This window comes from Antribacter sp. NEAU-D49, assembly GCF_057158775.1.
This window is the reverse complement of sequence record NZ_JBXTSN010000002.1, coordinates 113,976-224,612: the sequence shown is the minus strand read 5'-3', so window position 1 is coordinate 224,612 and position 110,637 is coordinate 113,976. Positions and strand designations below refer to the sequence as shown.

The 110,637-nt window shown below is 73.9% G+C and carries 108 protein-coding genes and 1 tRNA gene (2 of these 109 running past the window's edge); 51 read left to right on the top strand and 58 right to left on the bottom strand.

What is annotated here, in order from left to right; genetic code table 11:
• Positions 1-606, top strand: partial view of a HupE/UreJ family protein gene (locus tag AC060K_RS02790; RefSeq protein WP_483763926.1) — the 3' portion only. Its footprint begins 600 nt before the window's first position; only the last 606 of its 1,206 coding nucleotides appear in the window; its start codon lies beyond the left edge, outside the window; the stop codon is at positions 604-606.
• Positions 607-675: 69 nt separating this feature from the next.
• On the opposite strand, the gene AC060K_RS02785 is transcribed toward AC060K_RS02790, so the two are convergent.
• Genes AC060K_RS02785 through AC060K_RS02775 form a run of 3 tightly spaced genes read right to left on the bottom strand, consistent with a single transcriptional unit; the run spans position 676 to position 2,941 of the window.
• Positions 676-1,473 (bottom strand): DUF4097 family beta strand repeat-containing protein, encoded by a 798-nt coding sequence (locus AC060K_RS02785; protein ID WP_483763925.1) that lies wholly within the window; start codon positions 1,471-1,473, stop codon positions 676-678.
• Positions 1,473-2,138 (bottom strand): PadR family transcriptional regulator, encoded by a 666-nt coding sequence (locus AC060K_RS02780; protein ID WP_483763924.1) that lies wholly within the window; start codon positions 2,136-2,138, stop codon positions 1,473-1,475. The genes AC060K_RS02785 and AC060K_RS02780 overlap by 1 nt, the downstream gene beginning before the upstream one ends.
• Positions 2,138-2,941, bottom strand: coding sequence for a DUF4097 family beta strand repeat-containing protein (locus AC060K_RS02775; protein ID WP_483763923.1), 804 nt, complete (start codon positions 2,939-2,941; stop codon positions 2,138-2,140). Before AC060K_RS02775 ends, AC060K_RS02780 begins: the two co-directional genes overlap by 1 nt.
• 168 nt (positions 2,942-3,109) lie before the next feature.
• Here AC060K_RS02775 and AC060K_RS02770 point away from each other — a divergent pair, with 168 nt between their 5' ends.
• On the top strand, positions 3,110-3,184 hold the full coding sequence (locus AC060K_RS02770; protein ID WP_098459088.1) for a 50S ribosomal protein bL37: 75 nt from the start codon (positions 3,110-3,112) through the stop codon (positions 3,182-3,184).
• Between the two features lie 78 nt (positions 3,185-3,262).
• Here AC060K_RS02770 and rsrA read toward each other — a convergent pair whose 3' ends face one another.
• Both rsrA and AC060K_RS02760 read right to left on the bottom strand, forming a co-directional pair.
• Positions 3,263-3,562: a mycothiol system anti-sigma-R factor gene (gene rsrA / locus AC060K_RS02765; RefSeq protein WP_483763922.1), complete on the bottom strand. Its 300-nt coding sequence runs from the start codon at positions 3,560-3,562 to the stop codon at positions 3,263-3,265.
• On the bottom strand, positions 3,559-4,374 hold the full coding sequence (locus AC060K_RS02760; protein ID WP_483763921.1) for a sigma-70 family RNA polymerase sigma factor: 816 nt from the start codon (positions 4,372-4,374) through the stop codon (positions 3,559-3,561). The genes rsrA and AC060K_RS02760 overlap by 4 nt, the downstream gene beginning before the upstream one ends.
• A 93-nt stretch (positions 4,375-4,467) precedes the next feature.
• Here AC060K_RS02760 and AC060K_RS02755 point away from each other — a divergent pair, with 93 nt between their 5' ends.
• From AC060K_RS02755 to rsgA, 3 genes are read left to right on the top strand one after another with little or no spacing between them, the layout of a single operon-like run.
• Positions 4,468-4,971, top strand: a complete 504-nt coding sequence (locus tag AC060K_RS02755) for a DoxX family membrane protein (RefSeq protein ID WP_483763920.1) — start codon at positions 4,468-4,470, stop codon at positions 4,969-4,971.
• Between the two features lie 26 nt (positions 4,972-4,997).
• Complete coding sequence (gene aroA / locus AC060K_RS02750; protein ID WP_483763919.1) at positions 4,998-6,320, top strand: 3-phosphoshikimate 1-carboxyvinyltransferase; 1,323 nt, start codon at positions 4,998-5,000, stop codon at positions 6,318-6,320.
• 10 nt (positions 6,321-6,330) lie between these two features.
• A complete protein-coding gene (gene rsgA / locus AC060K_RS02745) occupies positions 6,331-7,398 on the top strand; it encodes a ribosome small subunit-dependent GTPase A (RefSeq protein ID WP_483763918.1) in 1,068 nt (355 codons plus the stop codon).
• Between the two features lie 5 nt (positions 7,399-7,403).
• On the opposite strand, the gene AC060K_RS02740 is transcribed toward rsgA, so the two are convergent.
• Together AC060K_RS02740 and AC060K_RS02735 are read right to left on the bottom strand one after the other, a co-directional pair.
• On the bottom strand, positions 7,404-8,039 hold the full coding sequence (locus AC060K_RS02740; RefSeq protein WP_483763917.1) for a DUF6928 family protein: 636 nt from the start codon (positions 8,037-8,039) through the stop codon (positions 7,404-7,406).
• 40 nt (positions 8,040-8,079) lie between these two features.
• Positions 8,080-8,496 (bottom strand): VOC family protein, encoded by a 417-nt coding sequence (locus AC060K_RS02735; RefSeq protein ID WP_483763916.1) that lies wholly within the window; start codon positions 8,494-8,496, stop codon positions 8,080-8,082.
• Between the two features lie 171 nt (positions 8,497-8,667).
• Here AC060K_RS02735 and hisN point away from each other — a divergent pair, with 171 nt between their 5' ends.
• On the top strand, positions 8,668-9,462 hold the full coding sequence (hisN, locus tag AC060K_RS02730) for a histidinol-phosphatase (RefSeq protein WP_483763915.1): 795 nt from the start codon (positions 8,668-8,670) through the stop codon (positions 9,460-9,462).
• Positions 9,463-9,474: 12 nt separating this feature from the next.
• Here hisN and AC060K_RS02725 read toward each other — a convergent pair whose 3' ends face one another.
• The 3 genes from AC060K_RS02725 to AC060K_RS02715 are packed head-to-tail and all read right to left on the bottom strand — an operon-like array spanning position 9,475 to position 12,115.
• Positions 9,475-10,029, bottom strand: coding sequence for a DUF6912 family protein (locus tag AC060K_RS02725; protein WP_483763914.1), 555 nt, complete (start codon positions 10,027-10,029; stop codon positions 9,475-9,477).
• 17 nt (positions 10,030-10,046) lie between these two features.
• On the bottom strand, positions 10,047-11,375 hold the full coding sequence (locus tag AC060K_RS02720; RefSeq protein ID WP_483763913.1) for a CpaE/TadZ family protein: 1,329 nt from the start codon (positions 11,373-11,375) through the stop codon (positions 10,047-10,049).
• Complete coding sequence (locus AC060K_RS02715; RefSeq protein ID WP_483763912.1) at positions 11,372-12,115, bottom strand: CpaB family protein; 744 nt, start codon at positions 12,113-12,115, stop codon at positions 11,372-11,374. The genes AC060K_RS02720 and AC060K_RS02715 overlap by 4 nt, the downstream gene beginning before the upstream one ends.
• A 123-nt stretch (positions 12,116-12,238) precedes the next feature.
• Here AC060K_RS02715 and AC060K_RS02710 point away from each other — a divergent pair, with 123 nt between their 5' ends.
• Positions 12,239-12,457 (top strand): helix-turn-helix transcriptional regulator, encoded by a 219-nt coding sequence (locus tag AC060K_RS02710; RefSeq protein WP_483763911.1) that lies wholly within the window; start codon positions 12,239-12,241, stop codon positions 12,455-12,457.
• 85 nt (positions 12,458-12,542) lie between these two features.
• Here the strand turns inward: AC060K_RS02710 and AC060K_RS02705 are convergent, their stop codons facing one another.
• Positions 12,543-13,118 (bottom strand): hypothetical protein, encoded by a 576-nt coding sequence (locus tag AC060K_RS02705; RefSeq protein WP_483763910.1) that lies wholly within the window; start codon positions 13,116-13,118, stop codon positions 12,543-12,545.
• 146 nt (positions 13,119-13,264) lie between these two features.
• Between AC060K_RS02705 and AC060K_RS02700 the strand changes: the two genes are divergently transcribed.
• Complete coding sequence (locus tag AC060K_RS02700) at positions 13,265-14,023, top strand: LysM peptidoglycan-binding domain-containing protein (RefSeq protein ID WP_483763909.1); 759 nt, start codon at positions 13,265-13,267, stop codon at positions 14,021-14,023.
• Positions 14,024-14,084: 61 nt separating this feature from the next.
• A complete protein-coding gene (locus AC060K_RS02695) occupies positions 14,085-14,801 on the top strand; it encodes an Rv3235 family protein (protein ID WP_483763908.1) in 717 nt (238 codons plus the stop codon).
• 2 nt (positions 14,802-14,803) lie between these two features.
• Here AC060K_RS02695 and AC060K_RS02690 read toward each other — a convergent pair whose 3' ends face one another.
• Together AC060K_RS02690 and AC060K_RS02685 are read right to left on the bottom strand one after the other, a co-directional pair.
• Positions 14,804-15,448 (bottom strand): nucleoside/nucleotide kinase family protein, encoded by a 645-nt coding sequence (locus AC060K_RS02690; protein WP_483763907.1) that lies wholly within the window; start codon positions 15,446-15,448, stop codon positions 14,804-14,806.
• On the bottom strand, positions 15,445-16,464 hold the full coding sequence (locus AC060K_RS02685) for a PfkB family carbohydrate kinase (protein ID WP_483763906.1): 1,020 nt from the start codon (positions 16,462-16,464) through the stop codon (positions 15,445-15,447). The genes AC060K_RS02690 and AC060K_RS02685 overlap by 4 nt, the downstream gene beginning before the upstream one ends.
• An 86-nt stretch (positions 16,465-16,550) precedes the next feature.
• Here AC060K_RS02685 and AC060K_RS02680 point away from each other — a divergent pair, with 86 nt between their 5' ends.
• Together AC060K_RS02680 and AC060K_RS02675 are read left to right on the top strand one after the other, a co-directional pair.
• On the top strand, positions 16,551-17,465 hold the full coding sequence (locus AC060K_RS02680) for an ankyrin repeat domain-containing protein (RefSeq protein WP_483763905.1): 915 nt from the start codon (positions 16,551-16,553) through the stop codon (positions 17,463-17,465).
• 35 nt (positions 17,466-17,500) lie between these two features.
• The gene (locus AC060K_RS02675; protein ID WP_483763904.1) at positions 17,501-17,923 is read left to right on the top strand and encodes a hypothetical protein; all 423 of its coding nucleotides are present in this window, start codon (positions 17,501-17,503) and stop codon (positions 17,921-17,923) included.
• A 22-nt stretch (positions 17,924-17,945) separates the two neighbouring features.
• On the opposite strand, the gene AC060K_RS02670 is transcribed toward AC060K_RS02675, so the two are convergent.
• Together AC060K_RS02670 and AC060K_RS02665 are read right to left on the bottom strand one after the other, a co-directional pair.
• On the bottom strand, positions 17,946-18,704 hold the full coding sequence (locus AC060K_RS02670) for a MerR family transcriptional regulator (protein WP_483763903.1): 759 nt from the start codon (positions 18,702-18,704) through the stop codon (positions 17,946-17,948).
• Between the two features lie 56 nt (positions 18,705-18,760).
• Positions 18,761-19,354 (bottom strand): GNAT family N-acetyltransferase, encoded by a 594-nt coding sequence (locus AC060K_RS02665; RefSeq protein WP_483763902.1) that lies wholly within the window; start codon positions 19,352-19,354, stop codon positions 18,761-18,763.
• A gap of 50 nt (positions 19,355-19,404) precedes the next feature.
• On the opposite strand from AC060K_RS02665, the gene AC060K_RS02660 reads away from it, so the two are divergent.
• The 4 genes from AC060K_RS02660 (at position 19,405) to AC060K_RS02645 (ending at position 21,905) form a co-directional block, all read left to right on the top strand.
• On the top strand, positions 19,405-20,166 hold the full coding sequence (locus tag AC060K_RS02660; protein ID WP_483763901.1) for an SDR family NAD(P)-dependent oxidoreductase: 762 nt from the start codon (positions 19,405-19,407) through the stop codon (positions 20,164-20,166).
• A 35-nt stretch (positions 20,167-20,201) separates the two neighbouring features.
• The gene (locus AC060K_RS02655) at positions 20,202-21,029 is read left to right on the top strand and encodes an alpha/beta fold hydrolase (RefSeq protein ID WP_483763900.1); all 828 of its coding nucleotides are present in this window, start codon (positions 20,202-20,204) and stop codon (positions 21,027-21,029) included.
• A gap of 9 nt (positions 21,030-21,038) precedes the next feature.
• Positions 21,039-21,509 carry a hotdog fold domain-containing protein gene (locus AC060K_RS02650; RefSeq protein ID WP_483763899.1) on the top strand — a complete coding sequence of 157 codons (471 nt, stop codon included), beginning with the start codon at positions 21,039-21,041 and terminating at the stop codon, positions 21,507-21,509.
• Between the two features lie 114 nt (positions 21,510-21,623).
• Positions 21,624-21,905: a DUF3892 domain-containing protein gene (locus AC060K_RS02645; RefSeq protein ID WP_483763898.1), complete on the top strand. Its 282-nt coding sequence runs from the start codon at positions 21,624-21,626 to the stop codon at positions 21,903-21,905.
• 78 nt (positions 21,906-21,983) lie between these two features.
• Here AC060K_RS02645 and AC060K_RS02640 read toward each other — a convergent pair whose 3' ends face one another.
• Positions 21,984-22,397 carry a DUF779 domain-containing protein gene (locus AC060K_RS02640; RefSeq protein WP_483763897.1) on the bottom strand — a complete coding sequence of 138 codons (414 nt, stop codon included), beginning with the start codon at positions 22,395-22,397 and terminating at the stop codon, positions 21,984-21,986.
• On the bottom strand, positions 22,397-23,920 hold the full coding sequence (gene exaC / locus AC060K_RS02635) for an acetaldehyde dehydrogenase ExaC (protein WP_483763896.1): 1,524 nt from the start codon (positions 23,918-23,920) through the stop codon (positions 22,397-22,399). Before exaC ends, AC060K_RS02640 begins: the two co-directional genes overlap by 1 nt.
• A gap of 263 nt (positions 23,921-24,183) precedes the next feature.
• Between exaC and AC060K_RS02630 the strand changes: the two genes are divergently transcribed.
• Positions 24,184-25,779, top strand: coding sequence for a vWA domain-containing protein (locus tag AC060K_RS02630; protein WP_483763895.1), 1,596 nt, complete (start codon positions 24,184-24,186; stop codon positions 25,777-25,779).
• A 10-nt stretch (positions 25,780-25,789) separates the two neighbouring features.
• On the opposite strand, the gene AC060K_RS02625 is transcribed toward AC060K_RS02630, so the two are convergent.
• Positions 25,790-27,064, bottom strand: a complete 1,275-nt coding sequence (locus AC060K_RS02625; RefSeq protein ID WP_483763894.1) for a GAF domain-containing protein — start codon at positions 27,062-27,064, stop codon at positions 25,790-25,792.
• A 339-nt stretch (positions 27,065-27,403) separates the two neighbouring features.
• Between AC060K_RS02625 and AC060K_RS02620 the strand changes: the two genes are divergently transcribed.
• The 3 genes from AC060K_RS02620 to AC060K_RS02610 all read left to right on the top strand — a co-directional run bounded on the left by AC060K_RS02620 (position 27,404) and on the right by AC060K_RS02610 (position 29,412).
• The gene (locus tag AC060K_RS02620) at positions 27,404-27,988 is read left to right on the top strand and encodes a hypothetical protein (RefSeq protein WP_483763893.1); all 585 of its coding nucleotides are present in this window, start codon (positions 27,404-27,406) and stop codon (positions 27,986-27,988) included.
• 72 nt (positions 27,989-28,060) lie between these two features.
• Positions 28,061-28,960 (top strand): sulfurtransferase, encoded by a 900-nt coding sequence (locus tag AC060K_RS02615; RefSeq protein ID WP_483763892.1) that lies wholly within the window; start codon positions 28,061-28,063, stop codon positions 28,958-28,960.
• Positions 28,957-29,412: a SufE family protein gene (locus AC060K_RS02610; protein WP_483763891.1), complete on the top strand. Its 456-nt coding sequence runs from the start codon at positions 28,957-28,959 to the stop codon at positions 29,410-29,412. Before AC060K_RS02615 ends, AC060K_RS02610 begins: the two co-directional genes overlap by 4 nt.
• A 194-nt stretch (positions 29,413-29,606) precedes the next feature.
• Here AC060K_RS02610 and AC060K_RS02605 read toward each other — a convergent pair whose 3' ends face one another.
• Positions 29,607-30,026 (bottom strand): TFIIB-type zinc ribbon-containing protein, encoded by a 420-nt coding sequence (locus AC060K_RS02605; RefSeq protein WP_483763890.1) that lies wholly within the window; start codon positions 30,024-30,026, stop codon positions 29,607-29,609.
• A gap of 212 nt (positions 30,027-30,238) precedes the next feature.
• Between AC060K_RS02605 and AC060K_RS02600 the strand changes: the two genes are divergently transcribed.
• Positions 30,239-31,360, top strand: a complete 1,122-nt coding sequence (locus AC060K_RS02600) for an SPFH domain-containing protein (RefSeq protein WP_483763889.1) — start codon at positions 30,239-30,241, stop codon at positions 31,358-31,360.
• Positions 31,361-31,363: 3 nt separating this feature from the next.
• A complete protein-coding gene (locus tag AC060K_RS02595; RefSeq protein WP_483763888.1) occupies positions 31,364-32,467 on the top strand; it encodes a TFIIB-type zinc ribbon-containing protein in 1,104 nt (367 codons plus the stop codon).
• A gap of 105 nt (positions 32,468-32,572) precedes the next feature.
• Here the strand turns inward: AC060K_RS02595 and AC060K_RS02590 are convergent, their stop codons facing one another.
• Positions 32,573-33,673, bottom strand: coding sequence for a sugar kinase (locus tag AC060K_RS02590; RefSeq protein ID WP_483763887.1), 1,101 nt, complete (start codon positions 33,671-33,673; stop codon positions 32,573-32,575).
• Positions 33,670-34,344: a bifunctional 4-hydroxy-2-oxoglutarate aldolase/2-dehydro-3-deoxy-phosphogluconate aldolase gene (gene eda, locus AC060K_RS02585; RefSeq protein ID WP_483763886.1), complete on the bottom strand. Its 675-nt coding sequence runs from the start codon at positions 34,342-34,344 to the stop codon at positions 33,670-33,672. Before eda ends, AC060K_RS02590 begins: the two co-directional genes overlap by 4 nt.
• A 93-nt stretch (positions 34,345-34,437) precedes the next feature.
• On the opposite strand from eda, the gene AC060K_RS02580 reads away from it, so the two are divergent.
• Together AC060K_RS02580 and AC060K_RS02575 are read left to right on the top strand one after the other, a co-directional pair.
• The gene (locus tag AC060K_RS02580) at positions 34,438-35,259 is read left to right on the top strand and encodes an IclR family transcriptional regulator (protein WP_483763885.1); all 822 of its coding nucleotides are present in this window, start codon (positions 34,438-34,440) and stop codon (positions 35,257-35,259) included.
• Between the two features lie 64 nt (positions 35,260-35,323).
• Positions 35,324-35,710 carry a universal stress protein gene (locus tag AC060K_RS02575; protein ID WP_483763884.1) on the top strand — a complete coding sequence of 129 codons (387 nt, stop codon included), beginning with the start codon at positions 35,324-35,326 and terminating at the stop codon, positions 35,708-35,710.
• Positions 35,711-35,714: 4 nt separating this feature from the next.
• Here the strand turns inward: AC060K_RS02575 and AC060K_RS02570 are convergent, their stop codons facing one another.
• On the bottom strand, positions 35,715-36,272 hold the full coding sequence (locus AC060K_RS02570; protein ID WP_483763883.1) for a helix-turn-helix domain-containing protein: 558 nt from the start codon (positions 36,270-36,272) through the stop codon (positions 35,715-35,717).
• Positions 36,273-36,331: 59 nt separating this feature from the next.
• Here AC060K_RS02570 and AC060K_RS02565 point away from each other — a divergent pair, with 59 nt between their 5' ends.
• From AC060K_RS02565 to AC060K_RS02550, 4 genes are all read left to right on the top strand, one after another.
• Positions 36,332-37,615 carry an MFS transporter gene (locus AC060K_RS02565; protein ID WP_483763882.1) on the top strand — a complete coding sequence of 428 codons (1,284 nt, stop codon included), beginning with the start codon at positions 36,332-36,334 and terminating at the stop codon, positions 37,613-37,615.
• A 50-nt stretch (positions 37,616-37,665) separates the two neighbouring features.
• The gene (locus AC060K_RS02560) at positions 37,666-38,823 is read left to right on the top strand and encodes a GTP 3',8-cyclase MoaA (protein WP_483763881.1); all 1,158 of its coding nucleotides are present in this window, start codon (positions 37,666-37,668) and stop codon (positions 38,821-38,823) included.
• Positions 38,824-38,917: 94 nt separating this feature from the next.
• Positions 38,918-40,267, top strand: coding sequence for a glycosyltransferase family 4 protein (locus AC060K_RS02555; protein WP_483763880.1), 1,350 nt, complete (start codon positions 38,918-38,920; stop codon positions 40,265-40,267).
• Between the two features lie 65 nt (positions 40,268-40,332).
• Positions 40,333-41,667 (top strand): MFS transporter, encoded by a 1,335-nt coding sequence (locus AC060K_RS02550; protein WP_483763879.1) that lies wholly within the window; start codon positions 40,333-40,335, stop codon positions 41,665-41,667.
• 7 nt (positions 41,668-41,674) lie between these two features.
• Here AC060K_RS02550 and AC060K_RS02545 read toward each other — a convergent pair whose 3' ends face one another.
• Together AC060K_RS02545 and AC060K_RS02540 are read right to left on the bottom strand one after the other, a co-directional pair.
• Positions 41,675-42,127, bottom strand: coding sequence for a molybdenum cofactor biosynthesis protein MoaE (locus tag AC060K_RS02545; RefSeq protein WP_483763878.1), 453 nt, complete (start codon positions 42,125-42,127; stop codon positions 41,675-41,677).
• A complete protein-coding gene (locus AC060K_RS02540; protein WP_483763877.1) occupies positions 42,127-43,452 on the bottom strand; it encodes a molybdopterin molybdotransferase MoeA in 1,326 nt (441 codons plus the stop codon). Before AC060K_RS02540 ends, AC060K_RS02545 begins: the two co-directional genes overlap by 1 nt.
• A gap of 94 nt (positions 43,453-43,546) precedes the next feature.
• Between AC060K_RS02540 and nhaA the strand changes: the two genes are divergently transcribed.
• Positions 43,547-45,010 carry a Na+/H+ antiporter NhaA gene (gene nhaA / locus AC060K_RS02535; protein WP_483763876.1) on the top strand — a complete coding sequence of 488 codons (1,464 nt, stop codon included), beginning with the start codon at positions 43,547-43,549 and terminating at the stop codon, positions 45,008-45,010.
• Here the strand turns inward: nhaA and AC060K_RS02530 are convergent.
• Positions 44,958-45,509: a DsbA family protein gene (locus AC060K_RS02530; protein ID WP_483763875.1), complete on the bottom strand. Its 552-nt coding sequence runs from the start codon at positions 45,507-45,509 to the stop codon at positions 44,958-44,960. The genes nhaA and AC060K_RS02530 overlap by 53 nt on opposite strands.
• Positions 45,510-45,607: 98 nt before the next feature.
• Here AC060K_RS02530 and AC060K_RS02525 point away from each other — a divergent pair, with 98 nt between their 5' ends.
• Positions 45,608-46,231: a vitamin K epoxide reductase family protein gene (locus AC060K_RS02525; RefSeq protein WP_483763874.1), complete on the top strand. Its 624-nt coding sequence runs from the start codon at positions 45,608-45,610 to the stop codon at positions 46,229-46,231.
• Between the two features lie 20 nt (positions 46,232-46,251).
• Here AC060K_RS02525 and AC060K_RS02520 read toward each other — a convergent pair whose 3' ends face one another.
• On the bottom strand, positions 46,252-46,785 hold the full coding sequence (locus tag AC060K_RS02520; RefSeq protein WP_483763873.1) for a dsRBD fold-containing protein: 534 nt from the start codon (positions 46,783-46,785) through the stop codon (positions 46,252-46,254).
• Positions 46,786-46,843: 58 nt separating this feature from the next.
• On the bottom strand, positions 46,844-48,604 hold the full coding sequence (locus AC060K_RS02515; RefSeq protein WP_483763872.1) for an ABC transporter ATP-binding protein: 1,761 nt from the start codon (positions 48,602-48,604) through the stop codon (positions 46,844-46,846).
• 105 nt (positions 48,605-48,709) lie between these two features.
• Here AC060K_RS02515 and AC060K_RS02510 point away from each other — a divergent pair, with 105 nt between their 5' ends.
• On the top strand, positions 48,710-49,861 hold the full coding sequence (locus tag AC060K_RS02510) for an XdhC family protein (protein ID WP_483763871.1): 1,152 nt from the start codon (positions 48,710-48,712) through the stop codon (positions 49,859-49,861).
• A 126-nt stretch (positions 49,862-49,987) separates the two neighbouring features.
• On the top strand, positions 49,988-50,371 hold the full coding sequence (locus tag AC060K_RS02505) for a hypothetical protein (RefSeq protein ID WP_483763870.1): 384 nt from the start codon (positions 49,988-49,990) through the stop codon (positions 50,369-50,371).
• An 82-nt stretch (positions 50,372-50,453) separates the two neighbouring features.
• Here the strand turns inward: AC060K_RS02505 and AC060K_RS02500 are convergent, their stop codons facing one another.
• Positions 50,454-53,825: a glycoside hydrolase gene (locus AC060K_RS02500; protein WP_483763869.1), complete on the bottom strand. Its 3,372-nt coding sequence runs from the start codon at positions 53,823-53,825 to the stop codon at positions 50,454-50,456.
• Positions 53,826-54,010: 185 nt separating this feature from the next.
• The gene (locus AC060K_RS02495) at positions 54,011-54,727 is read right to left on the bottom strand and encodes a TetR/AcrR family transcriptional regulator (protein ID WP_483763868.1); all 717 of its coding nucleotides are present in this window, start codon (positions 54,725-54,727) and stop codon (positions 54,011-54,013) included.
• A gap of 81 nt (positions 54,728-54,808) precedes the next feature.
• On the opposite strand from AC060K_RS02495, the gene AC060K_RS02490 reads away from it, so the two are divergent.
• Positions 54,809-55,549 (top strand): DUF4386 domain-containing protein, encoded by a 741-nt coding sequence (locus AC060K_RS02490; RefSeq protein WP_483763867.1) that lies wholly within the window; start codon positions 54,809-54,811, stop codon positions 55,547-55,549.
• Here AC060K_RS02490 and AC060K_RS02485 read toward each other — a convergent pair.
• The 5 genes from AC060K_RS02485 to AC060K_RS02465 form a co-directional block, all read right to left on the bottom strand.
• A complete protein-coding gene (locus AC060K_RS02485; protein ID WP_483763866.1) occupies positions 55,531-55,989 on the bottom strand; it encodes a DUF421 domain-containing protein in 459 nt (152 codons plus the stop codon). The two genes, AC060K_RS02490 and AC060K_RS02485, sit on opposite strands and share 19 nt — an antisense overlap.
• Positions 55,990-56,027: 38 nt before the next feature.
• On the bottom strand, positions 56,028-56,513 hold the full coding sequence (locus AC060K_RS02480; RefSeq protein WP_483763865.1) for a hypothetical protein: 486 nt from the start codon (positions 56,511-56,513) through the stop codon (positions 56,028-56,030).
• Between the two features lie 64 nt (positions 56,514-56,577).
• Positions 56,578-56,868: a hypothetical protein gene (locus AC060K_RS02475; protein ID WP_483763864.1), complete on the bottom strand. Its 291-nt coding sequence runs from the start codon at positions 56,866-56,868 to the stop codon at positions 56,578-56,580.
• 172 nt (positions 56,869-57,040) lie between these two features.
• A complete protein-coding gene (locus AC060K_RS02470; RefSeq protein WP_483763863.1) occupies positions 57,041-57,529 on the bottom strand; it encodes a hypothetical protein in 489 nt (162 codons plus the stop codon).
• Entirely contained in the window at positions 57,526-58,686 is a 1,161-nt protein-coding gene (locus AC060K_RS02465) for an 8-amino-7-oxononanoate synthase (RefSeq protein ID WP_483763862.1), read from the bottom strand. The genes AC060K_RS02470 and AC060K_RS02465 overlap by 4 nt, the downstream gene beginning before the upstream one ends.
• Before the next feature lie 135 nt (positions 58,687-58,821).
• Here AC060K_RS02465 and bioB point away from each other — a divergent pair, with 135 nt between their 5' ends.
• From bioB to AC060K_RS02445, 4 genes are read left to right on the top strand one after another with little or no spacing between them, the layout of a single operon-like run.
• The gene (gene bioB, locus AC060K_RS02460) at positions 58,822-59,904 is read left to right on the top strand and encodes a biotin synthase BioB (protein WP_483763861.1); all 1,083 of its coding nucleotides are present in this window, start codon (positions 58,822-58,824) and stop codon (positions 59,902-59,904) included.
• On the top strand, positions 59,897-61,234 hold the full coding sequence (locus tag AC060K_RS02455) for an adenosylmethionine--8-amino-7-oxononanoate transaminase (protein WP_483763860.1): 1,338 nt from the start codon (positions 59,897-59,899) through the stop codon (positions 61,232-61,234). Before bioB ends, AC060K_RS02455 begins: the two co-directional genes overlap by 8 nt.
• Positions 61,231-61,932, top strand: a complete 702-nt coding sequence (gene bioD, locus AC060K_RS02450) for a dethiobiotin synthase (protein WP_483763859.1) — start codon at positions 61,231-61,233, stop codon at positions 61,930-61,932. Before AC060K_RS02455 ends, bioD begins: the two co-directional genes overlap by 4 nt.
• A gap of 5 nt (positions 61,933-61,937) precedes the next feature.
• Positions 61,938-63,065, top strand: coding sequence for a cytochrome P450 (locus AC060K_RS02445; protein ID WP_483763858.1), 1,128 nt, complete (start codon positions 61,938-61,940; stop codon positions 63,063-63,065).
• Positions 63,066-63,112: 47 nt separating this feature from the next.
• On the opposite strand, the gene AC060K_RS02440 is transcribed toward AC060K_RS02445, so the two are convergent.
• A tRNA-Met gene (locus tag AC060K_RS02440) sits at positions 63,113-63,186 on the bottom strand.
• A 142-nt stretch (positions 63,187-63,328) separates the two neighbouring features.
• Between AC060K_RS02440 and AC060K_RS02435 the strand changes: the two genes are divergently transcribed.
• Entirely contained in the window at positions 63,329-64,192 is an 864-nt protein-coding gene (locus tag AC060K_RS02435) for a nicotianamine synthase family protein (protein ID WP_483763857.1), read from the top strand.
• Positions 64,193-64,225: 33 nt separating this feature from the next.
• Here the strand turns inward: AC060K_RS02435 and AC060K_RS02430 are convergent, their stop codons facing one another.
• Both AC060K_RS02430 and AC060K_RS02425 read right to left on the bottom strand, forming a co-directional pair.
• Positions 64,226-67,246, bottom strand: a complete 3,021-nt coding sequence (locus AC060K_RS02430; protein ID WP_483763856.1) for a UPF0182 family membrane protein — start codon at positions 67,244-67,246, stop codon at positions 64,226-64,228.
• Between the two features lie 138 nt (positions 67,247-67,384).
• Positions 67,385-68,497, bottom strand: coding sequence for a YlbL family protein (locus AC060K_RS02425; protein ID WP_483764045.1), 1,113 nt, complete (start codon positions 68,495-68,497; stop codon positions 67,385-67,387).
• A 242-nt stretch (positions 68,498-68,739) separates the two neighbouring features.
• On the opposite strand from AC060K_RS02425, the gene AC060K_RS02420 reads away from it, so the two are divergent.
• On the top strand, positions 68,740-70,128 hold the full coding sequence (locus AC060K_RS02420; RefSeq protein WP_483763855.1) for a zinc-dependent metalloprotease: 1,389 nt from the start codon (positions 68,740-68,742) through the stop codon (positions 70,126-70,128).
• 19 nt (positions 70,129-70,147) lie between these two features.
• On the opposite strand, the gene AC060K_RS02415 is transcribed toward AC060K_RS02420, so the two are convergent.
• The gene (locus AC060K_RS02415; RefSeq protein ID WP_483763854.1) at positions 70,148-70,687 is read right to left on the bottom strand and encodes a SprT-like domain-containing protein; all 540 of its coding nucleotides are present in this window, start codon (positions 70,685-70,687) and stop codon (positions 70,148-70,150) included.
• Between the two features lie 162 nt (positions 70,688-70,849).
• On the opposite strand from AC060K_RS02415, the gene AC060K_RS02410 reads away from it, so the two are divergent.
• A complete protein-coding gene (locus AC060K_RS02410; RefSeq protein WP_483763853.1) occupies positions 70,850-71,929 on the top strand; it encodes a ThiF family adenylyltransferase in 1,080 nt (359 codons plus the stop codon).
• Positions 71,930-71,979: 50 nt separating this feature from the next.
• On the opposite strand, the gene AC060K_RS02405 is transcribed toward AC060K_RS02410, so the two are convergent.
• Together AC060K_RS02405 and AC060K_RS02400 are read right to left on the bottom strand one after the other, a co-directional pair.
• Positions 71,980-72,345 carry a WhiB family transcriptional regulator gene (locus AC060K_RS02405; protein WP_483763852.1) on the bottom strand — a complete coding sequence of 122 codons (366 nt, stop codon included), beginning with the start codon at positions 72,343-72,345 and terminating at the stop codon, positions 71,980-71,982.
• 513 nt (positions 72,346-72,858) lie between these two features.
• Positions 72,859-74,919 (bottom strand): ATP-dependent helicase, encoded by a 2,061-nt coding sequence (locus AC060K_RS02400; protein ID WP_483763851.1) that lies wholly within the window; start codon positions 74,917-74,919, stop codon positions 72,859-72,861.
• 71 nt (positions 74,920-74,990) lie between these two features.
• Between AC060K_RS02400 and AC060K_RS02395 the strand changes: the two genes are divergently transcribed.
• Positions 74,991-75,257: a mycoredoxin gene (locus AC060K_RS02395; protein WP_483763850.1), complete on the top strand. Its 267-nt coding sequence runs from the start codon at positions 74,991-74,993 to the stop codon at positions 75,255-75,257.
• 54 nt (positions 75,258-75,311) lie between these two features.
• On the opposite strand, the gene AC060K_RS02390 is transcribed toward AC060K_RS02395, so the two are convergent.
• Positions 75,312-76,229, bottom strand: a complete 918-nt coding sequence (locus AC060K_RS02390) for a phosphotransferase (RefSeq protein ID WP_483763849.1) — start codon at positions 76,227-76,229, stop codon at positions 75,312-75,314.
• Between the two features lie 69 nt (positions 76,230-76,298).
• Between AC060K_RS02390 and nudC the strand changes: the two genes are divergently transcribed.
• On the top strand, positions 76,299-77,198 hold the full coding sequence (nudC, locus tag AC060K_RS02385; RefSeq protein ID WP_483763848.1) for an NAD(+) diphosphatase: 900 nt from the start codon (positions 76,299-76,301) through the stop codon (positions 77,196-77,198).
• Here the strand turns inward: nudC and AC060K_RS02380 are convergent, their stop codons facing one another.
• From AC060K_RS02380 to AC060K_RS02370, 3 genes are all read right to left on the bottom strand, one after another.
• Complete coding sequence (locus tag AC060K_RS02380; protein WP_483763847.1) at positions 77,199-80,786, bottom strand: ATP-dependent helicase; 3,588 nt, start codon at positions 80,784-80,786, stop codon at positions 77,199-77,201.
• On the bottom strand, positions 80,786-84,232 hold the full coding sequence (locus tag AC060K_RS02375; protein WP_483763846.1) for a PD-(D/E)XK nuclease family protein: 3,447 nt from the start codon (positions 84,230-84,232) through the stop codon (positions 80,786-80,788). The genes AC060K_RS02380 and AC060K_RS02375 overlap by 1 nt, the downstream gene beginning before the upstream one ends.
• Before the next feature lie 120 nt (positions 84,233-84,352).
• A complete protein-coding gene (locus AC060K_RS02370) occupies positions 84,353-85,411 on the bottom strand; it encodes a DUF3152 domain-containing protein (RefSeq protein WP_483763845.1) in 1,059 nt (352 codons plus the stop codon).
• A 225-nt stretch (positions 85,412-85,636) separates the two neighbouring features.
• Here AC060K_RS02370 and AC060K_RS02365 point away from each other — a divergent pair, with 225 nt between their 5' ends.
• The gene (locus tag AC060K_RS02365; protein WP_125776899.1) at positions 85,637-85,858 is read left to right on the top strand and encodes a DUF3107 domain-containing protein; all 222 of its coding nucleotides are present in this window, start codon (positions 85,637-85,639) and stop codon (positions 85,856-85,858) included.
• A gap of 34 nt (positions 85,859-85,892) precedes the next feature.
• Here the strand turns inward: AC060K_RS02365 and AC060K_RS02360 are convergent, their stop codons facing one another.
• The gene (locus tag AC060K_RS02360; protein WP_483763844.1) at positions 85,893-86,561 is read right to left on the bottom strand and encodes a ferritin-like fold-containing protein; all 669 of its coding nucleotides are present in this window, start codon (positions 86,559-86,561) and stop codon (positions 85,893-85,895) included.
• A 366-nt stretch (positions 86,562-86,927) separates the two neighbouring features.
• On the opposite strand from AC060K_RS02360, the gene AC060K_RS02355 reads away from it, so the two are divergent.
• Both AC060K_RS02355 and AC060K_RS02350 read left to right on the top strand, forming a co-directional pair.
• Positions 86,928-88,592, top strand: coding sequence for a DEAD/DEAH box helicase (locus AC060K_RS02355; protein WP_483763843.1), 1,665 nt, complete (start codon positions 86,928-86,930; stop codon positions 88,590-88,592).
• Positions 88,593-88,651: 59 nt separating this feature from the next.
• Positions 88,652-88,951 carry a DUF1905 domain-containing protein gene (locus AC060K_RS02350; RefSeq protein ID WP_483763842.1) on the top strand — a complete coding sequence of 100 codons (300 nt, stop codon included), beginning with the start codon at positions 88,652-88,654 and terminating at the stop codon, positions 88,949-88,951.
• Between the two features lie 25 nt (positions 88,952-88,976).
• Here the strand turns inward: AC060K_RS02350 and AC060K_RS02345 are convergent, their stop codons facing one another.
• From AC060K_RS02345 to AC060K_RS02325, 5 genes are all read right to left on the bottom strand, one after another.
• Positions 88,977-89,612, bottom strand: a complete 636-nt coding sequence (locus AC060K_RS02345) for a MarC family protein (RefSeq protein WP_483763841.1) — start codon at positions 89,610-89,612, stop codon at positions 88,977-88,979.
• On the bottom strand, positions 89,609-90,466 hold the full coding sequence (locus AC060K_RS02340) for a PHP domain-containing protein (RefSeq protein ID WP_483763840.1): 858 nt from the start codon (positions 90,464-90,466) through the stop codon (positions 89,609-89,611). The genes AC060K_RS02345 and AC060K_RS02340 overlap by 4 nt, the downstream gene beginning before the upstream one ends.
• Positions 90,467-90,558: 92 nt before the next feature.
• The gene (locus AC060K_RS02335) at positions 90,559-92,232 is read right to left on the bottom strand and encodes an aminopeptidase P family protein (RefSeq protein ID WP_483763839.1); all 1,674 of its coding nucleotides are present in this window, start codon (positions 92,230-92,232) and stop codon (positions 90,559-90,561) included.
• Between the two features lie 69 nt (positions 92,233-92,301).
• Positions 92,302-93,162 (bottom strand): alpha/beta fold hydrolase, encoded by an 861-nt coding sequence (locus AC060K_RS02330; protein ID WP_483763838.1) that lies wholly within the window; start codon positions 93,160-93,162, stop codon positions 92,302-92,304.
• 171 nt (positions 93,163-93,333) lie between these two features.
• Positions 93,334-94,137 (bottom strand): YflT domain-containing protein, encoded by an 804-nt coding sequence (locus tag AC060K_RS02325; protein ID WP_483763837.1) that lies wholly within the window; start codon positions 94,135-94,137, stop codon positions 93,334-93,336.
• 142 nt (positions 94,138-94,279) lie between these two features.
• Here AC060K_RS02325 and AC060K_RS02320 point away from each other — a divergent pair, with 142 nt between their 5' ends.
• Together AC060K_RS02320 and AC060K_RS02315 are read left to right on the top strand one after the other, a co-directional pair.
• Positions 94,280-95,557, top strand: a complete 1,278-nt coding sequence (locus tag AC060K_RS02320; RefSeq protein WP_483763836.1) for a magnesium transporter MgtE N-terminal domain-containing protein — start codon at positions 94,280-94,282, stop codon at positions 95,555-95,557.
• A complete protein-coding gene (locus AC060K_RS02315; protein ID WP_483763835.1) occupies positions 95,550-96,038 on the top strand; it encodes a DUF1003 domain-containing protein in 489 nt (162 codons plus the stop codon). Before AC060K_RS02320 ends, AC060K_RS02315 begins: the two co-directional genes overlap by 8 nt.
• A 3-nt stretch (positions 96,039-96,041) precedes the next feature.
• Here AC060K_RS02315 and AC060K_RS02310 read toward each other — a convergent pair whose 3' ends face one another.
• Positions 96,042-97,478 carry a DUF2079 domain-containing protein gene (locus tag AC060K_RS02310; protein ID WP_483763834.1) on the bottom strand — a complete coding sequence of 479 codons (1,437 nt, stop codon included), beginning with the start codon at positions 97,476-97,478 and terminating at the stop codon, positions 96,042-96,044.
• An 81-nt stretch (positions 97,479-97,559) separates the two neighbouring features.
• Positions 97,560-99,455: a hypothetical protein gene (locus AC060K_RS02305; RefSeq protein ID WP_483763833.1), complete on the bottom strand. Its 1,896-nt coding sequence runs from the start codon at positions 99,453-99,455 to the stop codon at positions 97,560-97,562.
• An 87-nt stretch (positions 99,456-99,542) separates the two neighbouring features.
• Between AC060K_RS02305 and AC060K_RS02300 the strand changes: the two genes are divergently transcribed.
• Positions 99,543-100,700 carry an Mrp/NBP35 family ATP-binding protein gene (locus tag AC060K_RS02300; protein ID WP_483763832.1) on the top strand — a complete coding sequence of 386 codons (1,158 nt, stop codon included), beginning with the start codon at positions 99,543-99,545 and terminating at the stop codon, positions 100,698-100,700.
• A gap of 13 nt (positions 100,701-100,713) precedes the next feature.
• Here AC060K_RS02300 and AC060K_RS02295 read toward each other — a convergent pair whose 3' ends face one another.
• Both AC060K_RS02295 and AC060K_RS02290 read right to left on the bottom strand, forming a co-directional pair.
• Positions 100,714-101,529, bottom strand: coding sequence for an ABC transporter permease (locus AC060K_RS02295; protein WP_483763831.1), 816 nt, complete (start codon positions 101,527-101,529; stop codon positions 100,714-100,716).
• Entirely contained in the window at positions 101,526-102,425 is a 900-nt protein-coding gene (locus tag AC060K_RS02290) for an ABC transporter ATP-binding protein (RefSeq protein WP_483763830.1), read from the bottom strand. The genes AC060K_RS02295 and AC060K_RS02290 overlap by 4 nt, the downstream gene beginning before the upstream one ends.
• Positions 102,426-102,555: 130 nt before the next feature.
• On the opposite strand from AC060K_RS02290, the gene AC060K_RS02285 reads away from it, so the two are divergent.
• The 3 genes from AC060K_RS02285 (at position 102,556) to AC060K_RS02275 (ending at position 105,583) form a co-directional block, all read left to right on the top strand.
• Positions 102,556-103,767, top strand: a complete 1,212-nt coding sequence (locus tag AC060K_RS02285) for a sensor histidine kinase (RefSeq protein ID WP_483763829.1) — start codon at positions 102,556-102,558, stop codon at positions 103,765-103,767.
• On the top strand, positions 103,764-104,474 hold the full coding sequence (locus AC060K_RS02280) for a response regulator (RefSeq protein ID WP_483763828.1): 711 nt from the start codon (positions 103,764-103,766) through the stop codon (positions 104,472-104,474). Before AC060K_RS02285 ends, AC060K_RS02280 begins: the two co-directional genes overlap by 4 nt.
• A gap of 71 nt (positions 104,475-104,545) precedes the next feature.
• Positions 104,546-105,583 carry an NAD-dependent epimerase/dehydratase family protein gene (locus AC060K_RS02275; protein ID WP_483763827.1) on the top strand — a complete coding sequence of 346 codons (1,038 nt, stop codon included), beginning with the start codon at positions 104,546-104,548 and terminating at the stop codon, positions 105,581-105,583.
• Here AC060K_RS02275 and AC060K_RS02270 read toward each other — a convergent pair.
• From AC060K_RS02270 to AC060K_RS02255, 4 genes are all read right to left on the bottom strand, one after another.
• Entirely contained in the window at positions 105,543-106,565 is a 1,023-nt protein-coding gene (locus AC060K_RS02270; protein ID WP_483763826.1) for a LacI family DNA-binding transcriptional regulator, read from the bottom strand. The genes AC060K_RS02275 and AC060K_RS02270 overlap by 41 nt on opposite strands.
• A 31-nt stretch (positions 106,566-106,596) precedes the next feature.
• Entirely contained in the window at positions 106,597-107,442 is an 846-nt protein-coding gene (locus AC060K_RS02265) for a carbohydrate ABC transporter permease (protein ID WP_483763825.1), read from the bottom strand.
• Positions 107,439-108,416, bottom strand: coding sequence for a carbohydrate ABC transporter permease (locus AC060K_RS02260; protein WP_483763824.1), 978 nt, complete (start codon positions 108,414-108,416; stop codon positions 107,439-107,441). Before AC060K_RS02260 ends, AC060K_RS02265 begins: the two co-directional genes overlap by 4 nt.
• An 86-nt stretch (positions 108,417-108,502) precedes the next feature.
• Positions 108,503-109,816: an ABC transporter substrate-binding protein gene (locus tag AC060K_RS02255; protein ID WP_483763823.1), complete on the bottom strand. Its 1,314-nt coding sequence runs from the start codon at positions 109,814-109,816 to the stop codon at positions 108,503-108,505.
• A gap of 210 nt (positions 109,817-110,026) precedes the next feature.
• On the opposite strand from AC060K_RS02255, the gene AC060K_RS02250 reads away from it, so the two are divergent.
• Positions 110,027-110,637, top strand: the 5' portion of a protein-coding gene (locus tag AC060K_RS02250) for a beta-galactosidase (RefSeq protein ID WP_483763822.1). The gene runs 1,462 nt beyond the window's last position; 611 of the gene's 2,073 nt are visible here — the first part of the coding sequence; the start codon lies at positions 110,027-110,029; the stop codon falls past the right edge of the window.

Sequence of the window (110,637 nt, the reverse complement as noted above, 5' to 3'; positions counted from 1 at the left end):
AAGCAGCTGTGGGAGTTCTTCCTGCTGGGAGCCGAGCACCTCTACCTCGGGCTCGACCACGTCCTGTTCCTGCTGGCGCTCCTCATCGGCGCCCGGACGCTGCGGGAGGTGGTGTGGACCGCCACGGCCTTCACCGCAGCGCACAGCGTCACGTTCCTGCTGGCCGCGCTGGGGGTGGTCCAGGTCCCGGGGGCGGTGGTGGAGCCGCTCATCGCGCTGTCGATCGCCGTCGTGGCGGGCGCGAACCTGTGGCCGGGAGTCCGGCGGTGGCGCGGGCGCCGCTACGCGGAAACCGTGCCCGACGGCGGCCCCGCCGCCCCGCGCGTCCGGCTCGCCGTGGTGTTCGCGTTCGGGCTGCTGCACGGGCTGGGCTTCGCGGGGGCGCTGGGCATCGACGAGCGCTGGTCGTGGGACCTGCTCTGGTCGCTGCTGTCGTTCAACGTGGGGATCGAGGCCGTGCAGCTGGGGATCATCGCGGTGGTGTTCCCGTTGCTGGCGCTGCTGCGGCGGCGGTCGCCGGCGGCAGCGGGGTGGACGACGGGCCTGGTGACGGCGGCCATCGCGGCGACGGGCCTCTTCTGGACGGTGGAACGCCTCGCCCAGTAGCGCTGTGGGTATGGCTGTGGTGTGAATTCCGGCGGGGATTCACACCACAGCCATACCCACAACGATGGATCAGCCGCGGGTGACCGACGCCGCGCCCGACACCGTGCTGGTCGACACGTAGGCGGCGGCACCCGGCTCCGCGTGGTCCACGACCACGGTGCGCTGGGCGCTGGAGGCGGCCGGGACGCCGTCGATCATCACCTTGCCGGTGACGCTCCGCGCGCGGACGTTGACGTTCGAGCCGGCGTCGAGGTGCACGCCGATGGCGCCCGACACCGTCTTGGCGGTCACGAGCGGCGTGGTGCCCTGAGCGGTCACGTCGACCGCGCCGGACGCGCCGTTCACCGTGACCCGGCCGAGGGCACCCGAGACGGACACCGCGCCCGAGATGGTGGCGACGGTGACGTCGCCGGAGTGCTCGCTCACCGTGATCGCACCCGACGCGGACTTCACCGCGAGCGTGCCGGTGGTCCCCAGGACGCTGAGGGCACCGCTGACGGTGCGCGCCTGCGTGCGGCCCTGTGCGCCGGTCACGACGACCTCGGCGCCCACGCCGGCCACGTCCACCGTCGACGTGACCGGCACGGTCACGCGGACGCTCGCCGTGTCCTGGTCCTTGAGCCCGCGGAAGCGGTCCACGAAGCCCTCGACCCCGGGGAAGTCGTAGGCGATGCGCAGGCTGCCGTGCTCGGCGAGCACCTGGAGCGGGCGGGACGACACGTCGAGGACCTCGACGAGGGCGCCGGAGGTCCGGTTGGGGTCGGCCACCACCTCCGCGCGGCCGTTCGTGAGGCGGACGGTGAGGGTGCGTACGTCCGTGACCTCGATGGTCTGCGGGGCGGCGACGCTCCAGGACTCGGTGCTCATCAGGATGCTCCGTTCGTGGGGTTCTGGTCTGGGGACATTCTGGTGCCACCACGCGTCGCGGGCAGCGTGGCGCGGACTGCGGCACGTGCGGATCCCAGCACGGTCCGCAGGGTCTCGAGGGTGAGGGCCGACACGGCGCCGGCGACGTCGGCCTCCCGAAGGTCGGTCAGGAGGTCGTCGCGGAACCGGCGGACGAGCAGCTCGGCCTCCTGGCGCAGGGCGTAGGAGCCGGCACGGGCGGGGTCGGGCGGCACGTCGGGGCCCGGCCGGGGCCGGGCGCGCGCTTCCTGGGCCGCCGCGGCGAGCTCGGCGCGCAACCCGTTCATGGTGGACCGGATGTCCGCCCGGAGGGCGTCGGCGCGGGCACGGACCGTCTCGGCCACGCTGTTCTCCAGGCGGCGCACCTCGTCCCAGCGGGCGGCGACCTCGGCCCGGCCCGCGGGCGTGAGCTCATAGGTGGTCCTCCGTCCGGTGTCGGAGCGGAGGACGAGCCCCTCCTCCTCGAGCCGCGCGAGCCGGGGGTAGATGGTGCCGGCGCTGGGCCGGTAGGTGCCGCCGAAGCGCTCGGCGAGCTCGGTCATCAGCTCGTACCCGTGGCGCGGACCCGCGACGAGGAGCGCCAGGAGGTACAGGCGCAGCTCGCCGTGGGCGAAGACGGGGGGCATCAGACTGCGACGTCCTCGACGCGGTCGCCGTCGAGGACCGTGACGTCGCCGCTGACGGACGAGACCTTCAGCTGCGTCTGCGTAGGGCTGGTGGAGCGGGCAGGCCCGCCGCCGCTCACCTGGTACCCGCCGACCGTGACACGGCCGCCGATGCCGGAGACGCTGACGTCGACCGCCCCCGCGTCGGGCACCCGCACCACGAGGTCGCCCGACACGGTGCTCGCCTTGATCCGCCGCGGCTGGGTGGTGAGGTCGAGCGTGACCCCGCCCGACACCGAGGAGGACGAGACCTCGTCCGCCGAGCCGCTGAACGCGACCTCACCGGAGACCGTGCCGATGGTCAGGTTCCCGGTGTGGTCGCGCACCGTGATGTCACCCGACACCGTCGAGACCTTGAGCGGCCCGCTGGTGCGCGTGACGATCAGGGAGCCCGAGACGGTGGAGGCCTTGCCGCCGCCCGCGGTGCCTGCCAGCAGACCCTCGCCGGAGATGGTCCCGATCCGCACCATGGTGTCCCGTGGGACGGCGACGTGGACGTCCGCCGAGGCACGCCCGGCGAAGTCGCGGAACTTCGCGAGGAACGACTGCCAGCCCGTCAGGGTCTCGTGACCGAAGGTGAGCCGGCCGCCCTCGCGACGGAAGTTGAGCGGGCGCCCGTCGAGGTGGTGCACCTCGATGCGGACGACGGGCTCGTCGTGTGCCACGACGTCCAGCCTGCCCGCGACCACGTGCGCGGCGAGCTCGGTGACGCCCTCGAGCTCGAGGGTCTGCGGTCCGTCGACGGTCCAGGTCTCGCTCGGCATGGCTGCTCCTCCTCCGCGGCGCGACCCGCCGCTCCGATCGCGATATATCGCGTTCCGAGTGACACGTTATATCGCGTCCTGCCGGCTGACAACCCCCAGGTTCGGTCCCAGGGGTGACCCTGTGGGACCATAGGACGAATACATCCGGTCACCTGTCAGGAGACACCTATGAGCAAGCGCGGTCGCAAGCGCCGTAGCCGCAAGGGCAACGCCGCCAACCACGGTCGTCGTCCCAACGCCTGAGCCGGTCGGCCACCAGGCCGCACCGCTCGCGTACGCGAAAGGGCCGGAACCCAGAGGTTCCGGCCCTTCGTCATGCCATCAGGTGGCGGTCATCCCCGTGAGCTGCTCGCGGATCCGCAGCCGCAGCGTCTCGGGCGCCCGTTCGTGGCAGGAGCGCTTGACGAGCTGCTTCACCAGCTCCTCGACGCTCAGCTCCGCGAGGCACGGCGAGCAGTGCGCCACGTGGGCCCGCATCCGCAGCTCGTCGTCGGGCGTCATCTCCGAGTCCAGGTACTCGTACAGGTGGCCCAGCGCGTGCTCGCACTCCGAGCTGCCTGCCGTGTCGTGCGGTATCGGTGCGACGGCCTGGGTCTCGCCGTCGCGCTCCTGCTCGTTCACTGCCCACCTCCGGGCGCCTTGGTCGCCACAAGTCCTCGTTCGGTCGCGTAGTCGGCGAGCAGCTCGCGCAGCTGCCGACGCCCGCGGTGAAGGCGGGACATCACCGTCCCGATCGGTGTGCCCATGATCTCCGCGATCTCCTTGTAAGGGAAGCCCTCGACGTCCGCGTAATAGACCACCATGCGGCGGTCCTCCGGGAGCTCGGCGAGGGCGCGCTTCACGTCGGAGTCCGGCAGGCGGTCGAGCGCCTCGGCCTCGGCCGAGCGCAGGCCCTGCGACGTGTGCGACGCCGCCCGCGCGATCTGCCAGTCCTCGATCTCCTCGGCCTGGGACTGCTGCGGCTCGCGCTGCTTCTTGCGGTAGCTGTTGATGAACGTGTTCGTGAGGATCCGGTACAGCCACGCCTTGAGGTTGGTCCCCGGGCGGTACTGGTGGAACGCGGCGAACGCCTTCGCGAACGTCTCCTGCACGAGGTCCTCGGCGTCGGCCGGGTTGCGCGTCATGCGCAGCGCCGCCGAGTAGAGCTGGTCCAGGTACTGCAGCGCGTCACGCTCGAAGCGCGCGCCGCGGGCCGCGGCGTCCTCCCCCGTGGGGGAACGGTCCGTGTCCTCGTCGTCCGTGGGCTCAGGGTCCACCGGGTTCTCGGTCATCGCCGTCGAGCCTAGCCGGGTGGGCCAGGCCGCGTCCCGCGCGTCCGGTGTGACGTGGCTCTTGCGGGACTCCGGGAAGGGGTCCGGCACGGAGAACAGGGGCACCGCGGGTGTCGCGACACCGGTGGTGACCGGTGCGCCGGCGGTCTGGAGAGCTGGCATCACGCCCCGTAGAACGGCGACGCGCCGCGCGACATTCCCGAGGCTGGCACGGAAGGGCTGCGATCGGCGCCGACCTCTGCCAGGGTGGGGGACATGCTGCTGCGACACATGGCGAGGCCGATGCTGGCCTCCTGGTACGTCTACGACGGGGTCCAGGCCGCGCGGAACCCCCACGAGCACGTGCGCGCCGCGCGGGAGGGGTCCGACCTCGTGACGCAGGCGCTCGGCGGTCCGCCGCTCAGCGAGAAGCAGGTCGTCGCCGCCGTGCGCGTGCACGGCGCCGCGACCGCCTTCTTCGGCCTCCTGCTGGGGCTCGGCAAGGCGCCACGGGTGTCTGCCGTGGCTCTCGCCCTGCTCACCGTGCCGCTGGCCGTCGTGAACCAGCCGTTCACCGCCCCCAAGCACGAGCGGTCGGCCCGCACGGAGCGATTCGTCCGGAACCTCGGGGCCATCGGGGCCGCCCTCATCACGGGTGCCGACCTCGAAGGCCGGCCGGGGGTGTCGTGGCGGGTGGCGAACGCCCGCGCCACCCGCGCGGCGGCCCGTACCGCCAAGGACGCCCAGAAGGCGGTCAAGGGCGCCCTGAAGGGGGACTGACCAGCCGGTCGCGATAACCTCGGCACATGACGGACGCGCCGACGACCACCGCCCCTGCCTGGGAAGCCCCTCTCGCGGGTGGCCCGCTGGACGCCGTCGTCGAGGTACCCGGCAGCAAGTCCCTCACCAACCGCCTCCTCGTGCTGGCCGCCCTGGCCGACGGTCCGGGCGTGCTGCACGGCGCGCTGCGCAGCCGCGACACCGATCTCATGACGGACGCCCTGCGCGCGCTCGGCGCCGGCATCGAGGCGGGCGACCTGCCGAGCACCCTGCACATCACCCCCGGCCCGCTCCGCGGCGACACCGCGGTGGACTGCGGCCTGGCCGGCACCGTCATGCGCTTCCTGCCGCCCGTCGCGGCCCTCGCCGACGGACCCGTGCGGTTCGACGGCGACCCCGCCGCCCGGGTGCGCCCCATGCGCCCGGTGCTGGCGGCCCTGAACGCGCTCGACGTACCGGTCCACGACGAGAGCGGCGACGCCGTCCCCGGCCACCTGCCCTTCACGGTCGTGGGGCGCGGCCACGTGCGCGGCGGCTCCGTGGACGTCGACGCGTCGCAGTCCTCGCAGTTCGTCTCCGGGCTGCTGCTCGCCGCCGCGCGGTTCGACCAGGGCCTCACCCTCCGGCACGTCGGCACCACGCTGCCGAGCCTGCCGCACATCGAGATGACCGTGGACACCCTGCGCGCGGCGGGCGTCGCCGTCGACGACAGCCGGGACGGCATCTGGCAGGTCGCGCCCGGACCGGTACGGGCGAGCACCGCCCGGGTCGAGCCCGACCTGTCGAACGCCGCCCCGTTCCTCGCCGCCGCCCTGGTGGCCGGCGGCACGGTGCGCGTCCCGGGCTGGCCCGCGTCCACCACCCAGCCGGGGGCCATGGTGCCCGACCTGCTCACCCGGATGGGCGGCACGGCCTCGCTCGACGGCGACGTGCTCTCCGTGACCGGAACCGGCGAGATCCACGGGATCGACGTCGACCTCCGCGCGGGCGGCGAGCTCGCCCCCACCTTCGCGGCCCTCGCGGCCCTGGCCGACTCCCCCACCCGGCTGCGCGGGATCGCGCACCTCCGGGGCCACGAGACCGACCGGCTGTCGGCCCTGGCCCGTGAGATCACGCGCCTCGGCGGGCAGTGCGAGGAGACGCGGGACGGGCTGGTCATCACGCCCCGGCCGCTGCACGGCGACCTCTTCCGCACCTATGCGGACCACCGCATGGCCACCTCCGCGGCCCTGCTCGGCCTCCGCGTGGCAGGCCTGCGGGTCGAGGACGTCGACACGACCGCCAAGACGCTGCCCGGCTTCACCGGGATGTGGCTCGGCATGCTGGCCGCGACCGGTCCCGCCGCGTGACGGTCCGCTGATGGCACGAGCACGCGACGAGTCCGACTTCCGGTCCCGTCCCTCGAAGCACGGCTCCCGCCCGCGCACCAAGCAGCGGCCGGAGCACGCCGACGCCGTCACCGGCATGGTCACCGGCGTGGACCGGGGGCGGTACACGCTCCTCGTCGGCGACCACGCGGCGCTCGCCATGAAGGCGCGCGAGCTGGGCCGCACGCGGGTCGTCGTCGGGGACCGCGTGGACGTCGTGGGCGACGTCTCGGGCGAGGAGGGCTCCCTCGGGCGCATCGTCCGGATCCAGGAGCGCACGTCGACGCTGCGGCGCACCGCCGACGACACCGACCCCTACGAGCGGATCGTCGTCGCCAACGCGCACCAGCTGGTGATCGTCACGGCCCTCGCCCAGCCCGAGCCGCGTACCGGCATGATCGACCGCTGCGTCGTCGCCGCGTACGACGCCGGGATGGACGTGCTGCTCTGCCTCACCAAGGCGGACCTCGCCTCCCCCGACGCGCTGCGCGACCTGTACGAGCCCCTCGGTGTCCAGGTCGTGGTGACCGAGCGGCTGCCCGACGACGGGGCGGCGCTCGGCGATCGGGTCAACCTGTCACCGGCCTCCGTCGAGGAGGTCCGCGGCCTGCTCCGCGGGCGCACCTCCGTGCTCGTGGGCCACTCCGGCGTGGGCAAGTCCACGCTCATCAACGCCCTGGTGCCCGAGGCGCGCCGCGCGATCGGCGTGGTCAACGACGTGACCGGCCGGGGCCGCCACACCTCGACGTCGGCCGTGGCGCTGCCGCTGCCCGTCGCCCCCGGGGCGGAGGCGCACGACGGCTGGGTCATCGACACCCCGGGCGTCCGGTCGTTCGGGCTCGCCCACGTGGAGGTGGCGCACCTCCTGCGGGCGTTCGAGGACCTCGACGAGGTCGCAGAGCAGTGCCCCCGCGGCTGCACGCACCTCGACGACGCCCCGGACTGCGCCCTCGACACGTGGGTCGAGGGGTCCCCCGACGACGACTCCCGGCGCGTGCGGCAGGCCCGGCTCGGGTCGTTCCGGCGCCTGCTCGCGTCGCGCACCGGTTCGGACGCCTGAGCCGGTCAGGCCACCTCGAAGCCGAACAGCTGGACCTCCCACGGGTCCACGGCATGCTCCTCGTCCGGTCCCTCGAGCGAGAAGCCGAAGAACTCGAGGAGCGCGCGCTCGCCGAGCGCGAGGGGGTGGAACGGAAGGGGGTACGGCTCGTCGTCCTCGGACCAGGGCGTCACCGGGTGCTCCCCCGCCCAGAACGGCTCCTCGAACGGCAGCCGCTCCCCCAGGTCCTCCAGGACCCCGCCGTCGGGCGCCAGGCTGAGCGAGCGCACCAGGGTCCCGTCCTCCCAGACGGCGAAGGCGAGCCAGTCGACGACGCTGTGCATGGCGTGCAGGACCAGGCGCCGGCCCGCGCTCGCCGCGACCAGGTGCTCGGGGAGCTGCGAGGGCCGGTCGATCATGAGGGCCTGGTCACAGAGCACGTCGACCGTCGGCGCCGAGAGGGCGCAGGCGCGGCCCTCCGGCGGGAACACCGCGTCGCCGAGCTCCCACGGCTCCTCGCCGTCGGGCCGGATAAGGTGAGCGGGGTGGAGCAGGGTCAGCAGCTCGGCCGCGCTCTCCTCGTCCGCATAGCCGGCAGCCGAGCCGAGCGCGTCGGCGACACCACCGTCCGCGTACACCAGCATCGCCGTCTTCGCGCCCATGACCTACCCTCGCTTCGCCCGGAGTGCCCAGTATGCGCGGTCAGGCCGCAGCCTGCACGAACATCCAGCGGTGACCCTCCACGTCCTCGGCGCGGTAGAGCCGGCCGTGCGGCGAGTCCTCGATCCCTGACAGGAGGCCCGCTCCCGCCGCCCGGGCGCGCTCCCGGTGGGCGTCGACGTCCGGGACCTCGACGAGCACGCCGTCGATCACCCAGGGCGTGGACAGCCACACGTCGGACGCCGGGCAGTGCCCCCGGTGCGCCGTGGGACCTTCGTAGGACGCGAGCTCGGCCAGCATGAGCCGGCCGTCACCGGCGCGGAGCTCGCCGTGGGAGAGGCGGCCGTCGGCGTCCAGCAGACGGACGGCCTCGACGAAGCCGAACGCCTCGATGAGCCAGTCCATCGCGGTGGCGCCGTGGGCGTAGGTGAGCATCGGGATGACAGCGGCGTGCGACATGGAGCCTCCTCGGTACTCGAACTAGTGTACTAACACCGGACGACTCTGCGCGAGGGGTTCGTCGGGCCCTGTGCACCGCGCGTGGATGAACCTTTGGGATGAACCAGATAAACCGCCCGCACGGCCCTGTCCTGCGCCCGGGGAGCGTCCTGTCCCGCTACCGTGTGGCCCGTGCCCGCCGTGACGAAGATCAGCTATGACGACGACCTGCGCCTCGCGCACGTGATCGCCGACCAGGTCGACTCCCTGACCATGGCGCGCTTCAAGGCGCTCGACCTCCACGTGGAGACCAAGCCGGACGACTCCCCCGTGAGCGACGCGGACCGCGCCGCCGAGCAGTTCATCCGCGGGCAGCTGGCCCGGGCACGGACGCGCGACGCGATCGTCGGCGAGGAGTACGGGTCGGCCGGCTCGGGGGCGCGCCGCTGGATCGTGGACCCGATCGACGGGACCAAGAACTTCGTCCGGGGGGTCCCCGTCTGGGCCACCCTCATCGCCCTGGCCGACGGCGACGAGGTCGTGATGGGGCTCGTCAGCGCGCCCGCTCTCGGCAAGCGCTGGTGGGCCGCCAAGGGCTCCGGCGCCTGGACCGGCAAGTCGCTCCACGCGGCGTCGCGCATGTCGGTCTCCGGCGTGAGCAAGCTCGGCGAGGCCTCGTTCAGCTACGCGTCGCTCACGGGCTGGGAGGAGCGGGGAAAGCTGGACGGCTTCCTCGACCTGACGCGAGCGTGCTGGCGCACGCGCGGCTACGGCGACTTCTGGTCGTACATGCTCGTGGCCGAGGGATCGGTGGACGTCGCCGCCGAGCCCGAGCTCGAGGTCTACGACATGGCGGCCCTCGTACCGATCGTCACCGAGGCCGGCGGCACGTTCACCTCGCTCGACGGCACGCCCGGCCCGTGGGACGGCAACGCCGTCGCGACCAACGGCCTGCTGCACGACGAGGTGCTGACCTACCTCGGCTGACGGCGCCCGAGGTCAGTTGCGCGGGACCTGGTGCACCTCGCTCCAGTCGTACCAGAGCAGGTCGCGGTCCGTGACGCGCTGCAGCGCCTCGTCGAGCGCGGTCTCCGAATCGGCCGCGACCTGGCCGGCCTCCTCCGCGTCGTTCTCCTCGTCGGCCGCCGCCAGGACGTCCGCCACGTCACCCGCCGCCGCCGGCTCGTCCACGTGCAGCGCCAGGATCGCGGCGTCGGCGACCTCCCGCGTGACCTCCACCGCCGAGGGCGCGACGGCGTCGTCGTCCACCTCGCCCGCCTCGGGGACCCGCAGCACGTCGTCGGGCACCTCGAGGGTGACCACCACGCGCTGCAGGGGCACGTCCGGGCGGGCGGCGATCAGGGCGAGGGAGTCGGACGCGGCCTCCAGGGCGGCGACGTACTCGAGCCCCTCCTCGTCCTCCTCGGGGAACGCCTCGGCGAGCGCCGGCGTCACGGCGTGCGCCACACGCGGGGTGAGGGTCCAGCGGGCGGCCGAGTCGGTGACGGTGGCCGAGTCCAGCTCGTCGAGCGTGGCGGGCACGTAGATGCGCATGGGCCCAGTCTGCCGGGTCAGGCGCCCGGACGCGCCACCTCGGCCCCCGCGAGCGCCCGGACCCGGTCGGCCAGGGCGAGGAGCGCGACGCGGGCGGGCGAGGCGGGGGCCGCCTCGGCCAGCACCTGGCCGTTCAGGAGCGACGCGTCGAGCGACGCGGGGTCGTCGGGTATGACCTGGAGGTCGGCGACCCCGGCGTAGCGCGCCAGGGCGTCGCGCACCGCGGCCTCCGGGCGCGGCCCGGCCGCCGACGCCCGCACCCGGTTGGCGACGACCACCTGCGTGCCGGCCACCGGCACCACCGCCTCCCGCAGCCCTTCCAGCCCGCGGACGAGGCGCTGGAGGCCCACCGGGTCGGCGGCGCCGACCACCACCACGATGTCGGCGGCGGCCAGCGCGCTCAGGGTGGCTCCGTTCCGCTGGGGTGCGTGCGTGTCGTACATGAGGAGCTCGTCGGCCTCCAGGATCGGGCCGCAGTCCACGACGGTCCAGGCCGCGAGCCCGCGGGCCCGCTCCCAGACGACCTCGAGGGAGCTCGACGGAAGCTCCGGCCAGCGCGAGGCGCGCGTGATGCCCGTCAGGACCCGTAGGCCGGGCAGCACCACAGGGCTGTGCCGGGCAAGGACGGCGAGGTCGAGGACGCCCTGCCCGGCTGCCCGGGCGGCGGCCGCCAGCCCCGGCACGTCGTCGAGCAGGCCGAGCCGGGTCGCGACCGAGGCGGCGTACGTGTCGGCGTCCACGAGCAGCACCGGCTCGCCGGGAGGGCGCGGCCCGCGCGCTCCTGGCGCGGTCCCGCGGAGGAACGCGCCGGGGCGCCGCTGACCCGGGAGCTCCGGCCCCACCCGGGCGAGGGCCGCGGCGAGCTCGATCGCGACGGTGGTGCGCCCGGGCGACCCGGCGGGTCCCCAGACCGCGACCAGGCTCCCGGGCGGGGACCCGGCGCCGGGCAGGACGGGCCCCTCCGCCGGGGCGTCGCGCGCCCACGGGGATTCGGCGCGCACGGCCGCCAGCAGGCTCTCGGGGTCGGCAGGGCCGGCGGCCACCACGGCGTCCACGCCGAGCGACCCGAGCCACCCCGCGGGGGCCGCGGGCTGGTCGAGGGCGACTACCCGGGCACCCGAGCGGTGCAGGCGCCCCACTGCCTCACGGTCCAGGCCGGGCACGTCCGCGGAGACCACCGCCACCCGCCCGGCGCCCGCCTCCGCGGCGGCGAGCAGCTCGGCGAGGTCGGCGCAGCGGCGCGTCACCGTGACTCCGCCGCCGGGCGCGCCGAGCGCGGTGACGACGGCCGCCTCCTCGGGTCCGCGGACGGCGCAGAGCACCGTCACGACGCGAGCGTCGGTCATGCGCCGGTCCCCGCCGCAGGGACTACCGCGAGGGTCCCGCCGCCCGAGCCGGCCGTCCCCGCGTCGGCGAGGGCCGTGAGCACGGCGGGCAGGACGTCGGCCGGGACGAGAGCGTGCAGCGTGGACGCGCCGGCGACGACGAGGGCGCCCTCCGGCGTGTCAACCTGCTCCACGACGACCTGACCTGCCAGAAGCCGGGGTTCTGGACGTACGGCGCCCTCGGTCACGGGTGCTGCGGGAACGAACCACAGGTCCACCACGGCGCCCGGGCGGATGCGTTCCGAGAGTCCCGACGTGACGGGGACCGTGACGGACCTCAGGTCGACCTCGGCCGCGTCACCGAGCGCCGACCGGGGTACGAGCTCGCCCTCCAGGACCGTACGGACGACGACGAGGCCCTCGGGCAGCGGACGGTCCGCGCGCAGGTAGCGGTCCAGGTCGGACGCGAGGCGGACGTCGACGGTGCGGAGGGAGCCCGGCTCGACCGGCTCCCCCGCGGTGAGCGCGCCCGCTGCGACGTACACGGGTACGGTGTGTCCTGCAGAGGAGACGGCCCACGAACCCAGGGCTACGGAGAGCGCGACGATCACCACCCCCACCGTGAGCCGCGGGTCCCGCCAGGACGGGCGCCGCAGGCGCGGCGCCATCGGCTCGGGCAGCGCCCCGGGCGTGGCCGGGGAGCGGCCGCCGGAGCCCACCGGCTGGCCGGGAGCCGCTGACGCGGTGGGCGCAAAAGTCATGGGTGGCTCCTGAGGATCGGCGGATGTCGCACCCATCATGCGCGAACGCCACCGATCCGGCACCAGATGAACTCTTCCTGTGGATAACCGCCCTATGTCACCCCCTCGTGCCACACTGAAGCCATGGAAAGGCGATTCCTCTCTCTGGCCGACGTGGTGGAGACACTGAACATCTCGATGGCCCAGGGTTATGCCCTGGTCCGCACCGGCGACCTGCCCGCGATCCAGGTGGGCCCCAAGAAGGTGTGGCGCATCGAGGCCAAGGAGCTCGAGGCGTACATCGAGCGGATGTACGCGAAGAGCCGCGAGCGCATCAAGGACCCGGCGCCGCTCGACAGCTGAGACCGGACGACCGAGGGCCGTGCACCGTCGCAGGACGGCGCACGGCCCTCGTCGCGCACCGGGCAGCGCCCGGTGGAGGGGGCTCTCAGGGTGCCTCGCTCACGCACAGGAGGGCGCTGAACGGGATCAGCCGGCCGGCGCCCGGCCGGGTCAGGTCGTCGACGTCGAGATGGTCGCGGCCCACCCGCCCGATGCGGCCGGCGACCCGGCCGCCCGTCGTCCGGACCAGCACCGGCGCCCGCCCCCGCTGCAGCGCACGCAGCACGGGCCCCAGCCCCGCGCCGTCCCGGCGCGACCCGGGCACCGCGTGCCTGCCGAGCCCGCTCACGCCGGCGACGGCGCGCAGCGGGACGAGGTGCTCCGTGGGCCCGCCCGGGGCGTCACCCTGGAGGAGTACCCACTCGTCGGCCGCCTCTCGCACGGTGCCGCGGACCGGCTCCCCGTCGAGCAGCTCGACGACGACCGCGGACCCGATGCCGGCGCGGAACCTGTCCGCGACCGTGATCGTGGCGTGCTCGGCCCTGGTCAGCTCGGAGACGAGCGCGTCCGCCTCGGCGGCCTCCTGGGCCGCCGCCTGCGCCTCCAGATCACCGAAGAGGGCCTCCCACCGGGTCGTCGAGCCGGCGTGGGGATCACGCGGGAGGGGGCCGGAAAGCGTCATGACCCCACCTTTCACTATCCACAGGCATCCCGCCCTCCTGTCGACACCGCCGTGCCGTCGGGTTTGAATATCTCGCATCAGCAATCATCAAACCGCATCATACGTTTGATTGCCGCACGCACCGATACTCAGCCAGGGGGAACCACATGACCGTGCTCGAGGGCGCCCGTCCAGCAGCAACCCGCCAGATCACGCTCCTGACCGGACTCGTCGTCGGGCTAGCGCCTGCGGCCGGGCTGCTCGGCGTACGGGCGGGCCGGTCGGCGCCGGAGCTCCTCGCGGCGCTGCAGGGGGCCTCCGAGTCGTCCGTGACGATCGTGACGGGACTCGTCGAGCTGGTGGTCGTCCTCCTCGGGGCGGGCCTCGCCGGATGGGTCGCGGCACACGCCGCGGTCGCGCTGGGGTGCCTCCTGGCGGCAGGCACCGGGCGGCGCTGGGCCGCGGGCGAGCGGTGGGTGGCTCGGCACGCGCCGACGGTCGTGCGCCGCCTGGCCCAGGCCGCGACGGGGACGGGGGTGGGGCTCGTGCTCGCCGCCCCCGGGGCGCTCGCACTCCCCGCACCGGTGCCCGACGGCGGCGCGCCGGCCGCCGGCGACGCAGTGGTCGCCGTGGAGCCGGCGACCGTGGTGGACCTGGGCTGGCGCGCGGCGCCCGAGCCCCCGGACGACCTCCGCGCGGAGCTGACCGACCGCAGCCTCCCCGCGGGTGGCGGCCGTCCGGAAGCCGTCGTGGTGGCACCGGGCGACACCCTCTGGGACCTCGCGGCGGGCAGCCTCGGCGGCGAACCGACCCCGGCCGAGGTGGTCCGCGCCGTCGCCGCCTGGCACGCGCAGAACGCGCCGGTGATCGGGCCCGACCCGGACCTCATCCGGCCCGGCGCCGTCCTGCGCGTCCCGCAGGGCTGACCGCCCGGCCGCCGCTCCGCTGCCCGCATCCCCGCCTGCACCCCCACTCCCCGGAGCCGTCATGACCACGACCGCCGACGCCGCCATGCCTCTCACCTCCACCCCACCTCCCGCCACGGCACCTCCCAGCACGACACCGGCCGGGCTGCTCCGGACCCGGCCGGTCCCCGGCTCGACGACCGTCCGGCACCCCTCCGGTTCCCGTCCGGCGCAGGCGTCCGACGGCTCCGCCGCGCGCGCGGCGGTCCCGCCGCGCGCCGCCCCGGGCCCGGCCCCGCGCGCCACCCCGCGCAGGGGCGAGGCGGTGCAGCCGGGGCGAGCGACCGGCGTCGGGCAGCGGGTGCGGAAGGTGCAGCTCGGCGGGGCACAACGAGCCGACCTCCGCGAGGCGGCGGCGGTGCTGAGGTCCCTCGAGGGACGTCCCACGCCCGAGGAGCCCCCTACCCTCCCCGACCCGACCCAGCTTGTGTGCCGGGTGGTCCGGGCGGCAGTCGAGGTGCTCCGCGGCGACCGGCCGGCCGCCCAGCTCGCGCGCTGGGTGACGCCCCAGGTCTTCGACCAGCTCCTGGAGCGCGGCCGGCTCATGCGCAAGGTCCTGCCGCCGGGGCCGGCCGCGCACCCCGCGACCGTCCGGAGGGTGCGGCTCGACCTGGTGGAGGGCGGCACCGCGGCCGAGGCGACGGTCATCCTCCAGGACGCGGGGCGGGTGCGTGCGGCCGCTGTCCGGCTGGAGGCGCACCGGGGGGTGTGGCGGGTGGCCTGCCTCGAGATCGGGTGAGGTCAGCCGGTCCAGGCGACGACGAGGTCGGCGGCGTCGCGGGTGGCCATGACGAGGTCGGCGTTGCGCTGGTCGGAGCCGTGGGCCCACTCGCGCGCCTGCGGCAAGGGCTTGCCGAAGGCGTGGTGCCGTGCGACCAGCCGCTCCAGGCGGAGCCCCTCGGGAACGTCGAGGAACCAGACCTCGGCGAGGTGGGCGCGGGCAGCCGGCCAGGCGCCTGTCGTCGCCAGCAGGTAGTTGCCCTCCGTGATCACGAGGGGAACGTCCGCGCCCACCTCGATCCCCGCGGCGACCGCCTCCTCGATCTCGCGCCGGAAGTCGGGCGCGTAGACGGGCGGGTCGTCCGGCTGGGCGTCCGCGAGCCGGGCGAGCAGGGCCGCGTAGCCCACGTCGTCGAACGTGTCGATCGCGCCCTTGCGCCCGCGGCTGCCGTGGCTCTCCAGCACCGCGTTGGACAGGTGGAACCCGTCCATGCCGGCGACCACCGCACGCTGCGGGCCCAGCGCCGACGCCAGGGCCAGCGCGAGCGTCGACTTGCCGGCCCCCGGCGGACCGGTCAGGCCGAGGACCCGGCGCTCCCCGGGGACGGCGAGGGCAGCGGCACGCTCGACGAGCTGTTCGGTGGTCAGTGGCTGCACGGGCGTCACGGCGCGACCGTACCGGCGGCGAGGTGGTCGAGCCAGGACCGCGGTCCCACGTGGACCACGCGGGTCGAGGCCACGGCAGACGCGAAACGGCAGGCGGTGGCGAGGTCGTCACCACGGGCGATCGCGACGGTGAGCGCCCCGTGGAACGCGTCGCCCGCCCCGAGGGTGTCCCGCACCTCGACGGCCGCGACCGGCTCCGCGCCGTGGGCGCGGTCCCCGTCCCACCACTCCACCGGGTCCGGGCCGTGCGTCACGACCAGGGCGCGAGGGCCGCGAGACGCCGGAGCCGCCTGCGCCCGCACCGCACCTCGAGCCGTTCCCGCGGTTCCCCCGGCACCGGCGGCTCCCGTGCGGGGGCGCGTGCTGCCGCCGGGCAGCGTGACGGGGACGTGCGGCGGGACGGCGAAGTCGGCCGAGCAGGCAGCGACGTCCGCCGCGGGGAGCAGCTCCGCGAAGACGGGCCGCCAGCGGCCGGCGTCGAGGATCACGCGCGGGCGGGGCACCAGCCCGTCGACGAAGGCGAGGACGGCGCGGGCGAGCGCCGGATGGTGGCCGTCGAGGAGGACGACGTCGGGGTGGGGCAGGGCGGAGAGCTGGTCCGGTGTGGGCTCAGGCTCGCCCCCGCACGCCTTGACGAGGGCTCCGTCGGGCGACACCACCGAGCGGTCGCCGGTGCTGTCGTCGACGAGCACCGCCGAGACGGCGAGGAGGAACGTGGGCTCGGGTGCGGTGTCGAGCACCTCCACCCCGTGGGCCTCGAGGTCGACGCGGGCGACCCCGCCCACCGGGCCTGTCCCGAGCGCGCTGATGAGCACGGCCCGGGTCCCCAGCGCGGCGGCGGTCACCGCCGCGTTCGCGGCGGGCCCGCCGGCGGCGACGTCCTGCCGGAGCGCGGTGATCTTCTCGTTGGGCCCCGGGCGCCTGGCGGCACGGTGGAGTACATCGAGCGTGGTCAGACCTGCGAACCAGCAGGTCAGGGCGGGCTCCGGGGATCTCCCGGGGAGTTCGTCCGACATGTACTGAGGCTACGTCAATGTGGTGCTTGGTCACCTCTCGGGCAGTGTCTCCGGGGAGTGTCGGTGGCTCCTCGTAGTGTGGGTCGATGGCGACGACGACATGGCGCGAGATCCTGGCCGGGCAGCTCGACTACTACTGGGAGGCACACCTGTGGCCGCGGCTCCAGGGGCTCACCGACGAGGAGTACCTGTGGGAGCCGGTCGACGGCTCGTGGAGCCTGCGCCCCGGCCCGGACGGCCGTCCGGCGCTGGAGCACGTGGCTGTCGAACCACCCCTGCCGCCGGTCACGACGATCGCCTGGCGGGCCGCCCACGTAGGCCGTGACGTGCTCGGCAAGCGGGCGCGCGCATGCTTCGGGCCGACGGAGGCGCCACCGGACGCCGACATGTACGACGACCGGCACTGGCCCGAGCCCTTGCCGCTCACCGCGTCGGGTGCCCTCGCGATGCTCCAGCAGGGGTACACGGAGTGGCAGGAGGGGGTCGCGGCGCTCGACGACGAGGCGATGCTCCGGCCGATCGGGCCCGTGGGCGGGCCGTTCGCGGACGACACGATCGCGGCCCTCGTGGTGCACATCAACCGCGAGGTGATGGCCCACGGGGCCGAGATCTGCCTCTTGCGCGATCTCTACCGGGCCTACCGAGACCGGGAGGACCCCCTGGTCGGGGCGGCCCTCGCCGGTCGGGCCGACGACGTGGCCCGCCTGCTGGCCCACGGCGCCGCAGGACGCCCCTCGCTCGTGCGGGAGGTCGCCGGGCTCCAGCACTGGGAGGTGCTGCGGCTGCTGGTCGAGCACGGCCACGACCCCTCGCACGGCTCGCCGTCGGCCCTGCACTACGCCGCTGCGGCGGGGGCCGACGACGCCGTGCGGCTCCTCCTCGCGCACGGCGCCGACCGCGGTACGACCGACCCGGAGTGGGGGCTGCCGCCGTCGGGCTGGGCACGGTTCTTCGGGCACGACGACGTGGAACGCCTGCTGTCCGAACCTGTGGACAACTGAGAGCAAGAAATACCAAGGGCGGTCATGCTGGACACATGACTGATACGAGCCCGATCCACCCCGGCGAGCCGCTGGCCGACGACCATGCTCTCCTCGCGCTGGCCGAGTTCCTGCACCAGGGTGCCGACCCGCGGGACCGCACCCTGTGGTTCGTGATGCTCCACGCGCGCACGCCGCTGCCGTTCCTCGTCCCCATCGACGAGCTGCCCGTCGAGCCCTCGGACGTCCTGCTCGTGACCATGGGACGGATGTGGGAGGAGGTGCTGCGGGAACGGCAGGCCGACAGCCTCCTCTTCGTGCTCGAGCGCCCCGGGCCCGAGACCGTCTCCGAGAGCGACCGGGCCTGGCTCTGCGCCCTGCGGCACCAGGCCGGCGCACACGACCTGCGGGTCTGCGGGTTCTTCCTCGCCACGGAGACAGGTGTGCGCCCGCTCGCGCCGGACGACTGGGTGCCGTGATCGCGAGCGGGCGCCTGGTGGGTCAGTAGGTGCGCTCGACGTAGACCCGCAGCGTGTCGCGGACGAACCGCGCCCCTTCCACGCCGCCGTAGTTGGCGCCGAAGCGAGGGTCGTCCACGTACAGGTCGGCCAGTCCGAGGAGGTACTCGCGCGTGGGCCGCGCGACCTCGGCACCCGGGGTGCCGGGGATCCCCCCGAGCCACGCGGCGTGCTTCGCGGCGATGGCCTGCGCCTGGTCGCTCGCCGGGTCCAGCCGGGCCTCGGCCGCAGCGGCCCACTCGGCACTGAGCGCCTTGGTCCGCTCGAGCCACTCCTGCTGCCCCTCCTTCCCCAGCCGCCGCCACCAGGCGTCGCCCGAGGCGTACGCCTCGCGCCCCCAGCGCTGCTCCACCTCCTCCTTGTACTGCGTGTGGTCGAAGCCGTCGAGCATGTCGGCAGCCATGATGTCCTCCTCCTCGTCCAGTGCGGTGATGGTCCGCTCGACCGACGCGATCTGCCGGCCGAGCCGCTCCTGCTCCGCGCGCAGCCAGTCGCGGTGCGCGGTGAGCGCCTGCTTCTCGTCGGTCTGCGCGTGCAGCACGTCGGCGATCGCGCTCAGCCCGAGACCGAGCTCGCGGAGCAGCAGGATCCGCTGCAGCCGGACGAGCGCGTCCCGGTCGTAGTACCGCAGCCCGCCGGATCCCACCCGCGTGGGCGGGAGCAGGCCGACGGCGTCGTAGTGGCGCAGCGTCCTGCTGGTGGTGCCGGTGAGCCGCGCGATCTCCTGGATGGACCAGTCCATGTCGTCCACGGTACGAGTTGACGCAGCGTCAACCGCAAGGGGTTCTTGCGTCGGCGTCAGGCCTGGGGTGGGAGGGAGGCGAACTCCTCGGCGAGGACGGCGTACACGCCCGTGTCGGCCCAGTCGCCCTTGAACCAGAGGTCCCGGACGAAGAGCGCCTCCTGGCGCAGCCCCAGCCGCCGGCACATCGCGGCCGAGGCACCGTTGCGCGGATCGAGCTCCGCGACGACGCGATGCAGCCCGAGCGTCCCGAACGCGAGCTCCAGCACCGCCCGCGCCGCCTCGGTGGCGTAGCCGTTCCCGTGATGGTCGGGGTGGAACGTCCACCCGATCTCCCCCGTCCGGTTCGGGACGCTCTTGAGCTGGAAGTAGACGTCACCCAGGAACGCGCCGTCGGACCGTCGCTCCACCGCGATCTGCAGGTAGTCACCGGTGCGCTCCAGCCGGTCGTGCGCCGCGTAGTCCGCGACCAGCTCGGCCACGCGGCCGCGGTCGCGCGGTGCGAAGAGGAGATACCGGCAGACGTCCTCGCGCGACTGGTAGGCATGCACGGAGTCGACGTCGGACTCGCGCATCGGCCGCAGTCTCAGCCGTGCGGTGTCGATCGGCCCGGCGAAGGTGTACGGGTTCTCGAGGCCGGGCTCGTCCATGACTCGACGGTAGCGCCCGGGAAGGCCCCCGTCTCCGCCATGCTCTACCGGTGACTACCTCCTACCTGAGTGGCCTCTTCTCCCTCGACGGCCTCTCGGCCGTGGTGACCGGCGGAAGCTCCGGCATCGGCCGGTCCATCGCCCTCGCGCTCGCCCGGGCGGGCGCCCGCGTGGTCGTGGTGGGGCGCGACGAGGAGCGGCTCCGCGCGGTCGCCGCGGAGAGCGGCGGCGCCTGGGTCGCGGCAGACCTGGGGGCTCCCGACGGCGTGGAGCGGGCGGCCGACGGCGCCGTCGCCTCCTTCGGTGAGCCGGACGTCCTGGTCAACGCCGCCGGCGTGAACCTGCGCCCTCCGCTGGGCGAGACCACGGACGAGGTGCTCGACGAGACCCTCGCCGTGAACCTCGTGGCCCCGTTCGCCCTGGGCCGCCGGTTCGGGCCCGGGATGGCAGGGCGCGGGTTCGGCCGGATCATCAACGTCAGCTCGCAGCAGGCGCACCGGGCGTTCGTCACGAGCGGCGTCTACGGGATGTCGAAGGGCGGGCTGGAGGCGCTGACACGGTCTCAGGCGGAGGCGTGGTCGGCGCAGGGCGTCACGGCGAACGCCCTCGTCCCGGGCTTCGTGCTCACGCGGATGAACGCGCGGCTCGCCTCGGACCCGGAGCAGGTCGCCCGGCTCGCGGCGCGCACCCTCATCGGCCGCAACGGCGAGCCGGACGACTTCGCCGGCGCCGCCGTGTTCCTCGCGAGCCGCGCGTCGGCCTACGTGACAGGACAGTCGATCGCGGTGGACGGTGGCTTCTCGGTGCACTGACGGCCGTGTGGGTGGCTCCGGCTAGGTTTCGACGCATGTTCATCGAGGCAGGCGGGGCCACCGTCCACTATGTTGAGCACGGAGCGGCGGCGGGCGCGCCCACCGCGGTGTTCCTGCACGGCTTCCCCGTGGACCACCACATCATGACCGGCCCGTTCGAGCCTGTGCTCGCCCGGCGGCCGGGATGGCGCCGCCTCTACCTCGACCTGCCGGGCATGGGCGCAACCCCCGCTCCGGCAGACCTGACGAGCACCGACGACGTCTTCGCCGTCGTCCGGGCGGCGATCGACGCCCTGGTGCCGGGCCGGTACGTGGTGGTCGGCGAGTCCTACGGCGGCTACCTCGCACGGGGCCTCGCGGCCGCGGACCCGGAGCGCGTCGAAGGGCTGGCGCTCCTGTGCCCCATGATCGTCGCGGAGCGCGCAGAGCGGGACGTGCCCGGGCACCGCGTCCTGGTGCGCGACCCGGAGCTGCTCGCCCTGGTCGGCGAGGAGATGCTCGACGCGGACGACGTCGGGGTGGTCCAGACGCCCGCCACCTGGCGGCGGACGCTCGACGAGGTGGTCCCGGGCCTGACCGCCGCCGACCCGGTCGCCACCCAGCGCGTGCGCGCCGCATGGGCGGGGACGTTTCCCATGGAGCCGCGCCCCTACGCGGGGCCCACCGTCTTCCTCCTCGGGCGACAGGACTCCTCGACCGGCTACCGGGACGCCTGGCAGATCCTGGAGCAGTACCCGCGCGCCACGTTCGCCGTGCTGGACCGGGCGGGCCACAACCTGCAGATCGAGCAGCCGGCCCTCTTCGAGGCCCTCGTCGACGAGTGGCTGGACCGGGTCGAGGAGGCCCGTTCCGCCGTCGGCTAGGGTCACGCCATGACCACGCAGGTGTATGCACTCTGGCAGAAGCTGAAGGACAAGCCGCTCGGCAAGCGGGTCTTCGGCATCGCGTTCGGGCTGAAGGCGCCGTACTTCCGTACCATCCACGCGCGGTACGTCGAGATCCGCCCCAACTACGCCGAGGTCGTCGTGCCGAAGCGCTGGTCCGTGCACAACCACCTCGGCACGGTGCACGCCATCGCGGTGTGCAACGGCCTGGAGGCTGCGATGGGCGTGCTCGCCGAGGCGACGGTGCCGGCGCACAAGCGATGGATCCCCAAGGGCATGGACGTGGCCTACACGGCCAAGTCGACGTCCGACATCACCTGCACGGCGGAGACCGGTCCCGAGCAGTGGACCGGGGACGACCCCGACCTGCCGGTGCGCGTGACGGCACGCCGGGCCGACGGCGTCGTGGTCGCCGAAGGCGTCATCCGCCTGTGGGTGACGGAGAAGCCGCAGCGCTGAGCCGTCGCCGCACTCCTGGATGAATTGCCCGATTTCACCCGCTCCCCACGTCCGGGTTCGCTGCCCCCGCCCTCTCTCCGGGTGCGGGGGCGCAGAGGGAGAAGGGGTACAGGCATGCCGTTCATTCGTTATGTCCGTGTCGCCGAGCCTGGGACGGACAACGAGCACGTGGTCGAGGTCAGGTACTCGGCCATCACGACGGGACCACTGAGGTCGGAGTCGATCGACGCGGTCCACAAGGCGATCCGGAAGGGCACGCCGTTCCGGACGTTCAACGAGCGCAACCACAACCAGAAGGACGTCGCCGCGAGGATCACTCCCACGGGCGCCCGGTACATCGCCGCGATCGACGGCGGCCGGGAGACGGACGACCTCCTGCGGCTCCCCCGGTACTGACCGGGAGCCGTCCGCTGGGGGGCACGGAACGGCCCGGCCGGTGCTCCGGCCGGGCCGCCGCCCTCACGTCCGCAGCCCTCACGTCCGCAGCGCGGCCCACTCCTCGTCGGTGAGCAGCCGCGACCGGATCAGGAACCGCACGCCCTCCGGCGCCTCGACGCTGAACCCGGCGCCCCGGCCGGGCACGACGTCGATGGTGAGGTGCGTGTGCTTCCAGTACTCGAACTGCGCCCGGCTCATCCACACCGGCACGGTGAACCCGGGCAGGTCCAGGTCGCCGAGGTGCACGTCCGCGTCTCCGGTGACGAGCTCGCCCGCGGGGTAGCACATCGGCGACGACCCGTCGCAGCACCCGCCCGACTGGTGGAACATCAGCTCGCCGTGCTGCTCCCGCAGCCGGGCCAGGAGCGCGGCCGCGGCGTCGGTCACGGCCACCCGGGCGGGCGGAGGCCCGCCGTCGGGCACGGCGCCCGGGCCCGCGGCCGCACCCATCAGAAGAAGCCCAGCTTCTGGGCCGAGTACGAGACCAGGAGGTTCTTGGTCTGCTGGTAGTGGTCGAGCATCATCTTGTGGTTCTCCCGCCCTACGCCCGAGCCCTTGTAGCCGCCGAACGCCGCCGCGGCGGGGTACGCGTGGTAGCAGTTGGTCCAGACGCGCCCGGCCTCGATCGTGCGCCCGGCCCGGTAGGCCTGCTGCCCGCTGCGGGTCCAGACTCCCGCGCCCAGCCCGTACAGGGTGTCGTTGGCGACCTTCATCGCGTCGTCGAAGTCGCTGAACTCGGTGACGGCGACCACGGGCCCGAAGATCTCCTCCTGGAAGATCCGCATGGCGTTCTTGCCCTCGAAGATGGTGGGTGTCACGTAGTAGCCGCCCGCGAGGTCGCCGTCGAGCTCGGCCCGGGTGCCTCCGGTGAGCACCTTGGCGCCCTCGGCCCTGCCGATGTCGATGTACGACAGGATCTTCTCGAGCTGGTCGTTCGACGCCTGCGCGCCGATCATCGTGTCCGTGTCGAGCGGGTTGCCCTGGACGATCGCCCGGGTGCGCGCGACGGCGTCGGACACGAACTGCTCGTAGATGTCCGACTGGATGAGCGCCCGCGACGGGCAGGTGCACACCTCGCCCTGGTTGAGGGCGAACATCGTGAACCCCTCGAGCGCCTTGTCGTAGAAGTCGTCGCGCTCGGCAGCCACGTCCGAGAAGAAGATGTTCGGCGACTTGCCGCCCAGCTCGAGCGTCACGGGGATGATGTTCTGCGACGCGTACTGCATGATCAGGCGCCCGGTCGTGGTCTCCCCCGTGAAGGCGATCTTGCGGATGCGCGAGGACGACGCGAGCGGCTTGCCGGCCTCGACCCCGAACCCGTTGACGATGTTGACGACGCCCGGAGGCAGCAGGTCCCCCACGAGGTCCATGAGGTAGAGGATCGACGCCGGCGTCTGCTCCGCGGGCTTGAGCACCACGGCGTTGCCGGCCGCGAGCGCCGGCGCCAGCTTCCACACGGCCATGAGGATGGGGAAGTTCCAGGGGATGATCTGCCCCACGACGCCGAGCGGCTCGTGGAAGTGGTAGGCGATGGTGTCCTCGTCGATCTCGCTGATCGACCCCTCCTGCGCGCGGATCGCTCCCGCGAAGTAGCGGAAGTGGTCGATGGCGAGGGGCAGGTCGGCGGCGAGGGTCTCGCGCACGGGCTTGCCGTTCTCCCAGGTCTCGGCGACCGCGAGCTCCTCGAGGTGCTCCTCCATGCGGTCGGCGATCCGGTTGAGCACCTGGGCACGCTCGGTGGCGCTGGTCCGGCCCCAGGCGGGCGCGGCCCCGTGGGCGGCGTCGAGGGCGCGCTCGATGTCGTCGGCGTCGCCGCGAGCCACCTCGGTGAAGGTGCGCCCGGTGACCGGGCTGGGGTTCTCGAAGTAGCGGCCGTTCGCGGGCGCGACGTACTCGCCGCCGATCCAGTGGTCGTACCGCTCCCGGTAGGTCGCGATGGCCCCGGCGGTGCCGGGGGCTGCGTAGACGGTCATGGTCTGCCTCCTCGCAGTGTCGTCCGGGGCCGGTTGCCCGACGCCGGTCTCTCACCCGGGCGCACCGTCGCGCCCGGGGTTGCACGCACGGTAGGCACGCGAGGGTTGCAGAAGGGTTGCAGGTCGGTCACGGCCGGTTGACGTGCGCAAACACGCGGCCCGACGTGACACAAGGGAGACAGGAGCGTGACCGCGGCGTGCTGTCGCACCCGGCGGCCCGCACCCAGACTGAGGCGCACGACGACCGGAGAAGAGGTACCGCGATGACTGCAGCACCCCACCGGACCAGGGGTCCGCTGAGCGGGACGACCCTGCTCGGAGCGACGACGGCCCTCGGGCTCGTGCTCGGGCTGGCCGCCTGCTCGGGGGGCGGCTCGGGCGAGTCCGAGAGCGGGGCGGTGGCCGAGGACGTCGCTTCCGGCGCTCCGGCGCCCCTCCACGACGACGGCTGGCGCGACGTGCCCACGGAGTCGCAGGAGGAGTACGACGACTCGCCCGAGACCCCGTTCAAGGACGTCTCCACGAGCCCGCTGTCGACGTTCTCGTCCGACGTCGACACCGCGTCGTACAGCAACCTGCGCCGCCAGGTGAACCAGGGCGTGGCGCCCGAGGGCGTGCGCATCGAGGAGCTCGTCAACTACTTCGACTACGACTACCCGGCCCCGGACGAGGACGACGACCACCCGTTCACGGTGACCACGCAGGTGGCACCGGCGCCGTGGAACCCCGCCCACCAGCTCGCCATGGTGGGCGTCCAGGCCAGCGAGGCGGTGCCGACGACGGAGGGCAACAACATCGTCTTCCTGCTCGACGTGTCCGGCTCGATGGACGAGCCCGACAAGCTGCCCCTCCTGGCGGAGTCGTTCGCGCTGCTCGTGGAGCAGCTCGACGAGGACGACGTGGTGTCGATCGTGACCTACGCGGGCTCGGAGCAGGTGGTCGCGGACTCGGTCCCCGGGTCGGAGCACGACGAGCTCGTGGAGCACCTGCGCGACCTGGAGGCGGGCGGCTCCACGGGCGGCGCCGACGGCATCGAGACGGCGTACGAGCTCGCCGAGAAGAACTTCGTCGAGGGTGGCAACAACCGTGTCATCCTCGCCACGGACGGCGACTTCAACGTGGGGCCCTCCTCGCCGGAGCAGCTCACGGAGCTGATCGAGGAGAAGCGTGAGTCGGGGGTGTACGTCTCGGTCCTCGGCTTCGGGATGGACAACCTGAAGGACAACCTGATGGAGGCGATCGCCGACAACGGGAACGGCAACTACGCCTACATCGACACGCTGGACGAGGCGCGGAAGGTCCTGGTCGACGAGTTCGGCTCGACGATGTTCGTGGTGGCGCAGGACCTCAAGCTCCAGGTGGAGCTCAACCCGGCCACCGTGGCCAGGTACCGCCTCATCGGGTACGACAACCGTCGCCTGGAGAACGAGGACTTCGAGAACGACCTCAAGGACGCGGGAGACGTGGGGGCGGGGCACTCGGTCACCGCGTTCTACGAGCTGGTCCCCGCGGACAGCGTGACGGTGTCCGACGACGGGCTCGACTACCAGGACACGCAGGCGGGCACGAGCACCGACTTCCTGACGGTCCACCTCCGGTACAAGGAGCCGGGCGCTGCGGAGAGCGCCGAGGTGGTGGTCCCGGTGACGGACGACGCGTTCACCACGCGGCCGTCCGACGACTTCGCGTTCGCCTCGGCCGTGGTGGAGTTCGGCCTGATCGCCATCGACTCCGAGCACAAGGCGGAGGCCAGCCTGGACGCTGTCGAGGAGCGGGCCTCCGGGGCTCTGGGCGAGGACCCCTACGGGCTCCGGGCGGAGTTCGTGGAGCTGGTCGGGGACTACGGCCGGATCGGCTGAGGACGAGGCGTCAGGCGAGCGTCTCGTCCAGGATCGCCAGGTGCGCCCCGGCCCGCGCGGCCAGGGGCGTGCCTGGCTCGGCGAGCCGGGCCAGGCGTGTCCAGGCGGCGTGGTCGTCGGTCCCCTCGTCCCGGCCCACCCACGCGAGCAGCGGCTCGACGTCGTCCGTGGCGAGCACCGCTGCCCGCACCTCCGCGGCGAGCTCCGCCCGCAGCCCTTCCACGCCGGGCGCAGCCGACCGCCGGAGCAGCGGCTCCGGGTAGGCACCGAGCGCCCCGCGGACGTCGCCGTGGGAGAGCCGGTCACGGACCCGGTCGACATCGCTGACCAGCCGCCCCGCGAGCCGGTACGGCCGGGACCCGGCGAGCAGCGGCCTGCCCAGGGCTGCCTCGCCGACCCGGCGGAGGCGCGACATCTCGGCCCGTACCGCGACGAGCGAGAGGTCGCCCGGGTGGAGCAGCACGGCGAGCTCCTCGGCACCGAGGCCGCGGGGGTGCTCGGTGAGGAGGAGCAGGATCTCGGCGTGCCGCAGCGACAGGGCCCTGCCGCGCAGCGCGGGCCTGCCCAGGACCCGCAGCGTCGGCGCCCCGTCGTCGGTGACCGTACCGGCCGACGTGGACAGGGCCGCGAGCTCGCGCTCGACGCTCGCGACCGTCGCTCGGACGAGCGAGAGGGCCACGGGTGAGGCCGCCGCCTGGCCTCCGGTGAGGTCGAGCACGCCGAGGACGTCGCCGGTGGCGGGATCGTGCACCGGCGCGGCCGTGCAGCAGAGGTCCTGGACGGGCCGCGCGAAGTGCTCGGCGCCGACCACCTGGACCGGGCGGCGGGTCGCCAGCGCGGTGCCGGGGGCGTTGGTACCCACGCGTTCCTCGCGCCACACAGCACCCTCGACGAAGCCCACGCGGTCGGCGGCGCGGCGCGTGCTTCCGCTGCCCTCGACCCAGAGGAGCCGGCCGGCGTCGTCGGACACCGCGAGCACGAGGCCGTCGTCGGTCAGCCCGCCCACGAGGTCCCGGACGAGCGGCATGGCCGCCGCCAGCGGGTGGTGGCCTCGGTACTCCTCCAGGGAACGGCTGGGGAGGCTGCCGTCCGCCCCGAGCCCGTCAGGGTCCACGCCGCTGCGCAGGGACCGCCGCCACGACGCGGCCACCACCGGGTCCACCCCGGCCGGGACGAGCGCGCCGCCCGAGCCTACGAAGCTCTCGTAGGCGGCCCGCACCTCGTGCGGGTCGCTACGCACCACACGGCGGGACACGCCGTCACGAGCTGAGCCGTCCGTGACCATGCTGCCTCCGACTGCGTCCGACGTCGTCGTCGGGCTCCGGCCAGTGTAGGCACGCGGGCTGGTCATCAACAGGTTGTCCACCGGTCCGGGGCAGGTTTTCCACCACGTCAGCGGCCTTTTCCACAGATGTGGCCCAGATCACTCGTTCACCGCGCGAAGGTCCGTCTCGGGTCCTAGCCTCTCTCCATCGAGGTCGCCCGCCCTGGCCTTCCGGGGGGATCGCCGGGGCGGCGTCCCGTCACCACGGACGCCGCCAGGGCGGCCTCGAACGAGCCCATGAGCTCGGCATGCACGGAAGACCGAGTCGTTCGGGGGGACGAGTTGGACGCCAGCACTGCCATGACACCGGTCCGCGCCACAGGGGCCGCCACCACCGATCCGGGCGACGCCGCCGACGGCGGCGAACCCCTCAGACCAGACGGACCGTCGGACGCGTCCGACCTCGCGGGGGCACGGGGGCGCCGCCCGTGGGTCGCCCGGGCGGCGATCCTCACGACCGTCTCCCTGGTGCTCTGCCTCGGGGCCGGGCTCTGGGCGGCCGACGCCCGGGCGGGCACCGCCGAGCGCCTCGAGCTGGTGAGCACCGAGCTCGACCGGGAGGTCGCCATCACCACCCAGTCCGTGGCCCACCTGACGACCGTCATGGACATCGCCGAGTCGGTGTACGAGCTGTCTCCGGACGCGGACCCGGAGGCGCGCGAAGCGCTGGCCGAGGCGCTCCTGGCGGCACGCTCCGTGTCCGACCAGCGGGTCGCCCGTGGCGAGCCGGCCACCCTGACGCAGGCCCGGGCCAGGCTCCAGCAGGTGACCGACATCCAGACGTCGCTCGACTGGGCGTCCCAGGACCTGATCGAGGCGCTGGACCAGGTCCGGCGCACGGTGCCGCACCGCACCGTCCTCGAGGCGGCCGCCGGAGCCGGCTGAGCCGGGGACTGTTGCCGGGCCCGCACGTGTTCCTACGGTGGAACTGCACAGGCACCACCGAGGAGGAACACCATGCCCGCTCCCACCGACCCGGCGCAGAAGCTCGCGGAGTACGCGCACCCCGGGCGGCTCGTGACCACGCAGTGGCTCGCGGACCACCTGAAGGACCCGGAGCTCGTGGTCGTGGAGTCCGACGAGGACGTGCTGCTGTACGAGACGGGGCACATCCCCGGCGCGGTGAAGGTGGACTGGCACACCGAGCTCCAGCACCCCGTGGTCCGTGACTACCTGGACGGCGAGGCGTTCGCCGCGCTGATGCGCGCCAAGGGGATCGGCCGCGACACCACGGTGATCCTCTACGGCGACAAGAACAACTGGTGGGCCGCGTACACGGCGTGGGTCTTCACGCTGTTCGGGCACCAGGACGTGCGGCTGCTCGACGGGGGGCGCGGGCTGTGGACGGCCGAGGGCCGCGACCTCACCACCGACGTGCCCGCGCGCGAGCCGGCCGAGTACCCGGTGGTGGAGCGCGACGACCGCACGGTCCGCGCCTTCAAGGAGGACGTCCTGGCGCACCTCGGGCGAGGGCCGCTCGTCGACATCCGCTCGCCACAGGAGTACACGGGCGAACGCATCGCCATCCCGGACTACCCCGAGGAGGGCGTGCTGCGCGGCGGCCACATCCCGACGGCGCGCAACGTCCCGTGGGCCACGGCCGTCGCCGAGGACGGGACGTACAAGACCCGCGCCGAGCTGGAGGCGATCTACACGGCGGGCCTGGGCCTGTCGCCGTCCGACGACGTGGTGACCTACTGCCGCATCGGCGAGCGGTCGTCGCACACCTGGTTCGCGCTGACCTACCTCCTGGGCTACGAGAAGGTGCGCAACTACGACGGCTCCTGGACCGAGTGGGGCAACGCGGTCCGCGCGCCGATCGCCCAGGGCGAGGAGCCGGGAGAATGGGTGGCATGAGCACGTCCACCACCCCCCTGCCCGAGGCGCTCGCCGAGCTCCGCGACGCGTTCCTCGACACGCCCGAGAAGGAGCGGCTCCAGCTCCTGCTCGAGGTGTCGCGCGAGCTCCCGCCGCTCCCCGCCCGCTACGCGGACGCGCCGGAGCGCCTGGAGCGCGTCCAGGAGTGCCAGTCCCCGGTCTACGCCATCGCCGAGGTGTCCGACGACGGGCTGGTCGCCTTCCACGCCAGCGCACCCGAGGAGGCGCCCACCACGCGTGGCTTCGCGTCGATCCTGGCGCAGGGGCTGACCGGCCTCACCGCACAGCAGGTGCTGGACCTGCCCGACGACCTGCCCCTCATGTTCGGCCTCACCCGCTCCGTGAGCCTGCTGCGGCTCAACGGCATGGCCGGGATGCTGACCCGCGCGAAGCGCCAGGTGCGCGAGCAGCTGGCGGCGCGGACGGCCTGACGGTCTCGTCCCGGGTCACTCCCGGCCGAAGGCCTTGCGCAGCTCTTCCTTCGCGTCCTCGAGGACCTGGCGCTGGTCGTCGTCCAGGTGGTCACCGGCGCTCCGGCATGCGTCCAGGATGCGCCGACGGCGGCTCGCTCGCCCCCGGTCGGGAGCGTGCGGGCCGCCGTCGTGCCGGTCAGGACCGGCTCGGGTCAGAAGTCGAAGAGGTCCTCGAGGAACGACTCCTTCTTCTTTTTCTTGTGCCCGTAACCGTGCTCGTCCCGGTAGCCGTCGCGGCGCCGGTCGTCCCGGTACCGGTCGTCGCGGTACCCGTCCCGGCGCTGGTCGTAGCCGGGCTGCGGGTAGCCCTGGGGCTGCGGCGGGTAGCCGGGCTGCGCGTAGCCGGGGGCCGGCTGCTGCGGGGGCACCGGAGCGGCCGGGGCCGGGGCGGCGGGCGACCCGTAGTCGGGCACCGCCCGGGCGGCGCCGCCGTTCTCGGCCTCGACCCGGTCGATGACCTTGTCGAGCTCCCCGCGGTCGAGCCACACGCCGCGGCACTGCGGGCAGTAGTCGATCTCCACGCCCTTGCGCTCGGTGATGACCAGTGTTGCCTGGTCGACTGGGCACAGCATTGGTGGCCTCCTCGTCGTGGTCCGTACTCAGGTGCCAACGGCCCGCCCCGCCCTCCGGTTCCCGTGACTGACCGTTCCAGGCGTGATGGGTGAAAGGAGGAAGTTCTCCCTCTCGTGGCCCTTTGCCGCCCTTCGCCTTGCTAGGGTCCGGCGGGCGACGGCCGTCGTGGGAGGCACGCCGGCCGCGCCCACGGAGCGGAAGAGGGACCGGGATGGGACTGTTCGACAAGATCAAGGGCGAGCTGGTCGACATCGTCGAGTGGCTCGACGACAGCCGCGACACGATCGTCTGGCGCTTCCCGCGCTACGAGAACGAGATCAAGATGGGCGCCCGCCTCGTCGTCCGCGAGTCGCAGGCGGCGGTGTTCGTGAACGAGGGCCTGGTCGCCGACGTCTTCGAGCCCGGCACCCACACCCTCGAGACCCAGAACCTGCCGATCCTGTCCACGCTGAAGGGCTGGAAGCACGGGTTCCACTCCCCGTTCAAGGCGGAGGTCTACTTCGTCAGCACCCGCCAGTTCACCGACCTCAAGTGGGGCACGCAGAACCCGGTGATCCTGCGGGACGCGGAGTTCGGCATGGTGCGGCTGCGGGCCTTCGGCGCCTTCTCGGCGCGGGTCGTCGACCCGACCAAGCTGCTCCGGGAGCTGGTGGGGACGGACCCGCAGTTCCGCACCGGCGAGGTGCACGAGTTCCTGCGCCAGAACATCGTGAGCCACCTCGCGACCGCGCTCGCCCAGGCCGGCGTGCCCGTGCTCGACCTCGCAGCGCACCAGGCCGACCTCGGCACCCGGCTCGCGGGCGCCCTCACGGACGAGCTCGCCGACCTCGGCATCGCCGTGCCGCGGTTTGTGATCGAGAACATCTCCCTGCCGCCGGAGGTCGAGGAGTCCATCGACAAGCGCACGTCGATGGGGGTCGTCGGGAACCTCGACCAGTACACGAAGTTCCAGGCGGCCGAGGCCCTGGAGGCCGCCGCCGAGAACCCGGGCACCGGAGCCGGCATGGGGCTCGGCATGGGGATGGGCATGGGCCAGGTCTTCGCCGGCGCCACGGCACCCGCCCCGGCCGCCCCGCCGGCGACGCAGCCGCCCCGGGCGGCTTCGCCGTCGGGACCGCCGCCGCTGCCGGGCGCCGAGTGGTTCTGCGGCGAGGGCGGACAGCAGGCCGGGCCGTTCGACGTGGCGAGCCTGTCCGCCCGCGTCGCCGCCGGGACGCTGACGGCCACCACCCTCGTGTGGAAGGCGGGCATGGCGACCTGGGAGCCCGCGAGCGCGGTGCCGGAGATCGCGCGCCTGCTCGGCGCCACTCCGCCGCCCCTCCCGCAGGCCTGACCGGTGACGTCCGTGACGGGCGAGCCTGCCGAGAAGCATCACGCCTACCCGTGCTCCGCCTGCGGCGCGCGCGTGGAGTACGCGCCGGGCGCCGGTGCGCTCACCTGCCCGTACTGCGGTCACGCGCAGGAGGTCGCCGCGGCGGACCGGGAGGTCCGGGAGCACGCGTTCGCGGCTCTCGTCGCCGCGCCGCGCCAGGCGGCGGCGGAGGTCGCCGCTCACGTGTACCGGTGCGGCGCCTGCGGTGCCACGACGGAGTCGGACCACCTGTCTCAGGTCTGCGGCTTCTGCGGCGCGCCCATGGTGGCGGAGGTGGAGGGCTCGGGGCTCGTCGAGCCGGAGGCCGTGCTGCCGTTCTCGGTGACCCGTGCGGCGATGCGGGAGCACCTGCGGGAGTGGGTGGCGTCGCGCTGGTTCGCGCCGTCGGCCCTGAAGAAGGTGACGGAGACGGAACAGGTGCACGGCGTGTACCTGCCGAGCTGGACCTACGACGCCCGGACCACGTCCGACTACGACGGGCTGCGGGGCGAGCACTACTGGGTGACCGAGACGTACACCGAGACGGTGGACGGTGAGTCGGTGACCCGGACGCGTCAGGTGCAGAAGACGAACTGGTACCCGGCGTCGGGCACGGTCGCGCGGGCCTTCGACGACGTCCACGTGGCAGGGACGCACCGGGTCCTGCCGAAGCACGCGGTGAAGCTGGAGCCCTGGCCGTTCGACGACGCCGTCCCGTACCGGCCGGACTACCTCGCGGGCTACGAGACGCTCCGCTACGACGTGGAGCCCGAGGCGGGGCTCGAGACGGCGAAGGAGATCATGGCGCCGGTGATCGAGGCCGACTGCCGGGAGGACATCGGCGGGGACGTCCAGCAGGTGCGCAGCGTCGCCACGCGGTACGACGACGTGACGTTCAAGCTGCTGCTCCTGCCCGTCTGGATCGCCGCGTACCTGTACGGCGGCAAGACGTACCAGGTGCTGGTCAACGCCCGCACGGGCGAGGTCGTGGGCGAGCGGCCGTGGTCGGCGTGGAAGATCGCGGGCGCCGTACTGGCGGGGCTGGCGCTGGTGGGCGGGATCGTCGCGGCGGTGCTGCTGAGCCGCTAACCCCCCGCCCCCCGCGCTGTTGTGGGTATGGCTGTTGCGCGAATTCTGGCCGGGATTCACGCAACAGCCATACCCACAACGGGGCGGGTCAGCCAATGGGGCGGGTCAGCGCTGGACGCGGGCGCTGCCGCCCTTCGCGAGCTTGGCCACCTCGGCGAGCGTGGCCATCGTGGTGTCGCCCGGCGTGGTCATGGCGAGGGCACCGTGCGCGGCGCCGTACTCGACGGCCTCCTGCAGCGAGCCGAGCTCCATGAGCCCGTAGGCGAGACCGGAGGCGAACGAGTCGCCGCCTCCCACGCGGTCGAAGATCTCCAGGTCGGCACGGTGGGTGGCCGAGGCGTTGCCCTCCTTGCGCGACCACGCGACGGCGCCCCAGTCGTTGCGGGACGCGGACCGCACCCCGCGCAGCGTCGTGGCGACCACCTGGAAGTTGGGGTACTCGGCCGACGCCCGCTCGATCATGGCGCGGAACGCGGCGGTGTCGAGGTCGGTGAGGTCGTCGTCCACGCCCTCCACCTCGAACCCGAGCGAGGCGGTGAAGTCCTCCTCGTTGCCGATCATCACGTCGACGTGGCGGGCGAGCCGGCGGTTGACCTCCTGCGCGCGCTCCGTCCCGCCGATCCCCTTCCACAGGCTCGGCCGGAAGTTGAGGTCGTAGCTGACGATCGTGCCGTGCCGCTTGGCGGCCTGCATCGCGGCCTCGGCCACGTCGGCGGTGGACTCGGACAGCGCCGCGAAGATGCCGCCGGTGTGGAACCACCGCACGCCGCTCGCGAAGAGGGCGTCCCAGTCCACGTCGTCGGGCTGCAGCTGGGCGACGGCGGTGTTGCCCCGGTCGCTGACGCCCACGGCGCCGCGCACGCCGAAGCCGCGCTCCGTGAAGTTGAGGCCGTTGCGGACCGAGCGGCCGATCCCGTCGTAGGCGCGCCACACCACGTGCGAGGTGTCGAGGCCGCCGGTGAGCATGAAGTCCTCGACCAGGCGGCCGATCTCGTTGTCGGCGAGCGCCGTCACGATCGCGCCGCGCAGGCCGAAGCACCGGCGCAGGCCACGGGCCACGTTGTACTCGCCGCCGCCCTCCCAGACGTCGAAGGTGCGGGCGGTACGGATGCGGCGGTCGCCCGGGTCGAGGCGGAGCATGACCTCGCCGAGCGCGACGACGTCGTACCGGGCCTCGTCCGCGGGGCGGACGTCGAGGGAGCTCATCGGGCGGCCTCCGGGGTGGTGAGGGTGTTCGGGGCGGCGACGGCCACGGCCTCGCGGCTGCGGCGCGTGATCTCGGCGTAGTCGCCGGCGACCACGAGGGACTTCTCGACCATCCACGAGCCGCCCACGGCGAGCACCGCGTCCAGCGCGAGGAAGTCGGGCAGGTTGGCGGCGCTCACGCCGCCGGTCGGCACGAAGCGCACCTGCGGGAACGGCGCCGACAGGGCCTTGAGGGCGGCGACGCCGCCCAGCACGCCCGCGGGGAACAGCTTGACGGTGGTCAGGCCCAGCTCCAGCGCGGTCATGATGTCCGACGGCGTGGCGCACCCGGGCACGATCGGCACCCCGGCCTCCTGCGCACGCAGGACGACGGCGCGGCTGATGCCGGGCGAGACGAGGAAGCGCGCGCCCGCCTCGACGGCCTGGTCGACCTGCTCGGGCGACACGACGGTGCCCGCGCCCACGAGGACGTCGGGCCGCTCCTGCGCGATCGCGGCGATGGCCGCGCGGGCCCCCGCGGTGCGGAAGGTGACCTCGGCGACGGGCAGGCCGCCGTCGGCCAGGGCGCTCGCCACGGCCAGGCCCTGCTCGGCGTCGTCGACCACGACGACGGGCACGAGGCGGGTGACGCCGAGGCGGTCGACCGGTCCTCCTGAGTGAGGTGGCTCCACTGACACCATGACTCCGTTTCGCTATAGTGAACGCTTGTTCTGCATTGCGGAACACACCCTACCGAAGATCCGATCGACGACAAGGACGCGCCCGTGACCGACCAGCCCGATCCGAGCCCGCTGGGCAGCGTCGACAAGGCGCTGCTGGCGCTGGACGTGCTCGCGCGCGCCGGGGCGTCCGGCGCCACGCTGGCGGCGCTCTCCGCCGAGGTGGGCGTCAACAAGACGACCCTGCACCGCACCCTCGCCGCGCTGCGTCACCGCGGGTACGCGGAGCAGACGGCCGGCGGGCGGTACCGGCTCGGCACGGCGGCACTCGCCCTCGGCGCTCTGTTCTGGCGGGAGGAAAACCTGCCCGACCTGCTGCGGCCGGCGCTCACGGCGATCTGCGCCGAGGTCGACGAGCTCGTGCACCTCGGCGCCCTGGCCGGGAGGGAGGTGGTCTACCTGGACAAGGTGGAGCCGCAGCGGGCGGTCCGGGTGTGGTCGGCGGTGGGGCGCCGTCGGCCCGCCGCGACGACGGCGCTCGGCCGCGCCTGGCTCGCCGCCCTGGACGCCGCAGCCCCGCTCGACGACGCGGCGCTCGCGGCGTACGCGGGCGCCGACACGACGGCCGCCCGGCTGCGCGAGGCCCTCGACTCCGCCCACCGGCTCGGCTACGCGAGCGAGGACGAGGAGAACGAGGCGGGGATCGCGTGCCTCGCCGTGGCCGTCGTGCGCGGCTCCCACCCGGTCGCCGCGGTGAGCATCACCGCCCCGGCGGAGCGCCTCCGCGGCGCGGAACGAGAGACCCGGGCAACCGCTCTCCTCCGCACGCTGCCGGGCCTGCTGCCCGCCGGGCTCGAGGTGCCCGGGGCCGACGGCGGACCCGGCCGCGGGGGGCGGACGCGCCCTGCCGGTGAGCCGGACCTGTGAGAGAGTTTCACCGGCAGCACCGGCAAGTCGTTGCCGGCGATACCGGTCCGGAGGTGCAGGTCGCATGACGGTCCTCGTGGCGTACAACGCGTCACCCCAGGGGGAGGCAGCCCTACGAGCGGCCGTCGCGGAGGCGGGGCGGCGCAAGCAGGAGCTGGCCGTCCTCGTGCTCACCCCGCAGGTCGGCGGCACCACGGTCCCCGCCGACCTGGCCCACCTGCTCGACACCGTGCCCTCGGGCGTGCCGGTGCAGCCGGTGGCCTACCGGACGGAGAGCCAGGACGTCGCCGACGCGATCGTGGACCAGGCCGAGCGGCTGTCCGCCGACCTCGTGGTGATCGGCTCGCGGAAGCACTCGACGGTCGGCACGTTCCTCATCGGCTCCACCACCCAGCAGGTGCTGCTCGACTCGCCCGCCCCCGTGCTGGTGGTCAAGGCCAGCTACACCTGAGGCCCTACGCCCCGGGGGCGGCTCCCGGCGTGACGCGGTGGAGCACGACGACGCCCCGGTGGACCGGCCGGTCCCGGCGCCGGTCGTCGGTGGCCACGTACTCGTCGATGATCTTCCGCAGGCGGCTGCCGAGCTCCACCACCTCGTCGTCGGACAGGTGCAGCGCGAACATCGCGAACGTGGACAGGCCGTCGGGGCCCGCCGCGAGCGCGTCGGTGAGGGCGAGCTCGGCGGGGCCGAACTGCAGGTCCGGCGTGGCGCCGGCGAGCGGGTCGCTCAGCCACCAGCTCCTGCCCGTCGACCGGTAGGGCTTCTCCCGCGCGCCGCGGGAGCCGGACCGCGCCGGGAGCTGCTCGACCAGCCCCGCGTCGACCAGGATGCGCACGTGGTAGAGCATCGTGGCCGGGTCGGCCTCGAGGCGGTCGGCGAGCTGCCGGTTCGTGAGCTCCTCCGTGCCGAGCAGCCGCAGCACCCGCTGGCGCAGCGGGTGGGCCATCGCCTTCGCCTCGGCCGCGGTGGGGGGACGGCGCTCGGGCGTGACGATCGGGAGGTCGGCGGCCATGTCCGGGAGTCTAGCGAAAGTCATTTGAACTTTCTCAATCACTCGCTACGATCGGCTCCATGACCGACGTCACGCCGCCCGAGACCCGACCGCGCCTGGGCGCCTCGTTCGCCAAGCTCTGGTCCGCGTCGCTGCTCTCCAACCTGGCCGACGGCGTGCTCAAGGTCGCCATCCCCCTCGTCGCGGTGCGCCTCACGGACTCGCCGCTGCTCATCGGTGCCCTCGGCGTCGCGATGGCGCTGCCGTGGCTCGTGTTCGCCCTGCCCGCGGGCGCCCTCGCCGACCGGGTGGACCGCCGGGTCGCGATGCTCCTCGCCAACGGGACCCGCGGCCTCGTCGCCGGGCTGCTGGCGCTCACGCTGCTGACCGACCTCGGGTCCATCTGGGTGCTCTACGTCGCCGGCTTCGTCCTGGGTGTGGCCGAGGTCCTGTACGACACGACCGCGCAGTCGATCCTGCCGCAGGTCGTCGACCGGTCGGCGCTGACCACCGCAAACTCCCGGCTCTACGGCGCCGAGACCGTGGCGAACCAGTTCGTGGGCCCGCCGCTGGGCGGCCTGCTCCTCGGTGCCGGCGTCGCGATCGCCGTCGGCGCCCCCGCCGCCCTCTGGGCGCTCGCGTTCCTCGCCCTGGCCTGGATCCCCGGCCGGTTCCGCGTGGAACGCACCGGCCCCGCCACGAGCCTGCGGAGCGACATCGCCGAAGGGCTGCGCTACCTCGCAGGCCACCGGGTGCTGCGCACGCTGGCGATCATGACCGGCACCTCGAACTTCGCGTCGAGCGCAGCCTTCTCCGTCTTCGTCCTCTACGCCGTGGGCGAGGACTCTCCGATGGGCCTGACCGACGTCGGGTACGGCCTCCTCAACACCACCACCGCCGTCGGCGCGGTCGCGGGCTCCTTCTTCGCCGCGTCGCTGTCCAAGGCGATCGGCCGTGCCTGGTCGCTCGGGCTCGGCGTCATCACCTTCACCGCCATGGTCGCGGTGCCGATCCTCACCCCGAACGCCTGGGTCATCGGCGCGGTCTGGGCCCTGTCCGGTGCCGGCGTCATGGTCTGGAACGTCATCGCCGTGTCGCTGCGCCAGCAGGTCACGCCCGACCGGCTGCTCGGCCGGATGAACAGCTGCTACCGCCTGCTCGCCTGGGGCACCATGCCCGTCGGCGCGCTGGTGGGCGGCCTGGTCGGCGAGGCGTACGGCCTGATCGCCGTCTTCTGGGTCGCCACGATCATCTCCGCGCTCACCGGCCTCGGCCTGCTCATCGTCACCGACAAGGCCATCGCCCAGGCGGAGGCCGACGCCGCGGAGCAGGCGAGGGCGCTCGCGGAGGCCGAGCCGACCTGACCCGGTGGACGCCCGTTCCCGGCCCGGCGGGCCGTGGGTAGGCTCACGGCATGACCGCGGTCGGACTCGGTATCCCCACGTTGCGTCCGTCGGCGCGCCCGGGGCCCGGGCCGACGACGGCGCCCACCCGCCCTCGGCCCGACACCCCGTTCCTCGTGGACCGGTACGGCCGGGTCGCCCGCGACCTGCGGGTCTCCGTCACCACCGCCTGCTCGCTGCGCTGCACGTACTGCATGCCCGCCGAGGGCCTGCCGCTGGTGCCGCGCGACGAGCTCCTGACACCCGCTGAGATCGGGAGGCTCGTCGGCATCGGCGTCCGGCTCGGCATCCGGGACGTGCGCTTCACCGGCGGGGAGCCGCTCATGCGGCGCGACCTGGTCGACATCGTCGCGGCCTCGCGAGCGGCGGCGGACGCGGCCCTGGCGAGCACCACCGCCGGCGACCCGCGCACCGAGGGCGAGCGACCGCCGTCGGGCACCGTGCGGCTCGCCATGACCAGCAACGCCCTGGGCCTCGACAAGCGGGCCGCCGCGCTCGTGGCGGCCGGGCTGGACCGCGTGAACGTCTCCCTCGACACGGTGGACCGGGCAGCGTTTCGCACCCTGACCCGCCGCGACCGGCTCGACGACACGCTCACGGGCATCCGCGCGGCCCTCGACGCCGGCCTCGCCCCGGTCAAGCTCAACGCGGTGCTCCTGCCGCAGACGCTCGACGGCGCGCCCGACCTGCTGGCGTGGGCCGTGGAGCACGGGTGCCACCTGCGGTTCATCGAGGAGATGCCGCTCGACGCCGAGAAGACCTGGGCACGCGCAGCCCTCGTCAGCGCGGACGACCTGCTGGAGCGGCTGCGCACCCGCTTCACCCTCACGGAGGCCGGGCGGGAGGACCCGTCGGCGCCCGCCGAGGAGTGGCTGGTCGACGGCGGACCGGCCACCGTGGGGATCATCGCGTCGGTGACGCGGTCCTTCTGCGGCAGCTGCGACCGGACGCGGCTCACGGCGGAGGGCACCGTGCGGTCGTGCCTCTTCGGCGACCAGGAGACCGACCTGCGCGGGCTGCTGCGCGGCGGCGCCACCGACGAGGAGGTCGCCGACGCCTGGCGCGGCGCCATGTGGGCCAAGCCCCGAGCGCACGGCAGCGACGCGGCCGAGCTCGCGCCGGACGCGTTCGCCGAGACGGCCCGCACGATGGGCGCGATCGGCGGCTGACACACAACGGGTGATTCGTGTCAGAATCGAGCCGAACGTCGCACCCGGCGGCGTGCCGCCCGACCGCCTCGTGCAACGATCCAGGTTGACCGCTGTGACTGAGACCCTCGACGCACCCTCCGGCCCCGCGCGACCGCGGCCCTCCGGCCCTCGCCGCATCATGATCGTCACCGACACCTGGGCGCCCCAGGTCAACGGCGTCGCGCGCGCTCTCGGCCGCATGGTCGCCGAGCTGCGCCAGATGGGCTGCGAGGTCGAGGTCGTCACCCCCGCCGACGGCTTCCGGACCGTCCCCCTCATCACCTACTCCGAGATCCGGGTCCCCGTCCGGGCGCGGACCGACATCGAGCGGCGCTTCCTCGACTTCGCCCCCGACGCCGTCCACATCGCCACCGAGGGGCCGCTCGGCTGGACCGCCCGCAACGTCTGCCTGCACTACGGCTTCCCGTTCACGACCAGCTACCACACGCAGTTCCCGGAGTACGTGACGGCCCGCTGGTCGTGGGTGCCGCTGTGGGCGGGGTACGAGTACATGCGCCGGTTCCACGCGTCGTCCGGCCGGGTGCTCGTCACCACGCCGACCATGCGCGAGCAGCTCACCGAGCGCCGCTTCCAGAACATCGCCCCGTGGAGCCTCGGCGTCGACACCGACGTGTTCCACCCGCGCAACCGCGGCGCCGACGGCGGCGTCTACCGCGGGCTGCCCGGGCCGGTGTTCGCGTACGTCGGCCGGCTGGCCGTGGAGAAGAACGTCGAGGCGTTCTGCGCGCTCGACCTGCCCGGGTCCAAGGTCGTGGTGGGTGACGGCCCGGCACGCGCCGACCTCCAGCACCGCTTCCCGGGGGTCCACTTCCGGGGCTCCCGCTCCGGCCACGACCTCGCACGGCACTTCGCCGACGCCGACGTGCTCGTCTTCCCGAGCCGCACCGACACGTTCGGGCTGGTCATCCTCGAGGCGATGGCCTCCGGCACGCCGGTCGCGGGCTTCGACGCGCCGGGACCGCGAGACCTCATCCCCGGGTCGGGCGCGGGCGCCGTCTCTCACGACCTCCGCGAGGCTGCCCTCCGCGCCCTCGCGTGCGACCGCGACCGCACCCGCGAGTACGCGGAGCGCTTCTCGTGGCGTGCCTGCGCCGAGGCGTTCCACCGCAGCCTCGACGTGCTGCCCCTCCCCGACCGCGCCCGCCGCCTGGTCCAGCTCCAGCAGCTCACGTCAGGCGTCATTACGCGGCTGCCCACGCCGCGCCTCTCGGCGCCCGACCTGTCGTGGCCCGACGTCCCCTGGCCCCCGCACCGCTCGGCCTCGCACCGGTCCGTCGCCGACCGGCTGCACACGTTCAAGCGCGCCGGGGCCACGCGGACGCTCACGCTGACGCGGTCGCTCCCCCAGTCGTTCCCGCGGATCGCGGCGGCCGTGACCCGGGTGACCCGCCGGCCCGACTGAACCGCCGGCCAGGCTGACCGGAATTCACGGTGCGCGCCGAGGGGAGCGCTTGCGATGATCGACCGGTGAGCGACAACGACCCGGACCTCGTCGACCAGGACACCGCGCCCGGCGAGCCCGCGCCCGAGGAGGCCGACCGGCCCGGCTGGCGCCGCGACGTCACCCTGTTCCTCGCCGGCCAGACCGCCTCCCTGCTCGGCTCCATGCTGGTCCAGTTCGCGGTGATGTGGCACCTGACGATCGAGACCAGGTCGGGTGCCGTGCTGGCCCTGAGCATCGTCTTCGGCATGCTGCCGCAGGCGTTCGTCTCGATCTTCGGCGGCGTGTGGGCGGACCGGCACAACCGCAAGCTCCTCATCGTCGGGGCCGACGCTGCCATCGCGACCACCACCCTCGCCCTGGCGCTCCTGATGCTCTCGGGCGTCGACGACCTGTGGGTGGTCTACGTCGCCCTCGCGGTGCGGTCCACCTTCGCCGGGATCCAGACGCCCGCCGTCGGCGCCCTGCTTCCGCAGATCGCCCCGCAGCGCACGCTCATGCGGCTCAACGGGCTCAACCAGGCCATCCAGTCGGGCATGATGCTGCTCGCGCCGGCGCTCGCCGCGGCCATCTACGCCAACCTGTCGCTGGTGGGCGTGTTCCTGGTGGACGTCGTCACCGCCCTTCTCGGGATCGGCCTCCTGCTGCTCGTCCCGGTCGCCAAGGTGGTCCGGTCCGACGACGGCGGCGAGCGCGCCGGCTACTTCGACGACCTGGTGGCCGGGGTCCGGTACGTGGGCGGCCACGCGCCGGTGCGCTGGCTGATGGGTCTGCTGGCGACGGTCATGGTGCTGATCGGCGCGCCGTCGTACCTCACGCCGCTCATGGTGACCCGGACCTTCGGCGACGAGGTGTGGAAGCTCACCGCGAACGAGATCTTCTGGGCCGGCGGGATGCTCGCCGGCGGCCTGGTGCTCGCCGTCTGGGGCGGGCTGCGGAACCGCATGGTCATGATCGTCGGGTCGGTGGTGGCGGCGGGCCTGCTGACGGTCGGCCTCGGCCTCTCGACCAACATGTGGGTGTTCTTCGTCCTGGGGTTCTGCATCGGCGTCGCCTTCACGCCGTTGACCACGACCTCGATGACCATCCTGCAGGAGACCGTCGAGCCGGAGATGCTGGGGCGGGTCTTCGGGTTCGTCGGGATCGTGATGACGGTGGCGATGCCGCTGAGCATGCTCGTCTTCGGACCCCTCGCCGACCAGGTGTCGGTCGAGTCGCTCCTCGTGGTGGCGGGTTCCCTGCTCGTCGTCGTGGTGCTCGGGGTGCTGGCCATCCCGAGCGCACGCCGCTCGCTGGCGGCGATCGCCGTCACCCCGCCGCAGGCCGAGGCCGAGGCCGAGCCGGCGGCCGAGCGCCGCTGAGGCGCCGCTACAGCCCTACCCACTCCGACTCGCCGTCGGTGAACTGCTGCTTCTTCCAGATCGGCACCTCGGCCTTGATCCGCTCGACGAGCAGGGAGCAGGCGGCGAACGCCTCCGCCCGGTGCCCCGCCGAGGCGGAGGCGACCAGCGCCACGTCGCCCACGACCAGGTGCCCGAACCGGTGCGCCGCGGCCACCCGCAGCCCCGTCTCGGCGGCGACGTCGGCGCACACGCGGAGCAGCACCGCCGTCGCGTCGGGGTGCGCCTCGTAGTCGAGGCTCGTCACGTCGCGGCCGCCGTCCAGGTCCCGCACCACGCCGCGGAAGGTCACCACCGCGCCGCACTCGGGCGCCGCCACAGCGGCCTCGACGGCCCGCGCGGTCGCGTCGTCGAGCACGTCCTGCGTCACCCGGGTCACGGTCTCGCCCGTCTGCCCGACGCCGGAGCTCACCTCGGTCATCATCCCCACCTCTCGCTGTGCAACGGCCACACCGTCACCTGATCTCCTGCCTCCAGCAGCGTCGTCCCGGCAGGGACGTCGATCAGGACGTCCGCCGCGGCCATGGAGGCGACGAGGTGCGACCCGGCGCCCCCGACCACCTCGACGAGACAGTGGCTCCGTCGGACGAGGTCACCGTCTCGGCGACCGCCTCCCACCGAGACGGTGACCTCGTCCGACGAGGTCACCGTCTCGGCGGGGAGGCGGAGGCGGCCCCGGAGGAACTGGCGCCTGCCCGCGGGGGAGGCGACGGCGTCGGTCAGCGTGGCCTGGGGGCGTGGGACGGGCGACAGGCCCGCGAGGCCGCGCAACGCGTCCCGGACGAGCACCACGAACGACACCTGCGCGCTCACCGGGTTGCCCGGGAAGGTGAGGACGGGCGTGCCGTCCACGACCCCGAGCCCCTGGGGGCCGCCCGGCTGCATGGCGACGGAACGGAACGCGACGCCCGCCAGCGCCTCCTTGACCACCTCGTACGCGCCCTGGCTGACGCCCCCGGACGTGATCACGAGCTCCGCGCCGGCGGCGGTCGCGGCGGCCAGCGCGGCCCGGAGCTCGGCGGGGCCGTCACCGGTGCGCCGGGTCGCGACGACGACGGCGCCGGCGTCGGTCACCGCTGCGGCGAGCGCCGCCGTGTTGGCGTCCCAGACCTGGCCGGGCCCAGCGGGCTCCCCCGGGGCCACGAGCTCACTGCCGGTGGAGAGGATCGCCACGCGGACGGCGGCGCGGACGGGGAGGTCACCGAGGCCGCACGCTGCCGCGGCGGCCACGTGGTGCGGCGCCAGGACGGTGCCGGCGGCGAGGACGAGGTCACCCGGGGCGACGTCGGAGCCCGCCTCGCGGACGTACTCGCCCGGTTCTCGGCCGCGGAGGATCCGGACGCTGTGCTCGGCGGCCGGCTGGTTGAACGTTCGCGCGTCGGTGTCCTCGACCGGGACCACGGCATCGGCCCCGGCCGGTACGGGCGCCCCGGTCATGATCCGTACGGCGGTCCCGGGGGCGAGCGGCGGGGGTTCGCCGGGTGCGGCCGCGACCTCACCGGTGACGGGGAGCGCGACGGGGGCCTCCGCGGTGGCGCCCGCGACGTCGGCCGCCCGCACGGCGAAGCCGTCCATCTGCGAGTTGCGGAAGCGTGGCAGCGGGCCGGGAGCCGTGACGTCGCTCACCAGGACCCGGCCGAGCAGGGCCGCGGAGACGGGCACGAGCTCGGCGGGCCGTGGGCCGAGCCCTGCCAGCACCTCCGCCACGTCCTGCCGGTGCTGCTCCACGTCCACGCGATCGCTCACGCCCCCGAACCTACATCCCGTGGCACGATCCCCTCGGCGCTTGCCCGGACCGGCAGCGTGCGTGACGCTGTGACCGACAGTGAGGAGTCCATCCGTGACCGACTCGTCCGTGGGGATCGACGCTCCCGCGCTGACCCGCCCGGGGCCGCCGTTGCGCGTCGCGCTGCGACCTGTCGCGCCGTCCGTGCGGGCGTTCCTCGCCACCGAGGCGGGCGGCGCCATGCTGCTGCTCGCCGCGGCGCTGGTGGCGCTGGTGTGGGCGAACACGGCGTGGGCGGGCAGCTACGACGCCCTGTGGCACACCGAGGCCGGGCTCCAGGTCGGCGGCTGGGGCTTCTCCATGGACCTGCACCAGTGGGTCAACGACGCCGCGATGGCGGTGTTCTTCCTGGTGATCGGCCTCGAGATCAACCGTGAGGTCACCACCGGCGAGCTGCGGAACATGCGGTCGGTCGCGGTGCCCGCGCTCGGCGCCCTCGGGGGGCTGGTGGTGCCGGCGCTCGTCTACCTCGTCTTCAACTGGGGTACGCCGGCCGCCCACGGCTGGGGCATCGTGATGTCCACGGACACCGCGTTCCTCGTGGGGGTGCTCGCGCTGTTCGGGCCGCGCTGCCCGGACCAGCTGCGCCTGTTCCTCCTGACGCTCGCCGTCGTGGACGACATCGGCGCCATCACCGTCATGGCCCTCTTCTACACCGAGGAGGTCAGCGTCCCGGGCCTCGTCGCCTCGGGGCTGATCGTGGCTGCGATCGTCGCGCTCCGCTGGCTGGGCGTCTGGCAGGTGGGCCCGTACGTGGCCGCGGGCGTGGCGCTCTGGGTGGCGGTGCACGCGTCCGGGGTGCACGCCACGCTGGCCGGCGTCCTGCTCGGCCTCCTCATCCCCGCGCGCCCCGCCGAGCCCGACGACGTCCGGGCCGTGAAGCTGTACGCCCGCCGCCTGGCTCTGGAGACGACCGCGGAGCGCAGTCACCTCACCGAGCTCGCCGCCCGGGCCGCGGTGCCCACCGGCGACCGGCTCCAGCGGGTGCTGCACCCGTGGAGCGCGTTCCTGGTGGTGCCGCTGTTCGGCCTGGCCAACGCGGGCGTGCACCTCGACGGGGAGACGCTGCGGGCCGCGGTCAGCTCGCCGGTGACGATCGGCGCCGCGGTGGCGCTCGTGCTGGGCAACGCGCTCGGGATCTTCGGGGCGGCAGCGATCGCGCTGCGTGCCGGGCTGGGCGACCTGCCGGGCCGGGTCCGGTACAGCCACCTGCTGGGCGGCGCGATGCTCGCGGGCATCGGCTTCACGATCTCGCTCTTCGTGGCGGACCTCGCGTTCGACGACGGGCCGCTCAAGGAGCAGGCCAAGATCGGCATCCTGGCCGGCTCGCTGGTCGCCGCGGTGCTCGGCTCCGTGGTGCTGCGCCTGCTCGGCGAACGCTGGCCGCTCTGCTCCCCCGCGGACGGTCTGCCGGCCGAGCTGCCGCTCGGGCCGTGGCACGCGCCCGAGGCGAGCGCGCCGGCGCTCAGCCCTCAGCGAGCGCCTTCGCCACCGCCTCCTGGAGACGGTCCTTCGTGACCCTGCCCCGGCAGCGCACGCCGTTGACGAACACGGTGGGCGTGCCCTCCACGCCTGCGGCCAGGCCGTCGGCGTAGTCCCGGCGCACCACGTCAGCACTGGACTGGGCGGCGTCGCCCACCACCGAGCCGGGGTCGGGCACGCCCACGGCTGCGGCGTGCTCCACGAGGTCGGCGTCGGTCAGCCGGTCCTGGTGGGCGAAGAGGCGCTGCTCCATCTCCCAGAACAGCCCGGAGGCACCGGCCACCTCGGCGGCGAGCGCCGCCGTCAGGGCGTGCGGGTGCACCGAGAACAGCGGGAAGTGCCGCCACACGAGCCTGACCTGGCCCTCCGACCGCTCCACCGCCTCGTGCAGCACGGGCGCCGTGTCGCGGCACCACGGGCACTCGAGGTCGGCGAACTCGACGATCGTGACCGGCGCGCCGGGGTTCCCGAGGACGTGGGCCCCGGCCGGGACGAGGAGGGAGGAAGCGGGCGTCGTGGCCGGGTTCTGCGTCATGGTGCTCACCCTGCCGTAGCGGTGTGCGCTACGCCATCCCATCCTGCGACCTGTGGTCAAACCACAGCGACTAGAATTGTCGCGGAAGGAGGTCCCCGATGGTCCTCATGCCGCCGCGCCCACGCGGGCTGCTCCACTCCCGAGGGTGGCTCTTCGGCGAGATGCTCGTGGGGGCGCTGGTCAGCCTGACAGCCGCGTTCGTCCTGTCCGTGGACGCCGTGCGGCTCGCCGCCGACCCCGGGACGGCGCTCGCCTGCGACGTCAACGCCGTGGTGAGCTGCGGCGCCGTCGCTCAGGCGTGGCAGGCCTCGGTCTTCGGCTTCCCGAACGCGTTCCTCGGGCTGGTCGCCGAGCCGGTAGTCATCACGGTCGCCGTCGCGAGCCTCGCCGGCGTCCGGTTCCCGCGCTGGTTCATGACCGCCGCCCAGACCGTCTACCTGCTGGGCGTCGGGTTCGCCTACTGGCTCTTCGGGGAGTCCATGTTCCGGATCGGGGCGCTCTGCCCCTGGTGCCTCACCATCACCGTCACCACGACGCTCGTCTTCGCGTCGATGCTCCACTGGAACATCCTCGAGGACAACCTCTTCTGGCCCCGTCGCCTGCAGGCCTGGGCGCTCTCGTTCGTGCGCTCGTCCGCCCTGGACCTCCTCGTCGCAGCCTGGCTCGTCGCCCTCGCCACGGCGGTCCTGCTCACGTACGGCACGGCGATCCTCGCCGCGTGAACCGGTCAGCCGTGCACCGGTCAGCCGTGCACGTGCGCGCGGTGCCCCACCGAGGACGAGACCTCCTTCTCGGCCACCTCCAGGAGCCTGTCGGCCAGACGGCGCAGCGCCCGGCCGGCCGCGAGCTCGTCGCCGATCACGGGCACCTCGGCGTCCTCCGGCGCCTTGCGCGCGTGGCCCACGGCCCGGAGCGTCTGCGGCGGACCCACCACCGTGGCCTCGGCCGACGTGCTGCCGGCGCTCTCGACGAGCGTCACCTCGACGTGCCACGTCAGGGTGCGACGGCGGGCGCCCTCGCCGGCCCCGGGCGCGGCAGCCCCGGGCGCGGCGCCCTGCGGCACGCCACCCTCCGGCGCGGCAGCCTCGGGCGCCGCGCCCTGCACGATCGTGTCCGACCCGGGGAAGATCAGCGTCTCCTCGCCCGAGTCGGACCACCGCACCCGGTACGGCGGCGAGCCGTCCGGCCCGCGGCACTCGGTGATCACCCCGTCACGCACCGCACCGCCGACCACTCCCGACGCGGTCACGATCCGGTCGCCCACTGCTGCCTTCATGTCGGTGCCTCCCTCGCATCGTCGCGACCCGGGACACCTCCATCATGCGCCTCTCGGCCTAGAGTCGCTGGGCCCGCACCAGCCCCGCGTAGCGGCCTCCGGCGGCGACGAGCTCGTCGTGCGACCCCACCTCCACCACGCGCCCCCGGTCGAGCACCACGATGCGGTCGGCCGACCGGATGGTCGACAGCCGGTGCGCGACGACGAGCGTGGTCCGGCCACGACGGAGCCGGTCGAGGGCCTGACGCACCAGGGTCTCGGCCTCCGGGTCGAGCGCGGAGGTGGCCTCGTCGAGCAGGAGCACCCGCGGGTCCCGGACCAGGGCCCGCGCGATCGCGAGCCGCTGCCGCTGGCCGCCCGAGAGCTTCGCGCCCCGCTCCCCCACGGTGGTGTGCCAGCCGTCGGGCAGCGCCTCGACGACGTCGAGCACGTTCGCGTCGGCGAGCGCCCGGCGGACCCGGTCGTCCGGCACGTCGCCCAGCCCGTACGTGATGTTGTCGCGCACGGAGCCCTCGAAGAGGACCGACTCCTGCGGCACCACCGAGACGTGCCGGCGGTAGGTGCGCAGGTCGATGGTGGTGGCGTCGGTGCCGTCGAGCAGGAGCCGCCCCGACGTCGGGCGCAGGAAGCCGAGCGCGAGGTTGAGCATCGTGGACTTGCCCGACCCGGACGGCCCCACGAACGCGACGGTCTCGCCCGGCTCGACGTCGATCCGGACGTCCTCCAGAGCGGGCGCGTCCGCCTCCGGATAGCGGAAGCCCACCGCGTCGAACGTGATGCGGCCGCCCACCCGGTCGACGGGCGCCTTGCCCGCGTTCTCCTCGAGGTCCGGCTCGGTGAGCACCTCGGCGATCGAGCGCACCGACTCGGTGCCGCGGGCGATGACCGGGATCAGCATGAGCACCTGGGTGACACCGCTGGTGATGAGCGCGAAGAACGACGAGAGCAGCACCACCTCGCCCGGGGACACCGGGACGATCCCGGTCAGCGACCCCGCCGCGGCCGCGACGAGGCAGCCGGTGCCGAGCAGCTGCAGCCCCACCCACGACATCGAGGCGAAGCGCCCGTTGAGCACGTCCAGCTCGTACCCGGCGCTACGCACGCCCTCCGCGCCCGACGCCACCCGCTGGGTGGCCTCGGCCTCGAGCCCGTGCGCGCGCGTCACCGGCATGAGCGTGGCCATCTCGCCCACCCGGGCCGCGAACTGCTCGACCTCGCGCCGGAACGTCTCGTTCCGCTCGCGCGAGCGGCGTGCGAGCAGGTACCGGAGCAGCGCCGCGAGGGGGACGGTGAGCGCGTAGACGGGGAGGAACTGGGGCACGGTGAACGCCGTGGTCACCACCGCGCCGGTCACCACCATCGTGGCCGACAGCAGCGGGTGGGTCGCCTGCTGGAGCATCGTCTCGATGTTCTCGACGTCGCGCACCACCTTGGTCTGGATGATCGACGACGACATCCGAGTGTGGAACCCGATCGACAACGCCTGGAGACGGGCGGCGAGCGCGTTGCGGAGGTCGGCGCCCGTGCGGCGCACCACGCCCATGAAGTACTTCGTGTAGAGCACGTGGTTCGGGTAGTTCTGCAGCAGGGCGACGAGCGCCACGGCCGCCCACAGCCAGAGCTCGCGCAGCGGCCCGCCGGCCACGACCACGTCGATCACCTTGCCCGTGATGACCGGCATCAGCCACAGGGGGATGTCCTTGAGGGCGAAGAAGCCGACGGCTGCGGCGACCCGGCCACGGTGCCGGGCGAGCAGCCGCAGGACGGAGCGGAGGGGACGGTCGTCGTCGACGACGTCGGAGGGGGCGTGAGAGGTCACAGTGAAAGGATTCACTATGTGGCCCGACCATGCCAAGAGCGCGGGCACGCCCCGGCGTCACCCGCACGACACCCTCCCGTGACACGCCCGGCGCACAATGGGTCGATGCGGGACCTCCTCCCCTCCCTCCTCGCCTGGTGGCACACCGGGGAGCGCGGCGCGCTCGCGACCGTGGTCCGCACCTTCTCCTCGGCGCCCCGGCCCGCAGGAGCGGCGATGGCCGTGGGCCCGGGCGGCGACGTGGCCGGCTCCGTCTCCGGCGGCTGCGTCGAGGGCGCCGTCTACGACCTCTGCCTCGAGGTCTCCGAGACGGGCGTCCCCGTCCTGGCCCGCTACGGCGTCTCCGACGCGTCCGCCCTGGACGTGGGCCTCACCTGCGGCGGCACCATCGAGATCCTGGTCACCCCGTTCTCGCGCAACACGTGGCCCGCCTTCCCGGCCCTCGTCACGGACCTGCTGCCCGACGACGGACGGGTCGCCTCTCCCGTCGCCGTCGCCACGGTCGTGGCCTCCCCGGCGGCGAGAACCGTGGGACGGCGGCTGACCGTCCGGCCCGCGCCCGGCCGCGGCGCCGACACGGACGGCAGCCTGGGGGACCCGGCGCTGGACGCGGTGGTGGCCGAGGACGCCGTCGGGCACCTGGCAGCGGGCGCGACCATCCTGCGTGAGTACGGGCCGGGCGGGGAGCGGCTCGGGACGGGCGTGCTGGTGCTCGTGCAGTCGTTCGCGCCGCCGCCGCGGCTGCTCGTGTTCGGCGCGATCGACTTCGCCGCGGCGATGTGCCGCGCCGGCCGGCTGCTCGGCTACCGCGTCACCGTCTGCGACGCCCGGCCGATCTTCGCCACGGCCGCCCGCTTCCCCGACGCCGACGAGGTGGTCGTGGACTGGCCGCACCGCTATCTCGAGGCGGAGCTCGCGGGCGGGCGGGTCGACGCGTCCACGGCGGTCTGCGTGCTCACCCACGACCCGAAGTTCGACGTGCCGCTGCTCCGGGTGGCGCTCACCGGGCTGCCCCCGGGCACCTACGTGGGCGCCATGGGGTCGCGACGCACGCACGACGAGCGGGCCGCCCGCCTCGTGGAGGACGGCGTGCCGCCGGCGGCCCTGGCCCGGCTGCGCAGCCCGATCGGCCTGGACCTGGGTGCGCGCACGCCCGACGAGACGGCGATCAGCATCGCGGCGGAGATCGTCGCCGCCCGGACGGGCGCGACGGCCCGGCCCCTGTCGGAGACGACAGGCAGGATCCACGGGGGCTGATGCCCGACTCGTCTAGTCCGCACATGACTAGACTCGCAACCCCGCCCTAGACTAGGGTGATGAAGCGGGCACAGGTGATCAAGCGGCTACGCGTTGCCGCCAAAGAGGCAGGTCTTGAGTGGGGTGGTGGAAGTGACCAGGTACACCGTGACGGCAGAACGCGGAACACGTCGCTGGGTCCTCCAAGCGGTTGAAGCGCCTGGCGCACTCTCGGAGGTGGCCCGGCTGACACAGGCCGAGGAGTACATGCGCGAAGCCATCTCGTTTGTGACCGGCGAGGCGGAGGACACGATCGAGATCGACCTCGTGCCGGTCTTGTCGGAGGCGTTGCGCCAGCACCTGGATCGCGCAAAGGCGCTTCGTGAGCAGGCTGCTCGTGCCAACGCTCAGGCAGCCGCAGAACGCCGAGCAGCGGCCCGGTCCCTCCGTGAGGAAGGGCTGTCCGTTCGTGAGATCGGCACGGTCCTCCAGATCTCCTACCAGCGCGCCCAGCAACTCTTGGAAGCCTGATCCAGGCGAACCCCCGCAGGCACCTGTTCCCCGTCCCGGGCCGGGACGGGGAACAGCTGCCGGGTCGCCGCTCCGTGCGGCCTCAGGAGGTCGGTGTCCGCACGAACCGGACCGTCCGCACCAGGGTCACCTCCCCGTCGGGCGACGTGACCGTCACGCGGGCCACGCTCGTCCCCCGGTCACCGAGCGGGGGCGCCTGCTCGACCGTCACGTCCGCCGCGGTGTCCACCGGGTAGGCCGCCACGTCCGGCACGGGCGCCCCGCCGCGGAGCCGCACCGTGTACTGCTCGCGGTCCGCGTCCTGGTGCGCCAGCGGAACACCGCCCACGCGCAGGTCGGCCAGCCCGGCCACGCCCGACGGGCTCGGGGCGAGCGCATCGATCTCCACCTCGGCGACGACGAGGTGCACGGGTGAGCCGTCGGCCCGCAGGGTGGGCAGGAGGACGAAGCGGACGGCGTCCGTGCGGATCCCGGACAGGTCGACAGCGACGGGCGTGGCGCCGCTCGACGGCGGCACCTCGACCGGCGCGGAGCTCACCGGCACCCAGGTCCCGTCGGCAGCCCGGTACTCGGCCGTGTAGGCGCGCGCCCAGGACGGGTGCGAGCCGTCCGCGTAGAAGAAGATCCGCGCGGCGTCGAGGTCCTGCGGCGCACCCAGGTCGTAGGTCAGCGTGTCCTGGGGCCGCAGCGGGCCGGACCGCCAGTTCGACCAGCCCTTGTCGCTGGTGAGGCCGTTCCTCGTGCGGTCCACGGGGTAGCCGGGCTCCGTGTACGAGGCCGACGCCGTGGTGGTCGGTGCGAGGGCCACGTTCGCCGTGGTGGGCTCGGTGACCACGACCGAGAGCGTGGCGGGCAGCTCGCCGCTGCGCGTGGTGGCGGTGCCCGGCACGGTGACGACGCCGGTGGCGGCGGTGAGGTCGCCCGCGGCGGACCAGTCCCACACGACCGGCACGTCGAACGTGCGCGGGCTCGTCCCGACGTGGGCGGGGACGCCGGCCGGGGCAGCGGCCACGACGGTCGCGGGGTCCGCCCCGACGTACCCGTGCACCGTGGCCGGGTCGGTGATCGCGAAGTCGCCCACGTCCACGCGGGCCACGGCCTCGAACGGCGTGCCGAACACGTCGACGCCCGTCCCCGCGACGGTCACCGTGCCTGCCGTACCCCACGTCGCGGGCAGGTCCCACGTGACGGGGACCGGCGTGCCGGCGCCCCAGTCGTATCGCGGCACCACGGTGGCCGGAAGCGCCGGCGGCGTGCCGAGCGGGGTCTCGGCCTGGACGTCGTCGACCCCCTGGAGCTCCGTGCCCTGGAACGTCCAGGCCTGGTGCGCCCCGGTGCTGCTCGCCCAGGTGCCGACGCCGGTCCCGGCGACCGTGCCCTCGCCGTTGATGTCGAGCTGTTCGGTGGTGGCCACACTCAGCAGCGAGTACCGCACGCCGTCGGTGGTGTTGAGGATCCACTGCTGGGCGGGCGTGGCCGCGGCGGTGCCGACGTCGGACGCGACGAGCGCCGTGCCGTGGCCCGACGTCGACGCGAGGAACCTGCCCGTGCCGTCCGTGACGGCCACGGTCCGCTCGTTGGTGCCCGCGCCCGAGAGCGTGTGCAGCGTCCAGGTCTGCCGGTCGGCCGGGTTGGTACCCGGCTCGCCGGTCCCGGGCGCCGACGCCAGGTTCTCGATCGTGGTCGCGGGCGCGACGTCGTGGCTGGTCAGCATGCGGCCGCTCCCGGACCCGCGCAGCAGGTACGGCGTGCCGTCGGCGGGCGCGGCGTCGTCGGCCACCCCCGAGACGCCGTCCACCAGGAAGGTGACGACGGACTTGGCCGGCACGCGCAGCGTGGCCGTCCCGTCCGGGCCGACGGCGACCGGGTCGCCCTCGACCAGAGCGTTCGCCTCGAGGTCCTCGGCGGTGGGACGGGTGGTCACCACGGGCGTGACCGTGGCGCCTGCCGTGCTGCCGAAGCGCGAGAGGTCGAGCGTGACGTCCTGCTCCGTCGTGGCGCTGTTGACGTGCACCAGCGTCGCGCCGCTGCCGTCGCCACGGACGAAGGCGGTGGTGGCGGGGTCGTCCACGGCGACCGAGAAGTCGCCCGGGTGGATGTAGTGGGTGAAGTTCCGCACCGTGTTGTACTTCGCGTTCGTCATGACCTGGCACGACGGGTCCGCATAGCCGGCGGCGAGCCGGCGCTCCGAGTTGCCGTCCGCGTCGCAGTCGAAGTCGATGTAGACGCTGCCCCAGTTGGCGGTCTCGGTGACCTCCATGTTCCACAGGTCCTCGACGGGCTGCCAGAACACCCAGGCGGTGGGCTCGAGCTCGCGCAGGTCGTCGACGATGCGCCCGGCCATACCCAGGCCGTTGTCCATGTTGGTGAGATCCAGCCCGTCCACGCCGCTGAAGTCACCCTCGACCTCGCTCATCCAGAGCGGCTTGCCGGACGTCTTGGCGATGTCGCGGACGCGGACCCGGTCCCCGGTGCCGTAGGTGTGGACGTTGAGCTGGTCCACCGCCTCGCGCGCCGCCGGGCTCCAGCCGTTCCAGTCGGCCACGAAGGTCCCGGGGTTGGTCTCGTCCGGCGACGAGATGCGGGCGTCCGTGGCGGACGCGGCCAGCCGGGCGTCGAGCGCCTCGATGACCTGCGCCTGGAGGGCGGGCGACAGGTGCGCGCCCTCCTGGCGGCAGCACGCGAGCGAGCCGTCCGGGTTCAGGCGCGTGCCCCAGTAGTTCGTGTTGGGCTCGTTCATGGGGTCGACGGTGTCGATCTCGATGCCGTGGGCCGCCTCCAGCTCCTCGACCACCCTCACCAGGTAGCCCGCGAACTGGTCGATGCTGTCCTGCCGGAGCTGGTCGGTGTTCGGGTCGAACCCCCCGGTGGCGTACGCGTTGGGAGTCATGAACCACGGGGGCGTGTTGCTGAACGCCTCCCAGTGGGTGATCCGGTCGTCCTGGACCAGGCGGTCCACCCACCAGCGCTGGGTCGCGTCGGCGGTGAGGTCGTAGGACGCGTCGTCGTCGGCGTCCCACGCCTCCCGGTACGCGTCGACGTTCGCCCGGACCGCCTCGTCCGTGTCGCCGTCGCCGTCCAGGTCGGGCTGCCACCAGCCTTCGACGGCGCCACCCTTGCGCAGGTAGGAGTCGTCCACGTCCGTGGCGTTGCCACCGCCCACGTTGTAGCGCGCGATGTTGAGGTTGAGGCCCTCCTCGCCGAAGACCTTCTGGTACAGCTCCTCCCGCACCTCCGCGGGATAGCCGCCCGTGGCGTTGGCGAACCAGACGAGGCTGGTGCCCCAGCCCTGGAACGGCTCGCTCGCGCGGTAGGACGGGTTGGGGGTCACCGTCACGGGGACCGGGCCGCTCGGCTCCGCCGCGGCACCTGGGGGCACGCCGCCCGCGAGCCCTGCCACAAGACCGCTGAGGGCCACGGCCGCGAGCGACCTTCGAGGGGACAACTTGCGCATCTGCCAGCTCCCGCCGTTGGGAATCTGCGGGCGCCGCGTCAGTGCGAGGCCCGCCCGGATAGTCGAGACCATCCTGTGGCATGGCGGATGTTAACGTCAACATCTCTGGCTGTTAACGTCAACAATCCAAACGGCAACGGGCATGGCGCAGACGCCCGGCACACCCGGGCCACCCACCGCCGCCCTCACTCCGCGCGCGCCAGGCCGTCCAGGAGCAGGTCCAGCGTGAACTCGAACTCCGTCTGACCGTCGCACCAGCCCAGGGTCGGGTCGTCGGCGTCGTGCAGCTCGCTCGCCACCATCGCCGTCGTGTACGGCAGGGCCTCGGCCATGGCGGCGAGCTCGGCCTCGGCCCGCTCCGGCTCCAGGTCACCACCCGCGGCCGCGGGGCTGAAGAGCTCCTGCGCGAAGCCCAGCACCATGCTGCCGAGCGAGTGCATCGCCCGGTGGGCCAGGCGGTACGAGCAGCCGCCGCGGACCATGGCCCCGAGCACCTCCTCGTAGAGGAGGAACACGGGGGCGGGGATGCTCGGCCGGGAGGCGATCAGCCCGGGCGCCCACGGGTGCCGGAGCATCACCGAGCGGGCCGCGAGGATGCGCGCCCGGACGACGGGGCGCCACCCCCCTCCCCCCGCGCCGAGGGCGCCGGCCGCTGCACCGGCAGCCTCGGCGATCTCGCCGGCGACCACCTCCACCAGGCCGTCGAGCAGGCCGCCCTTGCCGGGCAGGTGGTGGTAGAGCGACATGGCCTCGACGCCCAGGTCCGCCGCGAGGCGCCGCATCGTCACCGCGGGGAGGCCTTCGGCGTCCGCGATCCCCGCGGCTGTCGTGAGGACGCGTTCCCTGCTCAGCGGCGCGCGCTGCGTCCGCCCGCGCACCGCGCCCGGCTGCTCGGCCTTCATCCGGCCCTCCCCTTCCCTCGCCACCACCTTACGTCGTATGGTCAGCCTTACGCTGTAAGGCTCATCCCGAGAGGACCTCCCATGGAACCGACCTCGCTCGACCCCCGCACCGCCCGCACCACCGGGCTGCTCTACCTGGCGATGGCCGTGGTGGCCGTCCCCGGCTTCCTCGTGATCCGACCGCTGCTGTTCGACCCGTCCAGCGCCGCGGCCACGCTCGACCACCTCCTCGCGAACGAGGGCCTGGCCCGCGCCGGCATCGCCTCGGAGCTCACCCTGGTCGCCGTCCAGGCCCTCGTGGCGCTGTGGTTCTACCGGCTGTTCCGCCGCACCGACACGTTCGCCGCTGGCGCCCTGGCGGCGTTCGGGATGGTCAACGCCGTCGCGATCCTCGGCAGCGCGGCCTGCCTTGCCGCGGCCCTCGACACCGCGCTGGCCCCGGCGGGCGCGGTCGACGCCGGAGGTGCAGTCCAGGTGCTCTACGTGCTCGGCGGAAGCTTCTGGGGCGTCGGCGCGCTCTTCTTCGGCCTGTGGCTCGTCCCGATGGGGATCCTGGCCCTGCGCTCGGGGATGCCGCGTGCGCTCGGGCTGCTCGTGATCGCCGGCGGCGTCGGCTACGTCGCGAGCACGTTCGTCACGTACCTGGCGCCCGGGGCCGCCGTGGTCGGTGACCTGCTGGCCTACGTCGCCACCGTCGGCGAGCTCTGGATGATCGGCTGGCTGCTCTGGTACTCGTTCCGGGCGGGCGGGCCCGGGGGCCGGACCGCGAGCAGGCCACCGGCCGCGGGGGCCGCGTCCGCCGCTCAGCCCTCCGCCGCGTGAGCCTTCGGCACCACGCTGATGCCGCCGGAGGTCTCGAGCACGGCCCACTTGATCTGGTCCAGGCGCTCCAGGCCCTGGCTTTCGCGCGCGGCCGCGAGGACGTCGTCCACGGACAGGTGCTCCTTGCGCAGGACCTCGTGCAGCACCCGGCCGTTCTCGACCACCACGAGGGGCACGCTCTCCGCGACCCGCTGGAGGCGGGGGAACCGCCAGGTGAGGAAGTCGGCACCGCGCTCGAGGAGCAGGAGCGTGCCGATGACGAGCGCGGCATGGGTGATGGAGAAGTCCTCCCCGAGCAGCGCCTGCTGCGTGGCCTCGCCGACGATGAGCAGGATGACGAAGTCGAAGGTGGTCACCTGGGACAGCGCCCGCTTGCCGACGAGCCGGAACAGGAGCAGCAGGACGAGGTAGATCGCCACGGCGCGGAGCACGGCATCCATGGGGTGGCCTCCTTCGGCAGGGGGAACGCTGGCAGGAGCTAGGGCAGGACGAGCTGGGTCACGGTCACGGTGTCCGCGCCGACCGACACGTCCGCAGTGAGCGCACCCACGTCCTGGGCGCGGAAGCTGACCGACACCGTGAGGTCGCCCGGGTCCTCGACATCGAACTCGTAGACCACGCCGTCGTCCGTGAGCCGTTCCTCGCTCGGCTGCGGGGAGACTCCCTGGAGGTCGACGCCGGACAACCAGGAACCGGCGAGCGTCACGGTCACGGTGTCCTGCTCGACCGCGTCCGGCGCGAGCCGGATCGACAGCGCGTCGTCGGCCTCGAAGTGGGTCACCCGGGCGTAGCTCACGTCCACGAGCCCGCCCGGGCTCTCCCGCGTGGTGTCGCTCAGCGGGCCCGCGCCGAGCAGCCCGGCCAGGCCCGCCGCGACGAAGAGCGTCAGCAGCACCCAGCCGATCCGCTCGAAGCGCCACTCGCGGCGCTGGAAGGTCTCCGCCCGCGTGATCTCCAGGCCCACCGCGTCTCCCTTCGAGCACCGCCCGACACCTTCACCCGGAAAGGGGGTCCGTGCACGTCGGGAGCTACGCCACCACCGTGCAGACGGCTCCCGTGGCACCCACCACGCGCGCGATCGCGTTCTCGTAGACCGAGAGCGGCGCGTCGGCGTGCATCAGGACGCGCGCCGCGTCGTGCTGCCGTACAAGCTCGGCGATCTCGCTCAGCGTCGCCACGTCGCGCAGGTCCGCGAGCGTGGCCGCCAGGGTCAGCCCTTCGTCGGACGCATAGCGCTCAAGGCGTTCCCGCTGGCGGGTCACCTCGGCGCCGTCAGCGGAGCCGACGTAGCCGATCGCGACCGGCGGGCCCCCGCTCACCGGGTGCCGCTCCGTGCCGCCCCGCACCACACGTTCGCCATCCCCATGTCGCCCCCTCCTCGACCGATGTCCACAGAAGAGAGTGCGCAAAAGGACTTTTCGGACGCAAGTTCACGGGGTGATGCTGGGACGGTCCGGTGGACATCGTGTGTCCGTCACGACCGGCACACGATCACCGTCGCGGCAAGGGCCTCGGCCCGTCCTCGCTCGACCCCGCCGGTGCTGCCGGCGCGGACGCGAGCGCCAGCTCGCTCTCGTCCGCGGTGGCCCGGCAGTAGACGCGGCCGTTGCCGCCCTGGCAGAGCCCGTGCAGCCCGAGGGCGAAGGCGTGCAGGTCCTCCGGGGCGGCCCGGCGGAACCGGCGCGACAGGCCCCAGTACTTGACGATGTCCCCCAGCGTGCCGGGCTGCACCATCGCAAAGAGGGAGACGAGCGGACCGGAGAGCCGGATCACGAGCCGGGCGCCGTCAGCGCTCTCGGCGACGAGCTGCGCGCTCCGCAGGCCGTCGTCCTCGGCACGCGCGCCCAGGAGACGCTCCAGCTGCCCGAGGACGGACGCCGGGTCCACCACGTGGGACTCCACGCTCCCCTCGATCGGGGAGCCGTCGATGGTCAGGGCTGCGCTCTCGTCGTCAGAACGCGCAAAGTACTCGAACTTCATGTCGCGCATCCTCCCGCATGCGCGGCCGTGCCGATAACCACCTCCGCCGCCCACGCGACCTCGACGGCGGTGAGTCCCGCCCGGGCGGTCAGGCGCAGCCGCGGACGCCGGACCGACGGCGGGCGGAAGCACCCCACCACCAGTCCTGCCTCACGGCACCGCGCCGCCCACGCGACCGCCTCGTCGGCGGACGGCGCCGGCACGGAGACCACGGCCGCGTCGGACCGGGTGGCGGCGAGGCCCGCGTCGACGAGCCGCCGGGAGAGGTCGGAGGCCACCGCCCGGACCTGACCGGCCCGCTGCGGCTCCCGCCTCAGCACGTCGAGCGCGGCGAGCGCGGCCGCGGTGGCGGCCGGCGCGAGCCCGGTGTCGAACATGAACGTCCGCGCCGCGTTGACCAGGTACTCGATCACCCGGGCGGGACCGAGCACAGCACCGCCCTGCGACCCGAGCGCCTTCGAGAGGGTGACCGTCGCGACGACGTCGGGCGCGCCGGCCAGGCCCGCCGCCCACACCGTCCCCCGCCCGCCCCGCCCCACGACGCCGAGCCCGTGCGCGTCGTCGACCACGAGCGCGGCCCCGTGCGCGCGGCACGCCTTCGCCAGGCCTGCCAGCGGCGCGACGTCGCCGTCCACGGAGAACACGCCGTCGGTGACCACCACGGCACGCCCGGGATGCCCGCCCAGCGCGGCCTCCACGGCCTCCGGGCTCGCGTGCGCGACGACGTCCGTGGTCCCCTCCGCGAGCCGGCAGCCGTCGATCAGGGAGGCGTGGTTCCCGGCGTCGGACACCACGAGCGTGCCGCGCGGGGCGAGGGCGGCGAGCACGCCGAGGTTCGCGGCGTAGCCGGAGGAGAAGACGAGCGCGGACTCGAAGCCGCAGAACGCGGCGAGCTCCGCCTCGAGGCGGGCGTGCAGCTCCATGGACCCGGTGACCAGCCGCGAGCCCGTGGCCCCGGCCCCCCAGGTCCGGGACGCCGCGGCGGCCGCCTCGACCACCTCCGGGTGGCGGGCCAGGCCGAGGTAGTCGTTGCCGGCCAGGTCGAGCAGGCCGTCGTCAGCCGCCCGGGGGCGCAGCACGCGCAGGAGTCCCGCCCGGCGGCGGCGCGCGAGATCGTCCTCCAGCCAGTCGAACGCGCCCGGCTGCTCGTCTGTCATCGAGCCCCCTCTCTCCGGCTCGACCGTAGCCGCGCGCGGTTCTCGTGTGACATGTCCGGGCGCACATCGCGTGACGACAACTCTTGTCGAGTTTGCCTCATACCGGACAAACCTGTCCTCCGCGAGGATCGGACCATGGAGACTGTTGACCTCACCGACCTGCTGTCCACGCTTGTGGACAAGGGACTGCAGGCCGATCCCGGCGGGGTCACGCGCGACGAGGCGCTCGCCGTCCTCGCGACGTCGGACGACGACCTCCTGGATGTGGTGGCCGCTGCGGGGCGGGTACGCCGCCGCTGGTTCGGGCGCCGGGTCAAGCTCAACTACCTGGTCAACCTCAAGTCAGGCCTGTGCCCGGAGGACTGCTTCTACTGCTCGCAGCGCCTCGGGTCCGAGGCCGGCGTGCTGAAGTACACGTGGCTGACGCCCGAGCAGGCCACCGCTGCCGCCGACGCGGGCGTGGCCGGCGGGGCGCGCCGCGTGTGCCTCGTCGCCAGCGGCCGGGGCCCCACCGACCGCGACGTGGACCGCGTGTGCCGCACGGTCGACGCGATCAAGGACCGCCACCCGCAGGTCGAGGTGTGCGCCTGCCTGGGGTTCCTCGGCGACGGCCAGGCCGAGCGCCTCCGCGAGACGGGCGTCCACGCGTACAACCACAACCTGAACACCTCCGAGGCCACGTACGGCGACATCTGCACCACCCACGACTTCAGCGACCGGGTCGACACCGTGCGCCGGGCCCAGGCCGCCGGGCTCTCGGCGTGCTCCGGCCTCATCGCGGGCATGGGCGAGAGCGACGAGGACCTGGTCGACGTCGTCCTGGCCCTGCGGGCGCTCGACCCGGACTCCGTGCCGGTCAACCTGCTCCTGCCCTTCGACGGCACGCCGCTCGCCGGCACGTGGGAGCTCACGCCGCAGCGCGCACTGCGGATCCTCGCCATGGTCCGCTTCGTCTGCCCGGACGTCGAGGTGCGGATCGCCGCGGGCCGGGAGGTGCATCTGCGGTCGCTCCAGCCGCTCGCCCTGCACCTGGCGAACTCCCTGTTCCTCGGCGACTACCTGACGAGCGAGGGGCAGGCCGGCCAGGCCGACCTCGCGATGATCGCCGACGCCGGCTTCGTCGTCGAGGGCACCGGCGCCGCAACCCTGCCCGCGCACCGGGCCGACGTCGCCGTCCGTCGCCGTGGCGCCGGCACCGACCTGCCGCCCAATGCCTGACCGGGCGGCGACCCGCGCGGCGACGGCGGAGCTGCCGACGGCGGAGCTGATCGCACTGGACCGGGAGCACGTCTGGCACCCCTACGGGCCCATGCCCGGCGTCCCGCCGCTCGTGGTCGAGTCGGCGTCCGGGGTCCGGCTCCGCCTCGCCGAGCCCGTCGAGGGGCACCGCGAGCTGGTGGACGGGATGTCGTCGTGGTGGTCGGCGATCCACGGCTACGGCCACCCCGTCCTGGACACCGCCGCGCACTACCAGCTCGACCGGATGAGCCACGTGATGTTCGGGGGCCTCACCCACGAGCCCGCGGTGCGGCTCGCCACCCGGCTCGTCGACATCACGCCCGTGGGGCTGCGGCACGTCTTCCTCTCGGACTCCGGCTCGGTCGCCGTCGAGGTCGCCCTCAAGATGTGCCTCCAGTACTGGGCCTCGGTGGGGCAGCCGGCCAAGCACCGTCTGCTCACCTGGCGCGGGGGGTACCACGGCGACACCTGGCACGCCATGTCCGTGTGCGACCCCGACGGCGGGATGCACAGCCTCTGGTCCGGCGCGCTGCCGCGTCAGGTCTTCGCGCCGGCACCGCCGCCGGGGTTCGACGCCGAGCCGGACCCCGGGTACGTGCGGGGGCTCACTGACCTGGTCGCCCGGCACGCCCACGAGCTGGCGGCCGTGATCGTCGAGCCCGTGGTCCAGGGGGCGGGCGGCATGCGGTTCCACTCCCCGGCATACCTGCGGGTCCTCCGGGAGGCGTGCGACGCGCACGACGTGCTCCTCGTGCTCGACGAGGTGGCCACCGGGTTCGGCCGCACCGGCGAGCTCTTCGCGGCGGACCACGCGGGGATCACGCCCGACGTCATGTGCCTCGGCAAGGCGCTGACCGGCGGCTATCTCTCGCTCGCCGCGACCCTGTGCACCACGCGGGTCGCGGAGGGGATCTCGCAGGGTGACGTGCCCGTGCTCGCGCACGGGCCCACCTTCATGGGCAACCCGCTCGCCGCCGCCGTCGCCGACACGTCCGTAGGCCTCCTCCTCAGCCAGGACTGGCGCGCCACCGTGGGCCGGCTGGAGGCCGGGCTCCGGGACGGTCTGGCCGAGGCCGCCGGGCTGCCCGGCGTGACGGACGTGCGGGTGCTGGGCGGGATCGGCGTGGTGCAGCTCGACCACGAGGTGGACGTCGCCGCGGCGACGCGCGCCGCGGCGGCGGAGGGCGTCTGGCTCCGCCCGTTCCGCGACCTCGTGTACACGATGCCCCCGTACGTGACGGGCGACGACGACCTCGCCCGCGTCTGCGCCGGCGTGCGCGCCGCGGTGCTGGCCGGGGTGACCCGGTGAGCGCACAGGTCCTCGTGGTGACCGGCACGTGCACCGGCGTGGGCAAGACGGTCACGACGGCGGCCCTCGCGGCCGTCGCCCTCGCCGCCCGCCGTACGGTCGCCGTGGTGAAGCCCGCGCAGACGGGCGTGCAGGAGGGCGAGCCCGGCGACGTCGACACCGTGGCCCGCCTCGCCGGCTCGGTGACCATGTACGAGCTCGCCCGCTACCCCGAACCGCTCGCGCCCGAGACCGCCGCCCGCCGGTCCGGCCTGCCGGCGGTCCGGCCGGCCTGGATCACCCGGGCGGTGGACTCTCTGGCCCGGACGCACGACCTCGTGCTCGTCGAGGGCTCGGGCGGGCTGCTGGTGCGGTTCGACGGCTATGGCTCCACCCTGGCCGACGTCGCCGTGCACCTGCGCGCGCCGGTGATCGTCGTCGCCCCCGCGGGGCTGGGCACGCTCAACGCGACGGCCCTCACCCTCGAGGCGCTCCGGACCCGGGGGATCGCCTGCCCCGGCCTCGTGGTCGGCAGCCTGCCGGCCAGTCCCGACCTGGCCTCCCGGTGCAACCTGACGGACCTGCCGCTGGTCGCACGGGCCCCCCTGCTCGGCGTCCTGCCGGAGGGCGCCGGCGACCTCGCGCCCGCCGACTTCCGGGCACAGGCTGCCGGCTGGCTCGCCGCCTCCCTCGGGGGCCGCTGGCAGCCGGAGGCCTGACGGGCGTGCTGTTCGACCTGTGGCGGCACGACCGCCCCGACGCCGACGTGTTCCGGCAGGAGGGCCAGGTCGTCGTGGCCTCGCACCGCCTCGCGCGGCAGGTCCTGACCGACAACGAGACCTTCTCGCCGGCCAACGCGCTCGACGCCGTCACACCCCTCTCCCCGGCGACGCTGCGCGAGCTGACCCGGCACCGCTTCCGGCTGCCACCCACGCTCGCGAACAACGCCGGGGCGAGCCACGAGCCCATCCGGGGCGTGTTCGCGGAGGTGTTCCACCCGGTCCGGGTCGCGGAGCTCCGGCCGTGGCTCACCGGCCTGGTCCGGCGGACCGTGGCGCGTGTCGCGCAGGACCTGCGCCGGGGCGACGCCGTGGACCTGGACGCGGTGGTGTCGTCCGAGGTTCCGCCCGCCGCGCTCGGCCGGCTGTTCGGGCTCGACCTCGGCCCCGCGGCCGACCTCAAGCTCTTCTCCCGGGCGGCGCTCGAGCTGTTCTGGGGACGTCCCTCACCCGGCCGGCAGCTCGTGCTGGCCCAGGTCGTGGGGCCGCACCACCGGCGGCTGCGGGCGATGGTGGCGGACGCCGACGGCGCGGTCGGCGCCGTGCGTGACGCCCAGGGCGGCGACCTGGCCACCGCCGCCCTCTTCTTCCTGGTGGTCGCCGGCCAGGAGACGACGTCGCAGTTCCTCACGGTGCTGCTGCACCGCCTCGTCCAGGAGCCACGGCTGCTCGACGACGACCCTGGCACCGTGATCGAGGAAGGGCTGCGCCTGCACTCCTCGATCACGTCGTGGCGGCGAGTGGCTGCCGCCGACACCGAGCTGGGCGGCGTGCCGGTACGGCGCGGCGAGTCCGTGCTGGTCTGGCTCGGGGCCGCCGGGCGGGATCCCGCCGTGGTGGAGCATCCCGGCCGGCTGGTACCCGGCCAGCGCGGCTCCCGGCGGCACCTCGCGTTCGGGGCGGGGGCGCACCGCTGTCTCGGCAGCCAGCTCACGCGGCTCGAGGCCGAGGTGGTGCTCGCCGAGGCCGCGCCGCTGCTGCGCCGCTGCCGGGTGGTGGCCGCGCCCGTCAGCGACGAGAACGTGTCGTTCCGCATGCCGGGGCCGCTCCGGGTGGCCTGGCAGCCGGCATGACGAAGGCCCCTGATCAGCATTTCTGCTGGTCAGGGGCCTTCTTTTTGTAGCGGGGGCAGGATTTGAACCTGCGACCTCTGGGTTATGAGCCCAGCGAGCTACCGAGCTGCTCCACCCCGCGTCGGTAGGCATAACACTACGTCACCGGGGACGAGAGGCCAAATCGTATCGACAGTCGCCCTCGTCACACCCGCCTCGGCCGCGGAATCACAGACGTGGACCACCCGAAGGGCTCCGCCGTGGCACGATCGGCGATCGTGAAAATGAATCTCATTCCGGACGCTGGCGCCGGCTTCACCCGGGTGACGGCCGGCGCCGTCGCCGGCCGGCTCGCAGACCTGGCCGACCGGCTCGAGTCGCTCCCCGCGCTCGACCCGGCACCCAAGGTCGACGCGCTCTTCCGGGACCTGGTCAGCACGGTCGTCCGGACCCCGGCAGCCACCGCACGCGCCGTCCTCGCCGACCCACGGGTGCGTCGTCGGGCTGCGTCGTTGCGCTTGTCGTCCTCGCGGGGCGAGTCCGCGCTGGAACAGGCGTGGGCGGCGAGGATCGCCGCCGCGGCCGACCCCCGAGCGGAGCTCCGCGCGTTCCCCTACGCCGACAACTACCGCCGGCTCGTCCGCCTGGAGCTGGCGGCCCTGGCGGGGCACCACCACGAGCCCGTCCGCTCGGTGGCGGTCCTGGGGAGCGGCCCGCTCCCCCTCACCGCGTTCGCCTACGCGGAGCGGCTCCGGGCCGAGGTCGTGGGCATCGACATCGACCACGCCGCGACGGAGGCAGCCCGTCGCGTCACCGCGCTCGCGGGGCCGAGCGGCGTGCGGCTCGAGCTCGGCGACGCCGCCGACGTCGACCTCCGCGCCCACGACGTCGTCGTCCTCGCGGCGCTCGTCGGCACGACGACCCCCGAGAAGGCGGTTCTCGCCGCCCGCCTGGCCACCCGGATGCGCCCGGGGGCGCTGCTCCTGCTCCGCAGCGCACGCGGGCTGCGGACGCTCCTGTACCCGGCGGTCCGGACCAGCACGCTGCGCGGGTTCACGGTGCTGGAGGTGGTCCACCCGTCCGACGACGTCATCAACTCCGTCGTGGTGGCCCGGGTCGACGAACCCCGGACACGCCTGTGGGCGTGACCCCGAACCGGGATCACGCCCACAGGGCCGGGGTCAGGAGCCGGCGTTCAGCTCCGACTCAGCGGCGATCGCCTGCTCCAGCGCCGTCTGCAGGCGCTCCTGCGCCTCGCCGTAGGCGGCGAAGTCGCCGGCGGTCAGCGCGGCCTGGCCCTCCTGCATGGCCTGGTTCGCGGCCTGCAGGGCCGCGTCCAGCCGCGCGGCGGCGTCCGTGGCGGCCGGCGACGGGGCGGCGGTGTCCGACGGCGCGGGGCTGGGTGCCGTACCACCCTCGCCCTCGCCGTCGGCGGGTGCGTCGGGCACGTCCGTCTCGGTCTCCACGCTGCCGGTCGGTGCGCCGGAGTCTCCGTCGAACACCTGGTCCAGGGCCTCGTCGAGCGTGTCGGCGAAGCCGACCTTGTCACCGAACGCCACGAGCACGCGGCGCAGGAGCGGGAACTGCGTCCCCGCCGACGACTGGATGTACACGGGCTGCACGTAGAGCAGGCCACCACCCACCGGCAGCGTCAGCTGGTTGCCGCGCAGCACGCTGGACGCCTCGGTGTCGAGGATGTTCAGCTCGTTGGAGATGGTCGGGTTGGAGTCGAAGTTGTTCTGCACCTGACCAGGGCCGGGAACCGTGGTGTCGCGGGGCAGCTCGAGCAGCCGGAGCTTGCCGTAGCTGTCCGCTCGCACACCTTCCTCGGAGCCTGCCTCGGCGTCGACCGCGAGGAAGCCGGTGAGCACCTCACGGTCGGTGTTACCACCGGGGATGAAGGTCGACGTCAGCGAGAACGACGGCTGCTCCTGGCCCGGCATCTGCAGCGTCATGTAGAACGGCGGCTGCAGCGGCTTGATGGTGCCCGCGGCTGTGGGGTCCGCCGGGTTGTCCCAGAAGTCCTGACCGGAGAAGAACTGCCCGGCGTCGGTCACGTGGTACGTCGCGAGCAGCGTGCGCTGGACCTTGAAGAGGTCCTCGGGGTAGCGCAGGTGGCTCATCAGGTCGCCGGAGATCTCCGAGATGGGCTCGAGCGAGGTGGGGAACACCCCGGACCAGGCCTTGAGCACCGGGTCCTCGGTGTCCCAGGCGTAGAGCGTCACCTCGCCGGTGTACGCGTCCACGGTGGCCTTGACCGAGTTGCGGATGTAGTTGATCTCCGCGGGGAGCTCGACCGACGCGGCGGTCTGCTGCTCGAGCGTGAGCGCGTCCGTCGTAGCCTCCTCGAGGGGCTGCGACGCGGAGTACGGGTAGTTGTCGGTGGTGGTGTAGCCGTCCACGATCCACTTCACCCTGCCGTCGACCACCGCCGGGTAGACCCGGTTGTCGAGCGTCAGGTACGGCGCGACCTTCTGGACCCGCTCCTTGGGGTCGCGGTCGTACAGGATCTCGGACTCCTCCGTGACGCGGTCGGAGAAGAGGATCTGCTCCTCGCCGAACTTCAGCGCGTAGAGCAGGCGGTGCATGAACGACCCCACGCTCGGCCCCGCGTCCTCCGTCTGCGTCGGGAACGTGGTCTTGACCTGGCCGCCGCCCTCCTGGTCGTCGGCCTGGTAGTCGAGCTCCCACGGCGTGGTGCCCTCCGGGGCGCCGACGATCGAGTACTGCGTGGTGCGAGGGCTGAAGTAGATGCGCGGCTCGTAGCCCTCCTCCGTCATCGACGACAGGGCGCCGGCGCTCGGGATGCCGCCCTCGTAGAAGGCGGGCCGCCCGTCCGGGCCGAGCTGGTTGCCGTAGGCGGCCACCACGCCGTAGCCGTGCGTGTAGACGGTGTGGTCGTTGACCCAGTTGCGCTGGCTCGCGCCGAGGCCCTCCAGGTTGAGCTCGCGGACCGCGATCACGGTGTCGCGCGACTCGCCCTCGACCATGTACCGGTCCACCGACAGCGTGTCGGCGAAGTCGTAGTACTGCTTGTTCTGCTGCAGCTGGCGGAACGACGGCGAGACGATCTGCGGGTCGAGGAGCCGGATCGAGGCCGCGGTCTCCGCGTCCTCGCGCAGCGCCCCCGCCGTCGCCTCGGTCGTGGCGTCGTAGGCCTGCTTCTCGACCTCGTCGATGTCGAACGCCTCGAGCGTGGCGTCGATGTTGCGCTGGATGTACGGCGTCTCCAGCTCCTGCGCGTTCGGGTTCACCTGGAAGCGCTGGACCACCGCCGGGTAGATGCCGCCGATCGCGATGGCAGAGACCACCATGAGCGCCACACCGATGGCCGGCAGCCGCCAGTCGCCCCGGATCGCGGCCACCACGAACAGGGCGGCGACGAACACGGCCACGACGGTGAGGATGCCCTTGGACGGGATCACCGCGTGGATGTCGGAGTACGAGGCGCCGTCGAAGCGGTCGCCCGCGCTCGTCAGGATCGTGTAGCGGTCGAGCCAGTAGTTCGCCGCCACGAGGAGCAGCAGGACCGCCCCGATCACCGCGAGGTGGATGCGCGCGGCGCGCGTGGTGCGCGGGCCGCCGCCCGCGGCGGGTCCGACGCGCACGCCCCCGTAGAGGTAGTGCGTGACGATCGCGGCGATGCCCGACAGGATCACGACCGCCATGAGGAAGCTCGCCACGAACCGCAGGGCCGGCAGCGAGAACACGAAGAAGCCGAGGTCCATCTGCCACTCGGGGTCCGTCGTGCCGAACGGCACGGCGTTGAACGCCAGCAGGACCGTGCGCCACTGCGCCGACGCCGCGACGCCCGCGAAGAAGCCGACCATCACCGGGGCGGCGACGGTGACCACCTTGCGGAGCGGCTCGACCGCCTCCCGGTACTGGTCGAGCGTGGCCTGCTCCGGCGTGGACGGCGCGTAGACCGGCCGGGAGCGGTAGGCCAGCGAGAAGGACAGGAACACGGCTCCGCCCATCAGCAGGAACCCCGCGGCGAACAGCGCCGCCCGGGTTCCCCACTGCGTCCAGAGGACGTTGTCGAAGCCGAGCTGCCGGAACCACAGCACCTCGGTCCAGAGCTGGGCGAGCAGGAGCAGCCCGGCGATCACGACGGCGACGACGACGATCGCCACTCCCAGCGGACTCCTGCGTCGTCCGAGGGGTGCGTCACCCGAGCGGCGACGTGGTGCGGTGAAGGACACGGCGGCGTTACCTCACAACTTCTTCGACTGCGGCGGCCCAGCACGGGCCCTCCCCGGGGGAACGGCCCGGTACCGCACAAGGTTCCCACAGACCTGCGTGAGACGACCCGGAAGGTGAGCGGCCGGCGTCGGCCCTCGTCACGACGTGCAGGCCGGCAGACCCTCGGTGTCCTCCGCGCCGATCGCGCGGACGGCGTCGCGCGCCTCGCGCAGCGTGGCGACCCGGACCACGGTCAGACCGTCGGGGACGTTCCCGACCACCTGGTCGCAGTTGCCCGCCGGAGCCAGGAACCACGTGGCGCCGTCCCGCAGCGCGCCGTACATCTTCTGCTCGATGCCGCCGATCGGGCCGACCGTGCCGTCCACGTCGATGGTGCCGGTCCCGGCGATGACCTCACCGTCGGCCTCGTCCTCCTCGGTGAGCCGGTCGATGATGCCGAGCGCGAACATCGTGCCGGCGCTCGGCCCGCCGATGTCCTCGATCTGGATGGTGACGTCGACCGGGAAGTCGTACTCGGGGTCGATGTACACGCCCAGCAGGGCGCGGTCCTGACCCTCGGCCACACCCGTCGTGATCGTCAGGTCCGCGGGCGCGCCGTCGCGCCGCACGCCCAGCACCACGTCCGAGCCCGGCTCGGTGGCCGCGAGCATGGCGATCAGGTCCGCGTACGTACCGACAGGCTTGCCCTGGAAGGTGGTGATGACGTCGTCGGCCTCGACCACGCCCTCGGCGCCCGTGCCCTCCGACACGGCCACCACCGTCAGGGTGGCCGGCACGTCGTACCCGAGCTCGGTCAGGGCCGCGGCCGTCGCCGCCTCCTGGGAGGACAGCATCTCGGCCTGGCTGACCTGCTGCTGCTCCTCCTTCGTGGTCGACTCCGGGAAGATCTGCTCCACCGGCTGCACCGACCGCTGCGGGTCGAGCCAGCCCTGGACGACCTGCCCGGCCGTCATGGGGTAGCCGGGCCCGCCCAGGACCGACACGGTCGTGAGACGCAGCTCGCCCGTGGCCTCGAACGTCTCGGCGCCCTCGATCTGGATGAGCGGCTTGCCGCCCTGCTCACCGAGCGTGTCCTCCGTGGGACCCGGCGAGCGCATCGCGTACGGGGCCGGGAGCACCAGGGCCGCGGCGGACAGCAGGGCCGTGGCCAGCAGCGCGACGCCCGTGGTCACCGTGCGGCGGCTCACCGGCGGGTCGAGCTCGGCGTCGTCGACCGGGTCCTGCCCGGGATGGCTCTGCAGGTCGTGCATCGAGGTCACCGGCCCATCATCCCCCACGAGGACGGACGCGCGGTGCAGGGCTCGGAGGCGTCGTGGAGACTGTCGTGGAGACTGGGGCACGGGGACCTCTCCCCGTCTGCCGACGCTGCGCCCAGAGCGAAGCGGGAACCTTCCGGGCGGCTCGCACGGTTAACGTGATGTTTCGGCAGAGCCGTGGCGAGCCCGTACCGTGGCGCGCCGACCCCGCACCGACGGACCAGGCAAGGAGCATCATGACCGACCCGCAGCTGCCGGACCCCGGCAACCAGTCCTGGGAGGACCTGATCCGCTCGATGCTGGGTGACGACGCCGACGAGGTGCTCGCGGAGATGCGCGCCCGCGGCCTGGACCCCACCACCCTGGGCGGCACGGCGCCCGACCCGGCGATGATGCAGCAGGCCTTGGCCCAGGTGCAGCGCCTGCTCTCCGAGCCGGGCACCGGCCCGGTCAACGCGGACGTGGCGCACGACATCGCCCGGCAGGTGGCCGTGGCCGAGGGCGACCCGTCGATCATGGGCGGGCAGGCCCGCGAGGTGACCCAGGCGCTCTCCGTGGCCGAGCTGTGGCTCGACGTGGTCACCGACCTCCCGCCCGCGGGTGGCGGCTCCGCGGCCTGGAGCCGGTCCGAGTGGGTCGAGGCCACCCTCCCCGCGTGGAACGCGCTTGCCGCCCCCGTGGCCACCTCCGTCGCGGACGCACTCGCCACCGTGCTGCACGACCAGCTCCCCGAGGGTGTTGACGACGGCGTGGCCATGCCGGGCATGCCGGCCGGTGTGCTCGCAGGCCTCGGGGGCATCGACCCCGCGCAGATGATGCGGCGCCTCGGCTCCGCCGTGTTCGGCATGCAGGTGGGCCAGGCCGCCGGGACCCTTTCCCGCGAGGTGTTCGGCGCCACGGACGTGGGCGTGCCGCTCCTCGACGGGGCCCGGACCGTCCTGCTGCCCACCAACGTCGCGGCGTTCGCCGACGGGCTCGACGCGCCGGTCGAGGAGGTCAGGCTCTTCCTCGCCCTGCGCGAGGCCGCGCACGCACGGCTGTTCACCCACGTCCAGTGGCTGCGGGCGCACCTGCTGGGTCTCGTCGAGCAGTACGCCCGCGGGATCACCATCGACCTGTCCGCCCTGGAGAACCAGGTCCAGGACATCGACCTCGCCGACCCCGACGCCCTGCGCCGGGCGCTCTCGGGCGGCGTGTTCGGCCTGCAGAACACCGACGAGCAGAAGGCCACGCTCCTGCGGCTGGAGACCACGCTCGCGCTCGTGGAGGGCTGGGTCGACGAGGTGACGGCCACGGCCGCCCTCCCCCACCTGCCCCACGCCGTGCCGCTGCGGGAGATGATGCGGCGGCGCCGCGCAGCGGGCGGGCCCGCCGAGCACACCTTCTCCACCCTCGTGGGCCTGGAGCTCCGGCCGCGCAGGTCCCGGGACGCGGCCACCCTGTTCGGGATCGTCACGCGCGAGTCCGGTCCGGAGGGGCGCGACGCCGTCTGGCAGCACCCGGACCTGCTACCCGTGACGGCAGACCTCGACGACCCGGCAGGCTACCTGGGGCGGCGCGCCGACCTCGCCACGGAGCACGCCGACGTGGACGCGGCGCTCAAGGAGATCTTCGGCGAGGAGTGAGCCGGGCGGCGGCGCCGGCTCAGTCGTCCTGGGCCGGGTCGCCCATCGACCCGCCGTCCTGCGAGAAGGACACACCCTCGAGGAAGCCCCGGGCCCGGTCGGTGCGCGGGTAGGCGTCGAGCAGCTTCCAGAAGTCGGGTCCGTGGCCGGCGTGCAGCAGGTGCGCCAGCTCGTGCAGGAGCACGTAGTCCAGCACCCAGGCCGGCATGCCCTGGACCCGGGTGGAGATCCGGATGGACCCGTCGACCAGCGTGCACGACCCCCAGCGGCGGCCCTGGTTCGACGACCAGCGCACGCTGGACGGCCGGGCCTTGCCGTCGAGATACCGGACCGAGAGCTCCCGCGCCCGCGCCACGAGCTCCTCGTCCGAGGGTCGGCGGCGACGCTCCTTGTCGTCGAGACGGGCCAGCATCTTGGCCACCCACTCTCGCTCCTGAGCCCGCGAGAAGCGCGCCGGAATCGCGACGATGGTTCGTTCACCGTCGCGATAGGCGCTGACCGTGGCGGTCCGACGACGGCTCCGTCGCACCTCCACGGACGTCAGGGCGTCGTGGGCCACAGCACGACCGTAGCGGTTATCGGCCCCACGTGGTCAAGAACACACCGGGCGGAGGGAGATATCTCCCCGTTCTTCCCTGCGGATTCGCCCCGAAGCCGCGGCACCTCCAGAGGTGGGGACGGCCGCGCGGGGCGAGCGCCGTCGTCGGGCACAGTAGAGGACATGCCCACCCGACCCGCTCCCCTCCGGCTCCGGCCCGGCACGCCCGTGCTCGTGCGCGGCGACGGCGAGGTGCAGTGCGGGACCGACGCGCGCTGGGCCTTCGTCCTCGCCGGGCTCGACCGGGCGGAGACCGGCTGGCTGCGCGAGCTCGTCGAGCGCCGTCACGTCCCCCTCGAACAGTCCGCCGCGCGCTGCGGGGTCCCGGCCGAGCGACGCGACGCGATCGTCGACGTGCTCTGCCGGGCGGGGGTGCTCGTGCCGTCGCCGGCCCCCGTCGGCGCGGTCGCCGCGGTGGCCGACGGCGCGGCGGACGCCCCGGTGCTCGGCATGCTGCGGTCCGACGGCGCGGGGCTGGTGACGCTCGCCGCCCGAGCTGCCCGGACGGTGGGGGTCGCCGGGCTCGGCAGGACCGGGACCGCGGTGGCGCTGCACCTGGCGACCGCCGGCGTCGGGCACCTGGTGCTGCACGACCCCCTGCCCGTGCAGACCACGGACCTCGGCCTGGGCGGCCCCCGGAGCGCCGACCTCGGACGGCGACGGGACGAGGCCGTCCGGTCGCTGCTCGCGGAACGGGCGCCACGGGTGGTCGTGACGGTGGACGCCGGGGACGCCGGCGGGACCCACGGCCCGGTCGGTGGCGGTGACGAGGCGCCCGCGCTCGACGTCGTCGTCGTGGTCGAGCCGCACGCCGCGCACCCCGCGAGGTACCGGCGGCTGACAGGGTGGGGGATCCCGCACCTGCCGGTGGTGGTCCGGGAGGCGGACGTGGTGCTCGGGCCCTTCGTCAGGCCGGGTACCTACGCGTGCGTGCAGTGCGTGGACCTGCACCGTTGCGACGCCGACCCGCAGTGGCCGGCCCTCGCGTCGCAGCTGCGCGAGACGCCCGAGCCGCCCCAGGAGACCACGCTCGCCGCGACGGCCGCGGCCCTCGCGGCAGGGCAGGTGCTGGCGCAGCTCGACGGGCACCGGCCCGCCACGCTGGGGACGGCCGTCGAGGTGGCGCTGCCCTACGGCCTGCCACGAACGAGCCCCGTGCCGCCGCACGCGAGGTGCGGCTGCACGGGGCTGCCGGGACGTTGACGGCCGGGCCGTCGGTCCGGGCCGTCGTCACGGCCGGACGGTCGGCGCGGTCATGCCGCGACCGACTCCGACTTGCGGGGCCGGCCACGTCCGCGCTTGCGGGCGACGACGGCACCGTCGACGAAGACCTCGCCGCCCCAGACGCCCCACGGCTCCTGGCGGTCGAGGGCGCCGGCGAGGCAGCCGGCCTGGAGCGGACAGCTGCGGCACAGGGCCTTGGCCCGCTCGACCTGGTCCGTGTGCTCCGCGAACCACAGCTCGGGGTCGTTGGTGCGGCACGGGAGCAGGGAGTTCATGAGCAGGTCGAACTCGGTGTCCTGACGGGGAGCCGTCGCGGTGGCGACGACGGGTTGAGGAGGGTCCCAGGGGCCGGATCCGCCCTGGGGAAGAGTGTCGAGGAGCGCAGTGAGGCGCACGGTTGTCTCCTGTGGTCCTGTAAGGAACGTCGGCGATGAACGTCTTTCGGGGGAACAGGACCCCTGGCTGCTCAATCCTCCGGCCGATCAGAGAGCGATCGGGGAGATCCGGGAATTGAGAAGGCCGCGGGTCCCGAGTGGACTCCGCGGCCTGGATGGTGACTCGGTCCTTAGACCGGGTGCACTCCTGGTACGGAGTCGGGTGCGGGGATGGACAGGGCTCCCCCACGCACGCGCGCACGGAAAGCGCGAACGGCATCGGCTGCCGGCAGCACATAGCCGCCGCAGGTGTGCGCGTTCGACGTCAGCATCTGCTTGATCTCCATCAGGGAACCCACCTCCTCACTCAACTCGGGGCTCGGCCTCTCGGCCTCACCCTCCTGTCAGGGACAAGACTGACCCTATGACGGCTCGATCGGCCGGGACAACTTATTAACGAAACTTTCTCGGACGAGTTTTTTCCGGCCGCCCCGGAACCCTCGCCCACGCCCGGTACGCGCCTCGTCGCGTGCCTCAGCCGCCGGAGGGAGCCGTTCCGACGATGCCGAGGATCGTCTCGCCGTACTTGTCGATCTTGGCCGGCCCGATCCCGTTGATCCGGGCCAGCTCCGCCACGGAGCCCGGGCGCAGCTCCGCCACCGCCGCGAGCGTGGCGTCGGTCAGGATCGTGTAGGCAGGCTTGTCCGTCTCCCGGGCGACGTCCAGGCGCCACTCGCGCAGCGCGTCGAACAGCGCCACGTCGTGCTCGCCGGACAGCAGCGCCCGGGCCCCGCCCTTGGCCGGGCCCGAGGCCCGGCCCGAACGTGCGGCACGCTCGTCCTCCGGCCAGAGCCCGTCGAGGAACCGGGTGCGCTTGCGCGTGGCCCGCCCGCCCGGGTTGCGCGACCGCGCGTACGAGACCTCGAGGTACTCACGCGCCCGGGTGATCCCCACGTACAGCAGGCGCCGTTCCTCGTGCACCGCGTCCTCGGTCTCGGCGAGCGAGATCGGCATGAGGCCCTCGCTCATGCCCGCCAGGAAGACGGCGTCCCACTCGAGGCCCTTGGCCGCGTGGAGCGACGCGAGGGTCACGCCCTCCACGGTGGGCGCGTGCTGCGCGGCGGCCCGCTCCTCCAGCTCGGCGACCAGGGTGGCCAGCGTGGCCGGCGCGTCCTGGGGTGCCGTCTGCGCGAGGTCGTCGGCGAGAGCCACCAGCGCCTGGGTGGCGTCCCACCGCTCGCGCGCGGCGCCCCGGGCGGCGGGCGGCTTCTCGGCCCAGCCTGCGGCCGACAGCACGTCCCGGACGATCTCGGGCATGGGGACCGTCGGGTCGGCGGAGCGCGCCGCGCCGCGCAGCAGCACGATCGCGTCGCGCACCTCCTTGCGCTGGAAGAACCGCGCACCACCCCGGACGAGGTAGCCGATGCCCGCGTCCGCGAGCGCCGCCTCGAACGCCTCGGACTGGGCGTTGGTGCGGTAGAGCACGGCGATCTCGCTGGGCCGGGTGCCCGCCGCGATGAGGCGGCCCGCACGTGCGGCGATCGCCTTGGCCTCCGACTCGTCGTCGTCGTGGACGCTGAAGGTGACGGGCGGGCCGGGCGGCCGCTGGGCCACGAGCTCGAGCGCCTGGTGGGCGCCGCCCGCACGGCCCGCACGGCGCAGCACGTCGTTCGCCAGGCCCACCACCTGGGGCGTCGACCGGTAGTCGCGGACGAGACGGATCTCCTGGGCGTGGGGGTACGTGCGCCGGAAGGTCAGGAGGTGCGCCGGGGTGGCTCCGGTGAAGGAGTAGATGGTCTGCGAGGGGTCACCCACGACGCAGAGCTCGTCGCGCCCGCCGAGCCACTGGTCCAGCAGGAACTGCTGGAGCGGCGAGACGTCCTGATATTCGTCGACCACGAAGTGCCGGTACTGGCCCCGCACCTCGTCAGCGACGGCCTTGTGGCTCGCCAGCATGTCGGCCAGCATGAGCAGGACGTCCTCGAAGTCGATGTTCTCCCGTTCCGTCTTCACGTCCTCGTACATGGCGATGAGCCGGGCGACCGTCTGGTGGTCGTAGCCCGACGGCGCCTCGCGCCCCCGGGAGGAGGCGGCCCGCTCGTAGTCGTCCGACGTGACGAGCGACACCTTGGCCCACTCGACCTCCGACGAGAGGTCGCGCACGGCGACCCGGTCCACGCTCACGCCGATGCGCCGGGCCGCCTCCGCGACGATCGACGCCTTGTGCTCCAGCAGCCGCGGCGGGGCGCCGCCCACCACCCGAGGCCAGAAGTACCCGAGCTGGCGCAGCGCGGCGGCGTGGAACGTTCGCGCCTGCACCCCGCCGACGCCCAGGTCACGCAGGCGCGTGCGCATCTCCCCGGCCGCGCGTGCGGTGAACGTCACCGCGAGCACGCTGGTGGGCTTGTAGACGCCGGTGCGCACGCCGAAGGCGATCCGGTGGGTGATCGCCCGTGTCTTGCCCGTGCCGGCGCCCGCGAGCACGCACACCGGACCGCGCAGGGCCAGGGCCACCTCGCGCTGCTCGGGATCGAGCGCCTCGAGGATCGCGTCGGGATGAGCGGCGGCGGGTCCGGAGTTGGTCTGGGTGAACATCGTCTGCGATTCTCGCAGGCACCACCGACACTTGTCCGCGCGCCGTCCACAGGCGCCGAAGGAGGAACCCGATGACCGCCACCACGCAGGTACCCGCGGAGGGCACCGTGCTCATGTACTCCACCGTCTGGTGCGGGTACTGCCGGCGGCTCCGGACCCAGCTGGACTCCGAGGGCATCGCGTACACGGTGATCGACATCGAGGAGCAGCCCGAGACCGCCGCCTACGTGGAGCAGGTCAACGGCGGCAACCGGACAGTACCCACCGTCGTCTTCCCGGACGGCACCGCGGCGACGAACCCCTCCCTCGCGCAGGTGCGGTCGGCGCTGGGTCGCTGACCCGGGCCGGCCCGAGCGGGCCGCGTGCCGGGGCCGGGCGCCCCTGGGCCGGCCTCAGCCGTCGTCGCGCGTGGCCTCGTCCAGGTCGCTGAGCATGACGGTCGCGTCCTCGATGACCTCCGGCAGCCGGTGCCGCACGCCGTGCAGCAGCCAGCGCGCCAGGGCCAGCTCGCCCACGAGCAGGGCACGGTCGGCGAGCCGCGGGTCGCTCAGCTCGGTGCGACGCAGCTGGTACGCCTCCATGATCGAGTCCACCGCGTCGAGCGGGGCGGCGACGAGCAGCCAGGCGAGATCGTCGGCCGGGTCGGCGACCCGCGCGTCGGACCAGCCGGAGATCGCGACCACGCGGCCACGGTCGACGAGCACCTGGTCCGCGGCGAGGTCGCCGTGCACCACGACCGGCTGGAACTTCCACAGGGAGACATCCTCGAGCGCCGCCTCCCAGCGACGCAGGAGGGTGGGCGGCACACGGCCGGTCTTGGCCGCTTCGTCCACCTCGGTGAGCCGTCGCTCGCGGTACTCGGCCGCCGTGTAGCTCGGCAGGCCGCAGCCTTCGACCACGCCGGTCGGCAGCTCGTGGACCGCCGCGATGGCCCGTCCGAGGTCGGCGGCGAGGCCTGGGCCGGACTGCAGACGCTCCACGTCGAGCGTGGAACCCACGATCCGCCGGTGCACCACCGCACGTCCGCCCTCGGGCAGGAGCGCCGAGCCGGCCACCTGCGGCACGACGAAGGGCAGCACACCTGTGTCGACATAGAGCCGGAGCTGCTCGAGCAGCTCGAGCTCGGCCTCGAGGGCGGCGCCCGCCACGGAGGTGCGTGGCGCCCGGATCACCCACTCCTGGTCGTCCTGGCCCGTCACGACCGCCACGTCGTAGTCGCCGGGCAGCTCTCCCTGGCGCACCGAACGAGCGTCGAGCCCTGGGACGGCGGCCGTCGAGAGTGCGGCGAGAGCGAGCGGCGTGCGTGACACGTGCTCACGGTAGAGCAGGCGGGCGGGTGATCGGACCCACGGCCGGGGCGTGTCCCGTACCGTCGTGCCGTGCTCGACCTTCCTTTCGCCCGCACCGCCCACGACCGCGCCGCGCACCGGCGCAGGGAGCCCGGCCTCGTCGAGGCCCTCCTGACCCGCCCTGCCACCCGGGTCCTGCTGCTGCGCGGAGGCCGCGCGGGTGCCGTCGGGCAGCGGCTCGGGCTCTTCCTGCCGGCCCAGGTGGACCACCTGCCCGCCGTCGACCACCTCTTCCTCGGCGAGGCCGACGGGACCGCCTACCTCGCCCGCCTGCTGCCGGACGGGGCGCCTGACGACGCCCCGAGCGAGGCCGAGGGCTTCGGCTGGCTCGGGCTGCGGGAGGTCGCCGAGCACGCCACCGACCTGGAGCTGGGCCTCGCGATCGAGGCCGTCGCGCTGGCCGCGTGGCACGAGGTCGCCCGGCACTGCCCGCGCTGCGGCCGGCCCACGGTGGCGGAGCAGGCAGGCTGGGTGCGCCGCTGCACCGCCGAGGGGACCGAGGTCTACCCGCGGACGGACCCGGCGGTCATCATGGCGGTCGTCGACGCGGACGACCGGCTCCTGCTGGGCCGGGGGCCGAGCTGGGGGCCTGGCCGGTACTCCGTCCTCGCGGGCTTCGTGGAACCGGGCGAGAGCGCGGAGCACGCGGTGCGCCGCGAGGTGCACGAGGAGACCGCGGTCGTGGTGACCGACGTCGAGTACGCAGGCAGCCAGTCGTGGCCCTTCCCCGCCTCGCTCATGCTCGGCTACCGCGGCAGGGCGGTGACCACCGACCTCCGGTGCGACCCGGACGAGCTGGCCGACGCCCGCTGGTTCACCCGTGACGAGCTCGGCGCGGCGGTCGCGGCAGGCGATCTGGGACTTCCCGGGCGGGCGTCGATCGCGCGGTCGCTGATCGAGGAGTGGTACGGCGCCGAGATCGAGGACTGATCACCGGCCGAGGATGAGGGCCTCCAGCTCCTCCTCCGTGAGCAGCCGCTCGGGCCGGACCGTGGTGTCGGACCCGACGTAGTAGAACGCCGCGCTCACCCGCTCCACGGGGATGTCCTTCCACCGTGCCCAGGCGAGCCGGTACACCGCGAGCTGCACCTCGCGGGCGGCACGGGCGGCAGGGTCGAGCGGCTCGCGGCCGGTCTTCCAGTCCACCACCACGACGGCGTCGGGCCCGCGCTCCGGGTCGGCGAACACCGCGTCCATCCGGCTGCGCAGCATGACGCCCGCGACCGGCGTCTCCACGTCGGCCTCGACGGCGATCGGGGTGCGCGACGCCCACGGCGACCCCTCGAACGTCTCCTTGAGCTTCTCGAGGTCGGTGTCGGGCACCAGGTCGTCGTCCTCGGCGCTCGGCAGGTCGTCGACGTCCAGGAGCGACGCCTGCTGGAAGTGCTGCTCCACCCAGGTGTGGAACTGCGTGCCGCGGCGCGCGTGCACGGTGGGCTGCGACGGGACGGGCCGGCGCAGCTGCAGCGCGAAGGCGTCGCGGTCGGCAGCCAGGCGGACCAGGCCGGACGCCGACACGTGCGCGGGGAACAGGACCTCGCGGTCGTGCCGCTCCTCGCGCTCGTTCAGCAGCATCCGGGCGAGGTCCACCAGGTCGTGGCCGGCCGTGTCCCGCAGCACGCCCTCGGGAGCCGTCAGGAGAGCCGACGGCGTGCCGTCCGGCTCGTCCGCGAGCACGTCGGCCCGGACCGCGGCGGCCGCCGCCACGAGGTGCGCCGTGGCGCGGAGGACGTCGCGTGCGGCCGAGGTCGCCGGCCGGTCCGCGACCGCCCCGTCGTCGGTGGTGGCCGCCTCCGCCGGCCAGATCGCCGTGACCTCCTCGGCGTCACGAGGGTTCTCGGCGTCCGGCTCGGGCAGCGCGGCCCAGGAGTCGGCGGCCACCAGACCGGCGCTCACGAGCTCCAGCAGGAACGGCGACGGTGAACGGGGGCGGGTCGAGGTGCCCCACCACGAACCGGTGAGCCGCAGCTCGCGGCGGGCGCGGGTGAACGCCACGTAGGCCAGACGGCGCTCCTCCCCCAGCCGGTGCTCGCCGCACGCGGCCTTGAACTCGTCGCGCCGCGCGACCAGGTCCTTGGTGTCGGACGCCAGGTCGTAGCGAAAGGCCGGCAGGTCGTCGGCGTCTCCACGCAGGTGGTAGGGCAGCTCGCCGAGATCGCTCAGCCACCCGCTCGAGCTGTCGCCCGACCGGGCACCGCGGTCCCACGTGGGGAACTGGCCGTCGACCAGGCCGGGTACCGCCACGACGTCCCACTCCAGGCCCTTGGACGCGTGGGCGGTGATGATCTGCACCGCGTCCGGGTCCGGCTCGCGCACCGGCATGTCCAGGCCGCGCTCGCGCGCGCCCGCGACGCCGAGCCAGCCGAGGAACGCCCCGAGCGTCGCCACGTCGGCCGACTGCGCGAACGAGGCGGCCACGTCGCGGAACGCGTCGAGGTGCTCCCGCCCGCGCTCGCTCACGGCGCCGCCCACGCCCGCGCCCATGAGTGCCAGCGCGGTCGCCGCCTCGACATCCAGGCCGAGCGCGCGCTCCGCCTGGACCACGAGCTCGGGGAGCGACAGGTACGTGAGTCCGCGCAGGTCGCGCAGCACCCCGGCGAGCGCCGTCAGCCGGCGGTGACCGTCGGCGGTGAGGGCGCGCCCGTCCCGGGCGGGGCGCCCCGGCTGCGGCAGCTCGTCGAGGGCGTCGACGATGGACCGGTGGTCCACCACGTCACCCTCGACCACGACCGGGTCGCCGGGGGCTCCGGCGTCGTCCGTGGCGGGCTCGGGCGCCTGCTCCGGTACGGCGCCCCGGCGCCCGCGGCCGAGGTCCTCGCGGCGGGCGAGGTCGGCGGCCCACGAACCCAGGGCGTGGAGGTCGGCGGCGCCGAGGTTGACGCGCGGACCGGTGAGCAGGCGCAGCAGCGAGTCACCGCGGGACGGGTCGTGGGCCGCCTCGAGCAGCGCCACGACATCGACCACCTCGGGGGTGGACAGCAGGCCGCCCAGGCCCACCACCTCGACGGGCAGGTTCTTGCGGCGCAGCGCCACCTCCATCGTGGCGAACTGCGAACGCGCCCGGCAGAGCACGGCCGCGGTGACCCGCCCCCGAGGGTCGGACCCTGGCCGCCAGCGCTCCGCCACCCACTCGGCGACCGCCTCGGCCTCCTCCTCCAGCGTGGCCGCGACGTGCGCGGTGACGACGCCGGTCCCCGCGTCCGGGCGCAGGTCGAGCGCCGGGACGTGGACGCCCGCGGCGTCGCCGCGCAGCGGTGCGGACACCACGTTGGCGGCCGCGAGCACCGCGGCGTCGTTCCGCCACGACGTGGAGAGGTAGTGCACGGCGGCGGGGATGCCGTCGTCGCGCCGGAACCGCTCCGGGAAACGGCCGAGGCCCGCCGCGCTGGCACCCCGCCAGCCGTAGATGGACTGGTGCGGGTCGCCGACGGCGGTGACGGGGTGGCCTCCGCCGTAGAGCCCGGCAAGGAGCTCGACCTGCGCGTACGACGTGTCCTGGTACTCGTCGAGGAGCACCACGGCGAACCGCGCCCGCTCGGCGGCGCCGACCGCCGGGACGGTGCGGGCCAGCTCCGCGGCGAAGGAGACCTGGTCGCCGAAGTCGAGCGCCTCGGCGACCCGCTTGCGGCGCCGGTACTCGACCACGAGGTCCACGAGCCGGGCCCGCTCCGCGATCGTCCCGATCAGCGTCGTCACGTCCTTGGTGCGCGCCTTCTGGCGCTTGCCCAGCGGCAGCGACTCCAGGTGCTCGGCCAGCTCGGAGAGCCGGTCCCGCGCGTCGGCCGGGTCCACCAGGTGCTCGCCGAGCGCGCCGGAGAGCGCTACGACGGCACCGACGACGGTGCTCACGGCCTTGTCCGTGCCCAGGTCGTCGGACCACGACTCGACCACCTGCGAGGCGAGCTGCCACTGCTCCGCCTCGCCGAGCAGCCGGGCACCGGGCTCCACGCCGAGCCGGAGACCATGGTCGGCCACCAGCGACGCGGCGTAGGCGTTGTAGGTGGCGATCGTGGGCCGGTCCAGGTCCAGGCCCGCGAGCGCCTCGCCCGCCGTCTCGCCGAGGGCGCGGTTGAGCTGGGCGAGCCGGGTCTGCACCCGGACGCCGAGCTCGCCGGCCGCCTTGCGCGTGAAGGTGAGCCCCAGCACCTGCTCCGGCGCCACCAGCTTGTTGGCGATGAGCCACACGACGCGGGCTGCCATGGTCTCCGTCTTGCCGGACCCGGCACCGGCGACCACGAGCGACGGCTCGAGCGGGGCCTCGATGACCTCGGCCTGCTCGTCCGTGGGTTCGGGCCGGCCGAGCAGACGGGCGATCTCGCGGGCCGAGAGCCGGCGGGGCTGCCCTGGCGCGACGTCCGCGGGCGCCGACGACGCGCCCGGGCCTGGCTCCTCGCCCAGCGCACGGCGCTGCGTGCGCAGCAGCTGCTCGCGCTCGGCGAGGTCGGCCGCCTCCTCGCCGGGGCGGCCGGCCCCGTCCAGACCGGGCAGGTCCAGCTCGAAAGCACCGTCCTGCGGCATCACTCCACCACCTTCCGTCCCTCGGGTTGCAGCGGGCACGACCGGCGCACCGCGCACATGCTGCACAGGTCGTTGGGCCGCGCCTCGAACCGGGCGGCGGCCATCGTGTCGGCAGCGCCTTCGACCACGTCGCGTGCCCAGCTGGCACCGTCCGGGTCGGGAGCGAGCGCCGGCTGGTCGCGGACCGTCGGCCCCTTGGTGTCGGTACCGACGAAGACGAGGCTGGCCCCCCGGCTCGCGGCGCCGTCGGGCAGGTCGAGCGCGCCCTCCTCGACCGCCAGCTGGTAGGCCCCCAGCTGCGGGTTGTCGGCCGTCTTCTTCTCGCTCGGGGCGGTGCGGCCGGTCTTCAGGTCGACCACCCGGACGGTGTCGTCGCCCGCGTCCTCGACGCGGTCGAGCTGACCCCGCAGCCTGGCCCGGCCCACGGTCAGGTCGAAGTCTGCCTCGACCAGCAGCGGCTCTCCCGACGACGCGAGGTAGTCGGCGAGCCGCTCGATCATGCGGTCCGCCCGGCGGCGCAGCTGGCGCGCAGGCCAGCCCTCGGGCAGGGCCAGCTCGGGCCACCGCCGGTCGAGCTCCCGTCTCAGCTCCGAGAGCGAACCCTTCGGCAGGCTCTGGGCGATCGAGTGCACGAGGGTGCCGAGCGTCTGGTGCGTCGCGTCCGGCGCGGTGCCGCCCGCAGCCTCGAAGGCCCAGCGCAGCGCGCAGGTGGTCACCGTGTCGACCTTCGACGGGGACACCGTCACAAGGTCGTCCGGCCCCCACAGCGGAGCGCCGCTCGAGACGCCGGCGACTCCGTACCAGCTGCTCGGGTCAGCCTCGACGACGCCCGCGGCAGCGAGGTCGGCGAGCAGCACCGCGGCCGCCTCGCCCGACTCGGGGACGGTTCCGGTGGCGATGTCGTCACCCCGGACCTCGTCCGGGGCAGAGCCGGGAGCAGGGGCCGCAGCCGCCGAACGCCCGTACCGGACCACGCCGGACACCAGCTCGGCGCGCGCGGCCGCGACGACGCCACGAAGGTCGAGCGGCGGCCCCACCGGGACGCGGCGCGGGTCCGGACCCTCACCGTCGTCGTCCCGGGGGGACACCAGGTCGCAGAAGACGCTCGGCGCCTCCTCCGTGTCCTCGACGGCCGTGACGAGGAGGCGGCGGCGTGCGCGGGACGTGGCGACCGCGAACGCACGGAGCTCGTCCGCGAGCACCTGGCGCCGGGCCTCGGCACCGACGCCGTGGGCCTGAGCCGTGCGGCCGGCCAGCAGCTCCACGAGCGCCTGGGACCCCAGCAGCGAGTCCCGGAGGCGCAGGTCGGGCCACACGCCGTCCTGGACCCCCGCCACGACCACCACGTCCCACTCCCGCCCCGCCGCGCCGGGCGGCGTGAGCGCGGCGACGGCGCCCGAGCCGGCGGCCGACGCGGCGAGGGAGTCTGCGGGCAGGTCCTGGGAGTCCAGGTAGTCCACGAACGCCGCCACCGGCGCACCCGGCATGCGGTCCACGAAGGTCTCCGCCGCGCGGAACAGTGCGAGCACCGAGTCCAGGTCGCGGTCGGCGCGGAGCCCGGCGGGCCCACCCGCGAGCGCCGCCGCCCGCCAGCGTTCGGCCAGGCCGGACGCCGCCCAGACGGCCCAGAGGACGGTCTGGGCCGTGGCGCCCGGCTGGGCGGCCGCCTCCCGGCCGGCGGCAAGCACGCGGGCCACGGCGACCGGGCCCTTGTGCACGGGCGACGGCAGGGTCGCGGCCCGCGCGGGGTCGCCCAGCACCTCCACGATCAGCGCGTCCGACGTGCGACCACCGCCGCCGGACAGCTCCTCCGCGCGCAGGGCTCGGCGCAGCCGACGGAGCGCCACGGCGTCGAGCCCGCCGACCGGCGAGGTGAGCAGCAGCGCCGCCGTGTCGGGGTCGAAGGGCTGCTCGTCCTCGCCGAGCTCACCGGCCAGCAACGCGTCCAGGCTGCCTCGCGGAGCTCCGGCGCACACGCGCACGGCCGCCAGCAGGGGCGCGACCGCGGGCTCGTCACGCAGCGGGAGGTCGGAGCCCAGGAGTGCCACCGGCACCGATGCCGACGCGAGCTCCCGGCGGAGGGCGGCCAGCCGGGTGCCGCTGCGCGCGATCACCGCCATCTGCTCCCACGGCGTGCCGCGCAGCAGGTGCTCGGCGCGCAGCTCGCGCGCGATCCAGGCAGCCTCCTGCGCCGCACCGGCCAGGACCGCGACCTGGACGGGAGGAACGTCGGCGCCGGCCGGGCCGTCCGGCGCAGCGCCGGCCCGCGCAGCGCCGTCAGCGCCGTGGGGCGCCGCCTGGTCCGCGTCCGCCTGGTCCGGCGCCGCCTCGTCCGCGTCCGCCTCGTCCGCGGCGGGGCGCGCCTGAGCCCTGCGGTGCAGGACGCTCGCGAGGACCGGGATGCGGGCGGTCACCGCGCGCGTGACCTCCCGCAGCTCCGGCCCCTGGCGCCAGGCCGTGCCGAGCACCACCGGGTGCGCGTCGAACGCGCCGAACGCGCCGGGGCGCGCGGGAGCGGACGCACGGCCCACGAGCCCGGGAGCAGCGCCACGGAAGCCCTGTACGGCACTGTCCGGGTCGCCGATGAGCACCAGGCGGGCACCGTCGGCGTGGAGCACGTGGAGCAGTCGTGCGGTGGCCGCCGTGGCCTCCTGGTAGTCGTCCACCACGACGAGGTCCCAGGTGGGCCGCGGGATGCCCGGCACCTCGTCCTCCCAGGACTGCAGCGCGTGGGCCGCCTCGTCCACCACCACCGCGGGGTCGTAGCGCGCACCGGAGTCGGGGGTGCCGAGCCGCAGCGCCGTGACGTCCAGGTACTCCTCGTAGAGCTGCGCGGCCATCACCCACTCGGGTCGGTCGTGCCGCCGGCCCAGCTCGTCGAGCTCCACGGGACCCAGGCCACGCTCCGCGGCACGCATGAGCAGGTCACGCAGCTCCTGCCGGAGCCCGCGAAGGCCCAGCGACTCCTCCGGGAGACCGGGCGGCAGTGCCAGCGGCGCGCCCTCCCCCGCCAAGTGGCCCGCCAGCAGCTCCGCGAGGACGAGGTCCTGCTCCGGCCCGGAGACGAGCGTGGGTGGCGCGTCGCCGAGCGCGGCGGCACGGGAGTGCAGCACCGCGAACGCCGCGGAGGCGGCGGTCCGGACCATCGGCGCGCTGACGGTGCGCCCGGCGGCCGACGCCACCTGGTCGCGCAGCCGGGCCGCCGCCCGGCGCGACGCGGCCAGCACCAGCACCCGTTCGGGGCGGGTCCCCTCGTCGAGCGCCCGCACCGCCACAGCCGTGGCGACCGTGGTGCGCCCCGTACCGGGCGCACCCGCGACCAGGGTCGCCCGGTGCGTGAGCGCTGCCTCCACGGCTGCCGCCTGGGTCTCGTCGAGCGCGACGAGACCGGCGCCGTCCGGGCGGGTCCCGGGCGGTACCAGTCGGAGGCTGGAGGTCGTCGTCACGCGGATGATTCGATCACGAGCCACCCACACTCCCGACGCCGCGCGCCGTCGCGTCCGGAAGGCCCGAATAGTCCCTCAGCGACGCGCCGAGGCCTGCCGACGATACCGCGCGAGCGCCCGCTACGGCCGCGGCCAGCCGTTCGGCAGGCAGCCTCCGGTGGACAGCGTCTGCTGCACCATGACCGGCGCCAGGGCGCCCGGGGAGGGGCACTGGTCGTGGTGGTGGCCCAGCACGTGGCCCACCTCGTGGTTCACCAGGTACTGCCGGTACGTCACCACGTCGGTGCCGAACGCCTCGGCCCCGTTCACCCAGCGCCCGAAGTTCAGGACCGCCGCGTTGCCCATGCCGCACGAGAGGTGGCCGCCCGTGTCGAGGGGCGCGCACAGGGCGTCGGTGGTGGCAGGGCTGGTGAGCACCACCCGCGCGTCGGGGTCGGCACCGTCCGTCCGGGCGAACGTCACACCGTCCACGGCGGACCAGCCACGCGGGTCGTTGAGCGTCGCCAGCACCGCGTCGGCGAACACCGCGACGTCCACGGGCAGGCCCTTCTCGACCTCGACGCGCACGGTCCACACCTCGCCGGGACCGGGCGGCGCGGTGCTTCCGGGCGCCACGACGAGCTCTCCGGAGAGCGCCGGCTCGACGGTGGTGCCGGTCAGCCCCGACCCGGGTTCCGGGACGGGAGCCGCGGCCGACGGCGACGGCGACGGCTCGGGCGCCGGCGCCGCGACCTTCGGGACAGCCGCCCGAGGCGCGTCCGGGGCGGACAAGGGCGACCACGTCGGCGACGGCACCGGGTCGGGCGCACCCTCGACGACGCCGGCCGCAGCCTGACCGTCACCGCTGGTGAGAGCCTGGCCCGCCTCGGGGGCCGGCGGCGACACCCGACCCGTCCCGCGCTCCGCCGCCGCGACGACATCCCGCACCACGGCCGCGGCCTCGGCGCTGAGGTGCCGGTCGACCATGCCCGCGACGGCCGCCCGGGACGCCTCGGGCTCCCTCGACGCGGTGGCGACGATCCCGCCGGCCATCCCCGCCCCGAGGCACAGCGTCAGGACGACGACGGACCCGGCCGGCCGCTGCCGGGCCCGGTGGCGGGCAGCGCGCACGGCCCTGCGGGTCGCCCGCACCGCAGCGCCGGCACCCGACGGCCGGGTCGCACTGTCCGAGGTCGTCACCGGATGATCCACGCCGTCCATCGTGCCATGCCGCATCCCGAACGTCGCGATAACCGCCGTTTCAGGCCAGTTCGGCCGGATCACCACCCCAGAGATCGGCTGACGGCGAAACCGCCAACTCCTGGCGAGGCCGGTGACTAGGATCGTCACGCCGGGGTCCCCGGCGCAGGTCAGTCGATCGGCCGGAGCGGTCTCGTACCGCACGCCGCACGCGAAGGAGAGAACGTGGAAGTCACCATCGGTGTGCAGAACCTGCCGCGGGAGCTCGTCATCGAGACCGACCTGACCCCGGACGCCGTCGCGTCCGCCGTCCAGAAGGCGCTCGCCGGCAGTGCGCTCGAGCTCACCGACTCCCGCGGCCGCCGCGTGATCGTGCCGAGCTCGACCATCGGCTACGTCGAGATCGGCACCGAGGAGCAGCGCAAGGTCGGGTTCGGCTCGCTCTGAGAGCTCCGCTGGCGGCCGGGCGGTCTCACGACCGTCAGGCCGTCAGCCCCAGCCGGTCCATCCGGCGGGTGTGCTCGGCGGTGAGCCGGGCGAACACCCAGGACTGCGCTTCCGCGGCGGGCACTCCCCCGGCCGCGGCGACGAGCGCGAGCAGGCGCTCGTCCTCGCGGAGGATCCGCTGGGCCACGCCCAGCGCCTCACCCACGACGCGCCGGCCCCAGAGCGCGAGCCGCGAGGCCAGGACCGGGTCGTTCGCGGTCCCCTCGGCGAGCAGCTCGGCCAGCCCGTGGTCCAGCTCGGCCCCGTCGAGCACCGCGACCACCTCGTCGCGGACCGGCCCTTCCAGGCCAAGGGCCGCCGTCCGGCACAGGTCTCCCGCCACCGCGTGCCCCACGTAGGCCTTGACGACGGCCTCCCACCAGTTCAGGTGGGTGGTCCGCACGTCGAAGTCGTCCAGCAGGCCCTGGAACCGGCTCAGCGTCTCCCGCTCGCCGGAGCCGTAGCGGGCGGCCAGGTCGAGCGCGGCCCGCTGCCTGCGCAGGACGCCCACCGCGAGCCCGGCCAGGCGCTGCCGCACCTCGACCTCGGGCGCCACGGAGGCCTGCCCGCCCACCAGTGCGAACGCCCCGAGGTCCGTGTAGGCGGCGAGCCCCAGGATCTCCGCCACGTCGTCGGGGGCTGGGTCCTGCGCTGGGTGGCTCACGTCGCCAGGATAGGCACGACGGCGCGATCCGGCCGGGCGAACCATGCCGGTCCGCCCGAGTTGGCCCCGGCTCGTCCCCTGTGGGCAGGTCCTCCCGCGGAGGGCGGCGTGTCGTACGGCACGCCGCGGTCGTGACGCACAAGACAACGTCTGGAAACATCGTGTGCGTACCATGAGCCCGTACATCGGTTGCCCGGTCGTCACGTTCAGACCCCAGAGCCTGTGCTCCGGCCCGCCCGGCCGCCCCGCAGGACGCGCTGCAGGGGCTTCGTCAGGAGCCCGGCGCGCGACGAGATTCCACGATCGGCTGCCACACCCACGGCGCAAGTGCCAGGCCTTGAGAAGGGCCCGCCGCGCCGACGAGAGATGAAGGCGCCAGTGACTACCACAGACACACCGGCCGCGAGCGCGGCCACCACGGACCCGGCGGAGAGCACCGTCACGTCCTCCACCATCCAGGCCCGCGACGTGAGCTTCGCCGACTTCGGGGTCCGCCCGGAGATCGTCGAGGCCCTCGCCGAGGCCGGGATCACGCACCCCTTCCCGATCCAGGCGATGACGCTGCCGGTCGCGATGTCGGGTCACGACATCATCGGCCAGGCGAAGACGGGTACCGGCAAGACGCTCGGCTTCGGCGTCCCCCTGCTGCACCGGGTCGTCGCACCCGGTGAGCCCGGCTACGACCAGCTCGTCGCACCGGGCAAGCCGCAGGCCGTCGTCGTGGTCCCCACGCGCGAGCTCGCGGTCCAGGTCGCCAGCGACCTGGCCACGGCGTCGTCGAAGCGCAACGTGCGCATCGTGCAGGTCTACGGCGGCCGCGCGTACGAGCCGCAGATCGAGATGCTGCGCTCGGGCGTCGACGTCGTGGTCGGTACTCCCGGCCGCATGATCGACCTGCTCAACCAGGGGCACATGACCCTGCTCCGGGCCAGCACGGTGGTGCTCGACGAGGCTGACGAGATGCTCGACCTGGGCTTCCTCCCGGACGTCGAGAAGATCCTGTCGCAGACGCCCGCCCAGCGGCACACGATGCTCTTCAGCGCCACCATGCCGGGCGCCGTCGTCAGCATGGCCCGCCGCTACATGAAGCAGCCCACGCACATCCGCGCCGCCGAGCCGGACGACCAGGGCGCCACGGTCAAGAACACCACGCAGTTCATCTACCGCGCCCACGCGCTCGACAAGGTCGAGGTGCTGGCCCGCCTGCTCCAGGCCGAGGGCCGCGGGCGCACCATCGTGTTCGCGCGCACCAAGCGCACGGCCGCGAAGGTCTCGGACGACCTGCGCGACCGCGGCTTCGCTGCGGGCGCCATCCACGGCGACCTCGGCCAGGGTGCCCGTGAGCAGGCCCTGCGCGCCTTCCGGAACGGCAAGATCGACGTGCTCGTCGCCACCGACGTGGCCGCCCGAGGCATCGACGTCGACGACGTCACCCACGTCGTGAACTACCAGTGCCCCGAGGACGAGCGCACCTACCTGCACCGGATCGGCCGCACCGGCCGCGCGGGCAACTCGGGCACGGCCGTCACGTTCGTCGACTGGGACGACCTGCCCCGCTGGTCCCTCATCGACAAGACCCTCGACCTCGGCCTCCCGGCCCCGGTCGAGACGTACTCGACGTCGCCGCACCTCTTCTCCGACCTGAAGATCCCGGCGGGGACCAAGGGCCGCCTGCCGCGCTCGGCGCAGCACCTCGAGGGCCTCGACGCCGAGGTCCTGGAGGACCTGGGCGAGACCGGCAAGCGGACCAGCAAGTCAGGCCCGCCTCAGCGCACCGCGGGCGGTCGCGGCCCCCGCACGGAGGGTGGCCGGTCCGACGGCGGCCGGCCGGCCCAGGCGGGCGAGCGCGCCCCGGGCACGGCCACGGCGGGCGGCGGCTCTGCCCCCGCGAGCACCGGCCCGGGCGAGGCGGGTACGGAGGGCGAGGGTCCGGCGTCGGGCAGCGAGGCTGCGCGCAAGCGTTCCCGGAACCGCCGACGCACGCGCGGCGGCCGTCCGGCCGGCGAGGGCCAGGCCCCGGCCGAGGGCTGATCGCACCGACGCCCGGGTCGCGCCACGGCGCGGCCCGGGCGTCGTCGTACTCTGCTGAGGTGCAGCTCGACTTCACCGCTCCCCTGTGGCAATGGCAGGCCCGCAGCGACTCCGCCTGGTGGTTCGTCACGGTCCCGGAGGACCTGTCCGACGACCTGGCGAGCCTGCCTCTGCCACCCCGCGGCTTCGGCTCGATCCGGGTGAGGGCGACCGTCGGGTCCACCACGTGGACCACGTCCGTGTTCCCCAGCGACGAGCAGAAGGCCTACGTGCTGCCCCTGAAGAAGGCCGTGCGCACCGCGGAGAAGCTCGAGGCGGACGCGCCGGTCACGGTCCGGCTGGAGACGATCGACCTCTGAGGGCCCCGCGGCGCGGCGCCCAGGCTCAGGCCGCCCGCACGAACTCCGTCACGGCGGTGGCGATCATCTGCACGGCGATCGCGGCGAGCAGCAGGCCGGCGATGCGGGTGACGAGGGTGACGCCCGAGTCGCGCAGGACCCGGTGGATGACGTTCGCGAACCGCATGGCCAGCCACAGGGCGAGGTGCACGGCGACGATGGCGGCGCCGATGGCGAGCCAGTGCCCCACCAGGGTCTCGTCGGAGCCCACGCGCTGCTGGACGAACACCATGGTGGCCACGATCGCGCCCGGTCCCGCGAGCAGGGGCGTGCCGAGCGGCACGAGGGCCACGTTCACGCCCTTGTTCCCCGACGGCTCCGGCTCCTCCATCTTGCCCGTCAGCAGCTCCATCGCGACGACCAGCAGCAGGAGACCGCCCGACGCCTGCAGCGCCGGCAGGGTGATCCCCATGTAGTGCAGCACCTGCTGCCCGAACACGGCGAACACGACGATCACGCCGAACGCCACGAGGATCGCCTGGCGCGCCGCGCGGTTGCGCTGCTTGGCACCCATGGCGCTCGTGAGCCCGAGGAAGACCGGCACGGTGCCGGGCGGGTCCATGATGACGAACAGGGTCACGAAGACCTCTGTGAACAGGACGACGTCGAAGTACTGGCTCACCGGACGACCTCCAGCGCGCCCTGGGCCTCGATGGCGTCGAGCACCTCGGGCGCTGTCGTGTTCTCACCGATGCGGTTGGTCTTGCCGGTGCCGTGGTAGTCGCTCGACCCGGTCACCAGCAGGCCGAGGGCCCCCGCGAGGTCGCGCAGGTGGTCGCGCATCTCGGGCGTGTGGTCGCGGTGGTCCACCTCGAGGCCCGCCAGGCCGGCGTCGGCCAGCTCCTCGACGGTGCTGTCGGGAACGATCCTCCCCCGCGCGTCGGCCCCCGGGTGCGCGAAGACGGGCACTCCGCCCGCGGCGCGGATCGCCCGCACCGCCCCGGCCGCCGCCGGCGCGTAGTGGCCTACGTAGTAGCGCGTGCCCGGCCGGAGCACGGTGGCGAACGCCTCGTCCCGGTCGCGCACGCGACCGGACGCCACCAGCGCGTCGGCGAGGTGCGGCCGGCCGATCGTGGTGCCCGGCTCTGTCTGCGCGAGCACGTCCTCCCAGGTGATGGGGAAGTCCTCGGCGAGCAGCTCGACCATGCGCTGCGCGCGCGTCTCGCGGTCGGCGCGTGTGCGGGCGAGCTCGGCGAGCAGGGCCGGGTGGTCAGGGTGGTGCAGGTACGACAGCAGGTGCACGCTGACGCCCCGGCCCGGGGTGGCGGCGTCGCTCGACAGCGCGGAGATCTCGGCACCGCGCACGAGCGCGACCCCGAGCCGGAGCGCGGCCGCCGTGGCGGCCGGCCAGCCCGCCGTCGTGTCATGGTCGGTGAGCGCGACCGTGGAGAGGCCCGCAGCGGCCGCGGCCTCCACCACCTGGTCCGGCGCGTCCGTGCCGTCCGACGCCGTGGAGTGGGTGTGGAGGTCGATCACCGGCCCAGTCTAGAGAGCCGCGAGCCGCCGCGGCCCGGCAGAGGGTGGTGAGGTGCAGCACCCCCGCCCGCCGTGCCGCGGGTCAGCCGCGGTCAGTCGCGCAGCGACGCCATCCACGCCTCGACCTCGTCGGGACGCCGCGGCAGCGCCGCCGACAGGTTCTCGTTGCCGTCCTCGGTCACGAGCACGTCGTCCTCGATCCGCACGCCGATGCCCCGGTACTCCTCCGGCACGGCAAGGTCGTCGGCCTTGAAGTACAGGCCCGGCTCGATCGTGAAGACCATGCCCGGCTCCAGCACCCCGTCGAGGTACAGCTCGCGCCGCGCCTGCGCGCAGTCGTGCACGTCCAGGCCCAGGTGGTGCGACGTGCCGTGCACCATCCACCGGCGGTGCTGCTGCCCCTCGGGCGTCAGCGACTCGGCGGCGGGCACGGGAAGCAGGCCCCACTCCTCCAGCCGTGCGGCGATGACCTCCATGGCGGCGGCGTGGACGTCGCGGAACTTCGCTCCCGGCACCGCAACGGCGAACGCGGCGTCGGCCGCGTCGAGGACCGCCTGGTAGATGCGCCGCTGCACCTCGTCGAACTGCCCGTTCACCGGCAGGGTGCGCGTGACGTCCGCGGTGTACAGGGACTCGACCTCGACACCCGCGTCGAGCAGCAGGAGCTCGCCCTCGCGGAGGGCCCCGTCGTTGGTGATCCAGTGCAGCGTCGTGGCGTGGTCGCCCGACGCCGCGATGGTCTCGTAGCCCACCGCGTTGCCCTCGAGGCGCGCGTGCCCGTCGAACGTGGTCTCGACCACGCGCTCGCCGCGCCGGTGCGCCACGGCCTTCGGCAGGGCGCGCACGACCGCCTCGAAGCCCTCGATCGTGCGGGCCACGGCCTCGCGCATGCGCTCGACCTCGAGCTCGTCCTTCACGAGCCGCAGCTCGGAGGTGGCCTCCACGAGGCTCGCGTCGGTCAGGGGGGCCGACGTCGTCCCTGGGGCCCCCACGAGGTTCCGCAGCGAAGCAAGGTCCTCGTGGGGCGAGGGCGTCGTCGCGGTCGCGCCGCTCTCCTCGGTCGCCTCGTCCGCGGTGGCGGTCTCGGCGCCCGTCTCGGCACGCAGCGCCTCGACCAGGGTCTCGATGCCCTCGTCGGCGCCGGTGACGACGAGCAGCCGCACACCGCCGTCGCCCAGGTCCTTGGCGAGGGCGTCCCGCAGCTCGTCGACGTGCCGGGCCTCGATGCCCGTGAGCGTCTCGACGTCCTCCAGGGAGGGACGCGCGCCGACCCAGAACTCGCCGTAGCGCGAGTCGGCGTAGAACTCCTCGGTGTCGCGCGGGGCGAGCGGGCGCACGTACAGCACGGCGTGGTGACCGCTGGGGGCGCCGTCGGCCCCGGGGTCGCCGGTGCCGGGCTCGACCGGGTGCAGCACGAGGACAGCGTCGGGCTCCTGGTCCGTGCCCAGTCCCGTGAGGTGCGCGAAGGCCGAGTGGGGCCGGAACCGGTAGTCCGTGTCGTTGGACCGGGTCTTCAGCGGGCCGGCGGGGATCACGAGCCGGGCTCCCGGCAGACGCTCGGAGAGCCGCGCCCGGCGGGCTGCGGTGAACGGGACCTCACGCAAGGGGGTGATGCCGAGGTCCGCACGCGGCGCCCAGCCGGAGGTGATGAAGTCCTTGAACGCCTGGGACTCCGGCCGCTGGGACCGCGTGGAGCCCCGGCTCTCGAGGTCCTGATCAGCGGGGACGATGCCGTCGGCGGCCTGGTGGGTGCGAGGGTCGCTCATGGTGCCAGTCTGTCATCTCGGGTGGGTACGACGAACATGCCCCGGGCAACGGGAACGGTTCGAAACGGGTCAGCGGCGGGTGAAGTCCGCGAGCGCCCGGGTCAGCACCCGGTTGAACGCGTCGGGGGCGTCGGAGTTGACGTCGTGCCCCGCTCCCTGGACCACGACGAGCGCGGCGTCGCGCGCCGCGGCCAGGTGGCGCTGCTCCTCGAGGCGCATGGTGTCGCGTGCGCCGTTGACGATCCACACCGGGACCTGCAGCGCGCGGAGGTTGGCCACAGAGGACCGTCCCGCCAGGTGCGTGAGCGCGTCGGTGACCACGTCCCAGCCCGGCCGGTACGCCTCGGCCGACTGGCCGGGTGCCACCTCGAGAGCCCGGAGGTCGGCGCCGCCGCCGACGGTCACGACGGCCCCCGGGCCGCGGCGGGCCTGTGCGAGGAACGGCGGCCGGGCGGCCTGGAGCGCCGTCGTGCCCCACCGCAGCGCACCACGGCCCGCGCGGCCCGCGGCCTGGCGGCCTGCCACCGCGTGGCGTGCGAGCTCGCGGTAGAGCGTGACGGGCTTGCCCTTGGGGTCCGACGTGCAGCCCGCCACCACCACTCCGGCGAGGCGCTCGGTCTGCGGCGTGCGGCGGGCGGCCCAGGCGAGGGACGTGTAGCCCCCGAGGCTGAGGCCCACGACGGCGACGCGTGCGCTCGAGGCGAGGGAGGCGACGGCGTCGTCCAGCGCCTCGAAGGCACCGTCCATGCTGAAGCGCTGCGCGTGCCGGGCGCCGTGGGCGGGCAGGTCGACGGCGACGGCCTCGTGGCCCGCGGACCGCACGTGCGCGAGCTGCCGCTCCCAGATGGCCGACGACGTGCGCATCCCGTGCACGAAGACGACCGACAGGGGACCGTGCGCAGCGGACGGACGCGGGGTGGGGGCGCTCATGTGGTCCATGGTGACGCAGGAGTCTGGCAGTCCCGCAGCCGCCGGAGGGACGCGGTGTAAAGGTGTGGTGCGGTTCGGGCACGGGGGGCGGTCGCCGTGTCCGCCTCGAGAACGTCATCAGGTGGTGCTTCGACGAGGGAAGCACCACCTGATGACGTTCTCGCGAGTGACCTAGCCTTCCGGCTTGTCCTCCGGCGGGCGCATCGCGCCGTACCGGGGCTCGCCCGTCGGCGTGGTCCAGCGCGGGTCCGGCGTGCGCGGCGGCGTCGGCTCGGCCGGCTCCTGGCCCTGTGCGCCGGCGTCCGGGCCTGCGCCGGGGGCCCCGCCCTGACCGGAGGCGGGGACCCCGGGCTGCCCGGCCCCGCCCCACTGCCCTGCAGCGGGGCCGCCCGGTCCAGCACCGGGGCCGCCCGCTCCAGCGGCGGGGCCGGCCGGCGGACCTGCGGGCGGCGAGCCCCAGGCAGAACCGCCCGCCGGACGCCGGACGCCCAGGCCCCCGGGCGACTGCGCCAGCAGCGTCCGCGCGTCGGTGGCGAGCTCGGGTGCGCAGAGGATCGCGTACGACGCGGCCACGATCTGCGACGACGACGTGAAGTCGCGCCGGCCGCCCGTGAAGGCGTACGAGAGCACCGAGAAGAGGAGGCCGAAACCGGCACCCAGCGCGATGCCGACGAACAGCACCCCGTTGGCGCCCGAGCCGGCGAAGAACGTGAGCAGCAACCCGACGAAGAAGCCGAACCAGGCTCCGGAGAGGGCTCCCGCGAGCGCGACGCGCCCGTAGCTGAGCCGGCCGGTCACGCGCTCGACCATGCGCAGGTCGGTACCCACGATGGTGACGTTCTCGACGGGGAACTTGTTGTCGGACAGGTGGTCGACGGCCTGCTGCGCCTCGAGGTAGGTCGGGAAAGCGGCCACCTCGTCGCCACGCGGCAGCGTGGGGACCTTCGGGACAGCGCCCGGGCGGGACATGCTCATTGCGACAGTTTCCCCCACATCGGGGCTGCTGGCGAGGAGCCGGGCCGGGCGAAGGCCCGGCCGGCGCCCCGCCCGTACCCCCGCCAGCGTGTTGGGCGACCATGTGCGGTGACGCGGACGGAGCGCACGTAGGCTGACCGGCGTGAGCACTACGACTCGTGTGTTCGTCGCGCGCCTCGCCGGGACCCCGGTCTTCGACCCGATCGGGGACCAGGTGGGGCGCGTCCGGGACGTCGTCGTGCTGCTCCGTGCCAAGGGCGCGCCGCGCGCGGTGGGCCTCGTGGTGGAGGTGCCGGGCCGACGGCGGGTGTTCCTCCCCCTCACCCGTGTGACCACCATCGACTCCGGCCAGGTGATCAGCACCGGGCTGGTGAACCTCCGCCGGTTCGAGCAGCGGGCCATGGAGCGGATGGTGCTGGGCGAGCTGCTCGACCGCACCGTCACGTTCGTGGACGGCTCGGGCGAGGCCACCGTGGAGGACGTGTCGATCGAGAAGCAGCGCACGGGCGACTGGCTCGTGGACCAGCTGTTCGTCCGCCGTCGGCCGGCCCGGGTCACCACGCTCTCCCTCCGGAGGCGCGGGCCCACCCTCACCGTCCCGGTGGACGCCGTGACCGGCCTCGCCTCGCCCAGCGAGGTGCAGGGCGCCGCCCGCCTGCTCGAGGCGTACGTGGACATGCGGCCCGCCGACCTCGCGGACGTGCTGCACGAGCTCGGCGGAACCCGCCAGCTCGAGGTCGCCACAGCCCTGGACGACGAGCGCCTGGCCGACGTGCTGGAGGAGCTCCCGTCCGACGACCAGGTGGCGATCCTGTCGGGCCTGGACCGGGGCCGCGCCGCGGACGTCCTCGAGGCCATGCAGCCCGACGACGCGGCCGACCTGCTGCACGAGCTCTCCGACGAGCAGTCGGCCCAGCTGCTGGAGCTGATGGAGCCCGAGGAGGCGCGCGACGTGCGCCGCCTCCTGGAGTACGAGGACTACACGGCCGGTGGCCTGATGACCACCGAGCCGGTGATCCTGGGCCCGGAGACCACCATCGCCACCGCCCTCGCGCAGATCCGCCGCCAGGACCTGACCCCGGCGCTCGCGAGCATGGTGTTCGTGGCGCGCCCGCCCCTGGAGACCCCAACCGGCCGGTTCCTCGGCGTGGCGCACTTCCAGCGCCTGCTGCGGGAGCCGCCGCACGCGAGCATCGGCTCAGTGCTGGACACGGACACCGAGTGGCTCACGCCCGACGCCACGCTCGGCCGCGTCACCCGCCTGCTCGCGGCGTACAACCTGCTCGCCCTGCCGGTCCTGGACCCCGAGAAGCGCCTGCTCGGCGCCGTCTCCGTCGACGACGTCCTCGACCACATGCTCCCCGAGGACTGGCGGGAGAGCCACGACGAGCGGCTCGGCGAGGAGGTGCCCCGTGGCTGACCGCCTCGACACCCCGATGGAGCAGCGGCGCACGTTCCTGCCCCGGCCGCAGTGGGACCAGGACGCGGTCGGGAAGGCCACGGAGGCCATCGCCCGGTTCCTCGGCACGCCGCGCTTCCTCATCTACCTCACCGCGTTCTGCATGGTGTGGCTCGCGTGGAACACGTGGGGCCCGCCGAACCTGCGGTTCGACAACGCGGCGAACGGCTTCACCGCCCTGACGCTCATGCTGTCCCTGCAGGCCAGCTATGCCGCGCCCCTGATCCTGCTCGCACAGAACCGGCAGGACGACCGCGACCGGGTCATGGCAGAGCACGACCGGCAGCGCAGCGAGCGCAACCTCGCCGACACCGAGTACCTCGCCCGCGAGATGGCGGCGCTGCGGATCGCCCTGTCGGAGGTGGCCACCCGCGACTTCGTCCGGTCGGAGATCCGCAACCTCCTGGAGGAGCTGGAGGACCGCGACCGCCTGGGCGAGTAGCCCTCAGGAGCCGGTGCGCCGGGCCACGCTGTACCCGTCCCGGACGAGGACCAGCTCGTACTCGGCCTCCGGGTGCAGCACCCGGGCCACGCCCAGGGCGTCGCCCCACTCCGTGGGGGTCCCGCCGCCGTCGCCGATGACGACGTAGTCGGGCGTCGGGTTGTCGTGCCCCAGCCAGTACACCGGCCCCGCCCCGACGAGGTAGTTCATCAGCGCGACGTCCGACACCACGACGGCGTCGTCCGGGACGATCGCCAGGACCTCCTCGACGGCGGCCGCCCGCGGGCTGGTGACGTACGCCTCCGGCGTCGTCAGGACGCGCAGCGGAGCCTGGCCGACGGCGAGGAACGCGGCGGCGGCCGCCCCCGCCGCCCACGGGGCGAGGTCGGCCCACGCGCGCAGCCCGCGGTCCGACGACGCCGCGGCGCGCGTCAGGCCGTCGACGGCCGCGAGGAACGCGATCGGCATGAGCACCGCGTTGTAGTGCCACGGCAGCCCCCAGTAGACCTCGTTGTCGGAGAGGAAGCGCCAGCCGAGCGTCGGGAGCAGCACGAGGGCCAGGGGCGAGCGCAGGACGAACCCGGCGGTCACCGCCACGAGCAGCAGCACCGTGAGCGCCTTGTCGGGGTGGAGGAGCACCGTGTGGTCGGCGATCGTCGTGGTGCTGTCGAGCTGCTCGCCGTAGGCCCACGCACCCTCCTGGTTGAGCGAGGGCAGCACCAGGAACACGGCGATCGCGAACCAGGCGCAGCCCCACGCGACCAGCGCCAAGCCGGGGCGCCACCGGCGCAGCAGCACGAGCACCACCCCGATCGCGACGACGGTGAGGCCCAGGTCCTCCTTGACGAGGACGAGCGGCGCGGCCCAGCCCGCGGCCCACCACGCGCGGCGCTCGACGACGGCGGCGAGGCTCGCGGCCAGCAGCGGGACCGCCAGCGCGACCTCGTGGAACTGCGCCTCCACCGCGTACTGCAGCCCCCAGCTCAGGCCGAACGCCAGTCCCACCACGACGCCGGCGACCGGGCCCACGTGCCGCCGCGCGCTCCACGTGACGATGCCGGCCGCCACCGCGAAGCAGACGTTCTGCACGACGAGGAGCGTGAACGGGTGCGGGAAGACCGCGTACACCGGCCCGAGGACCGCCAGCAGCGGGTGGAAGTGGTCACCGAGGAGGTTGTAGCCCTCCCCCTTGATCGGGACGATCGGGGCGGACAGCGCGGCGTAGCGCTCCACCACCTGCGTGAAGATCCCGAGGTCCCAGGACTTGATGGTGAGCGAGTTCCACTGCCACACGGAGTACAGGCAGTAGGCGGTCAGGACGACGGCGCCCACGACGGCCGGCCACAGCAGAGGCCACAGCAGAGGGCGCAGCCGGCGGCGCGACGGGGTGCGGCCCACGGCGTCCGAGACGTCGGGTGCGGACTCCTCGACGCTCGTCATCTCACCCCCGCAGTCTGCCCGTTCTGCGGTGAACGTGACGGTTCAGGAGGCTAACCCGGTCGTGTGTGCGACACAAGACCGTCAGGGCTCCACGTCGTCGTGCAGCACGACGCGCGACAGCTCGTAGCCCGCGCCCGGCACCTTCCAGTAGTGCAGCCTGCGCGCGGACGGGGTATTCACCTGCAGCGACACCCGCCAGCACACCGCACCGTCCGACTCCCGCACCCGCGTCGGGTCGTCGCCGCCCGATCCCGTGCGGAGGCGGTGCACCTGGAGCCCGTTCATCTCGTGGGCCAGCCCGGTCAGCACCATCACGACGGTCCAGAGCAGCCGTTCGCGGCTCACCCCCGCCACACCGTCCACCGACGCCAGGAACCGCGGCCCCAGCGTGTACGGCGCCAGAGGCCGGGTCGCCTTCTCCGCGGCCCGGACCATGTGGGCCCACGCGTCACGGACCTCGAACCGGAACTGCTCCTCGGGGTCGAGGAACAGCCGCTCGTCACCGTCGTCGACCCCGCCGAGCTCGCCGAGCCTCCGCCGGAGCGCGGCGGCCTGGGTGCGCGCCTTGCGCAGCTCGGTCTTCTGCTGGTCCACGTGCAGCTCGCGGCGCGCGAGCCGGTCCTGCAGCTCCGCGACGTACGCCCGCAGGCCGTCCAGCTCGACCTCCCCCTGGCGGTGCGCCCGGCGCAGGCCGGCCAGCTCCCGCTCCAGGGCTGCCGACCGCGACCGCTCCGCGTCGAGGGCCAGGCTCAGGTCGCGCGCCGCCTTGCCCGTCGCGTGGGGGTGGCCGGCCGCGTGCGGGGACATGGGCGGCGCGGGCGCTGCGGAGGCTCCGGCCAGCATCGCCGCCACGTCGCCAGGTGTGGGCCGCCGGTGCCCGACGCCGGCGCCCGCCTCGGGCACGACCGTCACCACCGGCGGGGCCGGCAGGGCAACCGGACCCGACCGGACCGCGACCACGGGCACCGGCCCGCTCACCACCGCCACCGTGCGCTGCACCAGCCACGGCGGACCGCCGTCGAGCAGGGACAGGGCGCGCACCGGCGAGGCGCCCTCGTCGACGTCGTCCAGCCGGAGCGCCACCCCGTCGAGCGGCGCCGGCGCGACCCGTCCGAGCACCACCTCGCCCACGGAGAAGAGGTCGCCCAGCAGGTCGAGGTCGTTTCCCGTGACCTCCGCGCGGTGCACGCGCACCGCCACGGCGGGTGCCAGGGCGATCGTGACCGCGGCGTCGTCGACCGACTCGACCCGTCCCAGCACGACCTGGCCCACGCGGTAGGCGCGCTTGACCGCCCGCCGCTGCGTGGCGGCGTCGGGCAGCATGGCGCGGACGTCCAGCAGCTTGCGCGCCTGGTCGAGCGTGCCGGCCACCGACATGCCGGGCGCGAGCAGGCGGTCAAGCGGCACACCCGGGAGAGTGAGCTCCTCGGAGATCCCGGCCTGGCCGCCGTCGTCCAGCGCGACGATGGCGCGCGAGCCGAGCACGCCCAGGACGGTGCCCCGGGCCTCGCGGGCGCCGGGCGCCGCGGTGCCCGCCGAGCCGGCGAGGCCCGCACGGACGGCGCTCGTGAGCGCGTCCCGGACGAGCCGTTCGTGGACCCGGGCGCCGTCAGCCGCGGAGTAGGCGAAGTGGAGCTGCGAGCGGGACGGGGTACGGACCCAGTCGAGGTCAGTCCCGTAGACCCGGGAGGCGCCGCCGTAGACCTGCGTGTGGTCGGGCATGTGCCGGGAGAACTCCCATGACACGTCGCCTGTGGGGATGACGACCACCTCGGCCAGGCCGCCCACCTCGTCCAGGACGCGGCGCGGGTCCACCCACGGCACGTCCCGCCCTGCGGGGGTCGAGATCACGACGACGGGCCAGGTCCGGTCCGTGCGCTGCAGGGCGGCCGCGAGGTCGCGCGCCTCCTCCTCGGAGCGCACCCGCCGGAGCGTGTCGGGCGCGCCGAGGGCCTGGTCGGTGCCGCGTACGCCCATGTCACCCCTCCCTCCGGGGTCTGGCAGCCTACCGAGAGAAACGGCGTCTCATGACGACGCCGCACGGGACCCTCCTAGGATCGGCACATGACGTCCCACGCAGAACCCGCCGCTGCTCCCGCCGCCTCCCTCGAGGCACGGGTGCGCGCCGCCCTCGCGGGCGTGATCGATCCGGAGATCCGGCGGCCCATCACGGACCTCGGCATGGTCCGCTCCGTGGCGGTGTCCGACGACGGCGCGGTCACCGTCGGCGTCGACCTCACCGTCGCCGGGTGCCCCATGAAGGCCACCCTGGTCCAGGACGTCACGGCGGCCACCGAGGCCGTGCCCGGGGTCGCGCGGGCGACGGTCGACCTCGGCGTGATGTCGACGGAGCAGCGCGCCTCGCTGCGCTCGAAGCTCCGGGGTGGCACGGGCGACCCCGTGATCCCGTTCTCGCAGCCGGGCTCGCTGACCAAGGTGTACGCCGTCGCGTCGGGCAAGGGCGGCGTGGGCAAGTCCTCCGTGACAGCCAACCTGGCGGTGGCGCTGGCCGCCGAGGGGTTGTCGGTCGGAGTCATCGACGCCGACATCTACGGCTTCTCGATCCCCCGGATGCTCGGCGTGACGCGCGCGCCCACCCGGGTGGACTCGATGCTGCTGCCCCCGATCGCCCACGGGGTGAAGGTGGTGTCGATCGGCATGTTCGTACCCGAGGGCCAGCCGGTGGTATGGCGCGGGCCCATGCTGCACCGGGCGCTGGAGCAGTTCCTGGCCGACGTGTTCTGGGGCGACCTCGACGTGCTCCTGCTCGACCTGCCGCCCGGGACCGGCGACATCGCCATCTCCGTGGCGCAGCTGCTGCCGTCGTCCGAGATCGTCGTGGTCACCACGCCGCAGGCCGCTGCTGCCGAGGTGGCCGAGCGGGCCGGGTCGGTCGCGACGCAGACGTCGCAGGGCGTCGTAGGCGTCGTGGAGAACATGTCGTGGCTCGAGCAGCCCGACGGGACACGCCTCCACGTCTTCGGCGAGGGCGGTGGCGAGCGGGTGTCCACCCGGCTGACGCAGCTCCTCGGGTCCGAGGTTCCGCTGCTGGGCCAGGTGCCCCTCGACGTGGCCGTCCGCGAGGCCGGCGACGCCGGGACGCCCGTGGTGCTCTCCGACCCGGCGTCGGCCGGCGCCGTCGTGCTGCGCGACGTGGCGCGGGGCCTGGCCCGTAGGCAGCGGGGCCTGGCCGGGCGTCAGCTGGGGCTGAGCCCGGCCTGAGCCGCGCCCCCGGTCACGACGACCGGACCTCCGACCGGGCCACGCGGACCAGGCCGCCCACGAGCGGCGCCACGACCCAGATCGCGGTCGCCGTCGCGAGCCGGGCCCAGTCCTCGCCCGCCAGGCCGCCCATCAGGAGCGGTTCGGCCGCCGCGGTGAAGTCGATCCACGGGAGCACGTCCCGGATCGACGTGACGAACGCCCCGACGATGCTGAGCACCGTGGGCAGCACGAAGTAGGCGACGATCGCCGCCGGCGTGTTGAGCAGCAGCGCACCGAACGCCACGCCCTGAGCCATGCTCAGGAGCAGCAGGAGCGCCGCACCGCCGAGGATCTCCCCGTCGATGCTCCAGCTCCCGTCCGCACCCCGGAACGCCATGACACCGAGCTGCGCCAGCGCGGCGAGCGCGACGGCCAGGCCGAAGAAGACGACGCCCGACGCGAGCGCGCTGAGCAGCTTCGCGAGGCCCACCCGGGTGCGCCGCGGCTCGAGCGTGAAGGTCACGAGCGCTGTGCGCTGGGACCACTCCGACGTGGCGGCAAGGATTCCCACCACCGGGAGCAGGATCGACATGGGCGTCATCGTCGCGATGAGGAACTCCGCGAAGGTCCGGTTGCCGTCTCCCACCGAGGCCATGATCGCGAGGACACCGGCGGTGAGGACCGCGATGACGATCAGGAGCCACCGGCCCGCCCGGGTGTCGAGCTGTTTGCGCCACTCGACGAGCACCAGCCGCGCGAAGGGGATGCCCGCGATCGAGGGGTCGGGCAGAGGGGCGTCCGGACGGACCGCGTCCGGCCGGGCGGTGGGGACGGTCGGGGCGGTCATGCCGCCACCTCCTCGCGTGCGTCGGGAGCGGTCAGCTCGAGGAACATGTCCTCGAGGCCGCGGGAGTCTGCGGCGCGGAGCTCGACGAGCACCACGCCTGCACCGGCGGCGATCCGGCCGACGGCCTGCGGTTCGGCCACCACCGACAGCCCGCCCGTGGCGAGCGGCTCGGCGTCGACCCCGGCGGCACGGAGGGCCGCCGCGAGAGCCGTCTCGTCCTCGGCGCGGACCACGGTGCCGGCCCCGCGGAGGAGCGACTCCTTGGTGCCCTGGGCCACGATGCGGCCGCGGCCGATCACGATCAGCTCGTCGGCCACCTTCTCGATCTCGTGGAGCAGGTGCGACGAGAGCAGGACCGTCCCGCCCCGCTGGGCGAAGTCCTGCAGGAGGTCGCGCATCCAGCGGATGCCGGCCGGGTCGAGGCCGTTGGCGGGCTCGTCCAGGATCAGCACCTGCGGGTCCCCCAGCAGGGCCCCGGCGATGCCGAGGCGCTGGCGCATGCCGAGCGAGTAGGCGCCGACCCGGCGGTGCGACTCCTTCTCGGTCAGGCCCACGAGGTCGAGCAGCTCGGCGACGCGTCCGCGGCTGACGCCCATCGTCAGGGCGCCGAGCTCGAGCACCTCCCGGCCGGTGCGGCCGGAGTGCTGCGCGGACGCGTCGAGGAGGACCCCCACGTGGCGCCCGGGGTTGGGAAGCTGGGCGAACGGCCTGCCGAGGACGTGCGCGGTGCCCGACGTCGCGGGGGTCAGCCCGCACAGCATCCGCATGGTGGTCGACTTGCCGGCGCCGTTGGGGCCGAGGAAGCCGGTCACGAGGCCGGGCCGCACCTCGAACGACACGTCGTCCACGGCGGTGAACGCCCCGTATCTCCTGGTCAGTCTCTCTGCGGTGATCATGGCCCCACCTTCGCGCGGCGCGGCCGGCGGGGGCATCGGCCCCGGGGCTGCCGCGCCTCCGACTTTGGGATGACCCGCCGTGACCGTCCGGCCGATGCGCGGCCCGGCGTCAGCCGCCTAGGCTCGCGTCATGCCCAGCCTGCCACCCGTCCACGCCTCCCGGGCGGCGCACGTCTGGGGCGAGACCTGGCGGGTGCTCGTGGCGGCCGTGGTGGGGTCCCTCTTTGTGATCGCGGCCTTCTGGCAGGTCGAGACCGGGCAGCGCTCGATGCGGAGTGCGGGCATCCTCGTGCTCGACCTGCTGCTCGGGATCGTGGCGCTCTGCCTCCTGCCGCTCCGGCGCCGCGCCCCGCGCACGATCGCCCTCGTGCTCACGTTCCTCACGGCGTTCTCGTCGACGGCGGTGGCCGCCGCCGCGATCGCCTACATCTCGATGTCCACCCGTCGCAGGTGGCCGGAGATCGTCGGCGTGGGGATCGCCATCGTCGGCGCCCAGGCCGCCTGGAGCTGGTTCTACCCGTACCCGCCGGACAGCCCGGACTGGCTGGTCGACTTCGTCGGCGTGGTGGTGTTCGCGGCCCTGCTGGCCTGGATCGGCGCCTACATCGGCCTGCGCCGCGAGCACATCCGCTCGCTCCGGGACCGCGCCGAGACGGCGGAGCGGGAGCAGGCGAGCCGGGTCGCGCAGGCCCGCTCCACCGAGCGCGCACGGATCGCCCGCGAGATGCACGACGTCCTGGCGCACCGGATGTCCCTCGTCGCGATGCACGCGGGCGCCCTGGCGTACCGCACGGACCTCCCGCTGGAGCGCGTCGCCGAGACGGCGACGGTGATCCAGGAGAGCGCCCACGCGGCGCTCGACGAGCTGCGGGACGTGCTGGGCGTGCTGCGCGACCTCGACGGTGTGCCACCGGTGACCGACGACGGCCACGCGCAGCCCGAGCCGCCGCAGCCCACCCTGGCCGACCTCGACGACCTGCTCCAGGAGGCCCGGGCGGCAGGCACGACGGTGCGCGCGCAGAACAGCGTGGACCAGCTCGACCGGCTGCCGGCCGCGGTGTCCCGGAACGCGTACCGCATCCTCCAGGAGGCGCTGACGAACGCCCGCAAGCACGCGCCCTGGACGCCGGTGACGATCTCCCTCGACGGCGCGCCCGGAGACGGGCTGACCCTCACGGTGCGGAACCCCCTGCCCGCTCACACGCCGGCCGCTCCGCCCCCGTCGTCGGGCCTCGGGCTCGTGGGCCTCGCCGAGCGCGCCCTGCTGAGCGGCGGCCGGCTCACCCACGGACGGCTGGACAGTAAGTTCGTCCTGGAGGCGTGGCTACCGTGGACCACGTGACGGACACCGTGCCGCTCCCCGCGGGCAGCGAACCCGCAGGCCCTTGGCCCGCGCGCCCCGTGACCGTGGCCCTGGTGGACGACGACGCGCTCGTCCGGGCCGGCCTCGGGCTGATCCTGGGCGGGTCCGCGACGCTGGAGGTCGTGGGCGAGGCGGCCGACGGCGCGGCCGGCGTCGACCTCGTGGCGCGCACCCGGCCCGACGTCGTGCTCATGGACATCCGCATGCCTCGGATGGACGGGCTCGAGGCGACCCGGCGGATCGTGGCGAGCGGGACGTCGTCGCGCGTCATCGTCCTGACCACCTTCGACACGGACGACCTGGTGCTCGACGCGCTGCGCGTCGGTGCGGCGGGCTTCCTGCTCAAGGACACCCCGCCGCCACGCCTGGTCTCCGCGGTGCACGCGGCGGCGGCCGGGGAGCCCACCCTGTCGCCCAGCGTCACCGCGCAGCTCATCGCGCGGGTGTCCCGGCCCGACGACGGACCGCGGCAGAACGTCGCCCGCGACCGGTTCGACGGCCTCACGGAGCGAGAGCGGGAGGTGGCCGTCGCGGTGGCGCGCGGCCTCTCGAACGCCGAGATCGCCCAGGAGCTCTACATGGGCGTGCCGACAGTGAAGACCCACGTGTCCCGGATCCTTGCCAAGCTCGGCGCCGAGAACCGTGTCCAGGTGGCGATCACCGTCCACGAAGCAGGCCTGGTCTGAGCGGGGCAGGCGCACTTACGCCCGTGGCAGATCGGCTGGCTTCCGCCGCCCGGACCGGGTGAGGTGGTTCCATGCGGATCCTGGTGCTGGGTGGGACGGTCTTCCTCTCGCGCGCCGTCGCCGTGGAGGCGGTGGCGCGCGGCCACGACGTGACGTGCACGTCGCGGGGGGTGAGCGGCTCGCCGCCGCAGGGCACCCGGTTCGTGCGCTGGGACCGCGCGGACCCGGTCCCGGCCGAGCTCGCGGGGTCCACGAACCCGGCGGGGACCGCCGGCGCCTTCGACGCGGTCGTCGACGTGTCGGGGACGCCGTCCCAGGTCGGCAGGGCCGTGGCGGCGTTCCCCGGCGCGCACTGGACGTTCGTCTCGACGCGCAACGTCTACGCGGACACGTCCACGCCCGGCGGCACGGCCACCACCTCGGCGCTCGTGGATCCCGTCGCGACGGACGAGGACCCGCTCTCGAGCCCCGCCGTCTACGGCGCCATGAAGGTGGCGTGCGAGAACCTCGTCCGGGAGGGCGCGGACGCCGCGCTCGTGATCCGGCCGGGGCTGATCGTCGGCCCGGGCGACCCGAGCGGCCGCTTCGCCTACTGGCCCGCGCACCTCGCCGCCGCCTCGGCAGACGGTCGTCCGGTCCTGGTCCCGGAGGACGAGCCCGTGCAGTTCGTGGACGTGCGCGACCTCGCCCGCTGGGTCGTCGACGGCGCGGAACGGCGCCTCGTCGGCGACTTCGACGCCGTGTGCCCGCCGGTCCTCCGCTCGGAGGTCCTGGCCGCGGTGTCCGACGCCGTCCCGGGCTCGCCCGAGCTCGTCGTCGCGCCGACCGCGTTCCTCCAGGACCAGGACGTGAAGCCGTGGAGCGGGCCACGGTCGCTCCCGCTGTGGATCGGTGACCCCGCCTGGGACGGCTTCATGCGGCGCGATGTGACTGCCTCGCTCGAGGCCGGCCTCACCGTGCGGCCGATCGCCGACACCGCACGGGACACGCTGGAGTGGCTGCGCGCCACGCCCGACGCCACGGTGACCGGCCTGACGCGGGCCGAGGAGCTCGGCCTGCTGGACGTCCTCAGGTCGAGTACCGCTCCACCAGCGACGTCGGCAGGGTGATCGCCGCGGGCTCCTGACCCTCGACGACCTCGAGCAGCAGCCGCACCATCTCGGCGCTGATGCGCTCGAAGGGCTGGCGCATCGTCGTCAGCGCGGGGTGGAGGGCGGCCGCGACCCCGGAATCGTCGAACCCGCCCACGGCCACGTCGTCGGGCACGCTGCGGCCCGCGGCCTGGAGCGCCACGAGGGCTCCCGCGGCCATGAGGTCGGAGGCGACGAAGACGGCGTCGAGGTCAGGGCGGCGTCCCAGCAGCTCGGTCATGGCGAGCCGGCCGCTCTCGCGCGAGTAGTCGCCGTGCGTGACCAGCTCGGGGTCGTACAGGTCCCCGAGCGCCTCGCGGTACCCCTCGAGCCGCAGGGTGCCGCCCGGGGTGTCGAGCGGCCCGGTGATCGTCGCGACCCGCGAGCGCCCCCGGGACAGCAGGTGGGAGGTCATGGTGCGAGCCCCGGCGCGGTCGTCGGCGGCGACGTACCCCACGCGTCCCTCGTACCCGAGGGGGACGCCGCAGGACACCACGGGGACGCGGTGCTCCAGCAGCTCGGCCACCATCGGGTTGCCCCGGTGGGAGCTGATGAGGAGCACGCCGTCGACGTGGCCGGCCGCGACGTAGCGCGAGATCCGGCGTCGCTCCTCGGGCGTGCCCGCGACCATGAGCAGCAGCGGCATCTCCCGCTTGGCCAGCGCCTCGGCGGCGCCGCGGAGCAGCACGGAGAAGTTGGGGTCCTCGAACAGCAGGTGCTGCGGCTCGGTGAGCAGGAACGCCACGGAGTTGGACCGGGAGGTGACGAGCGACCGGGCGTGCTGGTTTGCCACGTAGCCCGTGGTGCGGATGGCCTCCTCGACGGCGGCGAGCGCGTCGGGCGACACCCAGTGGCCGCCGTTGATGACGCGCGACACCGTGCCGCGCGACACGCCGGCGGCCGCGGCGACGTCCCTGATCGTGGGACGCCGCCGTCGGACTGACCCGCTGTTCTCCTCCACAGGTCGTGAGTCTAGGGACCGGCGCGCCACGTCACGCCTTCACGGCGCCGGCGGCGAGGTCGACCTGCCAGAACCGCTGCAGCAGGAGGAACAGCGCGATCAGCGGGACCACGGACAGCAGGGCCCCCGTGACCACGAGCGTGTACATCGCCGGCTGGGACGCGCCCTGGTTGAGCAGGCCCGACAGGCCCACCGTGAGGGGGAACAGCTTGTCGTCGCCGAGCATGATGTAGGGCAGCATGAAGTTGTTCCAGATGGCGACGAACTGGAACAGGAACACGGTGACGAGCCCCGGCAGCATCATCGGCACGGCGACCTGGGCGAACGTGCGGAGCTCGCCGGCGCCGTCGGTCCGGGCGGCCTCGACCACCTCGTCCGGCACGGCGGCCGCGGCGTAGATGCGGGCCAGGTAGATGCCGTACGGGCTGATGATGCTCGGCAGGAGCACCGCCCAGTACGTGTTGGTGAGCTCCACCTGCGCGAGCAGCAGGTACTGCGGGATGGCGAGCACCACGCCGGGCACCAGGACGCCGGCGAGCAGCACGTTGAAGACCACGTCCTTGCCGGCGAACCGGTACTTGGCGAGGGCGTAGCCGGCCATGGCCGAGACCACCGCGGACAGGGCCGCGCCCACCCCGGCGTAGAGGGCCGTGTTGGCCATCCAGCGCCAGAACAGCCCGTCACGGTAGGCGACCAGCTCGGCGATGTTGTCGAACAGGTGGGTGGACGGCAGGAACGTCAGGGTGGAGAACAGCTCGCCGGCGCTCTTCGTGGAGGCGAGCACCACCCAGGCGACCGGGAGCAGGCAGTACAGGGCACCGAGGATCAGGATCGCGGTGGCGGGGACGCTGGGCCGGGTCGCGGAACGGACGCTCATCGGTTGTCCTCCTGACCGAAGGCCCGCGACTGGACCAGCCGGAGGAACCCGAACGAGAGGAGGAACGTGGCCAGCGCGATGATCACCGAGGTGGCCGACGCGGAGTACAGGTCGCCACGCGTGAACGCGTCGCGGTAGACCTTCATGAGGGGCGTCCAGGTGGTCGAGATGGTGTTGGAGAGCGGCCGCAGCGTCATGGGCTCGGCGAACACCTGCAGGGTGGCGATCATCGAGAAGACGAACGTCATGATGATCGAGGGCATCACGATGGGGATCTTGATGCGCCACGCGATGCCGACCTGGGTGGCGCCGTCGAGCTCCGCGGCCTCGTAGAGCTCGCTGGGGATGGCCTTCAGCGAGGTGTAGATGACCACCATGTTGAAGCCGACGCCGCCCCAGACGGCGATGTTCGCGACGGCGAACATGACCAGCCGGCTCGAGAAGAGCGAGGGCACGTCCCAGCCGAGCTGCTCGAAGATCCAGTAGAAGGGGCTCACCCCCGGCAGGTACAGGAAGCCCCAGAGCAGCGACGAGATCACGGCCGGCACGGCGTACGGGAGGAAGATCGCCACGCGGGAGAAGTTCCGGGCACGGGCCCGGCGCGAGTCGAGCAGCAGGGCGAAGAGCAGGGCGGAGCCCAGCATCACCGGCACCACGATGAGGCCGTACAGGCCCACGCGCCCGACGCTCCCCAGGAACTCCGGGTCGGCCAGGGCGTTCACGTAGTTGGTGAGGCCGTTCCAGACCTCCACGCGCGACCCGGGTCCCAGGCCGAGGCCGCTCACCTTCTCGGTGCGGAAGCTGAGGTACAGCGCGTAGAGGATCGGCGCCGCCAGGAAGGCGACGAACAGCACGATCGCGGGCGCCAGGAACGCCCACGGCGCTCCGGCCCGCCGGGACGTCACGCTCCGGCGGCTGGCACGGCGCGTGGGCGTGCCGCCCAGGGCGCCACGCAGGGTCGTTTCGGTAGTCACGCAGGCTCCTTCTGCCCGACGCCGGCCGCTCGCCCCGGCCTGGCCCGTCACCTTCTCGACGGGTCCGGCCGGGGCGGCGGGCGGGGTCACTCGTTGACGCTGAACCCGGAGTTCTTCAGGTCGGCAACGGTCGCGGCCTGGACGGCCTCGACGGCGGCGACGAAGGCGTCCTGGGTGCGGGCCTCGGTGGCCTTGGCGAACTCGTCGTTGTAGGCCGAGTAGGCCACGTTGATGTTGGGACCGTAGGTGAACGGGTTGGAGGTCGCCGCGGTCTGCGCGGCCAGCTCGTAGAAGTCGGGCTGGTTCGCGAAGAACTCCGGCGGGTCGGCCAGCGCGGCCGTGGAGGCGGGGATGTCGGCCGGGTAGATGCCGGACTCGTCGACCAGCGCCTGGACGGCGACCGGGTCGGTGTTGAGCCACGCGACGAACTCGGCGGCCTGGGCGGCGTGCTCGGACTGGCTGGTCACCGCGGTGGCGGAGCCGCCCCAGTTGCCGGTGGCCGGGGCCGAGGCGTCCCACTGCGGCATGGGCGCCATCTTCCACTTCCCTGCGGTGTCGGCGGCGTTGCCCGCGAGGACGCCGGGCGCCCAGATCGCGGAGAGCCAGCCCACCTGCGAGCCGTCGTTGAGCGCGGCGTTCCACTCGGGGGTGTACATCGGCTTGTTGTCGATCACGCCCTCCTCGACGAGACCGCCCCAGTACTCGGCGACCTGGCGCACCTCGGGGCTGTCGATCGCGACGGTCCAGGACTCGCCCTCGATGCCGTACCAGGAGGCACCCGCCTGCTGCGTGAGGCCGGTGAACCAGCCGGCGTCGTTGGCGGAGAACGTGCCGAGGTACCGGCTCGGGTCGGACGCGTGGACGGCGCGGGCCACCTCGGCGTACTCCTCCCACGTGGTGGGCACGGCGAGGCCGAGCTCCGCGAAGACGTCCTCGCGGTAGTAGAACTGCATGGGCCCGGAGTCCTGCGGCACGGCGTAGACCGCGTCGGAGCCGAGCGTGACGGCGTTCCACACGCCGTCGGGGAAGTGGCCGGCCAGGTCGCCGGAGATCTCGCCCGAGATGTCGGCGAGCGCACCGGCCGAGACGAGCTGCGGGATCTTCTGGTACTCGGCCTGCATGAGGTCGGGCGCACCGGAGCCCGCCTCGATGGCCGTGAGCAGCTTGGTGACGGCCGGGTCGCCGCCGTCCTGCTTGTTGACCGTCACCTGGATGTCCGGGTTCTCGGCGTTCCAGAGGTCCACGACCTTCTCGATGCCGGGCGTCCAGGTCCAGAAGGTGAGCTCGACCGGCCCGTCCGCCGCGTCGTCCCCACCCGTGCCTCCGCCGGAGCAGGCGGTCGCGAGCAGAGCGGTCGTGGCGACGACTGCCGCGACCTTGGTGCCTGAGGTCAGGCGCATGAGTCCTCCTCGTCAAGGACCGTCGCGTTGCCGCCGAGGCCGTCCGCCTGGGCGAGTCACGACAGTGTGAGTCTGTGCACGGTCACAGTACCGACGATGTACGGCCTCATGTCAACCGTGTCCACGCGCTTGCCAGGTCACGGTTTCGTCGTGTTATCTGTTCGTTGCACGGCTGGGACCGTGCACAACGACGTGTCAAGGAGAGTCACCATGCCGCAGGCCTCGCCCGCGCCCCGGGCCACGCCGGCCCACCCCGGTCCCCAGTACTCCGGCTGGCTGCCCGGCATGGAGGGCATCTGCTACGGCGGCGACTACAACCCGGAGCAGTGGCCGGAGGAGGTCTGGGCCGAGGACGTCCGGCTCATGCGCGAGGCGGGCGTGAACCTCGTCAGCGTCGGCATCTTCAGCTGGGCCCTGCTCGAGCCCGAGGAGGGCCAGTTCGACTTCGCCTGGCTCGACCGTGTCATCGACCTGCTCCACGCCAACGGCATCCGCGTCGACCTGGGCACCCCCACCGCCGCCCCGCCGGCCTGGTTCTTCCACGCCAACCCGCACGCCCGCGTGGTCACGCGCGACGGTGTGGTCCTGGGCCCCGGCTCCCGCGGCATGGTGGCGCCCAGCTCGCCCGAGTACCGCGCCGCCGCGGTGCGGATCACCACCGAGCTGGCGAGGCGGTACGGCACGCACCCGGCGCTCGCCCTGTGGCACGTGCACAACGAGTACGGCGCGCCGGTGTCCGAGGACTACTCGGAGAACGCCCAGCACGCCTTCCGGCGGTGGCTGCGCGAGCGGTACGCCTCGCTCGACGCGCTCAACGCCGC

Bases quoted from the DNA above. Each gene is read 5' to 3' on its own strand.
- AC060K_RS02785 (WP_483763925.1), bottom strand. From the start codon at position 1,473: ATGAGCACCGAGTCCTGGAGCGTCGCCGCCCCGCAGACCATCGAGGTC.
- AC060K_RS02780 (WP_483763924.1), bottom strand. From the start codon at position 2,138: ATGCCCCCCGTCTTCGCCCACGGCGAGCTGCGCCTGTACCTCCTGGCG.
- AC060K_RS02775 (WP_483763923.1), bottom strand. From the start codon at position 2,941: ATGCCGAGCGAGACCTGGACCGTCGACGGACCGCAGACCCTCGAGCTC.
- AC060K_RS02760 (WP_483763921.1), bottom strand. From the start codon at position 4,374: ATGCCAGCTCTCCAGACCGCCGGCGCACCGGTCACCACCGGTGTCGCG.
- AC060K_RS02755 (WP_483763920.1), top strand. From the start codon at position 4,468: ATGCTGCTGCGACACATGGCGAGGCCGATGCTGGCCTCCTGGTACGTC.
- aroA (WP_483763919.1), top strand. From the start codon at position 4,998: ATGACGGACGCGCCGACGACCACCGCCCCTGCCTGGGAAGCCCCTCTC.
- rsgA (WP_483763918.1), top strand. From the start codon at position 6,331: ATGGCACGAGCACGCGACGAGTCCGACTTCCGGTCCCGTCCCTCGAAG.
- AC060K_RS02740 (WP_483763917.1), bottom strand. From the start codon at position 8,039: ATGGGCGCGAAGACGGCGATGCTGGTGTACGCGGACGGTGGTGTCGCC.
- AC060K_RS02735 (WP_483763916.1), bottom strand. From the start codon at position 8,496: ATGTCGCACGCCGCTGTCATCCCGATGCTCACCTACGCCCACGGCGCC.
- AC060K_RS02725 (WP_483763914.1), bottom strand. From the start codon at position 10,029: ATGCGCATCTACGTGCCCGCCACGCTCGACGAGCTGGACTCGGCCACC.
- AC060K_RS02720 (WP_483763913.1), bottom strand. From the start codon at position 11,375: ATGACCGACGCTCGCGTCGTGACGGTGCTCTGCGCCGTCCGCGGACCC.
- AC060K_RS02715 (WP_483763912.1), bottom strand. From the start codon at position 12,115: ATGACTTTTGCGCCCACCGCGTCAGCGGCTCCCGGCCAGCCGGTGGGC.
- AC060K_RS02710 (WP_483763911.1), top strand. From the start codon at position 12,239: ATGGAAAGGCGATTCCTCTCTCTGGCCGACGTGGTGGAGACACTGAAC.
- AC060K_RS02705 (WP_483763910.1), bottom strand. From the start codon at position 13,118: ATGACGCTTTCCGGCCCCCTCCCGCGTGATCCCCACGCCGGCTCGACG.
- AC060K_RS02700 (WP_483763909.1), top strand. From the start codon at position 13,265: ATGACCGTGCTCGAGGGCGCCCGTCCAGCAGCAACCCGCCAGATCACG.
- AC060K_RS02695 (WP_483763908.1), top strand. From the start codon at position 14,085: ATGACCACGACCGCCGACGCCGCCATGCCTCTCACCTCCACCCCACCT.
- AC060K_RS02685 (WP_483763906.1), bottom strand. From the start codon at position 16,464: ATGTCGGACGAACTCCCCGGGAGATCCCCGGAGCCCGCCCTGACCTGC.
- AC060K_RS02680 (WP_483763905.1), top strand. From the start codon at position 16,551: ATGGCGACGACGACATGGCGCGAGATCCTGGCCGGGCAGCTCGACTAC.
- AC060K_RS02675 (WP_483763904.1), top strand. From the start codon at position 17,501: ATGACTGATACGAGCCCGATCCACCCCGGCGAGCCGCTGGCCGACGAC.
- AC060K_RS02670 (WP_483763903.1), bottom strand. From the start codon at position 18,704: ATGGACTGGTCCATCCAGGAGATCGCGCGGCTCACCGGCACCACCAGC.
- AC060K_RS02665 (WP_483763902.1), bottom strand. From the start codon at position 19,354: ATGGACGAGCCCGGCCTCGAGAACCCGTACACCTTCGCCGGGCCGATC.
- AC060K_RS02655 (WP_483763900.1), top strand. From the start codon at position 20,202: ATGTTCATCGAGGCAGGCGGGGCCACCGTCCACTATGTTGAGCACGGA.
- AC060K_RS02650 (WP_483763899.1), top strand. From the start codon at position 21,039: ATGACCACGCAGGTGTATGCACTCTGGCAGAAGCTGAAGGACAAGCCG.
- AC060K_RS02645 (WP_483763898.1), top strand. From the start codon at position 21,624: ATGCCGTTCATTCGTTATGTCCGTGTCGCCGAGCCTGGGACGGACAAC.
- AC060K_RS02640 (WP_483763897.1), bottom strand. From the start codon at position 22,397: ATGGGTGCGGCCGCGGGCCCGGGCGCCGTGCCCGACGGCGGGCCTCCG.
- exaC (WP_483763896.1), bottom strand. From the start codon at position 23,920: ATGACCGTCTACGCAGCCCCCGGCACCGCCGGGGCCATCGCGACCTAC.
- AC060K_RS02630 (WP_483763895.1), top strand. From the start codon at position 24,184: ATGACTGCAGCACCCCACCGGACCAGGGGTCCGCTGAGCGGGACGACC.
- AC060K_RS02625 (WP_483763894.1), bottom strand. From the start codon at position 27,064: ATGGTCACGGACGGCTCAGCTCGTGACGGCGTGTCCCGCCGTGTGGTG.
- AC060K_RS02620 (WP_483763893.1), top strand. From the start codon at position 27,404: ATGACACCGGTCCGCGCCACAGGGGCCGCCACCACCGATCCGGGCGAC.
- AC060K_RS02615 (WP_483763892.1), top strand. From the start codon at position 28,061: ATGCCCGCTCCCACCGACCCGGCGCAGAAGCTCGCGGAGTACGCGCAC.
- AC060K_RS02610 (WP_483763891.1), top strand. From the start codon at position 28,957: ATGAGCACGTCCACCACCCCCCTGCCCGAGGCGCTCGCCGAGCTCCGC.
- AC060K_RS02605 (WP_483763890.1), bottom strand. From the start codon at position 30,026: ATGCTGTGCCCAGTCGACCAGGCAACACTGGTCATCACCGAGCGCAAG.
- AC060K_RS02600 (WP_483763889.1), top strand. From the start codon at position 30,239: ATGGGACTGTTCGACAAGATCAAGGGCGAGCTGGTCGACATCGTCGAG.
- AC060K_RS02590 (WP_483763887.1), bottom strand. From the start codon at position 33,673: ATGAGCTCCCTCGACGTCCGCCCCGCGGACGAGGCCCGGTACGACGTC.
- AC060K_RS02575 (WP_483763884.1), top strand. From the start codon at position 35,324: ATGACGGTCCTCGTGGCGTACAACGCGTCACCCCAGGGGGAGGCAGCC.
- AC060K_RS02570 (WP_483763883.1), bottom strand. From the start codon at position 36,272: ATGGCCGCCGACCTCCCGATCGTCACGCCCGAGCGCCGTCCCCCCACC.
- AC060K_RS02565 (WP_483763882.1), top strand. From the start codon at position 36,332: ATGACCGACGTCACGCCGCCCGAGACCCGACCGCGCCTGGGCGCCTCG.
- AC060K_RS02560 (WP_483763881.1), top strand. From the start codon at position 37,666: ATGACCGCGGTCGGACTCGGTATCCCCACGTTGCGTCCGTCGGCGCGC.
- AC060K_RS02545 (WP_483763878.1), bottom strand. From the start codon at position 42,127: ATGACCGAGGTGAGCTCCGGCGTCGGGCAGACGGGCGAGACCGTGACC.
- AC060K_RS02530 (WP_483763875.1), bottom strand. From the start codon at position 45,509: ATGACGCAGAACCCGGCCACGACGCCCGCTTCCTCCCTCCTCGTCCCG.
- AC060K_RS02525 (WP_483763874.1), top strand. From the start codon at position 45,608: ATGGTCCTCATGCCGCCGCGCCCACGCGGGCTGCTCCACTCCCGAGGG.
- AC060K_RS02520 (WP_483763873.1), bottom strand. From the start codon at position 46,785: ATGAAGGCAGCAGTGGGCGACCGGATCGTGACCGCGTCGGGAGTGGTC.
- AC060K_RS02510 (WP_483763871.1), top strand. From the start codon at position 48,710: ATGCGGGACCTCCTCCCCTCCCTCCTCGCCTGGTGGCACACCGGGGAG.
- AC060K_RS02500 (WP_483763869.1), bottom strand. From the start codon at position 53,825: ATGCGCAAGTTGTCCCCTCGAAGGTCGCTCGCGGCCGTGGCCCTCAGC.
- AC060K_RS02495 (WP_483763868.1), bottom strand. From the start codon at position 54,727: ATGAAGGCCGAGCAGCCGGGCGCGGTGCGCGGGCGGACGCAGCGCGCG.
- AC060K_RS02490 (WP_483763867.1), top strand. From the start codon at position 54,809: ATGGAACCGACCTCGCTCGACCCCCGCACCGCCCGCACCACCGGGCTG.
- AC060K_RS02485 (WP_483763866.1), bottom strand. From the start codon at position 55,989: ATGGATGCCGTGCTCCGCGCCGTGGCGATCTACCTCGTCCTGCTGCTC.
- AC060K_RS02470 (WP_483763863.1), bottom strand. From the start codon at position 57,529: ATGAAGTTCGAGTACTTTGCGCGTTCTGACGACGAGAGCGCAGCCCTG.
- AC060K_RS02465 (WP_483763862.1), bottom strand. From the start codon at position 58,686: ATGACAGACGAGCAGCCGGGCGCGTTCGACTGGCTGGAGGACGATCTC.
- bioB (WP_483763861.1), top strand. From the start codon at position 58,822: ATGGAGACTGTTGACCTCACCGACCTGCTGTCCACGCTTGTGGACAAG.
- AC060K_RS02455 (WP_483763860.1), top strand. From the start codon at position 59,897: ATGCCTGACCGGGCGGCGACCCGCGCGGCGACGGCGGAGCTGCCGACG.
- AC060K_RS02435 (WP_483763857.1), top strand. From the start codon at position 63,329: ATGAATCTCATTCCGGACGCTGGCGCCGGCTTCACCCGGGTGACGGCC.
- AC060K_RS02425 (WP_483764045.1), bottom strand. From the start codon at position 68,497: ATGCACGACCTGCAGAGCCATCCCGGGCAGGACCCGGTCGACGACGCC.
- AC060K_RS02420 (WP_483763855.1), top strand. From the start codon at position 68,740: ATGACCGACCCGCAGCTGCCGGACCCCGGCAACCAGTCCTGGGAGGAC.
- AC060K_RS02410 (WP_483763853.1), top strand. From the start codon at position 70,850: ATGCCCACCCGACCCGCTCCCCTCCGGCTCCGGCCCGGCACGCCCGTG.
- AC060K_RS02400 (WP_483763851.1), bottom strand. From the start codon at position 74,919: ATGTTCACCCAGACCAACTCCGGACCCGCCGCCGCTCATCCCGACGCG.
- AC060K_RS02395 (WP_483763850.1), top strand. From the start codon at position 74,991: ATGACCGCCACCACGCAGGTACCCGCGGAGGGCACCGTGCTCATGTAC.
- AC060K_RS02380 (WP_483763847.1), bottom strand. From the start codon at position 80,786: ATGCCGCAGGACGGTGCTTTCGAGCTGGACCTGCCCGGTCTGGACGGG.
- AC060K_RS02355 (WP_483763843.1), top strand. From the start codon at position 86,928: ATGAAGGCGCCAGTGACTACCACAGACACACCGGCCGCGAGCGCGGCC.
- AC060K_RS02335 (WP_483763839.1), bottom strand. From the start codon at position 92,232: ATGAGCGACCCTCGCACCCACCAGGCCGCCGACGGCATCGTCCCCGCT.
- AC060K_RS02330 (WP_483763838.1), bottom strand. From the start codon at position 93,162: ATGAGCGCCCCCACCCCGCGTCCGTCCGCTGCGCACGGTCCCCTGTCG.
- AC060K_RS02325 (WP_483763837.1), bottom strand. From the start codon at position 94,137: ATGAGCATGTCCCGCCCGGGCGCTGTCCCGAAGGTCCCCACGCTGCCG.
- AC060K_RS02310 (WP_483763834.1), bottom strand. From the start codon at position 97,478: ATGACGAGCGTCGAGGAGTCCGCACCCGACGTCTCGGACGCCGTGGGC.
- AC060K_RS02305 (WP_483763833.1), bottom strand. From the start codon at position 99,455: ATGGGCGTACGCGGCACCGACCAGGCCCTCGGCGCGCCCGACACGCTC.
- AC060K_RS02300 (WP_483763832.1), top strand. From the start codon at position 99,543: ATGACGTCCCACGCAGAACCCGCCGCTGCTCCCGCCGCCTCCCTCGAG.
- AC060K_RS02295 (WP_483763831.1), bottom strand. From the start codon at position 101,529: ATGACCGCCCCGACCGTCCCCACCGCCCGGCCGGACGCGGTCCGTCCG.
- AC060K_RS02290 (WP_483763830.1), bottom strand. From the start codon at position 102,425: ATGATCACCGCAGAGAGACTGACCAGGAGATACGGGGCGTTCACCGCC.
- AC060K_RS02285 (WP_483763829.1), top strand. From the start codon at position 102,556: ATGCCCAGCCTGCCACCCGTCCACGCCTCCCGGGCGGCGCACGTCTGG.
- AC060K_RS02275 (WP_483763827.1), top strand. From the start codon at position 104,546: ATGCGGATCCTGGTGCTGGGTGGGACGGTCTTCCTCTCGCGCGCCGTC.
- AC060K_RS02265 (WP_483763825.1), bottom strand. From the start codon at position 107,442: ATGAGCGTCCGTTCCGCGACCCGGCCCAGCGTCCCCGCCACCGCGATC.
- AC060K_RS02255 (WP_483763823.1), bottom strand. From the start codon at position 109,816: ATGCGCCTGACCTCAGGCACCAAGGTCGCGGCAGTCGTCGCCACGACC.